This is a genomic window from Pseudomonas sp. F-14 TE3482 (assembly GCF_053629455.1).
Map to the genome: position 1 here is coordinate 4,720,062 of NZ_JBRJII010000001.1, position 115,343 is coordinate 4,835,404.

A 115,343-nucleotide genomic window follows, 5' to 3' on the forward strand; every position below is an offset into this window, starting at 1 on the left:
AAGGCCTGACCACCAAAGGTGCAATCATCGGCGGTTTCGCCGGCCTGATCTGCGCGCTGGTGCTGGTGATCCTTTCGCCAGCGGTCTGGGTCACCGTGCTCGGCCATGCTCACGCGATCTTCCCGTACGACCACCCGGCGCTGTTCTCCATGCCGCTGGCGTTCTTCGTGATCGTCGTGGTGTCGAAACTCGACCAAAGCGTGCGGGCCGACAAGGAGCGTGACGCTTACGCCGACCAGTTCGTTCGCGCCCAGACCGGCCTCGGTGCCGCCAGCGCTTCCGCTCATTGATTGAAAGGGCACGGCCTGCTCTAGCGGCGCCGTGCCCATCGCACACCCTTTTGAGGTTCACGTTATGCCCGAATTCAACGCCCCGCTGCGCGACATGCGCTTTGTCTTGCACGAAGTGTTCGACGCCCCGGCCCTGTGGGCACGCTTGCCGGCCCTGGCCGACAGTGTCGACGCCGCCACCGCTGACGCCATTCTTGAGGAGGCGGCCAAAGTCACCTCGCACCTGATTGCGCCATTGAATCGCAGCGGCGACGAGGAAGGCGCCCAGTGGGTCGATGGCCAGGTCAGCACGCCAATCGGTTTCAAACAGGCTTATGCCACCTACATCGAAGGCGGCTGGGTGGGTCTTTCCGGTAACGCCGATTTTGGCGGCATGGGCATGCCGAAGATGCTCGCCGTGCAGTTCGAAGAAATGCTCTACGGCGCCAACTCCAGCTTCGCGCTGTATTCGGCGTTGAGTTCCGGTGCCTGCTTGGCGCTGGATGCTCACGCCAGCGACACCCTGAAAAATCTTTACCTGCCGCCGATGTATGAAGGCCGCTGGGCCGGCTCCATGTGCCTGACCGAAGCCCACGCCGGCACTGATCTGGGGATTATCCGCACCCGCGCCGAACCTCAGGCCGACGGCAGCTTCAGCATCACCGGCAGCAAGATCTTCATCACCGGTGGCGATCAGGACCTGACCGAAAACATTGTCCATCTGGTGCTGGCCAAACTGCCGGACGCACCCGCGGGGCCGAAAGGCATCTCACTGTTCGTCGTGCCCAAAGTGCTGGTCAATGCCGACGGTTCCCTCGGTGCAGCCAACGCTGTGAGTTGCGGTTCGATCGAACACAAGATGGGCATCAAGGCCTCGGCCACCTGCGTGATGAACTTCGACGGCGCCAGCGGTTGGCTGGTCGGCGAAGCCAACAAAGGTTTGGCGGCGATGTTTACCATGATGAACTACGAGCGCCTGTCCATCGGCATTCAGGGCATTGGCTGCGCCGAAGCGTCCTATCAGAGCGCCGTCGCCTATGCCCGCGAACGGGTTCAGAGCCGCGCGCCGACCGGTGCCATAGCTCCGGACAAAGTGGCTGACCCGATCATCGTCCACCCCGACGTGCGCCGCATGTTGCTGAGCATGAAAGCCATGACCGAAGGCGGCCGCGCGTTCGCCAGTTATGTCGGCCAGCAACTCGATCTGGCGAAGTTTTCCGATGACGTCCAGGAACGGGACAACGCGCAAACCCTGGTTGCGCTGCTGACGCCGGTGGCCAAGGCGTTCTTCACCGACACCGGCCTGGAAAGCTGCATCAACGGCCAGCAAGTGTTCGGCGGCCATGGCTACATCCGCGAATGGGGCCAGGAACAATTGGTCCGTGACGTGCGCATCGCGCAGATCTACGAAGGCACCAACGGCATTCAGGCCCTGGACTTGCTTGGACGCAAAGTGCTCGCCGATAAGGGCTCCGCGCTGCGCCAGTTCACCGGCGAGATCCGTCATTTCGCCCATCAGCCCGACGCGCCCTACTCCGCTCAACTGTTCGATGCCGTGCAGCGTCTGGAAGACCTGAGCGACTGGCTACAGGACCAGGCGACCACCAATCGCAACGAAGTCGGCGCTGCTTCGGTGGAGTATTTGCACCTGTTCGGTTACGTCGCCTATGCCTGGCTTTGGGCGCGCATGGCACAGGTTGCCAAGAAAAAGCTGCACGAAGATGCAGGGTTTTATGGCGCGAAGATCGCCACCGCCGACTTCTACATTCACCGCCTGCTGCCGCGCATTTTGAGCCTGGAGCAATCCATCCGCGCGGGCAGTGCCTCGTTGTTTGGCCTGAGCGCCGAACAGTTCTAACGATTGAACCGCACGCGGCGCCACGCTCCTCTCTTTTTGGCGTTCGCGTTTTTTATTGATAAGCCCTCGCCCACCTGGCGAGGGCCGCGGGACCTGTCTTTCCATAATAAAAACAAAGGGGCTTCACCATGGACCGCAACACCCGCATCCTCGCTACCCGACTGTTGCTGGCCGGCGGCGTCATCAGCCTCTCGGCCCCCGCCGCCGCTGACTTTGTCAAAGACAGCAAGGCCAGCCTTGAGCTGCGCAACTTCTATTTCAACCGTGACTATCGCCAGGACAACGCCGCCCAATCCAAACAAGAGGAATGGGCCCAGGGGTTCCTGCTGCGCTACGAATCGGGATACACCGACGGGTTGATCGGTGTCGGCTTCGATGCCATCGGCCTGCTCGGCGTCAAGCTCGATTCCAGCCCTGATCGCGCAGGTTCCGGCCTGCTTAAACGCCACCGTGACACGAGCAAAGGGGCGCAGGACGAGTACGGCGAACTGGGCCTGACCGCCAAAGTGCGTGCCTCAAAAAGCACACTGAAACTGGGCACGCTGCTGCCGAAACTGCCGACGGTACTGGCCAATGATTCACGGCTGTTGCCACAAACCTTCAAGGGCGGTCAGCTGACGTCGCTGGAACTCGAAGGCCTGACCGTGGATGCCGGGCGCCTGACGCAAGTCAATCAGCGCGACTCCTCGGACTACGAGGACATGGGCATCACCCGCACCGGCGCCAAGGGCATCACCACGCGTCATCTCGACAGCGACAGCTTCGATTTCGCCAGCCTGAACTACAAATGGACCAGCAACCTCGCCACCGGCTACAGCTACGGCCACCTCGACAACTTCTACAGCCAGCACCTGGTCAACCTGACCTACGTCTTGCCAGTCACCACCGGCCAGTCGCTGAAGACCGATCTGCGCTTCGCCCGCTCCACGGATGATGGCGGCAGCAATGTCGATAACAACGCCATCGGCGCGATGTTCACCTACAACCTCGGCGGGCATGCGGTGGGCCTGGGTTATCAAGGCATGAGCGGCGACACCGGCTACGCCTACGTCAACGGCACCGATGCGTTCCTGGTGAACTTCGTGCAGATCGGCGACTTCGCCAGCAAGGACGAACAGTCCTGGCAGGCGCGCTACGACTACAACTTTGTGGCCATCGGCATTCCGGGCCTGACCTTCATGACCCGTTACCTCACCGGTGACAACATCGATCTGGGCGGCAATCGCCCCGAAGGCAAGGAATGGGAACGTGATACCGACATTGGTTATGTCGTGCAAAGCGGGCCGCTGAAAAATGTCGGCGTGAAGTGGCGTAACGCGACAGTTCGCTCGACCCACTTCGGCAGCGACCTGGATGAAAACCGCCTGATCGTCAGTTACACCTTGCCGATCTGGTAAGTCGATTCAATTTCTCTGAGGGGGGGGCACGCTACCGGCGGGCTCCCCTTTTTTACGACTCGGGAATCTTCGGTGTGCTGGAGGGCCTCATCGCGGGCAAGCCCGCTCCCACAGGGTTCTGCTGTAAATGCAGTACTTGTGAACAACAGAGATCACTGTGGGAGCGGGCTTGCCCGCGATGGCGGCCTGAAGAACACCAATGATGATTGTAGGTTAAGATGCCGGCAAACCAGGCCCGCCGCGAGACGCCCCGCATGACTGATACCACCCCACGCCTGATCAAGAAGTACCCCAATCGCCGACTGTATGACACCCACACCAGCAGTCATCTGACGCTGGCGGACATACGCCAGTTGGTGGTCGACAAAATTGCTTTTCAGGTGGTCGATGCCAAGAGCGGCGAGGATCTGACGCGCAGCATCTTGCTGCAAGTGATTCTGGAAGCCGAAAGCGGCGGTGAGCCGATCTTCACCAGCGAGATGCTGATGGGGATTATCCAGTTCTACGGCCCTTATCAGGGCGTACTCGGCAGTTACCTGGACAAGAGCATTCAGACCGTAATCGACATCCAGTCCCAGACCGGTGCGCAATCATCCGAGGCCTGGAGCACCTTCATGCATCAGCAAGCGCCGGTGATGCAGGATTTGATGCGTCAGTATGTCGATCAGTCGAAGGCGCTGTACCTGAACACCCAGAACCTGTTCGGCATGTTCGGCGGCAAGCCCGGTGCCGATGGCGGAACGAAAAAAAATGGCGATGGGGAATAAACCCATCGCCATTGGTACCGCTGGCCTGACGTGACTTACTTGTTACCGCTGTTAGGCTTGGCGCTAGCTTCCGGGGCAGCTTTAGTGCCCGCGGCAGTCGCTGCCTCGAAACCACTCTGAGCCACATCGGCAGCCTGTTTTACGGCTTTCTGTGCGCTTTCGAACACAGTACCGGCATTCGCCAGGCCCGACTTGAACGCGGCCACAACAGGCTCGGAGCCGGCCGGTGCATTCTTGCTGATCGTTTCAACGAACTCATGCATCTGCTGGGTGCCCGCTTCGACCTGACTCGAGGTCAATTTGGCGATGTCCGACTGAGTACCCACGATCAATGCTTGAACCTGACGATTGAACTCGGCCAGGCGTTCGGTTTGCGCACTCGGCTGGGTGAAAGACGCCTGCAGCTCGGCGAAGCCTTGTGGATCACGGACGGCCAGCAGTTTGCGAACACCTTCGAAGTGCTCTTCGGTGGAGTCGCGCAGTGCCTTGAACTGCAACTGGCTGAGCTGTTCAACGCTGGCGAACACTTTGCCGCTGATTTGCTGCAAAAGGTCGAGGTTGGCTTTCTGAGCGGTTTGCAGTTTTTCCGAATTGAAAAAAGACATGCTTGAATCTCCTGGTACTGGAAGGCCCTGATGAGCCTGAGGACGCGATAGCGATCCGGCCAGTCATCGCGTTAGCCTTGATATTGCAGCGCACAAAACTATTTGGCAACGCCTATTTTTGTGCGGTGCAAAATAAACGTTGCTAACGCCCTCCTTATTCGCTGTAGACTCCTGCTCATCGAACGGCCCGCCTTGCCCTCTTTAATTAAAGGGTTCAGATGCGCAGGTTCCCATGCATAGCAGCAGGAGATCACCATGGGTCAGGAAGTAAATATTGCGCTGCAAGATGAAGAGCGTAGCGACCCCGTCGGCTTGTTCGAACACCTTAATCATCTGCAACGCCTCAATACCCACAACGTCCTCGACGCCGTGCAGAAGCGCCAGGCAAAAACTTTCGCGCCTTTTAGCCTTGGGCAACTCAGACAACCGACACCGGCTGACTGGCAGGAATACTTCACTGACCTTGGCCAGCGCAGCGTGCTGTTCTGGGACACCTTGCGTCAGCGCGGCGACAACACCCTGGCCCACGAACGCGCCGGGTATCCGCTGCTGCTCAAGTTCAATCATGAAACGCTGGTCGCGGGTGAAGACCTGCCCCGTGCGGTCAACTATTCGTTGTTGCAAATCCTCGGCGGCCCGGGGCAACAGATCGACAGCAAAAAACAGCCCGTGATCATCATTGACCCCCGCGGCGGTCATGGCTCGGGGATCGGCGGTTTCAAACAGGATTCGGTCATCGGCGAAAGCCTGAGAGCCGGCCATCCCACCTATTTCATCGCCTTCAGTCACTCGCCACGCCCAGGGCAAACCCTTGCCGATATCACAGACGCCCAGGCACGGTTCATCGAGGTCGTCAGCACCCGGCATCCGGACAGCGCCAAACCTGTCGTCATTGGTAACTGCCAAGCGGGCTGGGCGTTAATGGGCCTGGCGGCCACTCGGCCAGAGTTGCCGGGGCTGATCATCGTCAACGGTGCGCCGTTGTCGTACTGGGCCGGCGTCAATGGCCACAATCCGATGCGCTACACCGGCGGTTTGCTGGGCGGTGGCTGGATGGCACGCCTGGGAAGCGACCTCGGTAATGACCGCTTCGACGGCACTTGGCTGGTGAGCAATTTCGAAAACCTGGACCCGGCCAACACCTGGTGGGGCAAGTACTACCACCTGTTCAGTGAAGTCGACAGCGAGGCCGCACGCTTTCTGGATTTCGAACGCTGGTGGGGCAGCCCGACCCTGCTCAATAGCGAAGAAATCGAGATGATTGTCGACGACCTGTTCATCGGTAATCAGCTGTCCGGTGGCCTGGGGCGCAAGAGCAGCGGGCTTGACCTCAAATTGATCGAAGTGCCGGTGGTGGTGTTCTGTTCCTATGGCGACAACATCACCTCCCCGCAGCAGGCGCTGGACTGGATCACCGACGTCTATCCCAGCGATCTCGCGTTGCAAAATGCCGGACGCACCATCGTTTACCTGCGACATGCGAGCATCGGTCACCTGGGCATCTTCGTGTCCGGTGACGTGGCGCGGCGTGAGCACCGTGAGTTGCTGGGTGCGGTCGATGCGATCAATGCGCTGCCGTCCGGGCTCTATGAAATGCTGATCGAAGACCTGCCGGAGCACTCGGCGACGCCGTATGCCGTGCGTTTCGAGCCCCGGCGTATCGCCGACATTCATGGCGAAGTGAAGCCGCCCCGTGATGACGATCGCGAATTCGCACTGGTGCAGCGCGCCTCCGCCATCAACAACAACGTGTACGACGAATTCATACGCCCGTGGTTGCGCCAGCTGATAAACGAACCGAGCGCCGAACTGCTGCGCCGCGCGCACCCTTTCCATCAGCAACAAGTGGCCTGGAGCAGTTTGAACCCGGCGCTGTGGTGGCTGGCTGGCAGTGCCGCCCAAGTGAGCAAGGATCGTTACCCCGCCAGCCAGAACAATCCGTTGCTGCTCTGGCAAGAACTGTTTTCCAACCAGGTGCAGGACGCCTTGAACGGCTATCGGGACCTGCGTGATGCGGCTCACGAAATGTGTTTCTACGGCGTGTATGGCGTGCTCAATAGCCTCGCCGGCAATGCCCCCGGGCGAAATCTGCAAGAACACGCCAAGCAGCACGACCAGGTTCTGACCGCGCACCTGCAGGATGCCCTGCCCCTTGGCGGTCTGATGGAAGCCTTGATACGGATCCTGTTCCTGCTGGGCCGCAACAGCGACGAGCCGGGCAAGGAAAGCGTCGAGAAATTGATACTGCAACTGCAGGTGCTGCTCCAGGACTACAGTGCCAAGCCGCTTGATTTGCGTGAAACCCTGCGCCTGCAAAAACTGCTGGTCGCCACCCTCCCGCAAGAAAGCCTGCACAGCCTGCCCTTGATGCTGATTGAGGCCCAAGAGCGCCAACAAGTGCTGGCGGCCGTCGCCAATTTACTGCCGGAACTGCTGACCAGCGGCGCAAACAACCCATGCTGGTGTGAGCTGCACACACTACTCGACGTTCCGCTGCCAGGTTTCAGCCTGACCCAACCACCTGGTGCGGCCGACGCCATCGAAGTGAAAGTCCCGGCGATAACGCCAGAGCCGATCAAGCAAGCCATCCCGGTGCTCATCCCTGAGCCGATCAAGCAGAAAATCCCCGCAGTGACCCCACACCCCATCGCCAAGGTGGCGAGTCCGGTGCGTAAACCTGCCAAGGGCAAGAAAGCCGTAAAAAAACCTCCGATGAAATAACGTTGAACGCTGATGGAAGGCCGTGTCAGACCGGCGCGGCTTCCTCGATTGCCAACGATTCATCGGCCCGATACTGACCGGGTGTCATGCCAAACCAGCGGCTACAGGCTTTGTTGAAGCTGCTGTGATCATGAAAACCAAGGAGATACGCGACATGCTTCATGTTGAAGTGAGAATGGCGCAGGTAGAAGTCGGCCAATTGCCGGCGCACAGCATTCTGCACGTCCTTGAATTGCGTCCCTTCCTTTTCCAGCGCGCGTTGCAGCGTGCGCTTGCTAACGTGCAATGCCGCCGCGATCGACTCCATATCGCATTGCCCCTGGCCCTGACTCAAGCGCTCGGTAATCAGCGCGCGAATCCTGCCGACGATGCAAAAACCAAACAGCAGATCCAGTTGCGCCTCCGCAAAACTGTCATGCAGCACCGCCAGCGCTTCGTTGGCCATGCTCAACGGACGCAGCAGCTCCTGCCCATCAAACAAAATGCTGTCATAAGCCGCGTCGAAACGCAGGTCACAGCCAAACAACCGTCGATGCTCGGAGGTGTCTTCAGGTTCGGGATAGGTGAACTCTACACTCAAGGGTTGCGGTGAGTGACCGCCCGCCAGCTTACGGCAGAAGCCCAGCAACGAAGCCAGCGCTGCATCGGTGTATTGGCGAGGTTTGGCCGAACCTTTTTGGTGATGATCAAGGCCGGAAAGTCGGTAACCCTGCGGTTCCGATGTAAAGAAAAGGCTGAATCCGGTGCCAATCAACGGACTGAAACGGACCAGGCGCTCAAGGGCTTTTTTCAGATTCAGGCTGGACATCATGGTGTAGCCGACGATCTGAAAGCTACCGGGGTGGAAACTTCCATAGGCCTCCAGGCCGATGTCCGGATCGCCCGAGGCCTGAGCCGCCAGATCCCATAATCGATAAATTGCCCTTCGCTCGCAAAACGCTCCTGGTTTGTTCGCAAGCTTCATGTCTAGTCCAGCCTCCCGACACAGACTGGCAACATCCAGTCCTTGAGCCGAGAGCGTATTTACCAGCACGCTGGCATAGCCTGAACTCATTCTATACATGGCGTCCTCAATGACCTGTGGAACCGAACATCCTGTCCGGAGCCATAACTGATCTGCGATGAATCAAAGACTAACGGGTTCTTCAGTGGCCAATATTGATCCCAGTATAGGTAACCAGCGTTTTTCGCCACCCGTCATTAACCGGGGCATGGCACCGTTGGACACCAGACAGTCACCTCTCAACACTTCCTCACGCCCGGCCAATACCGAACAATCCCCCCATCTTGCAACGCAAAACAAAGAAAGGAAGGGATTGTATGAAGTCGCTTGGTCGTATTGCGTTGGTCACGGGTGGTATGGGTGGGATTGGCACTGCGATAAGCCAACGCCTGTACAAGGAAGGATTCAAGGTCATCGTCGGCTGCAGCTCGGATTCCGCCCGCAAGAACGAATGGATCGCCACCCAATTGGCGGCGGGTTATCAGTTCGAATGCATCTTCGGCGACATCACCGATTGGGAATCGACCCGCAAGGCCTTCGAGATGGCACGAGAGCAATTCGGCCCGATCGATGTGCTGGTCAATAACGCCGGCATCACTCGGGATGCCTCCTTTCGCAAACTCACTCCAGAAGACTGGAACGCGGTGATCGGGACCAACCTCAGCGGCCTGTTCAATACCACCAAACAGGTGATTGAAGGCATGTTGGCCAAGGGTTGGGGTCGGGTCATCAACATTTCGTCGATCAACGGTCAGCGCGGCCAGTTCGGCCAGACCAATTACAGCGCGGCTAAAGCCGGCATCCATGGCTTCACCATGGCACTGGCCCGGGAAGTCTCGGGCAAGGGCGTGACCGTCAATACCGTATCGCCCGGCTACATCCAGACCAGCATGACCGCGGCCATCCGTCCGGACATTCTCGAGACCATGATCGCAGCCACACCCGTGGGGCGCCTTGGCCAACCCGAAGAAATCGCTTCGATCGTCGCCTGGCTGGCGTCCGATGAATCGGCCTACAGCACCGGTGCCGACTTCTCGGTCAACGGCGGCATGAACATGCAGTAAGCCTGTCAGGGCATGGATGCCCTGCTCCCGCTCGACAGAATCCTAATGAGGTCATGCATGAACGAAGTCGTAATCGTTGCCGCTACTCGCACCGCCATTGGCAGTTTTCAAGGTTCACTGTCCGCCATTCCAGCCACCGAGTTGGGTGCGGCGGTGATTCGTCGCCTGCTCGAACAGACCGGGATCGACGCTGCGCAGGTTGATGAAGTCATCCTCGGCCAGGTGCTGACTGCAGGCTCCGGGCAAAACCCTGCACGCCAGACCGCGATCAAGGCCGGCCTGCCCCATACCACCCCTGCCCTGACCCTGAACAAAGTCTGCGGTTCAGGCCTCAAGGCGGTCCAGCTTGCGGTTCAGGCGATCCGTTGCGGCGACGCCGAACTGGTGATTGCCGGCGGTCAGGAAAACATGAGCCTGGCGCCCTATGTTCTGCCCAAGGCGCGCACCGGTCTGCGCATGGGTCATGCGCAACTGCAAGACAGCGTGATTCAGGATGGTTTGTGGGATGCCTTCAACGACTACCACATGGGCATCACTGCCGAGAATCTGGCGAATCAATACAGCATCAGTCGCGAAGATCAGGACGCCTTCGCCGCGACCTCGCAACAGAAAGCCGCCGCGGCCATCGAGGCGGGTTACTTCAAGGGTGAAATCACCCCGATCCTGATTCCCCAGCGCAAGGGCGAGCCGCTGGTCTTCGACACCGATGAACAGCCGCGTCCGGACAGCACGCTCCAGGCACTGGGCAACCTCAAACCCGCGTTCCAGAAAAACGGCAGCGTCACCGCGGGCAACTCGTCGACCCTCAATGACGGCGCCGCCGTGCTGATGCTGGCCAGCGCCGCCAAGGCCCTGGCGCTGGGCTTGCCGGTACTTGCGCGCATCAAGGCGTATGCCAGCGCCGGGGTGGACCCGTCGATCATGGGCATCGGCCCGGTGCCCGCTACCCGTCTGGTCTTGACCAAAGCCGGCTGGAGCCTGGACGACCTGGACCTGATCGAAGCCAACGAAGCGTTCGCCGCGCAGTCACTGGCCGTCGGCAAGGAACTGGGCTGGGACATGAACAAGGTCAATGTCAACGGTGGCGCCATTGCCCTCGGTCATCCGATCGGCGCATCAGGCGCGCGGATTCTGGTGTCGCTGGTACATGAACTGATTCGTCGCGATGGCAAAAAAGGTCTGGCCACCTTGTGCATCGGTGGCGGCCAGGGCGTCAGCCTGGTCATCGAGCGTTAGAAACACAGGCTGAGTTGTCAGACGCGGCGCCGACGTCCGGCGCCGCGTTTTTTTCCGTCCGGTTTATTCAAGTGGGCAAGGAGTTCCATGGACAACGCGCATACCTTAAACACACTCTGGTCGGGCCAGGTTCCGTTCATTGCGTCCTTTGCAGTGCAACAATTACGGCTCTGGGTCAGCACCAATCCCTGGTTTACCGGGCAGGATTACAACGCCTGGTTCGAGCTGCCACGCGAAACTTTGGACAGCCTCCAATCGGACTATCAGCAACAATGGTGTGAACTCGGCCAGCGTCTGTTGACCGGTCAGCCCTTCAGTTTCGAAGATCGACGTTTCGCCAGCGGCAACTGGAGCCAACCGCTGTTCGGTTCCCTCGCGGCGTTTTATCTGCTCAATGCCGGTTTTCTGCTGAAGCTGCTCGATCAGTTGCCGATCGACGGCAAGAAACCGCGTCAACGCTTGCTCTATCTGGCGGAGCAAGCCATCGCCGCCGGCGCGCCGAGCAATTTTCTGGTCAGTAACCCCGATGCGCTGCAACGGGTCGTTGACACCCAAGGAAGCAGCCTGCTCACAGGCCTGATGCACCTGGCCAGCGACCTGCAGGAAGGCAAGATGCGCCAGTGCGACGCCGGCGCGTTCAAAGTGGGCGTCGACCTGGCAAACACCCCCGGCGAAGTGGTCTTCGAGAACGAACTCTTCCAGCTCATCCAGTACTATCCGCAAAGCGAAACCCAGTACCGGCGCCCGGTATTTATCGTTCCGCCGTCAATCAACAAGTACTACATCCTCGACCTGCGCCCCGACAATTCGATGGTTCGCCACCTGTTGCAGCAAGGCCACCCGGTATTTCTGATGTCGTGGCGCAACTTCGACCAGGAACATGCCGGCACCACCTGGGATGACCTGATTGAAACCGGGATTATCAAAGGGCTGCAGCTGACCCGTGAAATCAGCGGCGAGCAACGGCCCAATTGCGTGGGTTTCTGCATTGGGGGCACGTTATTGAGCTCGGCGCTGGCCGTGTTGGCGGCCCGTGGCGACAAAGAGATCGCCAGCGTGAGCCTGCTGACCACCTTCCTCGACTACCTCGATACCGGTCCCATCGACATCTTCGTCGACGAGCAATTGGTGGCTTATCGCGAGCGCACTATCGGCGGCCTCAATGGCCCCATCGGCCTGTTCAAGGGCGAGGACATGGGCAATACATTCTCGCTGCTGCGCCCCAACGACTTGTGGTGGAACTACAACGTCGACAAATACCTCAAGGGGCAAAAATCGATACCCCTTGACCTGCTGTTCTGGAACAACGACAGCACCAACCTGCCCGGGCCGATGTACTGCTGGTACCTGCGCCATACCTATCTGCAAAACGATCTGAAATCCGGCGAACTGGATTGCTGCGGGGTCAAGCTGGACCTGCGCGCCATCGATGCCCCGGCGTACATCCTCGCCACCCATGACGACCACATCGTGCCATGGAAAAGCGCCTACGCCAGCACCCAGCTACTGTCTGGAACCAAGCGTTTCGTGCTCGGCGCCTCAGGGCATATCGCAGGGGTGATCAACCCGCCGGCCAAGGAAAAACGCCACTACTGGACCAACAATCGCGTCACCAAGAACCCTGAAACCTGGTTCAAGAATGCCCAGCAGCATCCGGGCAGCTGGTGGAATGACTGGTTCGTCTGGCTGGCCGAACACGCCGGCGAACGCCAGCCTGCAGTGCTGAGCACCGGGAACGCGCAATACCCGGCACTTGAGTCGGCGCCGGGGCGTTATGTGATGCAATGACAGGAACCGTGCGGGTAAATGGGCGGCCATCTACACGTAAAAAAATCCCGTGACCGAATGAGGCACGGGACAAAAAATGGGTTGGTTGCGACCAACCAAAGGAGCACTTTTAAAAGCGGTTACCGGTTACAGGCATTCCTGCGCAGCACGTTCGAAACTCGAAGGCATGAAGTTCGATGCCAGCAAGTGGCGCTCATACAAAAACACCTTGCCGCCATTCGGGGCCTTGTAGGCTTCGAGAACGTTGTCTGCCGCGACTTTGCTCGGCACCACGATCCGGTAGCTGCGCGGGGTTTGCGAGACGGTCGGGTTCAGTGCGCTGCCCTGCAACTTCGGTATCACGCAGTCGGCGTACTCGGCAGGTGTTTTTTTCGTCTGGAAGGTCTGCGTCGGGTCGTTCGGCGCGGAGGCGCAACCGGCCAGCAGCAAGGAGGCGAAAGCCATGACAGGAACAAATAAAGGGCGCATCGGTGAAGTCCTGAAAATAAAAAGTCTGGTTTATTGAGCAGCGTCTTCGATGGGGCGATTTTCCGCCTTTACCCAACAAACCAGAACTTTCGTTTCTTGATTGTCACTATTACTTGAACCGATAGTTGCGCTGCGCTATCGCGGTTCAGTTCAGCTCCTGATGGTTTCAGGAAGCTTGGCAATCACCTTGATCTCGAACTCAAAGCCATACAGCCACGTGACACCGACAGCGGTTAACGTCGGGTGCGGTGCGTTACCCCAGAACTCCGGCACAACCTTCCAGATCGTTTCGAACTTCTCTTGCGGATCGACGATGAAGACCGTTATGTCAATCACGTCGTCGAAGGTGCAACCGGCAGCGACCAGGATCGCGTTCAGATTGTTGAACGCGAGCCGAACCTGCGTCTCCAGGTCGGGCTCGGGTGAGCCGTCTTCGGTGCTACCGACTTGCCCCGAAACGAATAAAAAGCCATTGGAACGGATAGCCGGCGAATAGCGATTGCGCTCGTAAAGCGATTGGCGTCCGGGCGGAAAAACAACATCACGGGTAGTCATACAGTGCCTCCTTCAACGGATCAAAGCCGACCCGCCATTAATGATGAAAGAGACTTTAAGGACTTGTGCCTGCCCGATAAACGAGCAACTGTAGGCATCACTGTTTGTAAAACCCAAACAATCCAATAGATAACCGAGGCAGAAATGGACCGTTTCGATGCGATGCAGGCGTTTGCTCGGGTGGTGGAAACGGGCAGCTTCACCAAGGCGGCCGAAACACTGCATATGAGCAAGACGAGCGTGACGCAACTGGTGCAGCAGTTGGAGGCCCGGTTACGCGTCAAATTACTCAACCGCACGACGCGCAAGGTCAGCGTAACAGCCGACGGTGCCGTCTATTACGAGCGCGTCGTGCGGTTGCTAGCCGATATGGACGATGCCGAGACTAGCCTGTCCAGCGCCTCTGCCCTGCCCCGGGGCCGGCTGCGAGTGGATGTGCCCAGCCCGTTGGCCAGCATGATTCTGGTACCGGCGTTGCCTGCGTTTCATGCTCGATACCCTGACATCCAGATCGACATGGGCGTCAGCGATCGCATCGTGGATATAATCGGTGAGAACGTAGATTGCGTTGTGCGCGGCGGCGAACTAACCGATCAGTCTCTGATGGCCCGGCGGGTAGGCGAACTCCAGTTGGGCGTTTATGCGGCGCCGAGTTACCTGGACCGCGTCGGTACGCCGTCGCATCCGCAAGAGCTGGAAGATTCGCATCATCGTGTCGTCGGTTTCCTGTGGGCACGCACAGGCAAAGCCGTGCCTTATGCCATGCGCAGCAACAGCGAGAGCGTCCATATCAAGGGGCGCTACGTGCTGGCGGTCGACGATGGCAATGCCTACATCGCGGCCGGTCTGGCCGGCCTCGGAGTTCTTTGGCTGCCAGACTACATGTCCAAGCCATACGAAGCGCGCGGCGAGTTGGTTCGTTTGTTCGAGGATTGGCGCCTCGATCCGATGCCGATCTACGTGGCCTTTGCGCCGAACCGGCATATCAGCTTCAAGTTGCGCGTATTCATTGATTGGGTCGCTGAGTTGATGGCACAGCATGCGCCTATCATGATTCGTGAGGCGTCGGGAATCTGACCTGGATAAAACCAAGCCCCGCCATAAGCGGGGCTTGATGTATTTCACACGGCATCAGGGTTTACGCCCGCCGCCGGGAGTTTGCCCTCCTCCTTTTTTGTCTGCGTCAGACATTTTCTCTCTGTCTTCGACCAAGTTGCCTTGGCGCCCCGCTCCCTGTCCACTGCCGGGACGATTGGTATCGCTGGATTGACGGCCCCCTGAGGCCTGTCCACCTTTTTTGCCAGCGTCGGAGGGACGTTGCGGATCATTCATCATCCCGCCGCCCGACTCCCCGCCTTTTTTGCCGGCTTCGGAGGCTTTTTGAGGGTCGTTGGCAAAATTGCCAGGGTTCTTGTTACCGGTGTTAGCCATTTTCGTTCTCCTCATTGTTTCTCGCGAACCTTTCTAGGCTCGTCTTATTCCGAGGTTTTCTGCGATTGAAAGTTTGAACTGATCTGTCATTCTTGCGACAAGCGGATTGGGACGATTAGTTCCAGAAAACTCCTGATGCAGCGACTAATGGGGGGTGAATAAAACGAGTATAAAAGTGGGGTCCGCTTATACAAATTGATGAAAGAAAAGCGCGTTGAGGTCTGGCATCATTCAAACTGTCAGCTCTCTCATTTATCCTGTGTGGAGGTACGTCGATGACAGAGCACATCGTCCACTTTCATTGCCAGATTGATCAGGGCACGATGGAACGCTTCAGGGACTGCTGCCTCGACGCCATCGACCAGGGCGCCTCCTCCTTACTGCTGAATCTCTCCACCAGCGGCGGCAGCACCAACTTCGGCTTCGCCCTCTACACCTTCCTCAAATCCCTGCCGGTACCGCTGTGCGCGATCAATGCCGGCAACATCGAGTCGATGGGCATCATCATGTACCTGGCCGCCGGCCGACGGATCACCGCGCCCCATTCGCGGTTTCTGATTCACCCAATGAATTGGTACTTCCCCCAAAGCTCGGTCGACCATCAACGCCTGCGCGAATACCTCTTGAGCCTGGATAACGACCTCGCGCGTTATGTGCAAATCTTTGCCCTGGAAACCGCCAACGCGGATACCAAACTGGACATTTTTCATTGCCTTTCAGCGGAAGAAAAGGTCATTGCGGCGCATGAATCCCTGGCCTACGGAATCGCCCACGAAATGCATCAGATGGTGTTTGCCGATAACGTCAAACACTGGAAAATCAGTGGCGGCTGACGCACGTTCGAGCCGGCCCCGATACCGATACGTCAGGTGCCCGGAATGGGGTGAATATCCAGGGGCATTCCGTCACTCAATGTGAGTTTCAAATCCTTGATAGTGCCGGCCACACGATCCTTGAAAACCGGCTCGCCCTCGGGATCAAGTACATCGTAGATAAAGCGATTGCCCTCAAGCCAGCCGATGGCCGTTTGCAGTTCGGGGGTGAGGTAATACTTGCCATCCAGAAAAAAACCGGCAAACGGTTCTACCCTTTCGCGGTTCTCGATTTCGTAGCGCACACCTGGGGTCATGCCTGTGGATTCATCAATCATGATGTGTACCTCGTCATGGTTGTTTCAAGGCGCCGATAAACCGGGCTCGACGGGACGTCTGTGCATCAGACCTCCCGCCTTGCCCTGATACCTGTCAAGAAGTCCCCAAGCCACGTGACAGATCGGCCGGGGTTTCGGACGCGGTCTTGCGCATCTCGCCCGTTTCTCCCGCGATTGCCTCGTGGGGCTCTGTGGTTTCCATCACCTTTTCGCGCACCGCCTCATAGCCCTCCCGTGCTTGCTGTTTGACCTTGCTGGTGAGGCTTGCGCTGGTCCTGCCCAGATAACGGCGCTCCGTTGCGGTAGTGGGTAATGCCGCGCCCAGCAACGCTCCCACCGCGATACCCATCGCCGCCATCAGCAGGGGTTGTTCCTTGAGCAGATGATTGAACTGGTCGCCCATTTCATGAGTCCTGCGCGCCAGGCGATCACTGGTGTCATGGACGGCGTGGCTGAGGTGATCGGTCTTCGCATGCAGGCTATCGCTCAGGTGCGCGGCCTTACCCTTGACCGCCTGATAGCTGTCCTTGAGCGAATCAGTGGTGTTGTGCAGACGCTGTCGGGCGCTGTCCATGCCATCGGCGAGCCCTTCGGCCAAGTCATCGGTCCAGTCGACATCCGGCTCAACGCGATATTCCCTGGGCGTTGGCGGGCGATTCTGGCTCATCATCAACCACATCAGGCCGACCGAGGTCAGCACCGCGGGCACGGGGTTGTTGCGCACACTGGTGCCCAGGTTGGTCAGGAAGGTCGAGCCGTTGCTTTGCATCATCAGCAGCGCCTGATCGAACATCTGGCCAGGGGTAAACTTGCTTTCCAGCGCGTCGACGATATGCCCGATGTTTTCCCGTTGCGCATCGATTTCACGCTCGATGGTTTCCGGGCTCTTGGCCGCTTCGGTTTCGAATTCTCGCTTCATGACACTTTCCTCCGCAGGGCTTCCTGGTCTTTATTCAGCGCGTCCAGGGTGCGATCAGGCTTGAAGTGGGAAGGCTCGAATTGTTTTTTGCCTGCCTGCAGCATCACGAACCCGATGACCATCACCACGACGCCAACAATCAGCGCAGCCAGCCAGGGCGCCATCACCAGGCTCAAGGCATAGACGACCGCCATCAGCACAATGATGAACCCGGCGAGCAGCACAATGGCGCCGCCGGCTACCCCGGCAATCCCTGCTTTCAACGTCGTCAGGCTGGCCTGCAATTCCACCTTGGCCAACGCCAGCTCCTTGGTGAATAACGCCGGTACTTCCCGAGTCAACTGCCGCAATAAACCGACCACGGAAGCGTCATGATCAGCCGTCGTGACAGACGGTGTGACGGGTGGTGTGGGTTGCAGCTCTGGATCGTTTCTGTTCATCACCGTTCTCCTGTGAAGGGGCTGGACCCCGGCATTGAGGAACTGTCGCCACGATGGTCGGGCGCGCTCGGCGAGGACGGCGTGATGCCAGTGGCCAAGCCGGGAGACAAATCGCCTGCGGATGGCATCGACGTTTCATAAAATTCTTGCGAGCCATCGCCAGTGAACGTGGGTGTGCTGCTTTGGGCCGCGTACTCACGATCGGTTGTTGTCGGCAGGGTCGCCGTGCCCGCTTTCAGGAACCGCGACAGACCGAACCCCACCGCGATGCTGCCGACAATGAACAACCCCGGATTGTCCCGCGCCAGATCAGCGCCATCGTGCAGAAGTTCTTCGGCACTTTTGCTGCGCAGTTTTCCCGCCAGGCTGCTCATGCTCTCGGCCATGTCCGCCAGGTAATCGGACATCCCAAACGTATCGTTCGTCCGGATCTCGGAAACGACTGACTGGGCGCCTCTGGCCAATGCTTCAATCTGGTCCGCTGCGGTATCGCGGTATTGGCCGAACTGCTCATCGGCCTGATGCCGCGCACCGCCTATCGCTTCGGTAACCTCCTCCTTTAAATGCTGAAAGTTTTGTTCGGAGCCTGCGGGATCCCGAGGGGCATCCGGTTGTCCGGTTCTGCTGTCTGGAATAGTCATGTCATCCCTCGCCTTCGTAATGAACACGTCAGGAAGTGCCCGCGGTATGTCCGCGGTGGTGCTTCATTGCAGATGACGAGGGTGTCTGGCGGGGAGTTCCAAGCAGATGATGAAGTGATAAAAAACGCGCTCGCGGGAGCGGAACCTGTGGGAGCGGGCTTGCCCGCGATGAAGGCGGCACATTTCAACATTGATGTCGGCTGACACATCGCTATCGCGGGCAAGCCCGCTCCCACAGGTTCCGGTGGATATTCGCGGAATGCATCCCGCAACAAAAACCTGCTACGTTGTACGATGACAGACGAGATACCTATCTCTCGTCTGTCATCTCCATAACAACAAGGAAAATACCCATGAAAAAAACGAAATTGCTTATCGGCTTCTTGTGCCTCTTCAGCGGCTATGTGATGGCAGCCCCCTCCTCGGGCGAAAAGGATGTCGCCGTAGCGGTAGACCATCTGACTCAAGCGATGCTGCACAAGGACATTCGCCAGCTGAATGCGCTCACCGCTGAAAACCTCACCTACGGCCATTCCAGCGGGAAAATCCAGGACAAGAAAGCGTTCATCGCCGACATCGAAACCGGAAAAAGCGCTTTCAAGACACTGGAGATGCAGGGCCAGACCATCACACTCTCAGGTGATGTGGCGTTGGTCCGGCATCATTTTTCGGCACAAGCCATCAAGGGTGAAGAGACCGTCCCGACGGAAATCGAGAACTTCCAGATCTGGCAGAAACAGAAAGGCAAATGGCTACTGGTCGGACGACAAGCGTTTCGTTTCTGAAATTGAGGGTGGCGATGATCGTTCCCACGCTCTGCGTGGGAATGCAGCCCGGGACGCTCCGCGTCCCTTCCGGAGCCGAACGCGGAGCGTCCGTTGAGGCATTCCCACGCGGAGCATGGGAACGATCTACGTGGGGATTCTTGAGCTGCTCCTAGGGCAAAGCATCATCAAACCGGCTCGCGAAGCCCTCAATCATCCTCATGCAATTTGATGCCGCGTTTGTGCAGCACGTACGGAACCAGCAACACCAACAGCGTCAGCACCAGGAGCGAGGCCGCGATGGGTTGCGTCACAAATATCATCCAGTCGCCCTGGCTGATTGATAATGCGTTGCGCAGTTGTTTTTCCGCCATCGGGCCCAGCAGCATGCCGACGATCACCGGTGCGACGGGGAAATCGAAACGGCGCATCAACACCCCCGCCCAGCCGATGCCCAGCATCAGAAACAGGTCGAACGTCGAGTGGCGCATGCCGTATACGCCGATGGTCGCGAACACCAGAATGCCGGCGTTCAGGTACGGTCGTGGAATCTGCAAGAGTTTGACCCACAGGCCCACCAACGGCAGGTTCAGCACCAGCAGGATGGCATTGCCGATGTACAGCGAGGCCACCAGCGTCCAGACCAGTTCACCCGAGGTCTGGAACAGCAGCGGCCCCGGTTGCAGGTTGTAGTTCTGGAACGCGGCCAACAAGATCGCCGCCGTGGCGGAGGTCGGGATGCCCAGGGTCAGCAATGGCACCAGAGAACCGGTCGCGCTCGCGTTGTTGGCCGCCTCCGGCCCGGCGACACCTTCGATAGCGCCCTCGCCTTTGCTGGCGGCAAACTCTTTCGGGTACTTGCTGAGTTTGCGTTCGGTTGAATACGACAGGAACGTCGGAATTTCCGCACCACCGGCCGGAATCGACCCGAAGGGAAAACCGATCAGAGTGCCCCGCAGCCACGCGGGAATCGAGCGTTTCCAGTCGGCGCGGGTCATCCACAATGAGGTCAGGCGATGTCGGCTGCCCGTTTCTTCCTTTTGGTAGAGCACGCTGTATAAGGCCTCACCGACGGCAAACAAGCCGACCGCCACCAGCACGACCTCGATGCCATCGACCAGTTCGGGCACCTCCATGGTGTAGCGGGCAATGCCCGAGGTCGAGTCCAGGCCGATCAAGCCGATGGTCAGCCCGATGCCCAACGAGACGAAGCCGCGCAGCATCGACGCACCGAGCACCGCCGACACGGTGGTGAAGGCCAGCACCAGAATCGCGAAATACTCCGCCGGCCCGAACTTCAGCGCCAGCGTCGCAACAAGAGGGGCGAACAAGGTCAGCAAGATCGTCGCAATGGTACCGGCCACGAATGAACCGATAGCGGCCGTCGCCAAGGCCGGGCCTGCCCGCCCGTTGCGCGCCATAAGGTTGCCTTCCAGGGCCGTGACCATGGAGGACGATTCCCCCGGGGTGTTGAGCAGAATCGAGGTGGTAGAGCCGCCAAACTGAGCACCGTAATAGATGCCGGCGAACATGATCAGCGCGCCGGTAGGATCGACCTTGGCGGTGATCGGCAGCAGCAAGGCGACGGTCAGCGCCGGCCCGATTCCCGGCAAAACACCGATCGCGGTGCCCAGCAGACAGCCAATAAAACCCCACATCAGGTTGATCGGCGCCAACGCGGCACCGAAGCCGGTTGCCAGACTCGAGAGAATGTCCACCTTGTCGACCTCCTTGGGCCCGGATCAGATCCAGGCGTTGACCAGGGGCGGCAGGGAAACCCCTAGCCCGGCGGTGAAAAGCCAGTAAATCGGTAGCGTCAGGGCGATGCCGATGGCCAGGTCCCGCACCGGGCTGCGACTGCCGAAACCCCGTGCCGAACAGGCAAATAGCAATGAGGCGGCCAATACGAAACCGATGTAGGTAATGAGCAAGGCAACGCCCACAAGCCCCGCCGTGACCCAGGTCGCTCCGGCCTTGCCGCCGGGCTGAGCCTGGGTGGTTTCGTGATCGTCGCCAAGGTTGCGAAAACCACCGGTGAGCGCCTGATAGCACATCAACAGACCGACGACGCCCAGAAACGCCGCGACGGCGTAGGGATAGACGTACGCCGCCATGATGACGAAGCCCATCTCGGGGGGAAACCGCGAGGCGCCGAACGCCAATGCCGCGCTGATGGCGACGACACCTAAGCCAATCGCCAGTTGGGCCGGCATGACTCTCCAGCGCCCGGCCATCTCAAAGCAGCCCGACCTTGACCAGCATCGCGCGCAGACGCCCGTGCTCTTCTTCGACAAATTTGCCGAAGTCATCCCCGGTCAGAATGCTCGGTGACCATGCATTGGTTTTTACGTTTTCTTGCCAGACAGTGCTTTTGGTGGCGGTCAGGACGGCTTCGGTCAGTTCTTTGCGCTGTTCAGGCGTCAGGCCCGCTGCGCCGTAAACGCCACGCCAATTGCCGATCGTCACGTCATAGCCACTTTCTTTGAGGGTCGGTGCATCGATGCCTTCTACACGTGTGGGCGCGCCGATGGCGAGTAAGCGGAATTGTTTGGACTGGACGTATTTGGCAAGCTCGGCGTAGCCGCCGGTGATCACCGTGATGTGGCCCCCCAGCGTCGCGGCGACGACCTCGCCGCCACCGGCGAAGGCCACGTAATTCACCTGGTTGACGGGGACGTCCATTTTGCTCGCCAGTTCGGCGATGCCAATGTGGTCGATCGACCCCTTGGAGCCGCCACCCCATTTGATACTGGCCGGTTTGGCTTTGAAGTCTTTGAGCAAGTCGTCCAGGGTTTTGTACGGGGAGTCGTCACGCACGGCAATCACGTTGTATTCGGTAAACAGCCGGGCGATCGGCGTCACGTCCTTCAAGGTGATTTGCGGTTTGTTCTGCTCGATGGCTGCGACCATGATCGCGCCGACCACAATCAGGGCATTGGCGTCACCCTTGGTGCCGTTGGCAAATTGCGCCAAGCCCAGGGTCCCACCGGCGCCGCCCTTGTTCTCGAAGGTAGCGGACTTTGCTGTTTTCGCCTCGACCATGGCTTTGCCCAGGACCCGTGCGGTCTGGTCATAACCGCCACCGACCGAACCCGGGGCCATGAACTTGACGGTATCCAGCGCAAAAACCGGTGAGGCGAGCGCGGCGGCGGTAACTAAAACGGCGAGGTTGCTGCTGAATCGACGGGCCAATGCAAACATGAGTCGTCTCCGGATAGCTGTTCTTGTTGTTTTCGATCAGGGAAGAGCCCCTGTTCGTTGAACATGCGTCTGGAATAAGCGTAGGTCATAGTTGTGTTTGTTGGCGTGTTTTCACCAGCCAGCTCAGCGCAGTCCCTGTGGGAGCGGGCTTGCCCGCGATGATGGCGGCACAGTCAACATTGATGTTGCCTGACACACCGCTATCGCGGGCAAGCCCGCTCCCACAGGGATTGTGCTGAGCTGACAGGTGTTAACTGCCTGCATCAGTGTTCTACCAAATGGCGGAAGGCAGCCGGAGTCGAACCTGCCCGGGAACGGATGCCGTCCCCAACCGGGTTTGAAGCCCGGCCGCGCCACCGGGCGCGATTGCCTTCCTTGAACTCAGTTTGTTGCTGGTTGAGCCAATGCATTGTCGAGCCGAATGTGGCGTCGGTCTCCAAAGCGTCGGGTCAGGCCGATTCGGTCGAAGTACTCCAGAATCTGAATACTGCGCTTGCGCCCCAGGCCCACAGCATCGCGAAACGCGGTGACCTGAATCACCGGCTCATCGCTGGCCAGTTGCACCAGCATAGCCGCCAATCGGCGCACCAGCGTCTCGGTATAAAACAAGTCACGAACCACTTGATGCACCAGACCCAGCCGCGCCATCTTGCGCAGCAGCAGGCGCACGGCAGCCTCTTCATGGCCCGTCGTTTTAGCCAGATCACGCACCCATGGCGGATCGAAACCCGCTTGCTCAAACAGCGGCTGTAGCTGTTGCCACAGGGTTTCGTCGTCCTCGCTCAAACGCACTTGATGATCGGGCAAATGTAGCCAGGGGCCGCTGGCGACGATCGCGCCGCTGGCCAGCAATTCATCGAGCAGGCTGATAAAGGTCGGCCGGTCCAGCGCGGTGCCGGCGAAGCGACGCAGGCGATCCCTGTCCGGTCCCATTTGATCCGGTTCCAGTTGATGAAAACGTGCGAGGTGTTCCAGCAGCGGCGCTTTCAGGGCTTCCCAGCGCACCGCGCTGAACAGCAACGGCCCCTGCCGCGTATCGATCAAGCGCACGTCTTCGGGCAGCTCCCAAGTTTCGCGCGGACGGTTGAACTGGCGCTCCAGGCGTTGCGGATCGAGCCCGGTGTCGCTGTTGGCCAGCAGCGTCGGCAGTGCGTCTTCCAGACTGGTCGTGGTGGCTAGCGTTTGTAGCTGCGCCAATCGTTCGGAACTGCGACGGTGTCGGGCCGGGGCGAACGGGTCGAGCACCCGGCCACCGCCGAGGGTGCGTTGAGCGCTTTGGTCGCGCAGGATCAAGCGGTCGCCCTTCACCGCCAGCATCGGCGCATTCACCAGCAGTTGCGCGAACATCTGCTCACCCGGTGCCAGGCTGGCGCCCTCCAGCAAGGCCACCCGCGCCGTTACGTCCTGAGTACCGAGATGCACGTGTACCGGTTGAAAGTGCTCGAAACTTCGCGCTTCGCTGGTCAGCAAGGTCATCTCGATATCCAGACGCTGGGTCGGCGCATGCAGCCACTCGGCCAACAGCCAGTGGCCCCGGTGAATCTGCTCCAGGGCCAAACGCTCGGCACTCAGGTTCAGCGCGACTCGCTGCCCGGCCGTCGCGCTGTCAGCCGCCTGATTCTGCGCATGCAGGCCTCGCACCCGCACGGGTTTGCCCAGCGGACTCAACATCAGCGTATCGCCCACGGTCACTTGGCCAGACAACGCGGTGCCGGTCACCACGATCCCGGCGCCGGCCACACTGAAAGCCCGATCAATCGCCAGGCGAAAACCGCCGCTGACACTGCGTTGAAGCACCTCATGTTGCGCACTCAGCAAGGCTCGACGCAGTGTCTCGACACCCTCGCCGGTCACACTCGACAAGGTGATATGCGGCGCGTTGGCATAAGGTCCGGGTGCGAGCAATGCTTCGATCTGTTCCCGGACGGCCTGCACACGAGCAGGATCGACGCGGTCGCATTTGGTGATTGCAATCAGCGCCCGAGGGATGCCCAGCAACTCGACGATCGCCAGATGTTCGCAGGTCTGCGGCATGACGCCGTCATCGGCTGCCACCACCAACAACACCAGATCAATGCCCTGCGCCCCGGCCAGCATATTGTGGGTGAAGCGCTCATGACCGGGCACGTCGATAAAACCGGTTAGCGCGGCGCCCGGTTCCAGCTCCGCGTAGATATAGCCGAGGTCGATGGTCATGCCACGTTCGCGTTCTTCCCGGCGACGGTCGCCGGCCTGGCCGGTCAGTGCCTGGAGCAAGGAGGTTTTACCGTGATCGATATGCCCCGCCGTGCCGACAATCACCCGTCCCGGCCCTCCTCCTGCAATTGATCGAGTTGAACCAGCCACGCGGCTTCGTCGTCGAGTTGGCGCAGGTCCAACCAAAGTGCATCGCCGTCGATGCGCCCCAGCACGGGAATCGGCAGCCGACGAAACGCTGCCTCCAGCCCCAGCAATCGCCGCCCACGTAGACGCTTGGAAACGTTGGGCCGCAGGCATAACGCGGCGCTCGGTAAACGAGCCACCGGTTGGCTGCCGCTGCCGATCATGCCCAGCGCTGGCACCGCGCTGACGCTCCAGCCGTCACCCAACACCTGCGCCAGCGACGGTTGCAAGCGTTGGGCCTGGGCGAGGATATCGGCCTGGGGGCGAGTCAGCAGGCGCAGACTCGGCAGGCGTTCGGCCAGCCGATCAGGATCGCGGTACAGCGCCAATACGGCTTCGAGGGCGGCCAGGGTCAGTTTGTCGACCCGCAGCGCGCGCTTGAGCGGGTTCTTCTTGATCTTGGCGATCAGGTCTTTGCGGCCGACTATCAACCCGGCCTGGGGACCGCCGAGTAATTTATCGCCGCTGAAAGTAACGATGTCCGCGCCATCGAGCAGCGCCTGACGCACCGTCGGTTCGGCGGGCAGTCCCCAGCGAGTCAGGTCCAGCAGGCTGCCGCTACCCAGGTCTTCGAGCAGCGGCAGCCCGTGACGGTGAGCCAGTTCCGCCAATTCAGCCGTCGGCACTCGGGCGGTGAAACCTTCGATGGAATAGTTGCTCGCATGTACGCGCATCACCAGCCCACTGCGCGGGCCAATCGCAGCCTCGTAATCACGGGCATGGGTGCGGTTGGTGGTGCCCACTTCGTGAAGCCGCACCCCGGCGCGGGCCATGATGTCGGGAATCCGGAAGGCGCCGCCGATTTCGATCAATTCACCACGGGAAATGATGCCTTCCTTGCGCGCGCCCAGACTGTTGAGTGTCAGCAACACGGCAGCGGCGTTGTTGTTGACCACGGTCACCGCTTCGGCGCCGGTCAGCTCACGGATCAGGCCTTCGATCAAATCATCCCGGTCGCCGCGCTTGCCGCTGTGCAGGTTGAATTCCAGATTGAGCGGATAGCGGGCGGCGAGTTGAACGGCTTCGATAGCCGACTCCGGCAATAACGCGCGCCCAAGGTTGGTGTGCAGCACCGTGCCGGTGAGGTTGAACACCCGCCGCACCTGACTGCGATGCTGGATCGCCAGACGCTCGCCTGCCCTGCCCGCCAATACGTCGGGGGCGATTTCAACCGCGTTGAGTTCACCCTTTTGAACCGGCTCGCGCAAGTCATCGAGCAGTTGCCGCAAACCGGCCAGCAGCGCATCACGCCCGTAACGCTCGGCCAGTGGTTGGCAGGCGGGATGGCGCAGCAAGCTGTCGATGGAGGGCAGCCGCAAGGTGTGGCTGGCGGAGGTTGCAGACATCAGAGGCTCCCGGAAGCGAATGACCGTCGCGTCTGAGTGTAGCCGCTGAGTTCACGGCTCAAAGGGACAGGCTCAGTCGCCTCCGGGGGCCAGCATCAGATTGGGCGACAAGCGCTGGTAGCCTTCCTGCTCCAGGCGCATGTCCAGCATCAGGCTGGACAGGTCTGCCGAGAGCGCTTCGGCTTCGGCATCGTTTTCCAGGTAGATCAGTTTCAGGTAGCTGTTGCAGCCGGGGCAGACTTCCGCCCGCAACGGTGCCTGATTGGCAGCGTGACGGTCATCCTCGAAGCTGACGTATTGAAGCCCCTTGCTCTGTTCGCAGTACACGCATTTGACCCGCACCGCATGCCATTCGCAGGCGCACAACGAGCACACCAGATAACGCAAACCGTTGTATTTGCCGCGATGACGAATCACCCCGGCCATCGCCGGCGAACCGCAGGCCGGGCATTGGCTGAGACTGTCGCCGCGCTTGAGTTCAAGGTTGGGTGTGCTCAGCAGCCAATGGCTCCAGGCCGCTTGCAGCGCTGCGCCGAGGAACGGCACCAGTTCTGCCGGCAGCATTGAATACTGGCCGCTGACCAAGGCAATCGCCCAGGCTTTGAGCAGCCCCGGGTTGGCACTGCGCAAAGTCGCCACGGCGTTTTCTACCGCAGCGTTTGGCGGTGGCTGATAGCGTTGCAACATGGCTTCGAGATACGGCAGCCAAACGTTTTCACGCACCAGACTGTCGGCGGCAAACGGTGGCAAGCCATGCTCTACGCACACCTGAAGACGTTCGGGATCGGGCATGGCGGCCACGGGCGGATCGTCCATCATGTTCTGCTGAACGTGACACAGTCCGGCAACCAAACGCAGGTAATCCGCCAATGGATGCCCATCGGCCAGGCGTTCCAGACGCAGCGCGCGCAAGGTGAACAGGTTGTTCGGTGGCAGGTATAGAAACGGCGGTGAACTCGCCGCCGCTTCTATCTGCCCAGGCTCGAGGATCGTGGCCAAGGGGTCATCCTTTTTTTGTGATCGGTCGCTCAGGCGTCTCGTCTCGGGTCACTTCCTGGTACCAGAGCTCATGGTGTCTTCTCGCCCAGGCGCGGCTGACCCGGCCACGCACCATGGCGTGGACCGAGCCGCGAATCCAGATACCGGCATAGACGTGGACGATGATGCTCAGCACCAGAATGAAGCCCGCCAGTGCATGCAGCAGCATCGCCCAGCGAATACCGGTGATGCCGAAGTACGCGCTGAACCAGGCACGCCAGATCACCAGCCCGCTGAACAACAGCACCAGCATGCAGATCAGCAACACCCAGAACAGCAGCTTCTGCGCCGGGTTGTACTTGCCGATCGGCGGCACGCCCTCCTCCTCGTTGCGCATGACAGTCCCAACGCGCCTGAGCCACAACCGATCGTTAGCGCTGAAATAATTCGCCCGCCAGAAGCTGAACACCAGGCCGAGGAACAGCACAAACATCGCCACGCCCATGTACGGATGCAGAATGCGCGTCCACGAACCGCCGCCAAACAGGTTGCTGAGCCAGAACAATCCCGGGTGGAACAAGGCCAGCCCCGACAGCGCGGCCGCGAGAAACAGAATCGCCACCAGCCAGTGATTGGTGCGCTGGTTGGCGGTGTAGCGCAGGATCGATTTGTCGTTCATGGCCTGTCCTCCCCGCCGGGTTTCGTCGGATCAAAGGTGTGCACCGATGGATCGAACTCATGCACCGCCGGGTCGACGGTAACTGGATGTTCGTCCTCCTCGACCAGTTGTGGGCCGACACGCACGTAATGGAAGAACCCGGCCAGCACCGCCGCGCCCATGGCGAGCAACGCCAGGGGTTTGCTCAGGCCTTTCCACAGGTCCACCAGCGGGCTGATCGCCGGGTGATCCGGTAGCCCGGCATACAACCTGGGCGTGTCGGCATGGTGCAGCACATACATGACGTGGGTGCCGCCGACCCCCTCGGGGTCATACAAACCGGCGTTTTCGAAACCGCGACTCTTGAGGTCGACGATACGTTCGGCCGCGTGTTCTTTCATGTCTTCCTTGCTGCCGAAAACGATGGCGCCGGTCGGGCAGGTTTTTACGCAGGCCGGTTCCAGCCCCACCGCCACGCGGTCCGAGCACAGCGTGCATTTATAAGCCTTGTGGTCCTTTTGCGAGATGCGCGGAATGTTGAACGGGCAACCGGTGATGCAATACCCGCAGCCGATGCAGTGGTCCTGATCGAAATCGACGATGCCGTTGGCGTGCTTGATGATCGCGCCGGGGCTGGGGCACGCCGCCAGGCAGCCGGGCTCGGCGCAGTGCATGCAGCCGTCTTTGCGAATCAGCCATTCGAGGTTGCCGGCGTCGGTTTCATGCTCGGTGAAGCGCATCAAGGTCCAGGTGTCTGCGCTGAGGTCCTGAGGGTTATCGTAGGTGCCGAGGTTGTGACCAACGTCGTCGCGCAACTCGTTCCATTCCGAGCAGGCGACCTGGCAGGCCTTGCAGCCAATGCACTTGGTGGTGTCGATCAGCTTGGCCACTTCCTCTTGCGTGCGCACCGAGGGCGGCATCGTGGTGGTGGCCGAACGGGCGATGATGTCTTGGCTGGCCATTTAGACTTTCTCCACGTTGACCAGGAATGACTTGGATTCCGGGGTCTGTGTGTTGCCATCGCCGAGGAACGGCACCAGGGTGTTGGTCAGGTAACCGTGACGGGTGGCGCCGGTGAAGCCCCAGTGCAACGGGATACCGATCTGGTGCACCACTTGGTTATTGACCTGCAGCGGACGAATCCGCTTGGTCACCACCGCCACCGCTTCGATATGCCCGCGCTTGGAGCTGACCCGCACCCGGTCACCGGCAGCAATGCCCTTCTCCTTGGCCAGCACCTCGCCGATTTCGACAAACTGCTCGGGTTGGGTCACGGCGTTGATCGGGCAATGCTTGGTCCAGAAGTGGAAGTGTTCGGTCAGCCGGTAGCTGGTCGCCGCATAAGGGAAGTCCTTGGCCTGCCCGAGGGTGTCCCAGACGGAATCGAAGACCCGTCCGGCCGGGTTGCTGGTGGCCTGCTTGTTGTTGGGGTGCATCGGGTTGATGCCAATGGGCGTCTCGAACGGTTCATAGTGTTCCGGGAACGGCCCTTCGTTCATCTTGTCGAGGGCGAAGAAACGCGCCACGCCTTCGGGGTTCATGATGAACGGGTTCATCCCGGCTTCCGGCGGCACATCGGCCTTGTAGTCGGGCACGTCGGTGCCGGTCCAGACCTTGCCGTTCCACCACACCAGCCGTTTGTTTGGGTCCCACGGTTTGCCTTGGGGGTCGCAAGAGGCGCGGTTGTAGAGAATCCGGCGATTCGCCGGCCAGGCCCAGGCCCAGCCCAGGTTCTGCTTCATGCCGAAAGGATCGCTGTTGTCACGCCGGGCCATGTTGTTGCCCTGCTCGGTCCAGCTGCCGCAGAAGATCCAGCACCCGGATGCCGTGCTGCCATCGTCCTTGAGTTGGCCGAAGCCGGACAGCTGCTGACCGGTCTTGATCACCGCGCCCGAAGCATCGGTGACATCGGATACGGCGTAGCCGTTGAATTCCCGGGCCAGCTCTTCCGGCGTCGGGTCATCGGGCACTTTGTACGGCCAGTCGAGCTTGAGGATTGGCTCGGCCCAGGCACCGCCGTTGGCCTGGTAACGCTGGCGCAGGCGCAAGAACAGCTCGGCCATGATCTTAACGTCCGTGCGCGCCTGCCCCGGGCCATCGGCCCCCTTCCAGTGCCATTGCAGCCAGCGACCGCTGTTGACCAGCGAACCGTTTTCTTCAGCGAAACAGGTGGTGGGCAGACGGATGACTTCGGTCTGGATGCTGGCCGTTTCCACGTCGTTGTAAGGACCGGCGTTGCGCCAGAATTCCGAGGTTTCGGTGGCCAGTGGGTCCATCACCACCAGCCACTTGAGTTTGGCCAGCGCCTTCATCACCCGGTTCTTGTCCGGCAACGCGGCGATCGGGTTGAAGCCCTGGCACATGTAGCCATTGACCTCGCCCTTGCCCATCATGTCGAACATTTTCAGGATGTCGTAGCCGGGGATATCCAGCTTGGGCAACCAGTCGTAACCCCAGTTGTTCTCGGCGGTGGCATTGGCGCCGTACCAGGCTTTCATCAGGCTGACGTGGAATTTGCCGTAGTTCTGCCAGTAGGACATCTGCCCGGGGCGTAATGGCTTGAGTGCACGTTTGGCGATGTAGGCGTTGTAGTCCTGTTCGGCCTCGGCCGGCAGGGTCAGGTAACCGGGCAGCAGGTTGGACAGCAAGCCCAGGTCGGTCAGGCCCTGGATGTTGGAGTGCCCGCGCAGGGCGTTGACACCCCCGCCCGGCATACCGACGTTGCCCAGCAGCAGTTGCACCATGGCCGCGCTGCGGATCATCTGCGAGCCGGTCGAATGCTGGGTCCAGCCCAACGCATAGAGAATCGTCATGGTTTTGCCCGGTTGCGAGCACGTGGCGATCTCTTCCCAGATTTTCTGCATCGCGTCCACGGGCATGCCGCAGACCTGACTGGCCAGCTCCAGGGTGTAGCGGCTGTAATGCTGCTTCATTAATTGGTAGACGCAGCGTGGGTCTTGCAAGGTCGGGTCGACTTTGGCGAAACCGTCTTCGCCGATTTCATAGCCCCAACCAGACTTGTCGGTGTAGATGCGCTTGCTCGCGTCGTAACCGCTGAACAAGCCGTCCTCGAAACCGTAGTTGGCCTTGACGATGAACGACACGTCCGTATAGGCACGCACGTATTCGTGCTGGATCTTGTCTTCGGTGAGCAGGTAATTGATCAGCCCGCCCATGAAGGCTATGTCGGTGCCGGTGCGGATCGGCGCGTAATAGTCGGCCACCGAGGCGGTACGGGTGAAACGCGGGTCGACCACAATCAGCCGCGCCTTGTTATGGGCTTTGGCTTCTGTCACCCATTTGAAACCGCAAGGGTGCGCTTCGGCGGCATTGCCACCCATCACCAGAACCAGATTCGCGTTGGCGATATCGGTCCAGTGGTTGGTCATGGCACCACGGCCATACGTCGGGGCAAGACTTGCCACCGTCGGGCCATGTCAGACACGTGCCTGGTTATCGAACCCCAGCATGCCGAGACTGCGAATCACCTTGTGGGTGATGTAACCCGCTTCGTTGGACGATGCCGACGCCGCGAGGAAACCGGTGCTCAGCCAGCGGTTCACCGTTTGCCCCTGGGCGTTCTTCTCGATGAAGTGGGCGTCGCGGTCGGCCTTCATCAGGTCGGCGATGCGATCCAGCGCTTCATCCCAGGAGATTCGCGTCCATTCCGTGGTGCCGGGCTTGCGCACCTGCGGGTACTGCAGACGGCTGGGGCTGTGAATGAAATCGAGCAGGCCTGCGCCTTTGGGGCAGAGGGTGCCGCGATTGACGGGGTGGTCGGCATCGCCTTCGATGTGGATGATGCTCTGGGCGACATTCTTCGCGTTGTCACCCTGGCTGTACATGATCAAGCCGCAACCGACCGAGCAGTACGGGCAGGTGTTGCGGGTTTCATGGGTATGGGCGAGCTTGAAATGACGCACTTGTTCGGCGAAAGCGGGCGTCGGGGCCATGCCCAGCGCGCCGAGGCTTGAGCCCGCAAGGCCGAGACCAGCGACCTTGAAGAACTGACGACGGTTGAGGTCCATCGTGCACTCCTGATCAGGTGGAAACCCGGTACATTGGCCGGGTTTTTCTGGACGATCACGGTGACGGCAACGGAACTACCGCCACTTTAAACTGTAGACAATGCTGTTTTGTGCTGTGTGAAAACCGACAGTCGGGTAATTCCGCAAGCCAGTCGGAAACACAATTAATGGGAGCGACCTGTGGGTTTGGCGCTTATCATGGCCACCGGATTAACCCCCTGCCTTTTATGAGACTGAGCATGACTTTCGATTTTGATCAGGTGTTCGACCGCCATGGCACCGGCAGTACCAAATGGAGCCGCTACCCGGCCGACGTGTTGCCGATGTGGGTCGCCGACATGGACTTTGCCGCGCCGCCAGCGATCATTCAGGCGCTGCAAAAACGCCTGGAACACCCGATGCTCGGTTACAGCGTGGCTCAGGATGACTTGCGTGACGCCATCGTCGCCGACCTGTGGAGCAAGTACGCCTGGCGCGTGCAACCTCAGGAGCTGATATTCCTGCCGGGTATCGAGTCGGGGTTCAACATGGCCCTGCATGCGCTGGTTCAGCCGCAGCAGAACGTGGTCGTGCAGACGCCAAACTACCCGCCGCTGCGCCATGCGCCGGGCCACTGGCAGCTGAACAAAGTCGAACTGGATTTCGACGCGTTGGCCGATGGCACGTATGCCACGCCACTCGATACCTTGCGCGAAGCGCTGCAAGGGGGCGGCGCGCTGCTGCTGAGCAACCCGCATAACCCGCTGGGCAAGGTCTTCCCGCGTGAGGAGCTGCAAGCGGTCGCCGACATTTGCCTGGAGCAGGATGCCTGGATCATCTCCGACGAGATCCACTCCGAGTTGTGCTTCGACGGGCGCGTACACATTCCGACCGCCTCGCTCAGCCCGCAGATCGCCAAGCGAACCATCACCCTGATGTCGGCGAGCAAGGCTTACAACATCGCCGGTTTGAAGACTGCGTTCATGATCATTCAGGACGCGGCACTGCGTCATCGGGTCAACAGCGCTCGCTGCGGCATGGTCGACAGCGTCAACCCGCTGGGCCTGGAAGCCACCCGCGTCGCCTACAGCGAAGGCGGCCCGTGGTTGACCGAGCTCATGGCCTACCTGCAAAGCAATCGGGATTATCTGGTGGAGGCGGTTCGTACGCGGTTGCCGGGTGTGACCATGAACATCCCTCAGGGCACTTACCTGGCATGGCTCGACTGCACGGCGCTGGGGCTGGATAACCCGCAGCAGTTTTTCCTTGAACAGGCCAAGGTCGGGCTGAGCGCAGGGCTGGATTTCGGCGATCACGCCCGGCAGTTCGTGCGTCTGAACTTCGGCTGCCCGCGGGCGCTGCTGGAAGAAGGGATCGCGCGGATGGAGCGTAGTTTGCGTAACCGCCAGGCCTGACGCCCCCAGGTTGACACCGAAAACCCGATGCCTGTGCATCGGGTTTTTTATGGGCGATAGGCGCAGCATCGAATCCTGTTCAAGGCGTTATGCGCTCCAAACAAGCCTTGATGAAGGCTTCCCGCTTCTGATCGTCCGGCAGCTTCATGAAGTTTTTCGGCTCGCAATTTTTCTCGTTCACATCGTATTTGTTTTCGCAGCCGGCGAGACATGCCAACGAGAGTGCCAGTGCAACGAGCGATTGAGTGTTCATGAGCAATTCCTCATCGAGTTTCTTGCATCGCATTGAGCCTAACTCATGAGTCGAGTGTATGCAGGAACAACGAGCTCTCCTCCTGCGCTAAACCCGTCGGAAGTCCAACCGAACTCAAGTCAAAAGACCGGGGTCAACCCTCAACGAGCGCTGGTACCGCTTGAATCTTTTGCCTTGAACAGAGGAGATTTCCCGATGACTGACTATCCAAAACCACCCTTTCCGAAACAAAGCCAGCCAGTCCCCGGAGTCCAGATGAAAATGGACCCTTACCCGGATTGTGGCGAGCAGAGCTACAAAGGTTCGGGTCGGCTGGAGGGTAAGATTGCCCTGATCACCGGTGCCGACAGCGGCATCGGCCGTGCGGTGGCGATTGCATTCGCCCGGGAAGGCGCGGATGTGGTGGTTGCCTACTTGAATGAAACTGAAGATGCGCAGGAAACCGCACGTTGGGTCGAGCAGGCCGGTCGTCAATGCCTGCTGCTGCCCGGCGATGTGGCGCAGAAAGCGCACTGCCAGGCGCTGGTGGATAAAACGGTGGAGCGCTTTGGCCGGATCGACATTCTGGTCAACAACGCCGCCTTCCAGATGACCCACGAAAACATCGAAGACATCCCGGACGAAGAATGGGTGATGACCTTCGATGTGAACATCACGGCCATGTTCAGGCTCTGTAAGGCCGCGTTGAAACACATGAAGCCCGGCAGTTCGATCATCAACACCAGTTCGGTCAACTCCGACATGCCCAAGCCGACATTGCTGGCCTACGCGACCACCAAGGGCGCGATTGCCAACTTTTCCGCCGGCCTGGCACAGATGCTGGGACCAAAGAATATCCGGGTAAACAGCGTGGCGCCGGGGCCGATCTGGACGCCGCTGATCGTCTCGACCATGCCCGAGGAAGACGTGCAAAACTTCGGCTCGCAAACCCCGCTCGGCCGCCCCGGCCAACCGGTGGAAGTCGCGCCGATCTATGTGCTGCTGGCCTCGGATGAAGCCAGCTACATCACCGGGCAACGGTATGGCGTCACGGGCGGCAAACCGATGCTTTGACGCAACCGGATGGCCTGCGTTCGGCCCTGTAGGAGCTGCCGAAGGCTGCGATCTTTTGATCTTGCTTTTGCTGACATCAAAGTCAAAAGATCGCAGCCTTCGACAGCTCCTACGGGGATCGCGGTGAATCAGGGCTCTTGAGCAATCACCGAAATCTTGCCATTGCGCTCGATGATGGCGAATTTGATCTGCTCAAGGGTTTCAATGCCCTGGCTCGATCGCGCAGCCTCCATGACATCCGCTTCCACCAGCCGCGCATGGCGCAGGCGCTTGTGCAGGATCTTGCCGTTTTCGACAATGATCGTCGGCCCACCATCGATCAGCCGTTGCACCCATTGCGAGCGCTGTTTGAGCAATGAAAGCCCGACATCGATGGCAATCAGCGTAACGATCACCAGCATCGAATTGGTCAGTGAAAAATCATTGCCCAGCAGCGCTTGTTGGGTCGCCTCGCCGATGATCATCAGCAGTACGAAATCAAACGTCGTCAGTTCGGCCAGCGAGCGCCGACCGGCAATTTTGAACAGCACCATTAACGCCAGGTACATCACGGCCGCGCGCAATACCGAATCCATAAGTCACCTAAGGGAAAATGAATTGATCCACCTTGACGGGGGCTGCACCGGGCGAGGCGATATGGCTGCGAAACAGGCCCAGCCCCTCGCCACGCAAAGTCAGGTAAAGACTCGCCTGCCCTTGCGCGTCCGTTTGTACCCACAGTTTCATGCCCTGCTCGCCACTGAGTGCACGCACAGGTTCCGGTTGCAGGGTTTCGATTTCGAAGCCCTCCAGCAGTTTCCCGGTCAGTTCCAGTTCAACCGTGGCATCCGGCCGGCCGATCACACTGACCTTCATCGGATTGGTCGAGCCATGACGGTGGAACATCTCGTACTCCACCCGTACCTTGCCATCGCTGCCGTGAACGTCTTGGGAGCTGAGCGGGCCACGGGAAAACAAGCCGAGCAACGCCAACACCACCAGCAACACCATCACGTACCAGCCCCAGCGCTCGAATCGCCAGACCTTTACCTGATAGGCCATGTCTTCGTGCACCGGAAAATCGCGGCTGTGGTATTCGGTGCGACCGGATTGCTCGTTCATTGATTTACCCGATCTTGTTCACCGGTCTTGTCACAGGCCAGGGCACGTTTATGAAAAAACGAGATCCGCTTCAAGGCATGTTCGGCGGCCAGTAACTGAACCTTGCTACGGGACCCGAAAAAGCGATGCTGTTGAGTGAAAACACGCTTTCCTTGCTCAGTCTGATAAGCCCAGGCAAAACAGATGGTGCCGGCGGGAATCCCGTCGATATCCTCCGGTCCCAAAATGCCGGTGGTGGCTACCGCGACATTGGCGGGGCTGTCACGCAATGCTCCCAAGGCCATTTCGCAAGCCACTTCGCAACTGGTCAGGTTGAAGGTTTTGATCGTATCGGGGCTGACGTTAAGCAATCGCTGCTTGGCTTCGCAGGAATAAACCACATAGCCGCTCTCGATCAGGTCCCCGCTGTTCGGCACCTCGGCCAGTAAAGTCACGATTTTTCCAGCCGTACAGGATTCGGCCGTCGTCAGTCGCAAGTCGTGTTGGCGCAAATATTCGACGACGGATTGGCTGACGTTCATGACCAGGCACCCAGACAAGAGGAACTGCTCGGTTGACCTTCGCCGTTTGTAAACATTCCCTCCAGCCGACCGCTCTTGAGGCACCCGATAAAAAATGAACCCCCGGCGACGGATGCACCTCAATACTTCTAGGGGCCCCTATGCCGGGCCGCTCGCTATCTGGAGGTCGACATGTCCGCACCCTTGGTCAGGCTGTTCACTCAGCCCAATTTCGTCTGGACAGATATTCGTAAAGAAGAGGAAGCGAATCCGCGCCATTACCTCGCTCATTTACTGCTGCTCGCCTTGATTCCCGCCGTGTGCCTGTTTATCGGGACCACCTACGTCGGCTGGAGCCTGGCCGAAAACGAAACGGTCAAACTCAGTGCCGCCAGCGCCCTGCAACTCAGTGGGCTGCTGTACCTGAGCATCATCGTCGGCGTGGTGCTGATGGGGCTGTTCATCCGCTGGATGTCGCGCACCTTCGACTCACGCCCCACCGTCAATCAGTGCATCGGTTTTGCCGCCTACACCGTCACTCCGTTCTTCCTTGCAGGTATTGCCGGGCTCTATCCGAGTCGCTGGCTGGCGATCACCGTGCTGGGGGCCGCCTCCCTCTATTCAACGTTTCTGCTGTTCGTCGGTTTGCCGATCTTCATGCACGAGCGCAAGGAGCAAGGTCTGCTGAATGCGGCGAGCGTATGGGGCGTCGGGCTATTGGTGCTGGTGACTATTTTGGTGGAGATGATTCTGCTCTGGTTCAACTACCTGGGACCTGAGTACGTGCGCGTGACTGGCGTTTGATTTTCCTGAGTCCGCCATCCGCCGGCGATCGGCGGTACACCTCCGAGAACCGGGCATGAGCTTTATTGTATGGGTGGCGGTGTTGGGTGCGGTGCTGCTGACCCTGGCACTGACCTCGTCCTATCTGCGCTGGATGCCGGTGACCACGTCGGCGGTGTGCCTGGCGCTGGGCGTGGCGATCGGTCCGGGTGGCCTGGGCTTGTTGAAGCTGGACATCAAGGACGCGGCGATCTGGATGGAGCACCTGACGGAAGTCGCGGTGCTCTTTTCGCTGTTTGTCTGCGGACTCAAATTGCGCCTGCCGCTGAAGGATCTTCGATGGCGGGTGGCGTTCGGCCTGGCGGGACCGGTGATGATCTTGACCATCATTGGCGTCTGCCTGCTACTGCATTACGGTTTTGCCCTGGCGTGGGGGCCGTCGTTGCTGATCGGGGCGATTCTGGCCCCCACCGATCCGGTACTGGCCTCGCTGGTGCAAGTCAACGACGCCAGGGATTACGACTCGGTGCGTTTCGGGCTCTCCGGTGAAGCGGGCCTCAACGACGGCATCGCCTTCCCTTTCGTGATCCTCGGCTTGCTATTTGTGCAACAGAGCGGCAACAGCGACGCCTGGCTCACTGAGTGGGCATTGAAAAGTGTGCTGTGGGCCGTGCCGGTCGGTTTGTTGACCGGTTACTGGATGGGCCACGGCATCGGTCGCTTGACCTTGTCGATGCGCATCCGCAATGCCGACAGCACTATTTCTCCCAACGATTACCTGACCCTGGCCCTGATCGCCCTCGCTTATGTCGCGGCCGAAGCGATCCATGGCTATGGCTTTCTGTCGGTATTCGCCGCCGGCCTGGGGTTGCGACAAGCCGAAGTCAAATCCACCGGCGACGCACGGATCCCCGCCGAGCATCTGGTGCAACCGGTGGTCGGCCACCAGAACGTCGAACCTGAGGCTGCCGTCCACGGCGACGTGGCGAATCTGCCAGAAACACAAGTCGCGGCGGGGATCATGATGGGCGACATGCTGGCATTCGGTAGCCTGGTGGAACGGGCCATGGAAGTGTTTCTGGTCACCCTGCTGGGCGTGGTGCTGGTGGGCCATTGGGATTGGCGAGCATTGGTGGTTGCACTGGTGTTGTTCTGTGCCATTCGCCCCTTGTGTGTATGGCTCATGCCGTGGGGGCGCTTGCTGGACGGTCGCCAGCGGCTGTTGATCGGCTGGTTCGGGATTCGCGGGATCGGGAGCTTTTATTACCTGTTCTACGCCTTGAATCACGACCTCGGTCCGGCGGCAGCGACGCTGTGCACTGACCTGACGTTGTCGGTAGTGGCGCTCAGCATTCTGGCGCATGGCATCAGTACTCAACCGATGCTGGCCCGTTATGAGCGGCGCAATAAACCGGACGCCTGACACCTTCTCAGGCGAGGCAATCGTTCGGTCAACCTGCATTGAACAGCAACGGATATTCATGCAGGTTGCACGACAAACGCCGTTTCAAGTCGATTTCAACCCACTGTTTTTACTGGCTTTTTATTGGATATTGAAACAGGCACGGGAAATGCTCCAACAGTGTGAGCGACAACGGCAGGAAGACCGTTTGCGCCTGACCTGTGACTAAACAAGAGGTTTGACCATGAACGCCATTGACCTGTTGAAAGCCGACCATGAACGCGTGAAAGGCATCCTGGCCCAGTTGAGCGAGTCCACCGAGCGTGGGGTTAAAAAGCGCACCGAGTTGCTGGCCAAACTGGAAATGGAAATCAAGATCCATACCCGTCTGGAAGAGGAAGTCTTGTACCCGGCGTATAAAAAAGCCGGGGGCAAGGAACAGGACGTGATGTATTACGAAGCCAAGGAAGAACATCGCACCGTCGATACGCTGGTGCTTCCGGACCTGAAAACCACTGACCCCTCCACTCTCGAATTTGCCGGTCGCGTGAAAGTGGTCAAGGAGCTGCTGGAACATCACATTGAAGAAGAGGAAAAGGAAATGTTTCCTCAGGCCAAAAAACTGCTGGGCAAAACGACACTCGACGAATTGGGTGCAGAAATGGAAAGCCTGAAAGCACGCTACAAAAAAGAACTGGGCGCGCCCAATCTCGCTGCTTGATGGGGGGTGATAGCAAAGAATGATCTACGGATGTCTGGAGTCAGTGAAAAACCTGTGGCGAGGGAGCTTGCTCCCGCTTGAGTGCGTAGCGCTCACAAAAGTCGGCAATGCTGTCAGATTTTTGGGGCCGCTACGCAGCCCAGCGCGAGCAAGCTCGCTCGCCACAAAGGAGCACCACCATGCCCCCGAACGGAAGGTGTCACTTCATCGCCAAGGCAATGACTTCCACCAGATTAAGTTGGGTAAAGGGCTTGGACAGGCGTGGAAGTCTGGCTGCGAAGCCTTCCAGGCGCTCCGCATAACCGGTGGCAAGGATGATCGGCAGGTGCGGCCTTATCACCCGAATAGCCTGTGCCAATTGCGCGCCACTCATCTTGGGCATGACCATGTCCGTAATGACCAGGTCAACGTCGTGCTCGCTGTCGAACAGCTCCAGTGCCTGTGCGCCGGACGCTGCACTGATCACCCGATGACCCAGGTCCTCAAGCAACAGGCTGGTACTGGTCAACACCAGACTGTCGTCGTCCACCACCAACACACACAGACGAGGCACCCGCGACATGGCGGCCTCTTCAATAGCGGGTTCGGTGGTCGAGTCGGCTAGCGCAACGGGTAACCAGAGTTCGGCAGTGGTGCCCACGTCCTTCTGGCTTTTGAGGATGAAGCGTCCCCCCAGTTGTTCAGTAAACCCGTGAACCATCGACAACCCCAGGCCTGTGCCTTTGCCGACACCTTTTGTGGTGAAGAAAGGGTCCATTGCCGACGCCAGGGTAGCGTCATCCATGCCCTCCCCTATATCCGTGACACTCAGGCAGACATAGCGGCCTGGCGTCAGGGCGAGTTTCGCCTGATCGCAGATCTCTTCTGTCTGTGCACTGATGACAAGTTTCCCACCGTCGGGCATGGCATCACGGGCGTTGGTCGCCAGATTAAGCACCGCCAGTTCGAGCTGATTGACGTCGGCCATCACCGGTTCAAGTCCAGGCGCAAAGCGGGTTTCTATGCTCACCGCAGGCCCCAGAGAGCTGCGCAACAGCCCGGTAATCCCCTCTATCAGTACTGGTATCTCAACGGATTCGGTCTTGAGTTCCTGACGCCTGGCAAACGCCAGCATGCGCTGGGTCAGGGAAACGCCGCGCAAGGCGCCTTGGGTGGCATTGTCGAGCAAACGGGTAATTCTCGGGTCGTCCGCCGCACGTTTGCGAACGACCTCCAGATTGCCAAGGATAACGGTCAGCAGATTATTGAAGTCGTGGGCAATCCCCCCGCTGAGTTGACCGATGGCCTGCATCTTTTGCGCCTGAAACAACGCTTCGCGGGTTTTCTCAAGCGCTTGCTGGGCTTGGGTCACCTCGGTGATGTCCCGAGTGATCTTGGCAAACCCCAGCAACGTGCCGGTTTCGCCCCAAATCGGGTCGACCACGACATGCGCGAAAAACCGCGTACCGTCCTTGCGCACGCGCCAGGCCTTGTTTTCGAATCGCCCCTCGCGTGTAGCGATCTCCAGCGCACGCTGGGGTTCACCGGCTTCGCGGTCTTCAGGGGTGTAAAACATCGAGAAATGCTGGCCGATAACTTCTTCGGGCCGGTAGCCCTTGATTCGCTGAGCCCCCAGATTCCAGTTGGTCAGGCGTCCATCCGGGGCGAGCATGTAGATGGCGTAGTCGGTGACGCTCTGCACCAGCAGCCGGAACTGCTGCTCACTTTGCTTGAGGGTTTCTTCGGCCATTTTGCGGTCGGTCAAATCCCGGGTGATCTTGGCAAAACCCAACAACTTGCCCGACGGATCGAGAATGGGATCGATGATGACGTGGGACCAGAAATGCGTGCCGTCCTTGCGAACCCGCCAGCCTTCGCCCTCGAAACGCCCTTCGTGAATGGCGGTATCAAGGGCGCGCTGAGGCAAACCGGCCTTGCGGTCCTCTTCGGTATAGAAACGCGAGAAATGCTGGCCGAGAATTTCCGCTTCCTCATACCCTTTGAAACGCTTGGCGCCAGCGTTCCAACTGGTGATGATGCCATCGGGGTCAATCATGTAGATCGCGTAGTCGACCACGGCATCAATCAGCAGACGAAAACGCATCTCCTCGATGGCATTGGTCTTGGTCCGGTCATCGCTCATGGATCCCTGTCCTTATTGTTGTTCTTCTGGAGTATGCGACAAACCGCTCGTTTGGAAATTCAAAAAAACCAATACGTGATGAGGACACTACTCAACAGGCTAAAAAGGCGCCGATTTCATCGACCACCAGCACGGCAGCAATTGCTTGACCTTGCTCTCGCCAAACCGGTCATCGATCAGCATCACCACCCCTTGATCCTGCTGAGTGCGGATCACCCGCCCCGCCGCTTGCACGACTTTCTGCACGCCAGGAAACAGGTAGGTGTAGTCATACCCGGCACCGAAAATCGCCGCCATGCGCTGTTTCATCTGTTCGTTGACCGGATTGAGTTGCGCCAGCCCCAGTGTGGCAATGAATGCACCAATCAATCGCGCGCCGGGGAGATCGATGCCTTCGCCGAATGCTCCACCCAGTACCGCAAAGCCGACGCCCTGACCATGGACGGTGAATTGATCGAGAAAGGCCTGACGCGACCCTTCCCCCATTCCCCGGGACTGCGACCACAGCGTGATGTGTGGATGCCGCTCGGCCAGCAACTGCGCCACTTGCTGCAAATAATCGAAGCTGCTGAAAAACGCCAGGTAATTACCGGGGCGCTGAGTGAACTGTTTGGCGATCAGTTCGACGATGGGTTCAAGGGACGCCTGTCGGTGGACAAAGCGGGTCGAAATCTGGCTGACGATGTGCACTTGAAGCTGTTCGGCGCTGAACGGCGACTCCACATCAATCCAGACTGTATTCGCCGGTGTACCCAGCAAGTCGGCGTAGTAATGCCGAGGGCTCAGGGTGGCGGAAAACAGTACAGCGCTACGCGCAGCAGTCAGGCGCGGGCGAATGAAAGCGGCGGGCACCACATTGCGCAGGCACAGTTGCGACAGGTTGCGCTTGCGCTCGAGGTCACGTTTGCTGATGTCGAACAGGAAATGTTCATCGAACAGTTCAGCCACACGGCCGAATTGCAGCATGTCGAAGTAAAAATTCTGCAACCCGCTGTCCAGGCCCTGAGGGTGATCATTCAGGTAGTCGCCGATGCTCGCGCAGCATAAGGACAGCGCCTGAAGCAGCTTTTCCGGGGCTTTGTCGTAGGCTTGATAGGGGCTCAGCTGCTGATCATGCAGGGCATTCCATTCACGATTGACCCGTTGCAAGGATCTCTTCAGTGGCTCAGGCGCGGCTTTTCGCACGCTGTTCAACGTCGCCTGGTCGAGGCTGGCGCTGTACATCTGCCGGCCGCGCTCCACCAGATTGTGGGCTTCGTCCACCAGCACCGCGACTTTCCAGTTATTGGCCTGGGCCAGCCCGAACAGCAGCGCACTGAAGTCGAAATAGTAGTTGTAGTCGGCCACTACCACGTCCGCCCAGCGGGCCATTTCCTGGCTCAGGTAGTAGGGACAAACGTCATGCTGCAGGGCAACCTCGCGCAAGGCACTCTGGTTCAATAAGCTCAGTTGGCTGGCCGCCTGACGTGCGGCCGGCAAACGATCATAAAAACCCTGGGCCAACGGGCAGGACTCGCCATGGCAGGCCTTGTCCGGGTGCTCGCAAGCCTTGTCCCGGGCGATCATCTCGAGGACTCGCAATGGCGGAGCGTCGGCGCTGTCGAGGATGACCTGCGCGGCGTCCAGCGCCAATTTGCGCCCCGGAGTTTTCGCCGTGAGAAAGAACACCTTGTCCAATTGCTGTGGCGCCAAGGCCTTGAGCATCGGGAACAGCGTGCCAACGGTCTTGCCGATGCCGGTCGGTGCCTGGGCCATCAGGCACTGACCGGTGCTGACCGCCTTGAACACCGACTCGGCCAGATGCCGTTGCCCGGGACGAAAGTCGGCATGGGGAAATGCCAGCTGTTGCGCCGCCAGATTGCGTCCTTCGCGATGGGCCATTTCCTGTTCGGCCCAATGCAGGAACAATCCGCAGTGGTGTTCGAAGAACAGCTGTAGTTCGGCGGCGCTGAAGGCCTCAACCAGACAGGTTTCCTTTTCGCTGACGATATCGAAGTACACCAGCGCCAGATTGATGCGTTCCAACTGCAGTTTCTGGCACATCAACGCGCCGTAGATCTTCGCCTGCGCCCAGTGCAACTGCCGGTGATTGGCCGGTTGCTTGCTCAGGTCGCCACGGTAGGTTTTAACTTCTTCGAGGCAGTTTTGCACCGGATCGTAGCCGTCCGCCCGGCCCTTTACCGTCAAGGTTCGATACTGGCCCTCCAGCGCGACTTCATTCTGGTAACCCTCGCTGCGCCGTGACGCCACGGTGCGATGCCCAACGATGCCTTCCAGCGCAGTTGGCGACGGGGTAAAGCGCAGATCGAGGTCGCCGACCTTGGCGGTGAATTCACACAGCGCCCGCACCGCAATGCTGTAGCTCACGCGCCCTGCTCCGCCCATTGCACGTAGCACACGGCGATCGGCATCTGGTGCTCGTGACAGAATTCCAGCCAACGCAATTGATTGTCTTGTAGCCGATCGCCGGGGCCTTTGACTTCGATCATCCGGTAGGTTTTGTCTTGCGGCCAAAACTGGATCAAGTCCGGCATGCCGGCGCGGTTGGCCTTGATGTCGAGCAGCAGGCGATTGAACCAGTGCTTGAGGTGTTCGGCGGGCAGACAGTCGAGCGCCTGCTCCAGCAGTTCCTCGCTCAGCGCCCCCCAGAATACGAACGGTGATTGCACGCCCCACTTGGCGCTGTAACGCTCGCGCACGGTTTGCACATAACGCCCGTCATCGAGTTCCGCGAGGCAGGCCTGGAACAGATCCACGCGCCGCGCATGAAAATCTTCGTTCAGCAGGTCCACCGGACCGCGCTGGAACGGGTGAAAAAACGCCCCCGGCAACGGCGCGAAGATCGCCGGCCAGCACAGCAACCCGAACAGTGAGTTGATCAGGCTGTTCTCGACGTAATGCACCGGCGCCGAATCGTCCGCCAGGTGCGCCTGAACGTAAGACTCCACCGACAACGCCGGATCGTGCCGGGGCAGTTGCAGGTCTAGACGCTGCATGGCCCGAGGGGGTGGCCGCTTGATCGGTGGCCCGCCCAGTTTGCGCCGCAGTCTGGGCAGCACACGCGATAGATGCTGATGCTCGGCAGCGCTTTCAGGGGCTTGCTCGGCGTGGATGGCCAGGTCCATCGCCAGTTGGTATTCAGCACAGCGCTCCAGCACGCGAATCAACCGCAGACGCGCGCCGGGGTAGGCGCATTGGCGGTAGAGGTTCAGGGCAGTGGAAAAATCCGCGACGCGCTCGCAGTGCTGACCGATCTGGAACAGCAACTTGCCCCGACGTTTTTGCAGCCAGGGATTGTCGAACTGCAGCCCGTTGATCAGCTCGACAATCGCCGCCACGTCTTCACCAGCCTCGAAACGCTGCTGGCAGCTGTGCAGAAACAGGCAGGCATCGACGTCCTCGCGACTGCGCAAGCCGCGGGACTCGGCGCAGAACTCGACTTTTTCGTAGGTAAAGATGCCCAGGTCGGCCAGCACGAATTCCGACCAGTCCTGGTAAAGATTGCCGAAGAACATCAGCCGCAATCGGTCGCACAGGCCCATGACCGTCAGGCTGAACAATCGATCATTCAGTGCCGGACACCATTGGGCAAAACTGTGTGCTTCGGGAAACTGCTCGCTCAGGGCCGGCAGCCAATCAGTCTTTTTGCCTTTGGGCTGATCGATGGCGCCGCCAAGGCACTGGAGAATCTCGGCCTTGAGCAACACCTCGAACAAGTCCTCGATGTGTAATGGCGACTGCTCATCGATCCAGCCCGATGCCAGCAACGGCGCCGCAGCGTTGTCGATGTCGCCGATCTCGACGTAACTCAGTTTGCCGGCCCTGAAATGCACACCCTTGCGCATCACCAGTCTGACCAGCAAGGCTTGGGACTCGCGGGGCAATCGATTGAAGTCGCGGATGAAATCCTGTTCCTCGAGGCTCAATACATCGGCATAACGATGTTCAAGCCAATCAAGCACTTGCATGAAGTTGTTCAAGTAATAGAACGGATCATCGAGAGGATTTACAATCACGGGCAATAGGGCCATGGCAAACGAGTACTGGTTATGCGTACAGATACCAGCTATGCCCCACCCGGTGCAAACGGAAAAGGATCAGTGGCGACGCTATCCGACAATTTTCGGGTGACCATCGAACTTTCTGCCATTCCATCGCACCAACCGCGTTAGAGGCACAGTGACGATGGACCTCAAGCGAGGCGTTCGCGCTGTTTTTATTGAGTAAGGAGAGGTGTGTATGAAGATCAAGACTCTGGGTTTGCCCTTGGCGGTAGCGGCCTTTCTGGCCCTGGCCGGTTGCTCGACGCCAACGGTTGTTACCCTGCAGAACGGCACTCAGTATTTGACCAAGGACATGCCGAATACCAAGACCGAGGACGGTTTCTTTGAGTTTGAAGATATTTCCGGGGCGAAGGTGAAAGTCCGGGCCGATGACGTGGCCACGGTTCGCAAGGAAGACTGATCTTCTGAACGGGCTAAACGACGAATATCCTGTGGGAGCGTGGCTTGCCCGCGAAAAATTCATCGCGGTTTGTCAGGTATTACGCGTCATCGTTCTTCGCGGGCAAGCCACGCTCCCACAGGTTCTTCGTCGCTCAAACTTCCCGGCGGACGCAGTCTTTGATCAGAGATATTTGAGAATCGCGATGTCGCGACGGCGCTGTTTGAGGTTGGCGAACCAGCGCGTCGGGAAGAACAGCAACACCCCGAGGATCACGCTCCATAGCCAAACCATAGGCAGGTTGTCGAAGCCGTAATAAGTGCCCTGATTGGTGCCCCAGATCGCGACGGCCATCAAGTACATCGCCTTGAGCACGTACAGGTGCAGTAAATAGAAGAACATCGGCGCACCGCCGTAGATCGCCAAGGTCGCGGTGGACCAGCGATCCTGAGCTTTCTCGAACAACGCCAAAAGAATCAATCCCAGACCAAGCGTCGGCATCAGGAACATCAGCGATGGCGGGTACTTCTTCGCGCTCAGGAAACTCATGAACGCGCGCAGCGACTCACCGGTTTGCACCCAAGGCTTCTCGCCATAAACATTCAAGTAGCGGATGAACACGAAGGCCACCAGCAGGCCGCAGCCGACTTTCAGCAACCGCGAAATCCGCTCCGCCGGTTCCATGTCCTTGCCGAACCATGGCCCGATGGCCCAGCCCAGCAGAATCACCCCGATCCACGGCAACACCGGATACGTGGTGCGAGCCCGGGTGAACTCGGTGATGTCGATGAACACTCGCTGATGCAGGATCGACCACGGCACGTAGAACGGCGACTCCGGCCCCACGGTCACGCCATCGAGCAAGTTGTGCCCGGCGACAATCGCCACCCCGAGCACGATCAGCCAACCGCGCTTGAAGTGCAGCAACCCGGCGAGCACGATCATGCAGATGCCGATGCACCAGATCACTTGCAACCACAACGTCTTGGGCGGGAACTCGGCGTTCCACGCAAAGCAGACGAATGTGAGCTCCAGGAAGACCAGGAACAGCCCGCGCTTGAGCAGGAACACCGACGTCTCGTTGGCCGTATGTTTCTGGCTGTAGAGCCAGGCCGACAAACCGGTGAGGAAGATGAACACCGGGGCGCAGAGGGTGCTCAGCAGTCGGGTGAAGAACAGGTCCGGGGTCACGCTCAAGGCGTCGATCGGGTCGGTCACCTGGCGGTGCAGCAAAAAGGTTTCCCGCACATGGTCGACCAGCATGCAGAGCATGACAAAGCCGCGCAGGGCATCGATGGCGAGCATCCGGGTGTTGGTTTTTGCAGCGCTGCAAGCAAGCGCAGAAGAAACACTTCCCGCCTGCCCCGCCACGCTTGTGGATAGGGTCATATCAGTCACTCATGTCGTGGTCAGTGGGCTCAGCCCTGTTGCTTCAGCCTGGTAACGCCCGTTGCGGTTATTGCTCAGTGAATCCCTGGAATGCTGTTATCGCAGGAAAAGGACTGCCCTCCTTTCAGCATCAGTCGTTCCTGCATCCGCTGGCAACGCTCCCGTTCCTGCTGCATCGAACGATCGATACTGATATTGCCGGTTTTCTCCGGTTGTTTACCGTCGCCCAGGCGCACTGTCACCCAGGGCTGTTCCGGCTGGATTTGAAAGCGGGTTTTTTCTTCGATGGGTTTGGCGGTTTCGATCGCGGCCGGTTCTGGCAGTTGATCGGAGGTGACCCCGTAACGGGTCAGAATCGAGCTTTGAGGCAGTTCTGCGGCGGCGGTTGCCGATATAAAGGCCAGCGCCAGCCCGAAGGTGTACCTCTTGCTGTTACTCACGTTGCAAAATCTCCTGTACTCAAGGGCGGCATGCAGCTCATGCGTTATAGTATAACGTGCATGTGGGCTGATTGTTTAGTGCCAGATTTCTGTTGGTGCAGGTATTGAAGTTCGAGAGTGACCGGTGGGTCACTTAGACAGGCAGGTTTACCGCGTTATCGTTCATCGCGGGCAAGCCCGCTCCCACAGGGATTTGATGCGGACACAGATTTTGTGAACATCACCAACCACTGTGGGAGCGGGCTTGCCCGCGATAGGGCCCTGACAGGCGCCCTGCTACCCTCAGGCGATCACAATCGCGCTACCGGCCAAACTGTCCAGCCCGACACCCACCAGAGTCACCGAATCACTGCCAAACGTCAGCAACGTATCCTGCCCCACCGCCGTGGCATGGGCCCGGTAGTCATCGTTCGGCGCAACGCCCTGAATGCCGAGGAACACCAGTTTGTCGTTGGCTTGATAACCCACCACCCGATCCTGGCCAAACGCGCCGCTGAACAGGAACGTATCGACCCCGCCACCCGACTCCATCAGGTCATTACCCGCCCCGCCGACAAACACGTCGTTGCCGGTGCTGCCGAGCAAATGGTCGTTGCCATCGAAGCCAAACATCCAGTCGCCGGTTGCGTGCGCATTGAGGGTGTCGGCGCCGGTCGTGCCCTTCACGCTTGAGGCGTACTGGGTCAGGTTGCTGCCGGTCACAAGGCCATTGCCGGTGACGCTGTGGGTCACGTCATCCTTGAACACCCCCCAGAGAAAACCCGGTTCCTTGGTGACGATGCTGCCGATGTCGCGAGTGATGCTGATGCCGCCATTGGCGTCGCGCACGTACAGGTTGCCGGCACCGTCATTGGCGAAGACAAAGTTCTTCACTGACTCCTGCAGGTCCAGCACGTTGCTGCCCTTGCCGCCCAACAGGATGTTGTAGCCACCGCCATCGCGGAAGGTGTCGTTGCCGTCGCGGCCTTCCAGGTAGTCGTTACCCTTGCCGCCCTGGATCAGGTCATTGCCGTCGCTGCCGATGATGAAGGTGCTGCCTTTGTGGGTTTCGGCGTTGCGGTTCAAGTCCTGGACCCAGGTGTTGCTGCGAGCCGGGTCCGAGAGGTTGGCGACGATGATGGTCGAGTCTTTGCTGGTCAGGTCGTAGAACTGCGACTCCAGCACGCGGGTCATGCCGTCGCCGTAACCGGTTGGCAAGTGCGAGATCCAGGTGGGGATGTTGAGGATGGAATACGGCAGCACGTTCCACGCCGTCGAGGCGTAGTGGTCGTTGAAGCTGACGATGTTATCGGTCGTCGAATCCTTGGCGGCATCGTGCACGCCTACCGAGGACAGGTTGAACGACGAGCCATCGAGGGCGCGGAACACCGGGTCGTTTTCATAACCGATGTTCAGCACTTTGTCGCTGCTGCTTTGGGTCGGCGAGGCGTAGGCGATGTAGTTGGAATCCTGGTAAAAACCGGACCACTTATCGCTGCTCAAGTCCGCCAGGCTATTGACCGCCAACCCTCCGAGGCTGTGGCCGCTGACCAGCACGTCCTTGCCCGAAAGCCCATTGGCCTGGGCAAACGCTGCAACGTCACTGAGCAGATTGCCGAAAGCTTCGCCTGCGTAGTTTTTCGCGTAATCCTTGGGACCCAGCGCCGCCAGCAGATCGTTGATCACGTCACCGATGGAGTCGCCGATCTGGATTTCCCGCGGGCCACTGGTACCGCGAAAAGCGATACCGATTTCGGTGAGATGACCCTGGGCGTCGTACTTGCCGAGGATCTCCACTTGGGCGCTGGTGTAACCGTCCTTCTCGCCGAAGAAGGTTCCGCGAGCGTCGGTCTTGCCGTCATAGCCCAATTGCGCGGCGGTGATCGGCGTCCAGCCGGCTTTTTGCACGGCTTCGAGAGCAGCCTTTTCCGAATCGGGGTTCCAGGGAATGCCGGGAATGACGCCCTGGGAATCGGTCCCGCCGATCAGTGCGGTGACCAGGGTTGCCGGCAAACCCAGGCCGAAGCCGTTTTGCTGGTAACCGGTGGCGAAACCGTTGTCGAGGTTGTGATAGGAATACAGCGTGATCGCCATGGCGTCGCTGAACAACGCCTTGGAGTCTGCTGTACCGAAGTTTTTGTAGTCGTACACACCCATTGGTATTGCCTCTCTCTTTGTTGGAATTGTCAGAGATAGCTCACAACCAGGACGCCTCACTGACGAGGCGCCCCGGAGCCATTAGTGCATGCAGCCTTTACGCGAAGGTAATTCCCGAAGCCGAGAGATTATCCAGACCCACGCCCACCAGCGTTACGGCGTAATCGCCAATCTTGAGCACAGTGTCGTTGCCAGCCTGGGTCGCGTGCTGGGCGTAGTCATAACCCTGCCCCGCGCCCTGGACGCCCATGAACACCAGTTTGTCGCTGCCCTGGTAACCATTGATCGCGTCGAAGCCGAAGGCACCGCTGAACAGGAAGGTGTTGTTGCCGCCCCCCGAGGCCTGCATCACGTCATTGCCCGCGCCACCGACGAAGGTCACGTGGCTCTTGTCGCTACGCAGCAGATCGTCGCCGGCGTTGCCGAACAGCCAATCGCCATCCAGCGTCGCCGCCAGCGTGTTGCTGTAGCCATCGCCGTTGAGCGAGTGGTTGTGGTGGGTCAGTTCCGTGCCATTAAGCAAGCCATTGGCGGTGACGTTGTAGGTCACCTCCTTGCTGCCCCACCACGAACCCGACTCCTTGCTCACCAGCGCGCCAATGTCGCGGGTCATGCTGATGCCACCGTAGGCGTCGCGCACATACAGCGTGCCGTCGCCGTCATTGGCAAAGCTGAAGTTCTGCAACGGTTTCTGCAGCTCGAAGGTGTTGCTGCCCTTGCCACCCAGCAGCAGGTTGTAGCCACCGTCATCGCGGAACCGGTCGTTACCGTCTCGGCCTTCGATGAAGTCATTGCCGGCGCCGCCCTTGAGCCAGTCATTGCTGTCGGTGCCGATGATGAAGGTGCTGCCGGTGTGCGGCTCGCCGCTGCGGCCCAGGTCTTCGACCCAGGTGCTGCCTCGGGACGATTCCGGCAGGTTGGACACGATCAGCGTCGAGTCCTTGTCGGTGAGGTCGTAGAAGCGCGAGTCGATCACCCGGTTCAAGCCGTCGGCATAGCCCAACGAACCGTGGGCCGACCAGTTCAGCGGATTGAGAATGCTGAACGGCACCAGGTTCTGCGCGGTGGAAGCGTACTGGTCATTGAAGTTGACGATGTTGTTGGTCGCCGACTCCTGATGACCGTCGTGCTTGCCCAGCGAGCCACTGCTAAACGTCGTGCCGTCGAGCACTCGAAACACCGGGTCATTCTCATAGCCGATGTTCAGCACGTTGTTGCCGGTGGCGCTTTGGGTCGGCGAGGCGAAGGCGATGTAGTTGGCGTCCTTGAAGAAACCGCCCCAGTTATTGCCGCTCAGCTCCGCGAGGCTGTTGACCCCCAACCCACCGAGGCTATGCCCGCTGACCAGCACGTCCTTGGCACTCAAGCCGTGGGCGATGGCGAACGCGGCAACACTTTTCAGCAATGTATCGAAGGCGTTTTTCGCGTAGTTCGTCGCGTAATCCACCGGGCCGACCGCGGCCAGCAGATTGTTTTTCATGTCGCCGAAGGTGTCGCTGTACCCCAGGCCGCCGGTGCCACGGAAGGCGATACCGATGCCGATCAGCTTGCCTGCCTCGTCGTATTTACCGAGCACTTCGGCTTCGGCGCTGGTGAAGCCGTCCTTCTCGCCATAGAAGGTGCCTTGAGCGCCGACGTTGCCCTGGTAGCCCAACGCTGCCGCGCCAATCGGCGCCCAAGCAGTCGCCGGCAGTGGCTGGCCGGTCGGCGTGTAGGCGTAGAGCGTCAGCGTGATCGCGTCGGAGTACAGCGCTTTGCCGGCCTCACTGCCGGCAGTTTTATAATCAAACAGTCCCATGTGCTTGCTTCCTTTGCGTCAAATCAGAACTGCCAGTCCAGGGTCAGGCCCACGCCGTGGTCTTTTTCCCGGGAGCCGAGCAGCCCGTTGTAATCCAGGCTCAAACGGGTATCGCTGCCCAGCGCCAATCCGGCACGGGCACCGACTACCGCGGCATCGCGGTCCATGGACACGCTTTGCACGCTGAACGCGGTGTTGCCATTGACGAAGGCCAAGTGGTCTTCGGAACGGGTGTTGCTCAGGTTGTGCTGCCAGCCGAGCGTGCCGGACAGTTCCAGCTGTTGCTGGTCGGACATCGCAATGGCTTTGCTCGCCCGCAAGCCAAGGGTCGAAAGCACCACGTCGCGGGTGTTTTCACCGCCCTTGAGTGCGGCGGCGTCACCTTTTTCGCTGAAGCTTTCAGTGTTCAAGTGCACGTAGGCCAGATTGACGAACGGCTCCAGAGCGATCGGTTGCAGATCCAGGCGATACGCCGCTTCGGTGAACAGTTGCGCGGAGGTCGCATCGCGTTTGGATTTCTGCTTGCCGCTGACACCGTTAAATTGCAGGTCACGTTTGACGTCGATGCGATGCCAGCTGTAAGCGCCACCGACGCTCAGGCGCAACGCGTCGATTTCATGGCCCAGGTACGCACCCAAGTGGTAGCTGTCGACCGAGGCCGACGAGTGCGTGCCATCGCCCATGCTCAACGAGCTGTCGCTATAACCGGTGACGAAACCCAGTCGGGTATCTTCAGTGATCAAGCCATCGACACCGGCCAGCAGCCCGCCAATGGAGCTGTTGGAACTGGCGTTGTCATGCCCGCCATCGCTCTTGCCCCAGGCACCGAGCACTTTGAGCCAGGCGTTGCTGCGGTCATCGGTGGGTGCGCCGGCGTCGAACAGATCACGCTCGCGCAGACGCTCGCCGACTGCATCGCGCAGGTAACGGCTGTCGTTGATCAGCAGCGTGCCGATTGCCGGATGAATCTCCCCCGAGAGTTGCTGGAACGCTTGTTGCGCGACAGCGGCAGTCGGCGACAGCAGCAGGGTTTCGTAGAGCGGATTGCCTGCGCCCAACTGCTCGGCGGCAGCGGCCACGGCGCGTTGGTTCGGGGTTTGGCCCACGCTGGTGAAGGAGGTCGCATTGCGCACCACCGCCAGTTGAATGCCGCCAGCCGAGTAGTCGAGGGTGCCGCCGAGGAACAGGTAATCCGGCACCACCGCACCGAAGCGCCCTTCGATCCCGCCGGCCGCTTGCAGAATGTTGTACTGATTGCCGAGCAGGGATTTCGCTTCGCTGGTGGTCAGCAATGTCGGGCTGTTTTCCAGAGACAGGCTGACGGTTGCGCCCTCGATGATCGCCTTGCCGCCGGCAATGATCTGGTCACTGCTGGTGGGCGACAGCTCTACGGCATAGGTCGAGCCAGGCTCGAAAGTCACGTCGCCCGCCACCTGCAAGGTACCGATGGAGTTGCCGGGCGCCACGGTACCGCCGCTTTTCGCGGTCAGCGCCGCGATGCTGCCGTTACCGCCGAGGATCCCGCTGTCATTGACGGTGACGGCTGACAGCAGCGAACCATTGATCGCCAATCGGCCCTGATTGACCAGGGTCGGGCCGGCGTAGGTGTTGGCACCGGTCAGCACCAGCGTGCCGATGCCCTGCTTGGTCAGGCCACCATGACCGGAAATGTCATTGCGCCAGACGTCGAGCCCGCAATGCACGTCATTGCACACACGCTCGGTGGGTTTGCCGGCGTCGATGATCGCGCCGATACCCGGCAAGTCCGCGACAAACTGGCTGGAGCCGTAGGCGCCGTCGATGCGAAATTCCTCGGGAATGTCCTGCTCGGTCACGAACATCGCCGGGCCATCGATGCCTTTGCGCAGGTTGATCATGCCCCAGCCGTACAGCGAGTCGACGCCGGGTGCGCCGAGGTCGGTGGCAGTGGTGCGCAGCACGCTGGCGACTTGCGCGCCGGTCATGTACGGGAAGCGTTCCATCAATACCGCCACCGCGCCTGCAACGTGCGGCGCCGCCATGGAGGTGCCGTTGTAATTGGCGTAGCCGGTGCTCAGGTCATCGGCATTGGTGCCGCTGATAATCGAGCTGTAGATGCGGCTGCCCGGTGCCGACACGCAGAAACTCGCGGTGTAGCCGCAGCGTGACGAAAACGTACTGATGTTGTAAGGGTCGGGACTGCTGGTGTCCGGATTCCTCTGCAACGCGGCGACGGTCATCCAGTTCGGCGCGATCTCCGGGACGAAGTAGCCGAGGCCGGCGATGGCGTCCGGGTTGTTGAGGTTGTAGTCGTTGCCGGCGGCGAAGATCGTCACGATGCCACTGCGGGCCGCCGCGATGGCGCCGTCGTAGGCACCACCGGGTTTAGTCCCGAGCAAGGTCTGGATCTCGTTGAACTGCAGTTGCGCGTCCTGCACGGTGAAGTGCGGGTATGCCGGGTCCCGACCACCGAGGTCGAAGCGATCCGTGATGCCGATGCCCCAGCTGTTGTTGATGATTCGCGCGCCGCTGGCGATCAGGGCATCCCAACCGGCCTTGTACACCGCGCCGTCGTTGCCGCGAATGATGCCGTCTTCCGGGCCCGGGTCACCGTTGTCGGCGCTGATGATTTGCGCACCAAAGGCGACGCCGTGCATTGGGCCGCCATCGCGACTGCCCGCGGCGATCCCGCCAACGTGAGTGCCGTGGGCACCGAGTTTGCCGTTGGAGCCCACCGAGGGCGAACCGTCATACAGAAAGGCATCCCCGGCTTTGACCGGAATGTACGGGTCGGTGTATTCGCGGATGCCGCTGGTGACCAGCGTGATCACCTTGTTGGCCCCGGAAAACTCCGGGTGCAAGGCGTAGACCGGTTGATCGAAAATCCCCAGCTTCACGCCTTTGCCGGTGTAACCGGCGGCATAGGCCTCCTGAGCATTGATCGCCCCCAGGCCCCAGTCGGCATTGAACTCCGTGCTGCGCCAGCTATCGGGATCGCCTGTCCTGCCGTTTTCCACGTAGGGCGCCGCGTGTGCGGTGCCCAGGGTGGCCAATGCGCAGAGCAAGGCAAGGTTGATGGTTTTTAAAGTAGCAAACGTGCTGCCCGACCGAGCGGGCGAATTGTTGTTTTCAGCTCTCATCCAGCGACCATCCTTAGTTATGTTGCCAAAATCCTTGTGCCTCAAGGCCAGCCCAATCCTGCCAATCAAGACGCGGAACCTGTGGGAGCGGGCTTGCCCGCGAAGGCGGTGTGCCAGACAACCTTAATGTCGACTGATACGCCCTCTTCGCGGGCAAGCCCGCTCCCACAGGGAATGCGGTTAACTCACGAAGATCAGGCCCTCTCTCCACAACCAGTGTTTACTGCGTTAGAACTGCCAATTGAGACTCAGCCCGACGCCGTGGCTCTTCTCGCGGCTGGCCAGTTGGCCGGTGTAATCGAGGTTCAACCGAACATCCCGGCTCAAGGCCAGGCTGGCATGGGCGCCCACCAGCGCTGCATCGCGAACCAGTGGCGAGCTTTGCACCACGAACGGAGTGCCACCGCTGGCGAACGCCAGGTGTTCCTCGGAATCGGTGTGGCTCAGGTTGTGCTGCCAACCGAGGCTGCCGCTCAGGTCCAGTTGTTGCTGGCCGGACAGCGTTACTGTTTTCAGTGCGCGTACACCCAGGGTGCTGAGTACCGCGTCACGCCGGTCGCCACTGCTTTTGAGCGCGGCGGCGTCTCCTTTCTCGGTGAAGCCCTCGGTGTCGAGGTGTACGTAAGCCAGATTGGCGAACGGCTCCAAGGCCAGTGCGCGAAGGTTCAGGCGATACGCTGCCTCACTGAACACCTGAGTAGTCGCGGCATCGACCTTGGTTTTCTGTTTGGCACTGACGTCGCCGTATTGCAGGTCACGTTTGATGTCGGCCCGATGCCAGCTGTAGGCACCACCGGCACTCAGACGCCAGGCGCCCATTTCGTGGCCGGCATAGGCGCCCAGGTGATAGCTATCGACTTGTGCTGATGAATGAGTTCCGGAGCCCATGCTGACCGAGCTGTCGCTGTAACCGGCGACCAGGCCGACACGGGTTTCGTCGTCCACTGCGCCATCGACACCCGCCAGCAAACCGCCAATCGAGGTGGTGTAGTCGGCGGTATCGTGACTGTCATCGGTCTTGCCCCAGGCGCCCAATGCCTTGATCCAGCCGTTGTTTCGGGAACTGTTGGCGTTGTTGAGACGCTCACCCACTGCGTCGCGCAGATAACGGCTGTCATTGATAAACACCGCGCCCAGCGCCGGGTAGATTTCCCCCGACAACTGCTGGAAGGCCTGTTGCGCCGAACTCGCGGTCGGCGACAGCAGCAGGCTTTCGTAGACGGCGTTACCCGCGCCAAGCCCTTCCACAACCGTCGCGACGGAACGCTGATTCGGCGTTTGGCCGACGCTGGCGAAGGTCGTGGCGTTGCGCTCAATACTCAGCTGAATACCAGTCGCGGCGTAATCGAGGCTGCCGCCGATGAACAGATAATTGGGCAGCACCGCGCCGAACTGGCCTTCAATGCCGCCGGCCGCTTGCAGGATGTTGTACTGATGGCCCAGCAGGCTTTGCACTTGTTGGGTGCTGAGCAAGGTCGGGCTGTTTTCCAGGGATAGGCTCACGGTGGCGCCGCTGATCGTGGCCGTACCGCCGGCAATAATCTGGTCGCTGCGGGTGGGTGACAGTTCGACGGCATAAGTCGAACCCGCTGCAAACGTCACATCGCCGCTGACGTGCAACGTACCGATGGAATTACCGGGCGCCACGGTGCCGCCGGCATTGGCGGTCAACGCAGCGATTCGTCCGTTACCGCCGAGGGTGCCGCTGTCATTGACGGTCACCGCCGACGTCAGCGAGCCGTTCACGGCCAGAAGCCCGCCGTTGACCGTGGTCGGGCCGCGGTAAGTGTTGTCGCCCGTGAGCATCAACCGTCCGGCACCGGACTTGATCAGGCTGCCTTCGTAGATTCGATTGGCGGCGGCGGAATCGCGAGCTGTGCCCACCGCGTAATCGGTTTGATCCTGCTGACTGGCGCCGGCCGCGATGCCGTTCTCCCAGCCCTTGTCCTTCAACGTTTGTTGCCAGGCGCTGCGTTCGGCGGTGTCTTCGGCTTGACGCTGAATCAACGCCTTGTCGGTAATGCCGTTGCTCCAGACATCGCTTTGCCCTGCCCCCAGATTGGCGTCGAACGACCCGAGCAATTGCCCCGGCCCGCGCATCGCCCGTTCGAGGTTGGCCACACCCCAACCGATGCGCGTACTCGGTGCCTCGGTGATCGAGCCGTCGAGCTGGGTTGCGGTGGTCAGCAACACTTCCAGCGCCTGCTGATTGTTCATGTACGGATAGCGTTCCATCACCAGCGCCAATGCCCCGGTGGCATGCGGCGCGGCCATGGAGGTGCCGGACTTGATCGCGTAACCGCCGCCGGGAATGGTGCTGTCGACCTTCGCGCCCGGCGTGGTGATACACCAATACTTGGCGATCCCGCACTGGTTGTATTTCTGCTGGTTGCTTTGATCCAGCCCCGACACGGCCAGCCAGTGGCCCTCCAGGTCTGGCTGAAAATACGGCAAGGCCGAACGCACGCTGGCATTCGGGTAGCCGCTGTTGCCGGCGCTGAACACGTTGATCACGCCGCGCCGCGAAACGTCGGCGGCGGCATCGAGCCAGGTGCCTTTGTTCCAGTGTTGGGCGTAGGCGGCATGCAGGTCGTCGAGGGTTCGGTAGCTGACGTCTGGCGGCTGGCTGCCCCAGCTGTTGTTGATCGCGCGGACACCGGCATCCGCCAGGGCGTTATAGACCGCGTTGAAGTAGCGCGGATCGGGATTGGGGCCGAACAGGAAACTGTCGTTCTTGTTGGTGTTGCCGACGTAGATTTGCGCGTTGTACGCCACGCCGTGCATGCCGGTGCCATCCCGGGAAGCGCCCATGGTGCCGGTGACGTGGGTGCCGTGGGAGTCGTTGTTGGTGTTGAGCGTGCCGTCGACGTTGAATGCTGAGCCGTCGACATAGCTGCCGCTGGCCGTCACCGCGTGATAACGGTCTGCGGCAAATTCGGGATGGCTGGAATCGAAACCGGAATCCAGCGCGCCGATTTTCACGCCCTTGCCGGTGATGCCGGCGGCATAGGCTTGATCGGCCTGCATGCGCGCCAGGCCCCAATCGCGCTGGAACTCTGTCGAGCGCCAACTGGCTGCGTCGCCGGGTTTGCCGGTTTCCAGATAAAGCGCCTGGGCTGGGCCTGGTACTGATGAAATCAGGAGCAATAGCGTGCCGACCGACATCGGCTTGATCTGTACGTCCATGTGCATGACATCTCGCTTTCTTGGCGTTTTTAGAGTTGTAGTCCCCAGTCCAGGGGCGGCGTTGCTCTGTTTCTGTGGCGAGGGAGCTTGCTCCCGTTCGGTTGCGCAGCAACCGCCATTGGGCCTGCTTCGCAGTCCAACGGGAGCAAGCTCCCTCGCCACAATGTTTTCTATGCGCTACTGAGCTTTCGGTCCCTGGCCGAAGGCCTCATCCACCTTGGCCAGGTCCTGGTCGCTCAAGGTTCCGGCGTAGTAATGCAACTTGGTCCAGGCCATCAAATAGTCGTAGCGCGCCTGGGCCAGATCCCGGCGGGTGGTAAACAGTTGTTGTTCGGCGTTCAGCGCATCGAGGTTGACCCGTTCGCCGCCCAAAATGCTTTGCTTGGTCGACACCACCAGCGCTTCGGCCGACACCAATGCCTTCTGATAAGCCCGCAATTTATTGACCCCCGACAGGCAGGCGCTGAACTGGCGGCGCAACTGGATCAAGGTTTCCCGGGTCTTGCCGTCCAGCTCGTACTCGGCCTGTTCCATGGTGCGGCTGGCCTGCCGGGTCGAGGCCGAGACCCCACCACCGGCATACAGCGGCACGTTGACTTCAATGCCAATGGTGTTGGTGTCGTAGCGCTGGTTGTAGGTGTTGCCGCTTTCCGATTCGTTCTGGCGCACCGAGGCGTAGGCGCTGACTTTTGGCAGGTGGCCGGCGCGGTTGCGTTCGACTTCGTAGCGCGCCACTTCCACCGCCTGACGCTGGGAGGCCAGGTTAGGGTTATTGGCCACCGCCATCTCGTGCCAGGTGTCGTAATTGGCCGGTTGCAGGGTGAAGGTCTGGAAGTTCTGATCCAGTGGCGTCAGGTCGGCAATGTCGATGGCCGGCACGCCAATCAGTGCGCCCAGTTCGCGCAGGGCCGCATCCTGTTCGTCACGCGCCTCGATTTCCTCGGCGGTCGCCAGTTCATAACGTGACTCGGCTTCGAGGATATCGGTGCGCGTGCCTTCGCCTTGGCGGAACATCTGCTCGTTCTGCTGAAACTGCTCTTCGAAAGCTTTTTTCTTGGCCCGTGCAATGTCGATCTGATCCTGAGCGAACAGCGCCTTGGTGTAATTCTCCAGAACGCGAACCAGCAGTTCCTGGCTCTTGCCGCGAAAGTTTTCGTCAGCGAACAGCGATTGCGCTACGCCTTTGCGGTACGCCGCATAAGCCTCGTAATCGAGCAGCGGCTGTTGCAGGGTCAAGGTCGAGCCGTAACTGCTGTAGTTGCGGTCCTCGGTGAAGTCTGGTCTCCCCTCATTAATTTGAGTGACCTTGGAGGTGTTACGCCCCTTGTTGTAGTTGTAACCGATCCTGGGTAGCAGCCCGGCGCGGCCGATGGCGCGGTTTTCAAGGCCCGCGTCACGCTCCTTGATGGCGCCGAGAAACACCGGATCATTGCGTAACGCTTGCTCATAAATGTCGAACGGCCCCATGGCCATCGCACTGTTGCACGTCAGCAACGCCAGGGTCGCTGCGAGCAGGGAAAGCTTATTCATACAGCCGAACATCCTTATTCCTCGGTCAACGCGGAGCCTGCCCGGTCGAGCAGCGGTTTGAACAAATAGTTGAGGAGTGAACGTTCACCGGTACGCACGAACATTTCCGCCGGCATGCCGGGTTTGATCACCAGACCGTTGAGTTTTTCCATGGCCTGATCACTGACGCTGCTGCGCAGCACGTAGTACGGCACACCGGTTTTCTCATCGACCATCTGGTCGGCGGAGATCAGGCTGACTTCGCCGGGGACTCGCGGGGTACGGCTCTGGTTGAACGCGGTAAACAGAATGTCCACCGGCAAGTGCGTGCCGACCTTGTCGATCAGGTTGATCGGCAAGTGCCCTTCCACTTCCAGGCGGGCGCCTTGCGGGACGATCTCCAGCAGCGTGTCGCCCTGACGCACCACCGCGCCTTCGGTGTGAACCCCAAGGTTGACGGCGATGCCGTCGGCGGTGGCGATGATTTCGCTGTGTTGCAAGTCGAAGCCGGCGGAAGTCAGTTGCTCTTCCAGGGTCACGCTTTTGAGTTGCGCGTCGGCCAGTTGGCTGCGGACTTCCTTCTGGTATTCCTCGCTGTGCTGTTGCAGTTTCAGCCGGGACTCAAGGATGCCCTGCTCCACCCGGCCGCTTTCGCCGGTGTTTTCTGCCAGCTGTTGCTGCACTTGCGACAACTGACGCTGGTAATCCATCAAGCGGTTGCGCGGGATGTAGCCGTTGTCCGCCAAGGGCTGAAGATTGCTCAGCTGTTGTTGCAGGGAACTGGCCTGGGCCGTCAGGTCGGTGCGCGCACGGCGCATGCCGGCCAGTTGCGCGCTGGCGCCTTCGATGTTCGCGCGCAGGGCCGCTTGCTCACGGGAAAAGGCTTCGCGACGGCTGCTGAACAATTGCCGTTGGCCTTCAAGCACCAGGGCCAGACGCGGGTCAGGATCGTTGCTCAGCACGGCAGGGAAATTCACCTGCTTGAGGTTGTCCCGTTCACTCTGCCAGCGTGCCAGGCTGGCCCACGCCATGCGGTATTGCGCTTGCAGCGATTGCACGTCGGCCGCGACCTGGGTCTGGTCGAGGCGGAACAGCGGCTGGCCCTGCTTCACCACTTGGCCTTCGCGCACCAGAATCTGGCTGACCACACCGCTGCTCATCGATTGCACGGCTTTGCGCTTGCCCGAGACCACCACGGTCCCCTGCACCGGAATGCCTTGATCGAGCGGCGCGAGGCTCGCCCACGTGAAGAAACTGCCTGCGCCGACAATCGCCAGAATCCAGCCCATGCGGGCGAAGAAACGCGCGTCGCGCTCAGGGCGTTCAGCGATGTAGTCGTGTTCCATTGTCGCTTCGCTGTCGTCGTTCATGCGTGTGCTGCTCATACACCCGAATTCCTTGTCGTGGGCTGATACTGTCGGCTCATGCTGAGCCCGCCCGGTGCCTGCGCAGGTTTTTCACGTTGCTGTTCCTGGGCGCCTGACGGGTTACCGGCAAGCGCCTTGAGCACCTCCTGGCTTGGGCCGAAGGCCTGCAAGCGACCTTCGTTGAGCACCAGCAATTTGTCGGCCTGGGCCAGGGCCGAAGAGCGATGGGTAACCAGAATCACGCTGGTGCCCTGGGCTTTCATTTGCGCGATAGCGCCGGCCAATGCCGCTTCGCCGACGGTGTCGAGGTTGGAGTTCGGTTCATCCAGCACCACCAGGCTCGGATGGCCATACAGCGCTCGAGCCAGGGCCACACGTTGTTTCTGGCCGCCGGACAAACCGCTGCCGTCCTCGCCCAGCACGGTGTCGTAGCCTTGCGGCATGCGCAGAATCAGTTCATGAACGCCGGCCTGTTGCGCGGCTTCGACGACTTTTTGCGGATCCGCCTCACGGAATCGGGCGATGTTTTCAGCGATGCTGCCGCTGAACAATTCGATGTCCTGGGGCAGATAACCGATGTAAGGGCCGAGGTCGTCGCGGTTCCAGCGATGAATGTCCGCGCCATCGAGCCGCACCGTGCCGCCCAGCGTCGGCCAGACGCCGACCAGCACCCGGGCCAGGGTCGATTTACCGGAGCCGGAAGCCCCGAGCACACCCAGCACTTCCCCGGCGCCCAGGTTGAAATTGACCATGTGCAAGGTCGCGGCCCGTTGCCCGGGCGGGCCGGCGCTGACTTGTTCAAAGGTGATCTGGCCTTTCGGCGCCGGCAGCGCCATGGCCTCGTCAGACGGCGGGTAGGCTTGCAGCAAGGCGTCGAGACGGCGGTAAGCGAGTTTTGCGCCGCTCCACTGTTTCCATACAGCGATCAACTGATCGATGGGGCTCAGTACCCGGCCCATCAAGATGGAACCGGCGATCATCATCCCGGCGGTCATGTCACCCTGAATCACCAGCAAGGCGCCCAGCCCCAGCACCAGGGATTGCAGGCACAGGCGCAGGGTTTTACTCAGGGAGCTAATTACGGCGCCGGTGTCACTGGCCTGATTCTGCAAGCCGAGAAAACGCGAGTGCACCTGAAACCAGCGCTTGCGCAAGACACCGAGCATGCCCATGGCCTGAATGGTTTCGGCGTTATGCAGGTGACTGGTGGCCAGTTGGCTGGATCTTTGGGAAAACCCCGCGGCTTCGCCCAAGGGCTTTTTGGTCATGGCCTCGTTGAGGCAGGCCAGCCCGATCAGCAGTACCGCGCCCGCGGTGGCCAATACGCCGAGCCAGACGTTGAACAGAAAGATCACAAACAGATACACCGGAAACCACGGTGCGTCGAAGAAGGCAAACAGCGCCGGGCCGGTGACGAATTGGCGAATATGGGTCAAGTCGCCCAGGGATTGCCCCGCGTTGCCCTCGCCCTTGAACAGGTTGCGCTCGAAAGCGGCTTGATACACCCGCAGGTTGAAGCGGCGCTCCAGTTGGCTGCCGATACGGATGACAATGAAGCTGCGCACGATCTCCAGCAAACCGATAAAAGCGAAGAACCCGACCACCATCAACGACAACATTGCCAAGGTAGTTTCGTTTTGCGAAGACAGTACCCGGTCATAGACCTGCAGCATATAAATCGACGGGACCAACATCAGCACATTAATCAGTGCGGTAAAACACCCGACGCTGATCAGGATGCTCTTATAGTCGCCCAGTGCCTTGAATAACGGTGCGGTGGCCGGGCTCTTCGCCATCTTCATTGGTTTTTCCTGAGGTATTAATCCTCGCCTTACTTGACGAGGTTCCAATTAACTGTCCGCACATGGGTCGAGACATTCTTTTGCCGGTGATCGCTTACACACTAATAGCAACTCTTTGGGTTCTTCAAAGAATTCCTGTTATTGATCGGCTGCTTATAACGGCAATAACAAGCTTTATATTCAGCGCTTGGTGCCTGTCCGACATTTTTCACTTAATGCGCAGTGCGCTCGAGCGTAATGATCAGACCTGACTTCAAGGTGCTTTTATAAAGCCCCTCATGCTGTCGGCTGAAAAACACAATTCTTGAGCCTTCTTTACCGGTCACGGCAATGCCATCCGGTTCCGGGAACCAGCCAATCGCCGACTCGTTCAGCCAGGCGCCGAGGCAGTCGGCTCCCTCACCCAGGGTCTGGTTCAAATTGAGCTCGATCATGCAAACATTCGACGGTTTGTCCTGCAGCGCCTGGGACTCGGGCGAGTCTTGCGCGGTGTTCAAGGTAGCCCGCCATTTCCCGGCGAGTTCCGACGGGTCGGCTAATTTCAGACTGCTTGCCATGGCTACCTCTCCAAGAAACATCATCAGCGTCGCCAACAGCCACGCGGTTGCTTTGTAGGTAAAAGCGTTCTGGATCATAGGGCGTTTTACTCTGGGTTGTAGCCTTACTCATAACACTTGCCGTTCAAGGGACAGAGAGCGGCGCGTCAAGCGCTGCCCTCCTTTTTGCCTTGAATCAGGCCACGATGTCCGAGAACGCCGCCTGGCCAACGGTGCTGACCAGGAAGTCAGCCACGCCGTGCCCGGAGAAGTCCACCGACAACAGGCTGTTACCGCCCGAAGTGGTCAACACTGCATCGCCTGCCGCACCGGTGAACGAGTTCACGAAATGCAGGCCCGCGCCGTTAGTGATGCCGGTCAGGTCGATCTTGTCCAGGCCACTGACAAAATCGAGGATCTGGTCGACCGCACCTGGCTTGGAGTCGCTGCTGGCCGCGAACACAAAGGTGTCCGAACCCGAACCGCCCCACAGTTTGTCCGAACCGCCCGAGCCGAAGAGGATGTCGTTGCCGGCACCGCCCTTCAGTTCGTTGGCCACGCTGTTGCCGATCAGCAGGTCGCTACCCGAACCGCCAATCGCGTTTTCGACGGTGACGCCCTTGGCAATGGACACGTTGCCCACCATGCCGCCAACATCGGAGAACGAGGCTTCATTGAGGTTGATCTTCTGGTTTTGGGTAAAACCGGAGAAATCCAGGGTGTCCTTGCCGCCCGCATCCCAGACCGAGAACACGACTTTGTCCGACGACGAAGACGCGCTCAGGAAGTCGCGACCGGCGTTGGAGTTGAAGCCGTAGGTGGTATCACCGGTACGGGTGGTGGTATTGGCACCGTAGAGTTTCTGGATGGCGGCGATATCGTCCATCAGCGGGCCGGACGCATAGGCTTCCACACCACTTTTGCTGAAGTTCTGGTCGGTATTGCTCTCGCTCCAGTAACTCATGACGCTGTAACCGCGGGTGTCTTCGCCGTAGGTCGCGTCATTGTAAGTAGGTGCGCCTTCACCAGCGTTGTAGTCGCCAGGGTGAGCAAGGCCCAGGGTGTGACCAATTTCGTGGGTCAGGGTCTGACGGCCGTAGTTGTTGAGGTCCGGCGTCTTGTTGACGTTATAACCACCACCCGTCAGATACCACGAAGTACCGTCATAACCCGCACCGGTGCCAGGCAGGTAGGCGAATGCTGCGGCGCCATCCTGACCACCACTGTAGTTACCGAAGGTCATGTGACCGTCACCGCCGAAGGACTTCTCGGTGAAGGTGACATTGGCCACGTCGGCCCAGGATTGCATGGCGAGTGCGGCCTGTGCTTTCTGTTGCGCGCTGAACTGACTGAACCCGGTGATACCGTGCTTGTTCATGGTGCTCGACGAGGCCGAGGTCAGGAACGTGTAGGTGAGTTCGATTTTGCCGCTGCCGTCCTTGTCCTGGTAGGCAGCGCCGTCGCGCAGCAGCTGGGTAGCAGCCTCGTCGACGGAGAAGGAGGGTTTGCCATTGACCGTGAGATTGCCACCCCGATCATACTGATGGCTGAAACTATCGATCTGGTTGTAGGCGGAACTGGGTGCAGCCAGCGCTTGCAATGGCGCAAAGGCCTGTTCGGCAAGATCAATAGCGTTGTCTTTTACTTTCGACATAAACACACTTCCTTGTTTAGCAATGGAACAGTTTTTGTCCGATACGACAATCTCTGGCGAGATCGTCCTATCACTCGCCCAATGAAGGCGTATAAAAACTGACACAATTCGAAATCAAACGTCTACATTTTTTTTGACGTCAAATTGAGTGGTTCCGGCGAACTCCAGTAAACAGTGCGCGTGCTGTCGAAATATAGTTTGTAGTTGAAGATTTTGGCCAGATTGTCCGACAATCTGCTATCTAAATATTAAATATGAGTAAGTTGTTTTTCTGTAGATGAGTTCTCACTTTTTCGGATTTATTAGTATAAGTGCCAGTGGATTGCCATCAACTAAATTAAACGATCGGTTAGTTGTAGTTGTGGCCTGCCGTTGCCCCGCTCAGTGCATGAACCCTTCCATGAACCCCGCGACCCGGCTGGCCAGTTTGCGACGCCAGGGCGCGGTAGCCGGGTTAGCCAGGGTCCGGTCTTCGTGGACGAAGCTGCGGATGATCGCGTTGTAGCCCAACCAGCGGCAGGGCTCGGGCTCCCAGGCTTTGAGCGCGTCGAGACCACCCTGAGCAATGACCCACGGCTGGCGGACCAACTCGGTGTCGCGCTGAAGAATCAGGTCGGCCAGCGTTCGCCCGCCGAGGTTGCTGGCACCGACGCCCTCCCCGCCATAACCGCCGGACAAGGCGATGCCGCTGGCCTGATCGCAGAGCATGTGCGGCTTGAAGCGCCGGGACATACCCAGGTTGCCGCCCCAGGCATGGGTAATTCGGACGTTCTTGAGCTGCGGAAAAAGTTCGCTGAACAGGTAGCGACGCAACTCTATTTCGCTGGCGGTCAAGTCGAAGTCATGGCGCAACTTGCCTGCAAATTGATAGCCACCTCGGGCGCCAAATACCAAGCGGTTATCCGCCGTACGCTGGCCATAGGTGACTTGGCGACTGCTTTCGCTGAAAGCCTGACCGCGGCTGAGGCCGATTTCGTCCCAGGTCGCGGCGGACAACGGTTCGGTCGCCACCAGCAAACTCTGGACCGGCAACTGATAACGGTCCAACGGTGGCAATGTGGCCGCATACCCTTCTACCGCCGGCACGATCCAGCGGCTGCGAACCTGAGCCTTGGCCGTGCGCAAACTGCCTGACTGCCATTGAATGACCGGGCTGTTCTCATAGATGTTGACCCCCATGCGCCCCACCGTCCGTGCCAGACCTCGGACCAACTTTGCCGGGTGAATGGTTGCGACGTGCGGTGCATAGATACCGCCATAAGGTTTGGCAATTCTGATTTGTTGCGCCAATTGCTCGGGACTGAGCCAGCGGTAGTCGCTTTCGGTCAGCCCCTGGCGGTAGAGCGTGTCCAGATAATGGCGCAGGCTGGCTTCCTGCTCTGGATAGCGCGCAGCACAGTAAAGCACCCCGCCTTTGCGATAATCGCAGTCGATGCCTTCTCGTTCGATGACGATCTCTACTTCATCGGGGATGCCGTGCAGCAGTTCGAAAGAGGCGCGGCGCTGTTCGGCCGGTAAGTCGGCGAGCAAGCGATCTTCACCCAGCAGATTACCCATCAGCCAACCGCCGTTACGGCCCGAAGCACCAAAACCGGCGGTTTGGGCTTCGATGATGGCAATGTCCAGCTCCGGTGCCAGGCGCTTGAGGTAGTAGGCGGTCCAGAGCCCGGTGTACCCGGCGCCAATGATGGCCACGTCGACGTCCAGCTCCTGCTCCTGCTCCAGTGCCGGGCGTGCCAGCAATGGCTCCTCAAGTTGGTCCATCCACAAACTGATCGTGCGCCACGCCGACATGCAAGACTCCCCTGCTCAAAACTTCGATGGTGTCGATCCTGGGGCACGGGTCTATCCAGATCCCGGTGTTTCCAGCGCAGGTGGTAACGCATCAGTGGCCTGGTTTGCAACGGGCCATCATCGGCGTGCGTAAAAGACTCGACGAGAAAAAACCGAGCTTGCCGAAGTTCTCGCCAGGCTTCAATGGCCCCCGTGGAATGCCCCCGCCAACATTGGCCTTTCGCCACAAAATCGGTGTCTCGTGATCTGCGTCAAAAGAAAATGAACCAATCGCTAAACGGACTGAAAAAATCCACATGACTTTCACATCTGGATGCTACTTTTAAAGACAGTCACCGGTTGAGCCATTGAAGGTTCTTCCCTCCTAACATGAGCTAAAGGAAGCGCTCGATGATTAAGGTGGGCAACACATGAATAAAGGTTCCTTCAGCAAAGTCACTTTTCCAAATGCCTGCCAGCTGATGCGCTGGCATTTTCATCCCATGGGTTTCGAAGCGACCATGGATGCGCCGGGCAGTATGGTTGCGCGGCTGTTCGACCGCGCCAGTGGTGAAACCATGATCGCCATTGCCGGCATTCCTTGCGCAACGGTCATGAATGCGGCGGACGTAGAACGAATCATTGAAGCTGTGGAAGATGAGCTGGAGGCGTTCATTCCGCCGCAGGCTCTCAGGAGTTATGCCTGAACGACCAGCGCTTCACAAAACCTGTGGGAGCGGGCTTGCTCGCTCCCACATTGATTGCGTTTAACTAATCTGCATCAGGGCCTGAGCCAGATCGGCACGCAGGTCTTCGACATCCTCAACCCCCACTGACAAACGCACCAGCGCATCGCCGATGCCGAGTTGTGCCCGGGTTTCGACGGGGATGCTGGCATGGGTCATGATCGCCGGGTGCTCGATCAGGCTTTCCACCCCGCCCAGGCTCTCGGCCAGGGCGAAGATCTGCACACTCTCAAGGAAACGCCTGGCACCCGCCAGGTCGCAGTTCAAATCGAGGGAAATCATTCCGCCGAATCCTCGCATCTGCCGCCGCGCCAGTTCGTGCTGTGGGTGCGATGGCAGGCCCGGATAGTAAACGCGCGCCACCTGCGGCTGACGCTCCAGCCATTGCGCCAGCTCCAGCGCGTTGCTGCAGTGGCGTTCCATGCGCAATGCCAGGGTCTTCACCCCGCGTAATGTGAGAAAAGCGTCGAACGGCCCGGCGATAGCCCCCACCGCGTTCTGCAGAAAACCCAGCCGCTCGGCCAGTTCTGCGTTTTGCCCGACTACCGCGATGCCGCCGATCACGTCGGAGTGACCGTTCAGGTACTTGGTCGTCGAGTGCAGCACGATATCGAAACCCAACTCCAACGGCCGCTGTATCCACGGACTGGCGAAGGTATTGTCGGCCACACAGATGATGCCCCGCTGACGACAGATACGCGCGACGGCGGCGAGATCCGTGAGGCTCAGTAAAGGATTGCTCGGCGTCTCGACCCAGACCATCCGCGTGTCGTCCTGCAGCGCCGCTTCGAAGGCCGCCAGATCGGTCAGATCGACAAAACTGAAACGATGCCCGGCACTGCGCCGTCGCACCTTGTCGAACAGCCGGAATGTACCGCCGTAAAGGTCATTGCCGGAGACGACATGGGCGCCGACGTCGAGCAGCTCGAGGACGTTGGCGATCGCCGCCAGCCCGGAAGCGAAGGCGAAGGCCCGAGTGCCGCCCTCGAGATCCGCCACGCAACGCTCCAAGGCGAAGCGCGTCGGATTGTGCGAACGCCCGTAGTCGAACCCCTTGTGCACACCGGGGCTCTGTTGCAGATAGGTGGAGTTGGCGTAGATCGGCGGCATCAGCGCCCCGGTGGAAGGGTCCGGTGTCTGTCCGGCATGGATCACACGGGTGGCAAAGGCACGTGGTTTGGCGGTTTCATCGTGCTGACTCATGCCAGGGATCTCCGCAAGTGATTGAGCATGTCGACGCGAGTAATCAGGCCGTGGAAGCCCGAAGTGTCGGCGATGATCGCCACCAACCCACGATCGAGCACCGCCTCCAGCTCAGCAAGACTGGCGCCGGGAGGCAGGGTTTCGAGCTTGTCGGTCATCGCGCTGGTCACGGTCATGCGAAAGTGCGTAGCGTCTTCGTGCACGCCAAACAGAATATCGGACTCGTCGATGACCCCGACCAGCCGCTGCCCGTCCACTAGCACCGGCAGTTGCGAAACATCCGCCAGGCGCATGCGCTGGAACGCGGTGAGCAGCGTATCGTCCGGCCCCACGCTGACCACCCTGCCATCCTCGAAGCGCCGCGCAATCAGATCACGCAAATCGCCGTAGCGCTTGCGCGCCAGCAGCCCTTGGTCGTTCATCCACTGGTCGTTATAGACCTTCGACAGGTAACGGGTGCCGGTGTCGCAGACGAAACTGACCACCCGCTTCGGCTCGGTTTGTTCGCGGCAGTAACGCAGCGCCGCCGCCAGTAACGTGCCGGTCGAAGACCCGCCAAGAATCCCTTCGGCGCGCAGCAGTTGGCGGGCATGATCGAAGCTTTCCTCGTCGCTGATCGAATAAGCCTTACGCACGCTGGACAGGTCGGCAATCGACGGAATGAAATCTTCGCCAATGCCCTCCACCGCCCAGGAGCCAGGCGTACCGAGGGTGCCGCTGCGACTGTATTCGGCCATCACCGAGCCGACCGGATCGGCCAGCACCATTTCCAGGTTCGGTTGTACACGCTGAAAGAAACGGGTCAGCCCGGTCAACGTGCCGGCCGAACCGACGCCGACAACGATGGCATCCACATCATGCTGAGTCTGCGCCCAGATCTCCGGAGCGGTACTGCACTCGTGGGCCAGCGGGTTGGCCGGGTTGTTGAACTGATCGGCGAAGAAGGCGTCGGGAATGTCCCGCGCCAACCGCGCAGCGACGTCCTGGTAATAATCGGGATGACCTTTGCCGACATCGGAACGGGTGATATGCACCTCGGCGCCCATGGCCTTGAGGTGCAGAACCTTCTCGGTGGACATCTTGTCCGGCACCACCAACACCACCCGATAACCCTTGGCCCGGCCGACCAGGGCCAGGCCCAAACCGGTGTTGCCGGCAGTGGCCTCGACGATGGTGCCACCGGGTCTCAGGCGGCCATCGCGCTCGGCGGTGTCAATCATCGCCAGGCCGATGCGGTCCTTGATCGAGCCGCCGGGGTTCTGTGATTCGAGTTTGAGAAACAGTGTGCATGGGCCGGTATCGAAGCGGCTGATACGCACCAGCGGCGTATTGCCGATCAGTTCGAGCACGGCGGGACGGGAGTCATTCGGCATGTCGTCACCTCGCTGCATGTATCCGCACTGGATGGACAGCGACCTGCGGCGAATCATTGCGCGCCAGTCGCAAGCAAAGCCTCGCTTTGGACCATAGGCCGGGATTGCGCCCCCCGCAACTTTTCGCAGCCAGTCGGTACCTCTTCAGCCATGCCTGCCTTTGTGGCGAGCGAGCTTGCTCGCGCTGGGTCGCGTAGCGGCCCCAAAAATTCGGCAAGCGCCCATTTTTTTGTGAGTGCTACGCACTCAAGCGGGAGCAAGCTCCCTCGCCACAGGTTTTCTGCTCAAGACTCTCTGAATGGTCAGGCAGACACTTTTCCCTGACGGTGATCAGCGAAGAACGCCTTGCCCTTGCCGATCCGGTCGGAGGCCTTGGGCATATTCGCAGCCGAGGTATCCTGGCCATCGACATACCAGTAGCAATGGCTCACGGCCCGAGTGATGCCCACGTAGGCCAGCCGCAAGATCTCGTCTTTCTGTGCACTGTCGTAAGCTTCGCTGTCGCCGGCCTTGCCGAGTCCGGCCATGCGATAGACCTGGTTCTTGTAGGGTGAACTGGTCAGGTGCTGGCAATCGCCCAGCAGAAATACCGCATCAGCCTGCAGGCCCTTGGCGCTGTGATAGGTCAGTTGTTTGAGCCGTCGAGCGTCGTACGGCAAGCTCGAATCCACATTAACTACAGACTGAATATTCTCTTCAATCAATGACTTATCGCTGCTTTTTCGATAAAGCATCAAGATTGAATCACCCTTTCTATAGTGCTCGATCAGGCGCTGGGCCATGCCTTGGTCATCCCGGTCGAGAATATTCACTGGCAGCAGCGCCTTGGGTTCACCGCTGGCCTTGGCTTTCTTGCCAGCGATCGCCGGAGCCGCGCGGACAATATGCTCCGCCGCGTCGATGATGTGCTGATGGCTACGGTAGTTGTCACTGAGCATCACTTTGGTCGTGCTCGGCGACGGGAATTCCTTGTTGAACTCCATGAAGTAAGTCGGCGAACTGCCACGCCAGCCATAGATGGACTGCCAGTCATCACCGACACAAAGCAATGACGAACGTTGCGCGCCGCGCCCCACATGCATGGCCGGTCCGCGACTGCGGATTTCCCCCAGGCTGGCGCGAATCCACGAAACGATCTGCGGTGATACGTCCTGAAACTCGTCAATCATCAAGTGCGACATGGGCCTGAGCAGCTCATCGCTCAGCAGCTTGAGATTCTCCGGTGAATGTTCACTGAACAAGGCGAACATCCGGTTGTAGGTCATCACCGGCGGCGATTGATCCAGCAGATGATCTTCCAGCGCCCGCCAGAACAGGCTCAACGCCTCGAAGAAGAACCGGTCTGGGTCATCCTTGGCGAAACTCATCTGGCCCACGGCATTCGGCACATCCAGGCCGAGGTTTTCAATAAACCCGGCCGCCGCAACAAAACAGTCCAGCAACGGCGCGGAACCGAGCTCGCCCTTGACCTTGTAATCGAAGCCCGGCCCGGCGCTGGCGTCCCCGGCAAGGGATGCCAAAACACGCTTTGAAGACTCATAACTATCCAGCCATATCAAAGGCTTACGACAGAAAGCTTGAAACAGGGTGCGCTTTACAGCCCACTCTGCGCGCACCGAAAGTTTGGCATTCGGCCGGCTGACCTGAGGGTTTTCCCGAGGATCGAACCCCAGCACCACCCAGGCATCCAGCGTCGGAATGTAGCCGTGGCAATGAAAGGTCGAGCCGTTGATGTCGAAGGTCTGACGATTCGGTTCGATGCCCTTGATCGGCCAGGCGCCGGCGCGAAACCACAAGTCCTCGATTGTGTCGCACAGTTCTTCATCGCGCTTGGCGGCGAGTTCAGTCACCGCCATGCGCTTCTGCACGTCCGGGTGATCACGCTCCAGCTCCTTGAGCTGCAAGGCATGACGAGACAAAGGCTTGATCAACTCGCGGAAACGCTCATCGCGGGCGTGCAGGCTGTGATAGCAGGCGTTGAGTTGCTGGCGCTGGGCATCGTTGATGCGCAGGTCGAAGGGGTTGCTGTCGACCTCCTCATCGCCGCCTTGCACGCGGTGACTGAGGTTTTCGAAGGCTTGCAGCCGCTCGAAACCCGGCAGGCTGCGAACCATCGGCAGGATGCGCGAATGGAACGTGCGCACCAGATCGCGCGCTTCTTTAAAGCTGATTCCCCGGCCCCAGACTGCAAACAGTTCGATCAGCTTATTGATGAAGTCCTTGCGCGATTCGCGGGTGAAGGTCACCACGGTCATCGAGCTCAATTCAAACCCCAGGTAATGGCTGAGCAGCAGAATTCGCAACACCAGGGTAGTCGATTTGCCCGCCCCCGCCCCGGCGATCACCGAGGTCGACGGTGTGTCGCTGAAAATCATCTTCCATTGGGCAGCGCTCGGCTGAGCATGCGCGGGCAACAGCCGCGCCACGTCGGCCTTCATGCGCTTCTTCAGCTCTGCACTCAATGGCAGGCGCCAATCGTCGAACAGATTGTCATCGACGTTGGGCGGTCGATGTTCAGTTGAGCGTGAGTCGCGAATCAACAGAACCTGCCGACCTTCCTCCAGCCCCTCGAGTTTGCCTTCCTTATAGCCGTAATCCACCCCGGCGCTGTGACCGCTGCGAAAACCGTCGGCTTGCCCGTGCAGCCAGGATGCACGGTGTTGCGCGCGCAGACGGGTAAGGCCGTGGCCAAAGAACCGGGCGGCCAGGCGCTTGAACAAAGGCATCTCAGCCAAAGGGCGAAGTTCGGGAGGAAGATCGGGGGTGTGTTGCGGCACGCGGACGGACTCCAGGGTGTGAGGCTGTTGAGGGCTATGGTGTCTGCATTTGCCGCTGAGTTCTAGTGAAATGCTTACAGGTCATTGGCTTATGCGATGAAGTGAAGGCTGGATGAGAATGTTTCGAAGTTATTTGATATCAACTAATTCGATTGTATTGAGGCATTTTTTACGCTTTTTATCGATTGGTGCCTGATAGATCATGCTCGCCATCAACCACCGGTTCTCGTCTGTGGCTCAGGCGCTCTGCCCCATGACGAACCTTTTCAGGAGACGATCATGCTTGAACTCAGACCCTTCAATTCGCTGGGCGGCGCGCACCATGGCTGGTTGGATGCCCATCACCACTTTTCGTTCGCCGAGTACCACGACCCCAAACGCATGAACTGGGGCAACCTGCGGGTATGGAACGACGATGTGATTGCCCCCGGCACCGGGTTCCCGAAACACCCACACCGGGATATGGAAATCATCACCTACGTTCGTGAAGGCGCAATTACTCACCAGGACAACCTCGGTAACAAGGGCCGCACCGAAGCGGGCGACGTTCAGGTCATGAGTGCTGGCACCGGGATCGCTCACAGTGAGTACAACCTGGAAGCGACCGAAACCCGGATCTTTCAGATCTGGATCATCCCCAACGAAGCCGGTTCGGCCCCGTCGTGGGGCGCCAAGCCATTCCCCAAAGGCGAACGCGAAGGTTTTGTGACCCTGGCCAGCGGCAAGGCCGGCGACGATCAAAGCCTGCACATTCGCGCCGATGCGCGCTTGGTAGCGGCGAATCTGAAGGCCGGGGAGTCTGCGGAGTATCACCTGGACAGCGGCCGTCGGGCTTATCTGGTTCCAGCCACTGGGGCCATTGAAGTCAATGGCTTGCGTGCACAAGCTCGAGACGGGGTTGCGATTGTCGATGAGCAGGTGTTGCGCGTGACGGCGATTGAGGACAGTGAGATTGTGTTGGTGGATGTGGCTTGATGCGGTAAATGCGAAAAAAAAGGGGCGACCGTTGATGGTTGCCCCTTTTTTCTTAAATGTTAGTGACTGCACTGACGCCATCGCGGGCAAGCCCGCGATGGGGCCCTCAATCACTTCGCAGAAATCGCGCCATCCACCAGTGTCTGAGCTTCCGCCACCAACTGCTTGAGGTGGTCGTCACTGACAAAGCTTTCCGCGTAGATCTTGTAGATGTCCTCAGTGCCCGACGGCCGCGCCGCGAACCAACCGTTCTCGGTCATGACTTTCAGACCGCCGATGGCCTGGTCGTTGCCCGGTGCATGGCTGAGGATGCTCTGGATCGCTTCGCCCGCCAGTTGAGTGGAGGTGACCTGGTCTGGCGACAATTTGCTCAGCAGCGCTTTCTGCTCAGGATTGGCCTTGGCATCGACCCGTACCGAGAACGGTTCGCCCAGTTCATCAGTCAACGCGCGATAAGCCTGACTTGGGTCATGCCCCGTGCGGGCAGTCATTTCAGCCGCCAGCAGCGCCGGAATCAAGCCATCCTTGTCGGTGCACCAGACACTGCCGTCCTTACGCAGGAACGACGCGCCGGCGCTTTCTTCGCCACCAAATCCGAGGGAGCCGTCGAACAGGCCGTCGGCAAACCATTTGAAGCCAACCGGCACTTCGTACAGACGGCGGCCCAGGCGTTTGGCGACGCGATCGATCAAGCCACTGCTGACCACGGTTTTACCCACGGCCGCATCGGCGCGCCACAGCGGACGGTTCTGGAACAGGTAATCGATCGACACCGCAAGGTAGCTGTTGGGTGCCAGCAAACCACCGGACGGGGTCACGATGCCATGGCGGTCGTGGTCCGGGTCACAGGCAAAGGCCACGTCGAAACGCTCTTTCAGACCGATCAAACCTTGCATGGCGTGGCTGGATGATGGATCCATACGAATCTGCCCGTCCCAATCGACGGTCATGAAACGGAATGTCGCATCAACCTGTTTATTCACCACCTCCAGGTCCAGGCGGTAATGCTCGGCAATCGCCGACCAGTAGCGCACCCCTGCTCCGCCCAGCGGATCGACACCCAGACGCAGCTTCGCATCGCGGATGGCGTCGAAGTCGATCACGTTGATCAGGTCAGCGACATAGGTGTTGAGGTAATCGTGACGATGGGTGGTGCTGGCCTTCAGGGCCTGCTCGTAGCTGATGCGTTTGACGCCGGCGAGTTTGGCCGCCAGCAGCTCGTTGGCCTTGGCTTCGATCCACTTGGTGATGTGGGTATCGGCCGGGCCGCCGTTGGTAGGGTTGTACTTGTAGCCACCGCTTTGTGGCGGGTTGTGAGACGGGGTGATGACGATGCCGTCTGCCAGGCCCGAAGTTCGACCACGGTTGTAGCAAAGAATCGCGTGGGAAATGGCCGGCGTCGGCGTGTACTCGTCGCCTTCGGCGATCATCACCGTCACGCCGTTTGCCGCCAGGACTTCCAGGGCGCTGGCACCGGCTGGCGTGGACAGCGCGTGGGTGTCGATCCCGACGAACAATGGACCGTCAATGCCCTGGGCTTCGCGGTACAGGCAGATCGCCTGGCTGATGGCCAGAACGTGCCATTCGTTGAAACTCAGATCGAACGAGCTACCTCGGTGTCCGGACGTGCCAAAGGCGACGCGCTGGGTAGAAATGGCTGCATCGGGCTGGCCGGTGTAATAGGCCGTTACCAGTCGCGGGATGTCGACCAACAGTTCTGCCGGTGCCGGTTTGCCCGCAAAAGGACTGAGTGTCATGCAAAACCTCTGAGAAAGAGTGGTTCGGGAATAGAGCGCAGTTTACTGACAGTTTGCTCCGGGCGCGACGTTATCAATTGTCAGGTACCGAGGAGGGTTTGCGCCTCGGCTCAGTCGATCGATTCCAGGCGCAAGGCATCCGCCAACAGACCCAATGCATCGGCGAGGTCGTGGTGACCACCGAAGGTGTGACTCAGGCGCAAGTGCTGCCCGTGCAGGCCCTGCAGGCTGAACAGCTCCCCCGGCGCAATCACCACATGCTGCTTGAGCAAACGCTCGAACACTCGACGCACATCGACCTGGCGCAACGAACGAATCCAGATTGTCGCCCCGCCCCGGGGCTCAACGAAGTGCAACGCATCGGGCAGACGCTCTTCCAGCAACCGAGTCATCTGCACCATGCGTTCCTTGAGCAGTCGACGCAACACCAGCAGGTGTTGATCAATGCGTCCGTTGCTGTACAGCCGTGCAATGGCTTTCTGACGAATCAGCGACAAGCGAAACGCGCGCAGCAGAAAGTGCCGTTGCAATTCGGCGCGCAGCTGTCGCGACAGCAGATAGCCGAAGGGCGCCTCCGACCCGATGATTTTCTCGAATGTGGAGAACACGATCAGCCGATCCGGGTCCAGCAGATCACGAAACCGCAGGCCGCTCGGCTCGAATTCGAGCTCGCCGTAACAATCGTTTTCCAGCACCCAACTGCCGTGTCGCTCCAGCAACTGTGCGGTGATTTGCCTGTTGCTGTCAGGCGCCACACTGCCCCGGGGCATATTCAGCCTCGATGAAAGCATCACCAGTCGCACCTGCTCAGTCTCAAGCAGCTGCTTCAACTGCTCAGGATCCAGGCCGCCATGGGCTTGCAGCGGCAGCTCGACCACCTGCACGTCCGCGTCTTGAAACAGGCGCAAAATAGCCCAGTCGCACGGTGATTCGACCACCACCACAGCATCCTTAAGGCCAAGGACAGCGATCAATATTTCCAGTACGCCACGCAGATCGGCGCCGATATAGACATCATCAGCATGCCAGCAACGGGTCGGCGAAGTGGTGTAGCGCGCCGCCAGGGCTGTGCGCAGCTCCAGCTCGCCGCAGGGTTGCGAAGACGGTTGCGGCTGGCGCGGATACTGGCGCAGCAGTTCTCTCTCCAGTAACAGCAACGGGCTATCCAGGGGTTGTAATAACGCCGGTTCATCGGCGCTCAGCACCAGCATGCCGGGACGCCTGGCGTTGACGTAAACCGTTTCGAGCAGGTCCTTGCCGCTACCGGGCATGCCGATTGAGGACACGGGGAGTGCGTAGTAGCCTGATTTGGCCACTGAATAGACGCGCCCTTCCTTTTCCAACAGCGAATAAGCGTACTGAATGGTCGAGATCGACACACTCAGGCGGTGCGCCAACTGCCGCAATGAAGGCAGGCGCACTTGCATGTCACTGCCCGGCTCATTGATCAGGTTAGTCAGGTAACGGTACACCGCCTGGTACGCAAAATCGGTATCTCGTGGTCCTTTCATGGGTAATGGCCGAACAGACTACGAACGTCGTGACGCATCCTTGCCGGATCCGTCGAACCAGTCACTTTCACCGGCCCGTCGACCATTCGCCAGACACAGTCGTTTCACTGCCAGGCTCCACGACTTCAGCTTGCCCACCCACCTCGACGCTTTCCAGGCCGAGAGCCCTGCCCTCATCCCGAACCACCGGCCCCATGCGGTAAAGCGTACTGATAAGACTCACGGGCAACCCGCTGACATCGACCATCCATTGCAGAACCTGCTCGGGAGCCGGGCCTCCCTGCATCGCCCGGTGCAAGTCCGGCAACGCCACGAGCATGCCGGGATGGCACTGACGCAGAAAATGCTCAAGCGCCGCGCCGTTATCGACAAACGGGGCAAACAGTAGACACACCAGTTGAGCCTCGCTCAAACCGAGGCTCTTTTGTGTTTCAGCCGATGCCAATGCGCGCTGATCGGTCATCGTCATCGGGTTGCCGAAGGTTTCCATGGCCTGTTCGCAAAAGCGCTCTGGAACATGTTTGCGGCGCATCATCACCAGCGCCCGCTGCAGGTACTCGCCAATGCCATCCTCGTAGCTTCGACCCTGTACAAAGCACGCTTGCAAGCCACGAAGATGCGCGGATATCGACAAGCTGACGTAGCCGTTATCACTGAGCTGAGCCGACAACTCGTCAGGTTGAAACCCGAGAAAATCGGTGAGCAGTGGCCAGCGCTCTTCCAGGTTGCTGACCAGCATGTCGTGAATATCGATGAAGGTCGTGCGGCGACACGCTTCAAAACGTTCGGCGGGACGCCACGCCGCCTGGGCAGACTCAGGATAAAACTCGCGGTAGCAATCACTGCCCAATTCATCGAGTCGCGCGAACAGCCCCTCGTAGCCCGTTTCGTGACGGTCCGGCGCCTTGAGCCCGGCCTTGGCCGCCGCACGATTCAACCCCTCGAGAAACTGCTTCTGTCGACGGGGTGTATCGCTACTGATCAATGCGTCGACACCCTGGTCCCAACGGGCGATTTGTCCGTAAAACTCGCCGGTCGCCAGATACCCGTCATCCCACAGATCAAGCGGCCCGTCCCAGACACGGCGGTGCCCGACCATCAGCAGATTGAGCCGATTCGACTCACGACCGGCTTCGGAGATCGGCGCCAGATGATTGAACGGCAGGACTTCGCGATTATCGACCATCAACACTTCGACCCGGGGATCGTCGTAGAGAAACAATGCACTGCAGCTGCGATGGATGTTTTCCAAGGCTGTCGAGGCCGCACCGTTCAAGCGCAAGGTCGCCACTCGCAGCTGAAACGTCGCCGGTGCCCGGCCGGCAATACTCAGCTGCGCGGCACGCAGTAGCGCCAGGGTGTAGCAGCTGTCGCGGGACCCGGACTGGATCGACAGCACCTTGTAATCGCCGATACGCTCCAAACCTCCTGCGGACATCACCAGGCGCTGAATCAGCAATTGCAATGCCGTGCGCTCGGCGCGAGAGAAAAAACCCAGCAAGCGCTGCAGCATTTGCTGATAAACATAGTTCATTGCCTGATCATGGGTAGCGGTCATCATTATTTACCTGTGACTCAAAAGTGCGATGCCACGCAAGTAACGAGGTGTATTGCGCAACAGGTTGTTTGTCATGAATGGAGTGCCGGTGCTGTTATTCAAATGCTAGCACTTAAGCATTGTGTAATTATTTGAAATGATTGAACGCCACGGGTAACCCAGGGAGACCTATATCGGCGCGAGACCCCGCAGAGCGGGCACCTTGGGCTCCCGCGGGTTTTCCTAGGAAATTTCCGACAGCGTCCCACAGACACTTAGCACAAGAAATAAAGAAAGAAGTTGCCCACGAATGTAAGACAACTGAGCGACGCCGCATTATTTGTTGAGCATATATTGCCGGCGCGCATTGAGGAGCTTCAGCCTGATACTCGGCCATGACTCTTTCCTTGAGATGAAAGTAATCATTCAATTATCAGGGCTTACATAATGATTAGAAGATACAGATCGAGAGCAAAAACCAGTTCAGTTGCTGAACCGGCCCACCGACAGATCGATGGCACGTCTCATTTGGGAGTGACTGCCAGCAGAAGAGTCCGTATTCGCACGGACTCTTGGCAGAGGAAGGGCTCAGGCAGGCTCGACCTGAAGGGCGACCCGTTCGCGGCATGGGCATTCGTCCATGTAGCGGTGTGCTTCGACAAACTCTGAAAACGGGAAGACCCGGGTTTTGAGCGGCAGCAGCACGCGGTCTGCGGTCAACTGGTTGATGTCGCGCAGGGCACGCTGCAATGCGACCTGGTCCTGAATGATGCCCAGTTCCGGCTTGCCGGTGAAGTTACCGATGCAGTGCACGAAAAACTGAATGTTCTTCTGGAACGCCGCGCAGGCCGGGAACGGCGTCTGGTTACCTCCTTGCAGGCCATAGAGCACCAGGCTGCCCCGAGGGGCGAGCACATCGCCGAGCAGCGACATCTGCGGCCCGCCAAGGCCATCGAACACCACATCGACGCCGCGGTTATCGGTAATTTTGTTGATCCGCATCAGCAGATCTTCTTCTTCGGTAACGATGACTTTCTCGGCGCCCAGAGACAGCAGGTATTCACGCTCATCCGCGGTTTTGGTCGCAGCAATCACCCGCACACCAAGGGCTTTGCCCAGTTGCACGAACGATGGCCCGGCACAGTGGCTGGCGTCGGTCACCAGAGCGAATTGCCCGGGTTTGACTCGCGCCAGGTCGGCGTAGGCAAAATAAGCGATCAATAGCGGCGTGTAGTGCACGCTGGCTTCGATCGGGCTGAGCACGTCCGGGTAGCGGGTCAGCGCCGTGCGTGGCAGAACGATCTGTTCGCCGTAAACCGGGTAGTCGTTGGGGCTCTCGGCCGGGAAGCTGGCGACCTTGTCACCAACGGCCAAATCATCGACGCCTTCGCCGACCATAGTGACCACACCAGCCATTTCATGACCCAGGCCAGAAGGCAGACGAGCATGGGACGAAGCCAGGTTCTGGCGCCAGAGAATGTCATACCAGCTGATGCCTATCGCTTCGACGCGCACCTGCACTTCGCCCGGCGCAGGCAGAGCGGCCGCATGCTCTTCGCATTTGAGCACCTCGGCTGGACCAAACTTGTGAAAACGGATCGTGCGGGACATCGCAAACCTCGTCAAAGTAACCTCTAATGCCCTGAACTCTATCTGGGCTTTCTACCCAAGACCATCAGTGGCTATTAATAGTCGACATGCCTGTCATTGATTCCGCAGCGACGGCGACATCATCCAATGCCGTGAAAAACCGAAGCAGCCTTTCAGAAAAAACTGAATTACCCTGTGCAGAGTACCAGTCTTTCCCCGTAAGATTCATGCCGGCCATTGTTCTCATATGGCCGCTCACGTCAAGTTTGCTGAATCTGCCAGGACTCCAGATGAATCGTAATGACCTGCGTCGTGTCGACCTGAACCTGTTGATCGTTTTCGAAACACTGATGCACGAACGCAGCGTGACCCGCGCTGCGGAAAAATTGTTCCTCGGCCAGCCGGCCATCAGTGCGGCGCTCTCGCGCCTGCGCGGGCTGTTCGATGACCCGTTGTTCGTGCGTACCGGCCGCAGCATGGAGCCTTCCGCCCGAGCAGTGGAAATCTTCGCCCTGCTCTCTCCAGCCCTGGATTCGATTTCCACCGCGGTCAGTCGTGCGGCGGAATTCGACCCGGCGACCAGCACCGCGGTGTTCCGCATCGGCTTGTCGGATGATGTTGAATTCGCGCTGCTGCCAATGCTGCTCAAACGGCTGCGCGCGGAATCGCCGGGAATCGTGCTGGTGGTGCGTCGGGCCAACTACATCCTGATGCCAAGCCTGCTCGCCTCGGGCGAGATCTCCATTGGTGTCAGCTACACCGCCGACCTGCCGGCCAACGCCAAGCGCAAAGTGCTGCGCCGCAGCATGCCGAAGCTGTTACGCGCCGACACGGTACCGGGACCGTTGAGCCTGGATGACTTCTGCGCCCGCCCCCACGCGCTGGTTTCGTTCGCTGGCGACCTGAGCGGCTTTATCGATGAAGAGCTGGAGAAGCTGGGGCGCAAACGGCATGTGGTGCTGGCGGTGCCGCAGTTCAATGGGCTGAGCACACTGATCAGCGGGACTGATATCGTGGCCACTGTCCCGGATTACACCGCTGAAGCGTTGACTGCAGCCGGTGGCGTGCGGGCGGAAGATCCACCGTTGCCGGTGCGCAGTTTTGAGCTGCACATGGCTTGGCGTGGGTCGCAGGATAATGATCCGGGGGAGCGGTGGTTACGGTCGCGGATTCAGATGTTCTTTGGGGACCCGGATAGCCTGTAACAGAATTCCCCGGGCTAGACTCAAATCCCCGAAGTATCCGATCAAAAATAAAAATGCCAGTCAGCTTAACTGACTGGCATTAGACCGTAGTCTCTTTTTTTTGTTTTAAGCGGCCGGCTACCACACGGCGATATGGGAATCGGCCCGCGGCTCGGTACCACCGCACAGCACACCGGTGTCCGGGTCACGGATGATAATCTGCCCTCGGCCATAGTTGATCAGGTCGCAATCAATCTGAATCTGGTGTCCGCGCCGTGCCAGGGAAGCGGCCAAGTCCCGAGACGCCCCGTGTTCGATGCCGACCTTCATATCCCCTAGCCATTGCCACCGCGGAGCGTCCAGCGCGGCTTGGGGGTTGAGACCGAAATCCACCAGATTCATGACCATCTGCACATGGCCTTGGGGCTGCATGTAGCCGCCCATGACGCCGAACGGCCCCACCGGTGCGTCACCTTTACTGATGAAACCGGGAATGATGGTGTGAAAGGTTTTTTTGCCCGGTGCCAGGCAGTTGGCATGGTCGGGGTCGAGACTGAATTCCTGTCCGCGGTTCTGCAAGGCGAGGCCGCTGTCTGGCAGCACTACACCGGAACCAAAGCCGTGGTAGTTGCTCTGGATGAAGGACACCATATTGCCCTCCGCATCCGCCGTGGCCAGGTACACCGTGCCGCTAGCGTGGGGATCGCCGGGATTGGGTTCGCACGCCTGATCAGTGATTTGTTCGCGACGTTGGCGGCTATAGGCATCGCTGAGAAGGTCAGCCACGGCCACACGCATGTGCAGTGGGTCAGTGATGTAATGAAGGCCGTCACTGTAGGCCAGCTTCATAGCTTCCAACTGACGATGCCAGGTCTGCTGGCTGTCTCGGTGATCGAAGTCAAAGCCCTGAAGGATTTTCAGGGTCATCAGGGCCACCAATCCTTGCCCGCTAGGGGGGATTTCCCAGACGTCGTAGCCGCGGTAGTTGATGCTGATCGGATCTACCCATTGAGCGCGATAGTCCCGCAGGTCGCTGGCTCGCAGATAGCCGCCGGTGGCGCGGGAATGGGCATCCAGACGCTGAGCCAGATCGCCGCGATAGAGGCTTTCGCAAGCGCTGTTTGCCAACTCTTCCAACGTTCGGGCTTGCGACGGGTTACGGAATAACTCACCGGCCTTGGGTGCACGGCCATCGATGAGGAACGTGTCGAACCAGATGTCGAGCACCGGGTCTCGATGGGGGCTGAATTCATCCAGAGCAGTCTGCCATTGACGGGCGACCACCGGTGACAATGGGAAGCCCTCCCGGGCCAGGCTGATGGCGGGCTGCAACAACTCGGCAAAGGGCAGCTTGCCGAACCGTTTGGACAACTCCGCCCAGGCCGACGGGCAACCGGGCACCGTGACCGGCGTCCAGCCGTAGAGTGGCATCTGCTCGTGACCGCCAGCCTTGACTGCATCGATCGTCAGCGCTGTTGGCGCCTGGCCGTTGCCGTTCAACCCGTGCAATTGGCCCTTGCTCCAGACCAGGGCAAAGGCGTCGCCGCCCAAGCCGCAGCCAGTGGGTTCAACCACAGTAAGCGCTGCTGCCGTGGCAATCGCGGCATCAATCGCATTGCCGCCATTGCGCATGATCTCGATGCCGGCCTCAGCAGCCAGTGGCTGGGAAGCCGCGACCATGCCATGGCGGGCAAACACACTCTGACGTTGCGACGCATAGGGATATTCGTGGGCAGAAAATTTCAACATAGCAAAAGTTCTTCCAAACAAAGATTCACTAGCCGGAGGTGATCCGGTTTCATTACCCGGAGATAAAAGACCTGACTGAAAAGATCACAGCACGCGACTGAGAAAGGCCTGGGTCCGCGGGTGAGTCGGTCGACTGAAGATCTGCTCCGGCGGCCCCTGTTCGATCAGTTCACCCTGATCGAGGACCACCACCCGGTCAGCGACTTCTCGGGCAAAACCCATTTCATGAGTGACCACCACCATGGTCATGCCGTCATCGGCCAACTGCTTCATCACCTGCAGGACCTCGCCCACGGTTTCGGGATCCAGAGCGCTGGTAGGCTCATCAAACAGCATGGCCTGTGGCTTCATCGCCAGCGCCCGAGCAATCGCCACGCGCTGCTGCTGTCCACCGGACAGCATCGAGGGGTAATGCATTGCCTTGTCCGCCAGACCGACACGGGCGAGCAAGGCCCGGGCCTGTTCCAACGCTTCGGCGCGTGGCACGCCTAGCACCTGGATCGGTGCCTCAATGATGTTTTCCAGCGCGGTCATGTGGGGGAACAGATTGAAACGCTGGAAGACCATGCCTATGTCCCGACGCTGGCGAGCGATGTTGCGCTCGGAGTCGCGCACCAGGCTGCCATCAGCGCGCTCGCGGTAACCCATGGAGCGACCGTTGACGCGAATGCGCCCACCCTGAATGTCTTCCAGCAGATTGATACAGCGAATAAAGGTGGTCTTGCCCGAGCCCGAAGCGCCGATCAACACCACCACTTCACCCCGCCGCACCTGCAAGGAAATCCCCTTGAGAATCTCCAGGTCGCCGAAGGACTTGTGAATGTCCAGGGCCTCGATGATCAGTTCTTCACTTTTGTGCGCCATGCTTAACGCCCTCTCAGCAATTTCAGCGTGCTGCGACCGAACATGCGACTACTAGCCGCTGGCGGTGCGGGTCGATCGGACTGTCCGAAACGCGCTTCCAACCAACGCTGGAAGAAGCCCCAGAGGGTGGTCAGCAGCAGGAAATAAATCGCCACCACCAGGTACAGTTCAAATACCCGGAATGTCGCCGACGTGACCATTTGCGTGCTCAGCAGCAACTCCTGCACGCCAATCACACTGACCAGCGTCGTATTCTTGAGCATCACGTTGAACTCGTTGCCCAATGGCGGAACGATGACCCGGAACGCCTGAGGCAGAACAATGCGCCGCATCAGTTTGTCGAAGGTCATGCCCAGCGAACGCCCAGCCTCGTACTGTCCTTTGTCCACGGCGCCAATCCCGGCACGAATGATCTCGGCCATGTAAGCGCCTTCGTTCAGACCTAGGGCGATAATCGCTGCCTGGATATTGCCCGGCACTACTAAACCGTACAGTTGCACGTCCTCAAATCGGAAGATCCCGCCGGCCGCCAATGCGGTGTACAGAAAGACGATCTGCACCAACAGCGGTGTGCCGCGCATCAGCCACACGTAAAACCGTACCGGGAGGTTGAGCAACGGGTTGCGCGACAGACGCATCAGCGCCGCCGCCAGTCCCAGTACACAGCCCAAGGCCATCGCCAACACACTGATCAGGCACGTCAGCCAGAGTCCGGTGAGGTACACCCCGCTGGGCTGCAACAGGTATTGCCAGAACACATCCCAATTGAAATTCATCGAGCGTTCGCCTCAGTCGAGTGTGTCGCTGGAAACATGCCATTTGCTCAGCAACTGCACGTAACTGCCGTCGCTGCGCATGTCACTGATGACCTGTTGTACCGCTGCAGTGAGCTGCGGATCATCCTTGCGAATGCCCAAGCCAGTGAGAATCCGGCTGAAGGCCGGCACCCCTTCCTCGAACAGATCGGGCGCCATGGCGGCGTAGTAACCGGCGGTTTCCACGGTCGTGCCGTAAGCGTCTACCTGACTGATGCGCAGCGCCTGAAAGGCGTCGGTGTCAGTGTTGTAAACCAGCAGTTTCATTGGGGTCTTGCCAGCCTTGGTCAGCTTTTCGTTTTCGGCGTCCAGCAAGGTTTTGATCGTCGAGCCATTGAGCACTGCCACCTTGTGCCCGGACAGTCCATCCAGGGTTTTGATGCCCTTGGGATTGCCTTTGGGAACGACCACTGCCTGACTGGAATACATGTAGTTGACGATGTCGATCACCTCCCGGCGTTCGGGCTTGTCGAACAGCTGATCAACGATCATGTCGCACTGCTGGGCGAGCAATGCCGGCAGCAACCCGGAGAAAGGAATGACCCGCCATTGCACCGGTTTGTTTCCCAACCGCTTGGCGATTTCCAGCCCCAGATCGACCGTCAGGCCCCTGGGTTTTTGCGCCTCATCGAAAGACACCAAAGGCGGTGAGTCCATGCCCGAGCAATACGTGAGTTTGTCGGCCTTTTGCAGTCGCTCCGGCACTTGGGGCGCGGAAACCGCCCACTGTGCACAGAGCCCGAGGGATACAGCGGCAAGTAACATATGGCGTTTATGCACGACGAGACACTCCAGTTGTTTAGTAACGGGGCAGTACTCAAAGTCAAAACACTGTCGGGTTTGAGCCCGATTCTATTTTTCCGATTGCAGAAACTGGATCAGCGCCGGCACCGTGCCCTCGATGTGCTCGCGCACTATCGCCTCGGCTCGGTCGACATCGCCTGAACGAATGGCATCGAGGATCACCGCGTGTTCCTGGCGAGCGCTCAAGGGTTTTTCGCTGTGTTGCAGCCAAAGGCGCATTGGCGCCTCAATTAGCGAATACAGCGCCGAGATCTGCTTCATCAGCCGAGGACGGCCGCTGAGGCTGCACAGGTACTCATGGAAGGAACGATGAAGTCTGACCCACTCGGCGCTTTCGTCGCGGTAGTCATCCATCTCGTCCAGCATGCGTTCCAAAGCCGCCAGCTGACGCTCGCCGATTTTCGCCACGGCCACGCGGATGGCCAGGCCCTCGAGGGCACTGCGCATTTCGAAGACTTCGTGCAACTCGTCGAAATCCAGACCACTGACAATGGCGCCGCGGTTGGGCCTCAGGGTCACCAGGCCTTGAGCATCAAGACGGCGAAAGGCTTCGCGCACTGGCATCCGGCTCATGCCGATTTCACTGGCGATATCCTCGGCGATCAGGCGGTCGCCTTTGCGGAAACGACCGCCGCAGATCGCTTCCAGCAAAAAGTTGTAAGCCTCCTCCTCGGCGGTCAGGGGCTGACGTTCAACGTAGGTGGGAGCGAATTGCATAAAGTCACCTTTTGCTTTTTTGTATCCAATTATCCATAGATTCAAAAAGGCAGAAACCGTGCCAGCCTGTTTAGAATTGCCTCAAGTTCTTAATTAGAAAGGAGTTCTGGCTCAAAACCCGATGTTCTTTAGATCGGCGCGATACTCACCGTGTGCTACGAAATGGCCCAGCGCGCCCCAAATAGGTGAACAACGGTATCCAGGTAACAAATCATTTCTCCGAATGCCCTTCGAGGTCTTTTGCTCCCGCGAGAGAGTGCATTGCAGAAATTAGTGCTTTAAAAGTTTTACTCGATTAAGTATTTTGAATGGATGATTGGGCGACATCCGCCCCCCTATTCATAGCGACAAGGATCACCTGTGAGCGGACTACGTGAACGTCAGAAAGTCGAACGACGCCAAGCCATCAGCAAGGCAGCCATCGAGCTGTTTGAGCGCCAGGGTTTCCAGAACACCACCATCGAACAAATTGCCAACCAGGCTGGGGTGTCAGCGCCCACGGTGTTCAAGTACTTCGGTAACAAACAGGAAATCATTCTGGAAATCCTGCACGACGCCGACCAGCGTGCCATCAAGGACGCCCGCAGCCAGATGCCTGACATTGAGGATCCGGTCGATGCCATGTGTTACCTGGAGCGGCGGTTGACCGGTTACGCACTGGAGGTCATGCACCCCAGCCTCTGGCGTGAACTGCTGCCACTGATATTGTTTGGCGGCGACAACGGGCTGCCCAAAGGCTATCGCGCCATGAACGATGCACTCAGAACTGAAATCAGTGGGTTGCTCAGAGAGTTGCAGCAGGCCGGCAAACTTCGCGCCGACCTCGACGTCGACCTGGCCTCTTTCCTGTTGAACGACTATTCACACTTGCAGTTGTTCAGATTGGTCAACCAGGAGCAGCCGGATGTCGAGTCCCACTCCGCTCAGGTAAGGCACATCACCGAGTTGCTCTTTTACGGCATGCGGGCCTGAGAAAACACACAGATGCAATCACCTCGCGGGGTGTTTGGCTGAACGCCAGAACCAGGGGACTGACTATTAACTCAAACGGCGGACCGCTATGAAAAAAGACTATCTGGGCAGTTCAACGATGGAGAGTTCACGCCTGGTGCTGGGCGGCAATGTCTTTGGCTGGACCGTCAACGAACAAGATTCGCTGAAGCTACTAGACGCAGCGTTTGAACTCGGCATCAACACCTTTGATACCGCAGACGCCTACTCCGTCTGGGCCAGTGGCAATAGCGGCGGCGAGTCGGAAGCCATCATTGGCAAATGGCTGAGTCAGAACAGCCACCGACGCAGTGAAGTGCAAATTATCACCAAGGTCGGGGCCGAACTCTCGCCCCATCAGCAAGGGCTCTCGAAAGGCAGAATCCTGCAAGCCGTGGATGATTCGCTGCGTCGACTGCGAACCGATTACATCGATTTGTACTTCTCCCACTACCCGGATGCCTCGACAGCTCACGAGGAAACCCTGGAGACTTACAGCACGTTGATCGCCTGCGGCAAGGTTCGCTCGATCGGCGCATCCAACTACACCCTGGAAGATCTACAAGCCGCTAAATCCTCTGCCGATCGCCGCGCCCTGCCCCATTACACCTGCCTTCAGGTGGAGTACAACCTCTATGATCGCCATGACTTCGAACAGCAGTTGCGTGCATTTGCCGTGGCCGAAGACTGTGAGGTCCTGACTTACTTCAGCCTGGCCTCGGGTTTCCTCAGTGGCAAATACAAAGGTCTGAACGACCTGACGCATAGTGCTCGCCGCGACGACCTGGAAAAGTACTTCGATGAGCGTGGGATGCGCATTTTGCACGTTCTGCATCAGGTGGCGCAGGAACAGCAGGCCTCACCTGCGGAAATCGCCCTGGCCTGGATCATGCACCAACCCGGTATTACCTCTGCCATTGCGAGTGCCACCAACCTGGAGCAACTCAATAGCCTGGCGCGTTCGACGCAGTTGGAGCTGGATGCTCAAACCCTTGAACGACTGGACCTCGCCAGTCTCCTTTGAGACTTGCTGTACGCGATAGCCCAGGCAGGTGGCTGGCATGACCGGCCACAGTGTCCCTCACCTCAGGTCTTGAAACGCTCCAGCAAACGTCCTTGCTCTGTGGCCTGTCCACTGACATCGGCGATCTCCTGCGCCGATTCACGTGCACTGACCGTCAGGTCCTCGCTGAGCCGGCGGATGCGACCGACCGAACTATTGATCTGCTCCGACACCGCGCTCTGTTCTTCGGCAGCGCTGGCAATCTGGACGTTCATCTGAGCCACCCGACCTATGCCTTCACCAACGCCGTACAACGACTCGACTAACGCACCAAACAGCGCCGCCAGTTCTTGGCCGAGATTCTGATTCAGAGTCATCGAATGCACGACGACGACGGTATCTTGCTGCAGGTCTTCGATGATCGAGCGCGTTTCCTGGATCGAATCCTGAATACGACTGGACAGGTTGCGCACCTCATCGGCCACCACGGCAAACCCTCTTCCATATTCGCCAGCCCGTGCAGCCTCGATGGCTGCGTTTAGCGCCAGCAGGTTGGTCTGTTCGGCGATGTCGCGGATGATGTCGAGGACGCTGCCGATCTTTTCACTCTTGATGGATAGCTGGTTGACCTGGCGGTTGGCGTTGGCCAGGTCCTCGCCCTGACGAGCAACTATCCGGGTGGTTCTTTCGATCAGCCCGGTGCCGTCGTCGATGGTCTGCAAAATAGTCCCCGTCGCTTGCGATGCCGATGCGGTATTACGAGCTATCTCCTGCGCCGAAAGGTTCATCTGGTACATAGCCGTTGCGACTTGATCGATGTCCTGGCGTTGATGCTCCATAGTTTGCAAGTTGTCGGTGCTGTCTTGGGCAGATCTGGCCGCCGCCGCCCGCAACTCGGTCATAGAGTCTTTGAGCCGGATGACGATAGGCTGCAACACATCAAGAAAAGCGTTTAGCCCGCTGGCCACTCCGCCCAGTTCGTCGGCACGGGAGTAATCCAGGCGCTTGACCAGATCGCCCTCGCCACGGGCCAGATCGTCGGCCATCCGCGACATTGCCTGCAATGGTCGTACGATGCTCTGGGACGCTAGCCAGATCACCACCAGTCCAAAAACCATCAGCGCCAAGCCTATCAGTGCCTCCTTTTGCACGGCAGCGAGCAGGTGCTCTTTCATCGCTTCGTGCAACTTAAGCAGCGGTGCGAACATCTGCTCCGAGGGTACCTTGACCACAATGCGCCAAGGCTCGGCCCCGGGAATGGGTGAGAACGCCTGACTGACGAGCAAATCCTGCAGCGGTCGTGATTGTCCTGGCAATAATGCGGAAGACTCCACGCCAGGTTCCTTGAATTGACCGCCCAGTGCCCCGTTGTCCAGCGTACTGCCAGCAACCAGTCCAGAGGCGCTGACAATCCACACATCCCCAGCCTGCCCCGGCAAGCCTGCCTTGGCGGCCAGGGCTACGACCTGAATCTGGCTTAACTGAATGTCGATACCCAGCACCGCCACCACGCGACCGTGATCGATCACCGGCAGGGTCAGCGAGGTCATGAGTATCGGACTGCCAGAGGCATCATCGAGATAGGGATTCAGCAAACAAGGCTGCGTCGTTCGTAGCGGGCAGTCATACCAGATGCGGGATGCCTTGCCGTCGGCCATAGGCGTGTCGTCGACAATGCTCTTTTCTTGCACCGTGACTTGCTCCATCTTCCCGCCGCTCTGGCGAAACCAGACCGGTGCAAAACGCCCCAGCTCGTTGCTACCCAGTTCGCTCTGGCCGGCAAAGCGCGCGTCCTGCCCGTCGAAAGCATTGGGCTCGAAAGCGATATAAGTGCTGATAAACGTCGGATTGGCTTGCAAGCTGGCCTGTAACTGGCCGGTGATGTAGTTCCTGGCATGCTCTGGTGTCAGCGCCCCACCACGGCTCAGCGACATGATTCGCATGACCTCCGCTGATGAGGCTTCTGCGACGCGCAGGGCATCGCGGAAAAACACCTGGACGCCAGAGGACTGGAAACGAACGGACTCGGCCACGCGCGCCTCGATATTCTGTGTCAGGCTGGCAGAGGTCAGCCCCTCGGCACGCTGACTCAAGCCACTCATTTCATTGAGTGCGGTGCCGATCAGGGCTAAGGCCAACAGTGTCAGGCATAGCCCGACCAGTACAATAATTCGGGCTCGTAAAGTGACAAACATGGTGAGTCTCCTGTGCCGAGCGGCCACACAAAAAAATGGCGACATGCCTGTCGCCGATCAGAAGAAGAGCCCGTCACACCTCCCTGCACTGCCTGTCATCCACACGCGTCCGACCGGCGATCGCGCCAGCGACGAGGGTTAACAGAGGCCGTACTCAACAGCAGAGGTGAATCTCGGGCATCAATAGAAGCGGTAGCAGCGAATCACTACCTGACTTGCGTTGGGGTAATGCAGCTGGCCGATAAGGCTTGCATCTACGCTCTCCCCCAATATCAGCCCAGGGCCGATATCGACGCACAGGGTCAGCGCCCGTTGAAGATTGCGAGCAGCGCCCATCAAATCCAATGGCTCAGCCATGGCAAACACGTCTGTGTGGCCCGGTGCAAAAGCACCGGGCCACGATGATCAGAAATTGGTCTTGATGCTGGTCCAGATGCGAGTGCGGATCCGCTCCATGGCTGGCGGCATGGGCTGTAAAGTGAACAGGGTTTTGCGCGCTTCGTCCGGCACATACATGTTGGGGTTGTTACGGATGTCGGGGTTCACCAGCACGGTGGCATCCTTGTTCGGGTTGGGGTATCCGATCTTGTTGCTGATCCGGGCGATAACATCCGGGCGCAGGATGTAATTGATGAACTCGTAGGCCTCCTTGGTGTGGGGGGCGTTAACCGGCACCATCATCACGTCTGACCACATCGGCGCACCTTCCTTGGGTAACGCCATTTCAACCCTCACACCCTTGCCCGCAGCATCGGCCAGCTGTTTGGCCAGCGCCACGCCGCCCGACCAGCCCACAGCGACGCAGATGTCACCGTTGGCGAGGTCCATGCCATAGCGCGACGAGTTGAAGTAGGTGACGTAAGGACGAATCTTCATCATTGCCGCCTGAGCCTGCGGGTAGTCCTCCCGTTTCTGGCTGTTGGGATCGAGACCCTTGTAGTGCAACGCGATGGGCAATATCTCGTTGGCTGCATCGAGAAAACCGACGCCACAACTGGCCAGCTTGCTGAGGTTCTCTTCCTTGAAAATCATGTCCCAGGTGTTCATCTGAACATTGGCGCCCAGAATCTGCTGGACCTTGTCGACGTTGTAGCCGATCAGCGTGGTGCCCCACAGGTAGGGCGCAGCGTAGCGGTTGCCGGTGTCACCCACCGACTCCAGGGATTTCATGAACTCCGGGTCCAGATGCTGCCAGTTCGGCAGTTGGCTGCGGTCCAGAGGCTGGACAGCACCCGCCGCGATCAAGTGACTCAGGTTGGTGCTGCCGGGGTAGACCACATCATAGCCAGAGTTGCCGGTTAGCAGTTTGGACACAAGGGTCTCGACGCTGTCGAACACGTCATAGATCGGACGGATCCCGGTTTCCTCCTGAAAGCTCTTGAGGATCTCCGGTGGCAAGTATTCGATCCAGTTATAGATGCGCACCGTGCGCTCTTCAGCCAGGGAAACGCCCGCCGTCAGCAACGACAGCGCAACGGACAACAGGGTGTTGCGTACATGCTTGTTCATGGTGAAACACTCCTACGCGGCCGCGGGGCTCGCGACACTTAATAGCGGTAGGTGAAGTACAGTTCCAGCGCGCTGAATTTCTGATCATCGCCGAATACTTGCTTGGCAGCGGCCAGCGGCTTGACCCAGTTATACGACAGTGACGTATAGAACGACGGAGTCGGCGTCCAGTCGAGGAAAACCACGCTCTCATCGGCAAAGCGCCGATCGCTGACGGGGGCGCCCATGTAGTTTTTCTCGTCCAGCCAGAACTGATAGTGAATCGCACCGAGGGTCAGCGTTGGGTTCAGGTGAGTTTTGAGTGAGAACTGCTGAACGTTTTCGTTGCTGTTGAACAACAGATAGTTACCAACAACATCCCCCACCAGCCAGGTGCCCCAGTCGACGAAGCCTTTGCTCAGAGGGTCCCAGGCTTTCTGTCGATTGTCAGTGAGGTTGTCATCGCCGGAAAAACTGGCATAGCGATAGCCGATGACCGGCGTCAGAGGCAAGCTATTGAACGCGTAGTCTGCCTGGCCATACCAAGCGTTGGCATCGTAATCGACGCCCTCGCCACTGCCTTTCTCCAGCGCATATTCGGCGTTGAGCGTCAGGGCGGACACGCCCGGCAACTTGGCGTTGAGCGCCCTTACGTTGTACACCAGCATTCCGTCCCGGAATCGAGGGGCGGTGCTGCCCTTGGGGCCCAGCGCATGAACTTTCATCGCCATGGCACCCAGCGTCACCTGGTCGTCGAGGTTGTAATCCAGGTTCGCGCCCGTCATGCGGAAATCACCCAGATCGTCGTCGGTTCGCAAGGTGAAGGCCTGGCTCTTCAATGCCCCATGATCCCAGGCCAGGATGGCCGAATCCTTGAAGGCGGTTCTGGGGCCAAGCCAGTAGGCGCCGTCCTTGAGCTGATCGAGGTTGCCGTCCATGACGATGAAGCCAGTACCAATCATGTAGTTCTGGCGCCCGGCAGTCAGTGTCCATTCCCCGGCGCGGAAACCACCGTAGAGTTCTTCGGCGGCCACATCACCGTCAGAGCTGCGCGTAAAGCCGCCGGCATCGCCATCGCCCAAGGTCGTCGCCGCCACGAGCGAGCCGCCGGCCAGCAGGCTGAAGTCAGGCTGCAGCGAGTAGTCAAGCTTGATACCTGGCTTCACGTAGAACTCCTGCCAGTCAATTTCCGTGCCGCCATTTTTACCGCTGCGCACATCGACGCGGCCACTGCCAAAGTTGACGTTGCTTGTGGAAATAGTCGCCCCCCCGGCGCTGAGATTGACCTCACCCTTGAGGTTGCCGTCCTCGAAGGTATAGCCAGCCAACGCAACGTGGGTGATCAGGGGTAAGCCGAACGCTAAGAGCGCTCGAGAGAAACGCGTCATCGAAACCATATGAAGCTCCTGTGTGATTATTGTTGTTACAGGGCAGTGAAATGGCGGCGCAATGCGCCGCCAACACCTGGCCGAGCCAGGCGAATAGGACGCAAATTTCTTGTATTTATGGGGCGTTTCAGTCGCTAAGGTGCGCAGCAATGGCACGCAGCATACGCACGCTGTCAGCATCGAATTGGCTGACGGCGTCGGTCAGCGATGACTGCTTGACGATCACCACACCGGACGGCTTGTCGACAAACAGGTATTGGCCGTGAATACCACCCGCCATAATCGCCTGGCTGTGATCGTTGAAGACGTACCACTGGCTGCGATAGGAAGCGCCGGGGGTCCAGTTGGAGAAGTCGGAGTCTTGGGCGTAGATCGCTGGATCGGCACCGGCGAAGAGACGTGCGACCGTCTCGGTCGACAGCAGTTGCAGTCCATCCTGGTGACCATCGTTGGCCAGCAGGCGGCCGAAACGCGCCATGTCACGCAAAGTGGCGCTGAAACCGGCACCGGCGACGCTGCGCCCCCAAGGGTCGGCCATAAAGTAGCCGTCACGCTCACACCCCAATTGGCTCCAGATTTCTTGCAGTAATTGATCGCAGGCCTTGCCCGAGGCGCGCTCCATGACCCAGGCCAAGGCTTCGGTAGTGGCGGTCACGTAATGAAAAAAGCCACCGTGGGTGCCGCGTTTTTTTAGAGACGGCAGGTACTGGTACAACGACTCGAACTGGGCGTATTGCGCAGGTGCAGGCTGAAAACCGCAGGCATAGCCGTATTGCGAACTCTCCGAGTTGGGGTCGTCATAGACTTCGCTGTAATCAATGCCCACGGCCATGTCAAACAGCTGGCGTACGGTGGCATCACCAAACGCGCTGCCCACCAACTCAGGCACGTAATACGCTGCGGGCAACGCTGGGTTGAGTAAACCGTCACAGATCAGTTGCTCACCGAGAGTGCCAATCAGTGACTTGGTCACCGAGAACATGATGTGCCGGTCTCGAGGCTGCTGACCGTTGAAGTAGCGCTCGAACAGCACGGTGTCGCCCTGCACCACCAAAAATGCATCGGTCTGACTGGCCACCAGGTGATCGATGACGCTAATTCCCAGACCGCACTCACTGTCGAAGTGCAGCTCATCCAACGCTTGCGGAAATTCTTGCAAAGTACTGACTGGCCCGGAACCGGCCTGCACATCAATGGAGGGACGCAGACGCGCCAGATTACGGAAACCCCACTGACTGAACGGCGGGCGCATCCAATTGTTCCAGGTGACGCGGCGTTGCGGCTCTGCCGGGAAGCCCTGCATAAGCAAAGGCGCCTGGCGCGCGTCGAATGACGATCCATTAGTCTCGATGTAAAGACTGGCCAGTGAAGGCACGGTGTTCTGATTCATCGGGTTGACCCTGAAAATGACTCTGCATTCGAGCAGATGCAGAGAAATAATTACCCGATATTATAATTTAGTCAATAAAACATTTTTCTCGATTAAACTTAGCTAATCACTCAGCGCGGACCTACCCTCCTCTGATGCCGCGTGTCACCGCCCTGTAAGTGCGCAACTCCTGAAAGCGGCCTCAAATCCCGCCCTCGCCAGCACCATTGAGTAGCACCCTTCCAATCGCCCAGGGTTTCGTAGACATCTCCAGGCCTTAAACTGAGCCCAATCTGGAGGTGCCATGGGCAACCCGCGATATACCGAAGAATTCAAAACCCAGCGGTCAATCAAGTGACCGAAAAGAAACAGCGAGTAGCTGATGTAGCGGCGCGTCTTAGCGTCATAGCCTCTAGCCGAGAGCTTTTTCCAGCTTCTAAAACAGGAGCGTATAAGGTGGAAAATCTAAACCACGCGGCAAGATGCGCATGCGATCTGTGCCAGAGGCTGGCATGCCACAGCAGTTGCTGCGAACACTGGCTCGCCATGAGCCATAAGGCATCCAGTGCGCTCGCAATCGCCATCCTCTAACGATAACCCAGCGAAAATCGGGGGTTATACACCGGGCGGCCTCACTGTTAAACCGCCTGAGTCGTTGCCGTCAGCGATCCACCTTGTAGTCCCGCTGACGGACCAACACTCATGCATGAGTGAGGTACCAGCGCCAGTCCTGCTCCCCTACTTCAGCGTTGAATTTACGGTACTCACGCCACTTGATCGCCAGAAACACCTTTAGGAATTCGGCTCCCAGCGCCTCACTTGCCCAAGTTGAACGTTGCAACGCCTGCAACGCTGTAAGCCAGTCGGTGGGTAGAAATTCGGTCGCCTGCTCATAGCCATTGCCTTCAATCGCCGCGCCGGGATCGCTTTGATGTGTGATGCCGTAATGAATGCCCGCAAGTACTGCGGCGGCGGCGAGATAGGGGTTGGCATCAGCACCGCAAATGCGGTGTTCGATGTGCCGACTTATCGCGGGGCCGCCGGGCACGCGGAACGATACAGTACGATTGTTTACTCCCCAACTTTTGGCCTGCGGCGCATAACTGCCGGTCTGGAACCGGCGATATGAATTGGCATGGGGGCAAAATATAGCCAGCGAGTCAAACAAGGTCGCCATCATCCCGCCAATTGAGTGACGCAATAGCGGCGTACCCTGTGGGTCATCGCTCGCATACAGATTGTGACCATGCTCGTTGGCCAGACTGACGTGCAAATGCATACCGCTACCGGCCTGATCGCTGAATGGCTTGGCCATGAAGCACGCTTGCAGTCCATGCTGATTGGCCACACCTTTGACCAAGCGTTTGTAACGTACGCCTTCATCAATTGCTTGGAGTGCGTCGAAACGATGCTCTAGAGTCAACTCGACTTGGCCTGGAGCATACTCGGAGATCGCAGTACGCACTGGCAGCCCTTGTAGCGCGCAACAGGTTGCCCCGAGGAACGCCATTTGCGTCGATAAGAAACAACTCGATGCTCAGAACTTCAGGATGGGCGGCGAAATAATCTTCGGCCTGTTTTTTATCAGCAAATTGCATATCAATCCTCTTAGCCTGTCATAAAGCACGCCGAGCGTTTTACCGTACGCAGCGTCATTAACGCCCGGGTATTGGACTGCTTGGGCGTTTTACAACGCGTTTTCGCCTGAGCGAGTCAGGGCTCGCAATGCGGCTCGGTTGAGGCAACCGGGGCTTACGCAGTAACAGACTTATTTCCTCTGCGCTGACCGCGCAGCTGAAAAAGTGGCCCTGAATTTCATCGCAGCCGTTTTCACGCAGGAAGGTTTGCTGCTCTTCGGTTTCGACACCTTCGGCAATGACCTTCAGGTTCAGTTTGTGCCCCAACGAAATCACTGCGGTGGCGATGGCTTTGTCGTTCTCGTTGTCGGGCAGATCGCGTACGAAAGACTGGTCGATCTTGAGTCTCGCGATCGGGAAACTTTTCAATGCTGCGAGGCTGGAGTAGCCGGTGCCGAAGTCGTCGATCGAGAGACTGATCCCCATTGATTGCAGTTCCTTCATTTTGCTGATGGCTTGCTGAAGGTCTTGCATGATCAGACTTTCGGTCAGCTCCAGCTCAAGGTACCTCGGGTCCAGTCCGGTTTCTTGCAAGGCATGCATCACCCGGTCGATCAGGTCCCTTTCGATGAACTGGCGTGCTGAAATATTCACCGACATGGTGATCGGCGGCCAGCCCGCATCCTGCCAGGCCTTGTTCTGTCTGCACGCGGTATGAATCACCCAGTCGCCGATGGGCACAATCAAGCCGGTCTCTTCGGCCTGCGGAATGAATTTGATTGGAGACACCATGCCTAGCTCAGGGTGCTGCCAGCGGATCAGTGCCTCCACGCCGATAATCTGACCTGACTGCAAATCCACCTGTGGCTGGTACAGCAGCAGGAACTCGTCATGGTTGAGTGCGTTTCGAAGCCCGTCTTGCATGGCGAGCTTGCCCTGATCCTTGTTATTCATCTCGCTCGTATAGAACTGGTAACTGTTGCGCCCCAGCTCCTTGGCCCGGTACATGGCGGCGTCCGCGTTGCTGAGCAACGTCTCGGTATCGCTGCCGTCGGCGGGATAGGTGGCCAACCCCATGCTGCAGGTGACGTGGAGTGTATGTCCGCTGAGCTGAATCGGTTGCAGGATGGCTTCCTGGATTTTGTGCAGGGCGGGAGTAACGCCGTCGAGGTCTGAGGGCTGGTCGAACAGGATGATCACAAACTCGTCGCCCCCCAGTCGCACGACGGTGTCGGTGCGGCGTACACATTCCAGCATGCGTTGGGCGACGGTTTTCAGCAGCTCGTCTCCAGCACTGTGCCCAAGGCTGTCATTCACCAGTTTGAATTTGTCCAGATCGAGAAACACCACCGTCACCAGCCGGCTGTAGCGCTGAGCATAAAGTATTGCCTGCTTGAGACGGTCTTCGAGCAGTGTGCGATTCGGCAGCCCGGTCAGTGCGTCATGGTCACCCATATAGCGAATACGCTTTTCGGTAAGTTGGCGTTCTATCGCAATACCGGCAAGCGGTGTCGCCATGTTGATCAGTCGCGTCTCGGTCGAGCTGGGGCTACGTACGGTGCTGGAATACAACGCAAACGTACCCAATACCTTTCGCTCATGGGACAGAATCGGCGTCGACCAGCACGCGCGAAATCCATAGGGCGCGGCGACTGAACGGTACTCCTCCCACAGCGGATCCAGCTCGATATCCGTGACGATGACCGGTTCTCGTCGATACACCGCGGTGCCACATGAACCGACGTTCGGACCGATCGCAATCCCGTCAATGAGTTGGTTATAGGCTTTCGGCAAACTGGGCGCAGCCCCGTGCAGCAGGTGCTTGCCATCCTCATCCAGCACCAGGATGGACACCATCATCCCCTCCAGTTGGGACTCGACCAAGTGAGCCAGGCTGTCGAGGACTTCTGCAAGCTCGGTGCTCCTGGCAATCAGCTCCAGGACATGACCTTGTCCGGCACGGATGACGGCTTCTTGCTCTAATCGGCTGTTTTGCAAGGCGAGCCGTTCTGTGGCGATACTCAATTGGACCGTTCTTTTTTCCAGCTGAAGTCGGTCTTTGAGGAATTGATTCACCGCGCGAGCCATGTTGCCGATCTCGTCCTTCCCATGTTCCGCCATCATCAAATGCGTCTTATCAGTGCGCTCCTGACGCAATTGCCGGCTTATTTCATTCAGACGCACGAGCACATGACGACCCATGAAGACCCGGGTCACGAACCAGGCAAACACCAGACTGGCGCCCAACATGATCAGCACCCATTGCTGGCTACGATTTGAGTCCTCGACCAGGCGCTGCAGGGCTTGGCGATAGTCTTCGGTGTAAGCACTGGATTGCGCACGGGCCACCGCGACCAGAACCCCGGCCTCGTTCTTCAGTTCCTCATTGAAGTGCTGTATGACGTTGTACTGATTGATGAGCCTCAGGCGCAGGGAGAAGAGATCGGGCATCTCGACATTAGCGTCGGGTAGCTTGCCTGTGGTGCGTGACAGGCGCTCATATCGGATCCGCAGCCGTTGCACGGCATCACTGTCGACAGCCTGCGGCAGATCGAAAAGTAACACCGCCAGTTCCAGGCTGGCCCGGGTCTGGGTCGCGGTTAACCGGGCGGTGTGATCCTCCATGGTTTGCTTGAAGGTGACCTCGGTTTGCAGCAGGCTTTCTCGCAGCTGCGCAACGATGTTGGCGGTATTGCGGAACATCTGACTCGACTGATGCATGTCGAGTATCGCCACGCCACTGTTCGCGGCAGTCAGCTGCTGCACCAGTTGATCAAGGGCTTCAAGCTGTTCGACGGTCGCCGCATAGCTTGAACGCAAGGTGTCGGGGGAGCGGGTTGTCAGAAGCTGATCGGTCTGGCGTTCGATCAGCAAGGTACGCTGCAGCATGTCTTGCCCATTTTGCATGCGGACCAGTCGTTCTTCCGTCAACTGGCGGGTGCCGTTGTTTGACGTGCGCAAGGCGTAGACCGCCGTTGCACCACTCGCCAGGATCAGCAGCGCCAGCGTCAGAAACGCCAGTGTGAACTGTGCGCGTAGCGATTGCGGCAATAGCCGGCGTCCGAGCCGGGAAGTAACGTCCAATGTCAGGGATTCCATTGGTGGCGATAGATGTCTCGATAGCCATTGTCAGGGTCGTACTGGAATTTCTTCCCGCCGTCGAAGGCGATATTGTCGGCATTGACCAGGTGAATCGGCGCTACGAAGCCGCTCACCGGCTGACCTGCAAACAGCCGGTTCAATTCATCCATCACTTGCCAGCCATGCAGATTGAGCGGCTCGGCCACGGTAACGGTCTGGTAGGTTTTTGCCTGTATGCGCAAGAAAGCCGAAGCGCTGCCATCACCGGCAGACAACAGACTGATGCCGTCACTGGGTATTGCGGCGCTGGTCAATGAGGCAATCGAGTAGTCGAAATAGATATCGTTGATGGCCAGCGTGTGGGTCCAGCGCTTGCCATAGCGCTGAAGCAGCTCTTTGGTGATCGCCGGCATGTTCTCGCCACTTTCGGAGATCGCGACATCGCGCACTTCCAGCAACGTACATTCCCGACAGGCCCGAATGACGTTTTCCATGGCCTTGGCTTTCGCCATGGCGATGCTGTACTTGGAGTCGGTCAGGATGACCACGCCGGCGCGTCCGTTTGACTGTGCCACGGCCGCCATGGCCGTGAGGCGAGCCACTTCGAGCGGGTCGGTCGTGACGTTCATGGCCACCGGCGTGCCGTCAATCGGCCCGGGGCGTGCCCCGGCGTGCCAGCCAACCACCGGCACATCCCTGTTGGCGAAGAGGATCAGCGCCGCATTGTTCTCAAGGGCATCGGAGCCGCACAGAATGAGGCCGTCGGGTTTCGCTGCCAGGGCATCGGAAAAGGCCTTTGCGCGCCCGGCCGATGATCCGGCGCCATCGAATATCTTCAGTGTCCAGCCCATCGCCTTGGCTGCCTCGCGAGCGCCCTGCGCGACACCGACAATTCCTCCGTTACGCAAATCTTCTGCGACAAGGGCGATGTTCTTGCCCCGCAGGGCGCGCGGGCCGGATTCAGGGCCGCTCCAGCGAACGGCTTCAAGGGTGGCCCTGGAAACGATTTCCTGCGCTTGAATCACCGTAACCGTGGCGTTTTCGACAGCGTATCCGGGAGTTGCCGTGAAAAGACAGCAAACCGTAATTGAAGCGAGTAGCCAGGGCCTGAGTAACCAGAGCCTGATCAGACAGGTTCGATCACCGCATGTGATGCCGGGTCTGGAGCTGATGGCGCGTTCATAGTCTGGCATGGCGTCCCTTTTTGCCAAGAGTGCAGCGTTCACTATCCGAAAGGATAGTCGGTTCTGCTGTCATCAGGTCTTTTGTGGGGAAAGTGCGCGAACTTCAGTCCTGAACATTCAGGAAATGGGACAGGGTCCATGGCCTACTTGCGCAACTTACGGCTCCTTGTATGGGGATTTGTGTACGCCGCCGGTCCATGTGTGGAAGCCTGCTCGCGATGGCCACGACACGTTTGATGCCAATCCTTACACTCCGTGCAACACTGAATTGTCATCATTTCATTTGAAAGGCCCCTAATGGGAGGTGCATGCTAGAGGGCTCGCAATGAACTTATATCATTCCGAATGATAGTTACCTTCGCTTCATTCGATTCGTGCCATACAACCCCGCCAAGCATCATCCGTCCATCTCAATACATTGGCGGATGCATCCATGGAACAGTCACTCAAACATTTGCGCTTCCCCTTGGCCTTGTTGGCCGTGCTGGTGATGAGCGCCTGCGGCAAGACCCCGGACGCTGCCGCCACGATGCCCGCGGCCAAAGTCAGCGTGGCCAAGGTGCTGGAGCAACCGGTCAACGAGTGGGACGAATTCACCGGGCGCCTTGAAGCGCCGGAAACGGTAGAGATTCGTCCACGGGTTTCCGGCCAGATCGATGACGTTGCATTCACCGAAGGCGCGTTGGTCAAGAAAGGCGACCTGCTGTTCCAGATCGATCCGCGCCCCTTCCAGGCTGAGGTCCGCCGCCTCGAAGCCCTGGTTGCCCAAGCTCGCGCCACCGCCACCCGCAGTGAAAACGAATCCCAGCGCGGCGAACGTCTGCGCACCAGCAACGCGATTTCCGCCGAACTTGCCGACTCGCGCACCAGCGCGGCTCAAGAAGCCCGCGCCGCCGTCGGCGCGCTCCAGGCGCAACTGGACCTGGCCAAACTGAACCTGAGCTTCACCCGCGTCACGGCGCCTATCAGCGGCCGTGTCAGCCGTGCGGAAATCACCGCCGGCAACCTGGTGACCGCCGATACCACCGCGCTGACCAGCGTGGTGTCCACCGACAAGGTCTACGCCTACTTCGACGCCGACGAGCGTGTCTTCCTTAAGTACACCCAGCTCGCCCGCCAGGGCCAACGCGGCGCAACCACGCCGGTTTACCTCGGCCTGTCCAATGAAGACGGCAACCCGCACCAGGGCCAGATGAACTTCGTCGACAACCAGGTCAACCCGAAGACCGGCACCATCCGCGGTCGCGCGGTGTTCGACAACAGCGACGGCACCTACACCCCGGGGCTTTATGCACGCCTGAAACTGGTGGGCAGCGGCACTTACTCCGCGGTGTTGATCAACGACGAAGCGGTCGGTACCGACCTGGGTAAAAAGTTCGTGCTGGTGATGGATGCCGACAACAAAACGGCTTATCGCCCCGTCGAACTGGGTCCGAAGATCGAAGGTCTGCGCATCGTGCGCAGCGGCCTGAACAAAGACGACACCATCATCGTCAAGGGCTTGCAACGGGTTCGCCCTGGTTCACCGGTCACCCCTGAAGTGATCCCGATGGCCAGCCAGGAAACCCTCGCGGCGCTGGCTCAACAACGACAAGCGCTGGAAGCCAGCAACCTGCCCCAAGTCGCACCTGCCAAGGTCGCGCCGGGTACGGTTGTGAAAGTGGCTGCTGCCACTCCACGCGGTTAAGGGACAACTACTCCGATGAATTTTTCCCAATTCTTCATTTCACGACCGATCTTCGCCGCGGTACTGTCGCTGCTGATCCTGATCGCCGGCGCCATCTCGCTGTTCCAGTTGCCGATCAGCGAATACCCGGAAGTCGTGCCGCCGACCGTTGTGGTCCGTGCCAACTTCCCGGGCGCCAACCCTAAAGTCATCGGTGAAACCGTGGCCGCTCCGTTGGAGCAAGCCATCACCGGCGTCGAGAACATGCTGTACATGTCCTCGCAGTCCACCGCCGACGGCAAGATCACGCTGACCATCACCTTTGCGCTGGGCACCGACCTGGACAACGCGCAGGTACAGGTCCAGAACCGCGTGACCCGGACCGAGCCCAAGCTTCCCGAGGAAGTGACGCGTATCGGTATCACCGTCGACAAGGCTTCGCCCGACCTGACCATGGTTGTGCACTTGACCTCGCCGGACAAACGCTACGACATGCTCTACCTGTCCAACTACGCCTTGCTCAACATCAAGGATGAGCTGGCGCGTCTGGGCGGTGTCGGTGATGTGCAGCTGTTCGGTATGGGCGATTACTCGCTGCGGGTGTGGCTCGATCCGAACAAGACCGCTTCGCGCAACCTGACCGCGACCGATGTGGTCACCGCGATTCGTGAACAGAACCGTCAAGTGGCGGCCGGTGCCCTGGGCGCTCCGCCTGCGCCGAATGCCACCGCGTTCCAGTTGTCGGTCAACACCCAAGGTCGTCTGGTTTCCGAGGAAGAGTTCGAGAACATCATTATTCGCTCCGGTGAGAATGGTGAAATCACTCGCCTGAAAGACATCGCTCGCGTCGAACTCGGCTCCAGCCAATACGCCCTGCGTTCCTTGCTGAACAACCAGCCGGCGGTGGCGATCCCGATCTTCCAGCGCCCAGGCTCCAACGCGATCCAGATCTCCAACGACGTCCGGGAGAAAATGGCCGAGCTGAAGAAGAACTTCCCGGAAGGCATGGATTTCAGCATCGTCTATGACCCGACGATCTTCGTGCGCGGCTCCATCGAGGCGGTGGTTCACACCCTCTTCGAAGCGCTGATCCTCGTGGTACTCGTAGTGATCCTGTTCCTGCAAACCTGGCGCGCCTCGATCATTCCGTTGGTGGCGGTGCCGGTTTCGCTGATCGGTACGTTTGCCGTGATGCACCTGTTCGGTTTCTCGTTGAACGCCCTGTCGTTGTTCGGGCTGGTACTGGCCATCGGTATCGTGGTCGACGATGCGATTGTGGTGGTGGAAAACGTCGAGCGAAACATCGGGCTCGGATTAACCCCTGTAGAAGCCACCAAGCGTGCGATGCGCGAAGTGACCGGTCCGATCATCGCGACGGCGCTGGTGCTGTGCGCGGTGTTTATCCCGGCCGCGTTCATCTCCGGCTTGACCGGGCAGTTCTATAAACAGTTCGCCCTGACGATTGCGATTTCGACCGTGATTTCGGCCTTCAACTCGCTGACTTTGTCGCCGGCGCTGGCCGCCGTATTGCTCAAGAGCCATGACGCGCCGAAAGACCGTTTCTCCAAGGTTCTGGACAAGCTCTTCGGTGGCTGGTTGTTCCGTCCGTTCAACCGTTTCTTTGACAAGGCCAGCCATGGTTATGTCGGCACTGTAGGCCGGGTTATCCGCAGCAGCGGTATCGCCCTGCTGGTGTACGCCGGCCTGATGGTGCTGACGTTCTTCGGTTTCTCCAACACCCCGACCGGTTTCGTACCCGGCCAGGACAAGCAATACCTGGTGGCCTTCGCGCAACTGCCGGATGCCGCGAGCCTGGACCGTACCGAAGACGTGATCAAGCGCATGTCCGACCTGGCCCTGAAACAGCCTGGCGTGGAAAGCGCCGTAGCCTTCCCGGGCCTGTCAATCAACGGTTTCACCAACAGCCCTAACGCCGGCATCGTGTTCGTCACCCTGAAACCGTTCGACGAGCGCAAGGATCCGAGCATGTCCGCCGGTGCGATTGCCGGTGCATTGAACGGCCAGTATGCAGGGATTCAGGAGGCCTACATGGCGATCTTCCCGCCGCCGCCGGTACAAGGCCTGGGGACCATTGGCGGTTTCCGCCTGCAGATCGAAGACCGGGGCAACCTGGGCTATGACGAGCTGTACAAAGAAACCATGAACATCATCGCTAAAAGCCACAGCGTTCCGGAGCTGGCAGGCCTGTTCACCAGCTACACGGTGAATGTGCCGCAGGTCGATGCTGCCATTGACCGGGAAAAGGCCAAGACCCACGGCGTGGCCGTCAGCGACATCTTCGACACCCTGCAGATCTATCTGGGCTCGCTGTATGCCAACGACTTCAACCGTTTCGGTCGTACCTATCAGGTCAACGTTCAGGCCGAGCAACAGTTCCGCCTCGAATCGGACCAGATCGGTCAGCTGAAAGTGCGTAACAACCGTGGCGAGATGATCCCGTTGGCGACCTTCATCAAGGTCAGCGACACCTCGGGCCCGGACCGCGTGATGCACTACAACGGCTTCATCACCGCTGAAATCAACGGTGCGGCAGCCCCCGGCTACAGCTCCGGCCAGGCCGAGAAAGCCATCGAGAAACTGCTCAAGGACGAATTGCCCAACGGCATGACCTACGAGTGGACCGACCTGACCTACCAGCAGATTCTGTCCGGCAACACAGCGCTGTTCGTGTTCCCGCTCTGCGTACTGTTGGCGTTCCTGGTGCTCGCGGCTCAATACGAAAGCTGGAGCCTGCCACTGGCAGTGATCCTGATCGTACCGATGACCCTTCTGTCGGCCATCACCGGTGTGATTGCCTCGGGCGGCGACAACAACATCTTCACCCAGATCGGTTTGATCGTACTGGTGGGACTGGCCTGTAAGAACGCGATTCTGATCGTTGAGTTTGCCAAAGATAAACAGGAAGAAGGCCTCGGCCCGCTGGCAGCGGTATTGGAAGCTTGCCGCCTGCGTCTGCGGCCGATCCTGATGACCTCCTTCGCGTTCATCATGGGTGTGGTGCCTCTGGTCTTCTCCAGCGGTGCCGGTGCCGAAATGCGTCATGCCATGGGTGTGGCGGTGTTCTCCGGGATGCTCGGGGTGACCTTCTTCGGTCTGTTGCTGACGCCAGTGTTCTACGTACTGATTCGTAACTTTGTGGAGCGCGGTGAAGCGCGCAAAGCAGCCAAGGCACTGAAATTGGAAAAGCAACTGGAGGCGCAACAATGAGCCTGAAAGCCTTCCTGCCGAGCCTTCTGGTGCTGGCCCTGAGTGCCTGCGCCGTCGGCCCGGACTACAAAACCCCAACCACGGAGGCGGCCAACATCACGGCCGCCACCGATGGCAGCGCCGGTCAGAAGAACTTCGACCGCGCCCGTTTCGAAGGCATCTGGTGGCAGCAGTTCGACGATCCGACCCTCAACCAGTTGGTGACGCAATCCTTGCAAGGCAACCGTGATTTGCGCGTGGCCTTCGCTCGCTGGAAAGCGGCCCGGGCGATTCGCGATGACGCCAGCAATGACGCCATGCCGACCATCACCAGCCGCGCGAGCAGTGATCTGGCCAAGGGACAGATTCCCGGCCAGACCACCGACCGGGTCAGCAGTGAACGCTATGACCTGGGGCTGGACATGGCCTGGGAACTGGACTTGTTCGGTCGTATCCAGCGCAACCTGGAATCCAGCGACGCTGAACAGCAGGCCGCCGAAGCCGATCTTTACCAACTGCAAGTCACCATGATTGCCGAACTGGTGGACGCCTATGGCCAACTGCGCGGCGCACAGCTGCGGGAAAAGATCGCCCTGGCCAACCTGAACAACCAGCAGGAGTCGCGCAAGATCACCGAAAGCCTGCGTGATGCCGGTGTCGGCGATCAGCTGGACGTGGTTCGCGCCGATGCGCGCCTGGCCTCTGTCGAAGCCAGCGTGCCGCAACTGCAGGCCGAACAGGTGCGTCAGCGCAACCGCATCGCCACCCTGCTGGGTGAGCGTCCGGACAAGCTGACCGTCGATCTGAGTCCAAAAGACTTGCCGGCCATCGCCAAGGCCCTGCCCATCGGTGATCCGGGCGAGCTGCTGCAACGGCGTCCGGACATCCGTAGCGCCGAACGCCAACTGGCGGCCGCCACCGCTCGCATCGGCGTGGCCAAGGCTGATTTGTTCCCACGGGTCAGCCTCAGCGGCTTCCTCGGTTTCACCGCCGGGCGCGGATCGCAGATCGGTTCCTCGGCAGCTAATGCCTGGGCACTGGGCCCAAGCATTACCTGGGCGGCATTCGACCTGGGCAGCGTGCGCGCCCGTTTGCGCGGTGCCGATGCTGAAGCCGAAGGCGCCCTGGCGACCTACGAGCAGCAAGTGCTGCTGGCGCTTGAAGAGTCGGAAAACGCCTTCAGCGATTACGGCAAACGTCAGCAGCGCCTGATCTCGCTGATTCGTCAAAGCGAATCCAGCCGCGCCGCTGCGGACCTGGCCGACATTCGCTACCGCGAAGGCACCGTGGACTTCCTCGTGTTGCTTGATGCCCAGCGTGAGCGCCTGGCAGCCGAAGACACCCAGGCCCAGGCCGAAGTCGATTTGTATCGCGGCATTGTCGCGATCTACAAAGCCCTTGGCGGCGGCTGGCAACCAGAGACGGTCGCCAGCAAGTAACGTTTCAAAGAGCTCCTTTGGTTGGCCGCAACCAACCAATTCTTTTGCCCCGCGCCTCATTCGGTCGCGGGGCTTTTTTTGTCTGTGCACCGTGCCGAAGTCACCAAAACCCCTGTGGGAGCGGGCTTGCCCGCGATAGCGGTCTGTCTGGCACATGGATGTTGGATGTACCGACGCAATCGCGGGCAAGCCCGCTCCCACAGGGATTGCGGGGGATCATGATTGGACAGTTCCCCTAACCAGACTCGAATCGCGAAAACCTCACTCCTGGTTTGACTCACAGCCCGGCCTGACCGAAGCTGGTGACTTTGCAAAACCTGCCACCCCGGATTCCTGCATGCCTCAGTCCCGCCGCTACTTGCTCATCAGCGTTTGCGTATTGTTTGCCCTCGCCCTCGCCTGGTTTTTCCTGCGCAGCACGACGCCTGTGGTGCCGGCGGCGATCAAGCATGGCTACAGCGAAGCGCTGGCCCAGGCTCGTGCAGGTCAACCGGGGGCGGCGCGGGTGCTTTATCAGCAATTGGGGCGCCCTGACCTGTCGACCAAGCGTCGTGTCTGGCTGCATGCCGAACTGCCCAACTACCCAAGCCCGCAAGCTTTGAAACTGGCCGATGCAGACCTGCAACACCCCTCGGCGGATGTGCGCATCGCGGCGATCAAAAGCATCAGCGGGCTGGTGCCCGGTGGACAGCGCAGTCTGTTGCTGGGGCCTTTGCTCGATGACAGCGACCCCAACGTCCGGTTTGCGGCGGTCAACGCGTTATTGGGTCTGACGCCGGATGAACTGGGATTGTATTTCGGCCCCTTGGAGCAAGCCATCGACGCCTGGGAACAGGTCCTCAAGCATCGGCCGGAAAGTGCTGAAACCCAATATCAACTGGCGCGCCTGCATTTGCACAATGCCGAGCTGAAAAATGCGCAGCAGGCCTTGGAACGCACGTTGCAACTGGAGCCCGGCAACCTGCCGGCACTGGTGATGCAGATCGAAGTGCTGGATAAACAGGGCCAAAGCGATGCGGCCAGGCAATTGTTGGCCAAGCAATTAAAGGCGCAGCCCGATTCGGCCTACCTGCAACATGCCCTGGGGCTTTGGTTGCTGCATCACGGGCAAAGTGAGTTCGCTCTGCTCGGGTTGTCCAAAGCCGTGGAGCTTGAGCCCGACAACAAGGATTACCGCTACGACCTGGCCACCACGCTGCATGGCGAGCAAGAGCTGGAAGCGGCGCAGAACCAGCTGCAGGAAATCGTCCAGCGCCACCCGGCCGATCGCAAGGCGCGTGTGCTCTTGATCAACTATTGGAAGGAAAGCGGTCAGTTGCAGAACGTACAGATTCTGTTGGCACAGCTGGAGCAGCTAAACCCCGACGATCCGGCGTTGCAGCAGGGGCTTTAGGCAGTCGTCAAATTTCGCTGCGCCTGAGCGCAATGGCTGGTAGACCGCTCAAAAAGCGCAATTGCGCGTCGATCAATCGACCACGCTATACGCCAGCGTAAAGGTTGTCACCTGTCAACTCTGACAGCTATTCACAGCAATTCCTTGAGGTTTAAATCCCTTCTGAAGTACGCAGCGTACCCGTTGGAGGGCCGCTCTGCGCTCGCCTGCCTTGAGCGGGTCAACCTTCAAGGGGTGGACAAGCAATGAAAAAAATAATTGCGCTTATGTTGATGGTTGTTTTGGCGGGCTGTCAGGTTCGCGATCAACAACTACAATCGGCTACGACATCAAGCATCGCACAAAGCGGTCCTGAGATCGCAGCAGATCTGACGGCACGTTACAACGATGTTCGCATCAATTGCGGTTCGCCATCGACGCCGGCATTTTTGTGTTCCGGTATCATCTTGCGTTCGACGGTGCATGGGCCTGGTTACTTCTTCTGGAATCCAAGTCCCCATTCACAGCAGAGCGGAGGCGTGTCCTTTTCCTATTTACGTAAAGATGCAAAGTTCCAGAAGCTGGTATTTGGCCAAAATAACGGATTTGTTTTCTATCCGGTATTTAACACTCCTCCAGGCAAAGAGCACATCGAGATCTTGTGCAGCTACCCCATCGACGGCTGGACTCAGTTGCGTGAAACCCCAGGATGCGGAGCTCACCCCTATTACCCGACACAAAGCAAACGCTGCCAGACGATGGGCATCTCTACCGCCGAGCAGTGGATGGCACATTGGAACGCTGCCCCCTCAAGCGCATACAGGCCGGCTTACCAGTGCAGTTTTGATGTAAGGGACTCTATGAACCAATTGGCCGCCGACTCGTTTTACCAATCCCTACGCACAAGAAACCTGCTGGGCGCGACCTGGTTCCCTCAACAGAATGAGTTGATTCTGAGAACGTGGGCGCAGACAGACAACCCGAATGGACTTCCGATCCAGGCGCTCTTCTACACGGGCGATGGCCTGTCGAACGCCCGGAAGGATCAAGTGCATTTTCGCAATCAATCCGGCGATGTATTACCCATTATCAAGCTAACCTTGCCTACCAATTCCTCGGAGAATGCAGTGTTCACCTATGACCCCAACGATCTGGATCCGTCAATTCCCTAGTCCGGGATGTGCACAGGCGTCGGCATTGCGCGACTCGATGAATCATCTTGGGGCCGACTCCAGCGCCAAGAAAGGTGTTCTTCATATTTATTGACGGCGAAGGTGCGGGAGATGATCAGAATCTGAGGGATTCTTGTGCAGGAACGGCCGCAGCCTGCGGCAGCTCCGGGGCCAGCCGTCTTCAGGACAGCATGTCCTGCATGATCTGTTGCAACACATCCAGATCGAACGGCTTGCCCAGGATCGGCGCTTTGCGGGTGATCGGGCTGTCGGTCTCGCGAATTTCCTGCGGGTAACCGCTGATGAAGATGACCTTGAGCTCCGGTCGCAGCTTCACGGCGGGTTCGGCGATCTGCACGCCAGTGATTCCCCCCGGTAAGCGGAAGTCGGTGATCATCATGTCCAGATGCGGTTTGCTCGCCAGAATTTCAAAGGCCTGCTCGCCGTTTTCGGCTTGCAGCACCCGGTACCCCTCACCCGACAAATAAGCAGACAGCACCATCAAGATCGAAGGGTCATCCTCGACGATCAGTACCACATCTTGTGCATCTTCACTCATGGAAAGCCTTTGTTCGGTCAATAGCTGCTGATACGACCGTGCGGTCACTCAGAGGTTGCGTTTATTGGGCTGTTTTCCTGCAGCGGCAGACAAACGCGAAACAAGGCGCCTTCGCCAATCCGGCTCTCGACAGTGATGGAGCCACCGTGGGCGGCGACAATCTGCTCCGAAATAAATAACCCAAGGCCCAGTCCCGCTACAACGGCCTTGGCGGACACCCGTTCGAACTGCTGAAAAATGCGCTGCTGATTCTCTTCACTGATCCCGATACCGCGATCCTGAACCTCAACCCACGCTTGCCCGTCCTGATTGTACACGCGTACGTCGATCAGGCTCTTGGCTCCATAACGCAGCGCATTGGTCAACAAGTTGGAAATCACTTGTTCGATACGGAACTCGTCCCAGTGGCCCACCACCGGCTGCTCGGCCGTCAAGGTCACCGACGACTCGGCGGCCTCGACCTGCGGGGTAAAGTTTTGTAGAAGATTGTTCACCAGTTGTACAAGGTCAAACCGACTGGGGCGGATCGACAGCTTGCCGGTGCGGATCCGCGACACATCGAGCATGTCTTCGATCAGGCGGATCAGGCTTTTGATCTGCCGCTCGTCGCGGTCGACCATGGCGTGCATCTTGTCCAGCGTGAATGCTGCAGCGTTATTCCGGGCCAGGTGCATTTTACGCAACTGGGTCTCCAGAATCAGGCCATTGAGCGGCGTACGGACTTCATGCGCCACGATAGACATGAAGTCATCACGCATGCGAACCGCCTGCTCCAGCTCATTCTGGGTGTTCTGCAACTGTTTGAGCAGCGCCTCCTGTTCCCGGCGACTTTGCTCCAGCGCTTCGACCTGATGCTTCATCGCTTTGCTCTGGCGATACAGGTCGACAAAGACATTGACCTTGCTCTTGACCGCATGAACGTCCAGCGGCTTGTGCAAGAAATCTACCGCACCGCTTTCATAGCCCTTGAACGCGTAATTAAGCTCGCGGCCGGCGGCACTGACGAACACAATCGGGATGTTTTTGGTTTTTTCCGTGCCGCGCATCAACTCGGCCAGCTCGAAGCCGTTCATGCCGGGCATCTGCACATCGAGAATGGCCATGGCGAATTCATGCTGCAGCAACAGCGACAAGGCTTCGTCGGCGGACAGGGCTTTGTAGACGATACGGTCTTCACGCCTGATCAATGCATCGAGCGCCAGAAGGTTTTCCGGCAGGTCGTCGACGATCAGTAATTTGGCCAGGACATTACTTAACATGCGATTCGTTCCAGCTCGACAAACAGACGGCCAATGCCGCGAAGATCCAGCCGATGAGTATCCAGCACTGCCCTATTCATGATTTGCGATAGATCCGTTCTGGTTTGACCAATGCTTCAAATTGATTGCCATAGGCCGAGAAATCCACGGTTTCCTTACTGCCCAGTGCCAGAAAACCCCGATGACACAGCGATTCGTGAAACAAGCCCAACGCACGACCCTGAAGTTTTTTATTGAAATAAATCAATACATTACGACATGAAATTAATTGAGTTTCCGAGAACACACTGTCGGTGGCCAGGCTGTGATCGGCGAAGGTCACGTTGTCGCACAGGCTCTTGTCGAAAATCGCATAACCATAGGCCGCCGTGTAGTAATCGGCGAACGACCGCTGACCACCCGCCTGTTGGTAGTTGTGAGTGTAGGCCCGTACGTTCTCCAGGGAGAAAATCCCTTGCCGCGCTTTATCCAGCGAGTGCGGGTTGATGTCGGTGGCATAGAGGATGGTGCGATCCAGCAGGCCTTCTTCGCGCAGCAGAATCGCCATCGAATAGACCTCTTCGCCAGTGCTGCAACCGGCGATCCAGACCTTGATCGACGGATAAGTCTTGAGCAGTGGCACCACTTCCTGACGTAGCGCCAGGAAATGCGAAGGGTCGCGGAACATTTCACTGACCGGAATCGTCAGCAATTGCAGCAATTGCATGAACGCGGCCGGATCATGCAGAACCTTCTCTCGCAGCGCCGAGATGGTTTTGCACTCGAACTGACTCAAGGCGTGATTGACCCGGCGTTTGATCGACGCGCTGGAGTAATCGCGAAAATCGTAGCTGTACTTGAGGTAGATCGCCTCGATCAATAAGCGCAATTCGGTTTCGGTGTCGCGCTCCACTAGTGTCCTGCCTCGCAAGTATGTCCCTTTTTGGGGAGTGGCTGATGTTGCCAGACAAGGCGCCGCGACGAGTCATAGCTGGCTATGGCGAGGAGCGGCAACGCAGTATGGCGACAACAGACGCCGCCAAAAAGGAACATACTTGCGAGGCAGGACACTTATATTCGTTCCATCTTCGGTAACCACACACGAATCAAAGAGAACAGACGATCCAGGTCGATAGGCTTGGCCAGGTAGTCGTTGGAACCGGCCTGCAAGCAGCGCTCCTGATCGTCCTTCATCGCCTTGGCCGTCACCGCAATGATCGGCAGCTTGCGCCAGCGCGGGTCCTTGCGGATTTCGAGGGTGGCTTCGAAACCATCCATTTCCGGCATCATCACGTCCATCAGCACCAGGTCAATGTCCTCGACTTCATTCAATTTCTCGATCGCCTCACGGCCGGTGCGGCCAATGACCACGACGGCCCCCTTTTGCTCCAATGCACTGGTCAACGCGAAGATGTTGCGTACATCGTCGTCCACCAACAGCACTTTACGGCCCTCGAAAACCTTGTCGCGGCTGCGGGCGATCTTGAGCATCGTCTGACGTTCCTGGGACAAGCGGGATTCGACCTTGTGCAGAAAAAGTGTCACTTCGTCCAGCAACCGCTCGGGCGAGCGCGCGCCCTTGATGATGATCGAACGCGAATACTTGCGCAGCTCGGCCTCTTCGTCCCGGGTCAGGTTACGTCCGGTATAGACGATCACCGGCGGGAACGAACAGATATCCTCGGTGGACATGCGTTTGAGCAAGTCGTTGCCGAGCATGTCTGGCAGCTTCAGGTCGATGATCATGCAGTCGAAAATCGTGGTGCGCAGCAAGTCCAGTGCATCCTGCGCCAGGCCGACAGCGGTGATTTCAATGTCCTCGTCACCGATCAGCCGGGCGATGCTGTCGCGTTGCACGTCGTCGTCTTCAACCAGCAAGACCCGTTTGACCTTCTGCGTCAGTTTGGCTTCGAGGCGGGCAAATACCTCCTTGAGCTCCTCGCGGGTGGTGGGCTTGACCGCATAACCGATGGCGCCCATGTGCATGGCCGCCTCGACCCGGTCTTCGACCGAAATCACGTGTACCGGGATGTGCCGGGTTTCAGCATGTTCTTTCAGGCGCTGCAATACCGTCAGCCCGGAATGATCCGGCAGGCGCATGTCCAGCAGAATCGCATCAGGGAGGAACTGCATGGCCAGGTCATAGCCTTCGTCGGCGCCATGGGCCACCAGGCACTGATAACCCAGTTCATGGGCCAGATCGTAAAGAATGTGCGCAAAGTTGGGCTCATCCTCGACGACCAGGATGCAGCGGGTAGCGAATGGCGCCTTGTTGCGATCATCATTGAAACGCGGGATGTCGACGTCGGCAATCAGCGGCCCAGGAGTAGCGACCACGGCGTTTTTCGACACGGCAACTGGCGTTGCGCTCACCGCCTCGTCCGGTTCGACGTAGTGCTGCGGCAGCACCAGAGTGAACACACTGCCCTGCCCAGGCGTGCTGGTCACGCTGATAGAGCCGCCCAATAACGTGGCCAGATCACGGGAAATCGACAACCCCAGGCCGGTGCCGCCGTAACGACGGTTGATGGTGCCATCGGCCTGACGGAAGGCTTCGAAAATGCTTTCCTGCTGATCCGGCGCGATACCGATGCCCGAATCGCGGATGATAAAGGCAATGCCCTCGCCCGGTTGAGCAGCGACGCTCAGGCTGACAGTGCCTTTCTCGGTGAACTTCACGGCGTTGGACAGCAGGTTCTTGATCACCTGCTCCAGGCGCTGGCGGTCGGTGAACAGCATCAGGGGCGCATCGGCCAGCAATTGCACCTGGAAATCCAGGTTCTTTTGCGCAGCCAACGGCTGGAACATGCCACGCAGGCCTTCCACCAGACGCGCGACACTGGTGTTTTCCGCTCGCACCTCAAGCTTGCCGGCCTCGACCTTGGAAATGTCGAGAATGTCGTTGATCAGGTTGAGCAAATCATTGCCGGCGGAATAGATCGACTCGGCGAACTTGACCTGCTCGGCACTGAGATTTTCCTGCGGGTTTTCCGCCAACAGCCTGGCCAGAATCAACGAACTGTTCAGCGGCGTGCGAAGTTCGTGGGACATGTTGGCGAGGAATTCGGATTTGTACTTGCTGGAGCGCTGCAACTCTTCGGCGCGCGCTTCGAGCTCAACCTGGGCCAGATTCAGCTCGGAGTTTTTCTGGTCCATGGCATCGCGTTGCGCGGCCAGGATCTGCCCCTGCTCGGCGAGTTGTTCGTTGGTCTGCTCCAGCGCTACCTGCTGGGTTTCCAGGTGGCCCTGGGATTCCTTGAGAATCCGCGACTGCTCTTCCAGCTCCTCGTTGGCGCTCTTGAGTTCTTCTTGCTGAACCTGCAGCTCTTCGTTGAGTTGCTGGGCTTCGGCCAGCACCTCCTGCAAACGTTGACGATAGCGAGCGGCCTCGATCGAGGTGCCGATGTTGCCGGCAATCAATTCGAGCAGTTCAACATCACGATCCGTCAGCGTGCGCAGGAACCCCAGTTCGATCACACCGTTGACCCGATCGTCATCGCTGGTCGGCACCACCAATACGCTATGCGGTAAACCTTCGCCCAAGCCGGAACTGACTTTGAAGTAGTCGCCTGGTACATCATCCAGACGAATCAAACGCGCCTGTTGCGCCACCTGACCGACAATCCCTTCGCCACTGTAGATCTGCTGTTCAAGCGCTTCCTGTTCCCGGGAGAAACCGTAAGACGCGATACGCTTCAGGCCACCATGATCCTCACGGACATAGATCGCCGCGACAGCCGTGCCTAAATATTGCGCACAGAACTGCAAAATGTTGCGCCCCAACACATTGAGCGATAGCTGCCCCAGGACTTGCTCGGCCAGTTCGGTCTGGCCGTTACGTAACCAGGCTTGCTGTTCCAGGCGCCGGGCACTGGCCTGTTGTCCGGCGAGATTGGTGCTGTAACTTTGCGACAGTTTAAGCAAGTCCCGACGGCCAATGTAGGCCAGCAACCCGCTGATACCGGCCACGAACAGCAGATAAAGGGCGATGCTCCAGATCGTGGTTTGGCGCACTTCCTCGTTGCGTGTAGCACGCAACTGCTGCTCCAGGTCGATAACGTCTTCGAATTGCTTGCGGATCTCATCGGTCAGCCGCTTGCCACGCCCGGCCTTGACGGCGCCACGGTAGTCGCCGCTGGCGCGCTGCAAATCGATCATCGCTTGCGCGTAATTGGCCCATTCCGTCTGCAAGGCCTGGAGCCGGCGCAGACGATCAGTCTGGACCGGATTGTCAGCGGTCAATTCGAGCAAGGTATTGAGCGCGACGGCGATTCTCGGCTTGGCCGTCTCGTAGGGATCGAGGAAATGTTCGTCGCCACTGAGCAGGAACCCACGCATGCCGGTTTCCAGATCGACGGTCAGCTTTATCGCCTCATTGGCATTATTGATCACCCGGTCGGTGTGCTGGACCCACTGAATCACCGACAGCAGGTAGGTGATCAGCGAAACGAAGAAAACCGCACTGATGACGCCCACACCCAATGGCAGGCTGACGTTGCGGCTCAGGAGTTTACGGAATCGTTGCTCATCAACCGAAGACGCGGAGGTCATGGGGAAGCCTTGTCGTGCTGTTGAAAAGCATCGAGTCTGCCCCAAAACGGCCGGGCTCATCCATTTTTCTGACATGTTTTGCGGCAAAAACTTGCATTTAGCTGCTCTGGGA

At 59.2% G+C, this 115,343-nt stretch carries 87 protein-coding genes, 1 tRNA gene and 4 pseudogenes (1 of these 92 only partly in view); 27 read left to right on the top strand and 65 right to left on the bottom strand.

The genetic code is table 11. The features are described from left to right. The 4 genes from AB7M26_RS21245 to phaR all read left to right on the top strand — a co-directional run. Window positions 1-290: the 3' portion of a cation acetate symporter gene (locus AB7M26_RS21245; RefSeq protein WP_123494711.1), read on the top strand. It extends 1,381 nt beyond the left edge of the window; 290 of the gene's 1,671 nt are visible here — the last part of the coding sequence; the start codon falls outside the window, past its left edge; its stop codon occupies window positions 288-290. Between the two features lie 64 nt (window positions 291-354). Then, window positions 355-2,127 carry an acyl-CoA dehydrogenase C-terminal domain-containing protein gene (locus AB7M26_RS21250; protein WP_123494710.1) on the top strand — a complete coding sequence of 591 codons (1,773 nt, stop codon included), beginning with the start codon at window positions 355-357 and terminating at the stop codon, window positions 2,125-2,127. 128 nt (window positions 2,128-2,255) lie between these two features. Further along, window positions 2,256-3,524 (top strand): OprD family porin, encoded by a 1,269-nt coding sequence (locus AB7M26_RS21255; protein WP_123494709.1) that lies wholly within the window; start codon window positions 2,256-2,258, stop codon window positions 3,522-3,524. A 218-nt stretch (window positions 3,525-3,742) separates the two neighbouring features. Beyond that, window positions 3,743-4,291 carry a polyhydroxyalkanoate synthesis repressor PhaR gene (gene phaR / locus AB7M26_RS21260; RefSeq protein ID WP_123359415.1) on the top strand — a complete coding sequence of 183 codons (549 nt, stop codon included), beginning with the start codon at window positions 3,743-3,745 and terminating at the stop codon, window positions 4,289-4,291. Window positions 4,292-4,326: 35 nt separating this feature from the next. On the opposite strand, the gene phaP is transcribed toward phaR, so the two are convergent. Continuing rightward, window positions 4,327-4,896, bottom strand: a complete 570-nt coding sequence (gene phaP / locus AB7M26_RS21265; RefSeq protein WP_048393405.1) for a TIGR01841 family phasin — start codon at window positions 4,894-4,896, stop codon at window positions 4,327-4,329. A 255-nt stretch (window positions 4,897-5,151) separates the two neighbouring features. Here phaP and AB7M26_RS21270 point away from each other — a divergent pair, with 255 nt between their 5' ends. Further along, the gene (locus tag AB7M26_RS21270; protein ID WP_123494708.1) at window positions 5,152-7,617 is read left to right on the top strand and encodes a DUF3141 domain-containing protein; all 2,466 of its coding nucleotides are present in this window, start codon (window positions 5,152-5,154) and stop codon (window positions 7,615-7,617) included. A gap of 25 nt (window positions 7,618-7,642) precedes the next feature. Here the strand turns inward: AB7M26_RS21270 and AB7M26_RS21275 are convergent, their stop codons facing one another. After that, window positions 7,643-8,680 (bottom strand): AraC family transcriptional regulator, encoded by a 1,038-nt coding sequence (locus AB7M26_RS21275; RefSeq protein WP_123494707.1) that lies wholly within the window; start codon window positions 8,678-8,680, stop codon window positions 7,643-7,645. 257 nt (window positions 8,681-8,937) lie between these two features. Between AB7M26_RS21275 and phbB the strand changes: the two genes are divergently transcribed. From phbB to phaC, 3 genes are all read left to right on the top strand, one after another. Beyond that, the gene (gene phbB / locus AB7M26_RS21280) at window positions 8,938-9,684 is read left to right on the top strand and encodes an acetoacetyl-CoA reductase (protein ID WP_123359419.1); all 747 of its coding nucleotides are present in this window, start codon (window positions 8,938-8,940) and stop codon (window positions 9,682-9,684) included. A 57-nt stretch (window positions 9,685-9,741) separates the two neighbouring features. Beyond that, a complete protein-coding gene (locus AB7M26_RS21285; RefSeq protein WP_123494706.1) occupies window positions 9,742-10,920 on the top strand; it encodes an acetyl-CoA C-acetyltransferase in 1,179 nt (392 codons plus the stop codon). A gap of 87 nt (window positions 10,921-11,007) precedes the next feature. Then, a complete protein-coding gene (phaC, locus tag AB7M26_RS21290) occupies window positions 11,008-12,708 on the top strand; it encodes a class I poly(R)-hydroxyalkanoic acid synthase (protein WP_123494704.1) in 1,701 nt (566 codons plus the stop codon). Window positions 12,709-12,834: 126 nt separating this feature from the next. Here the strand turns inward: phaC and AB7M26_RS21295 are convergent, their stop codons facing one another. Continuing rightward, window positions 12,835-13,176, bottom strand: a complete 342-nt coding sequence (locus AB7M26_RS21295; RefSeq protein ID WP_123494703.1) for a hypothetical protein — start codon at window positions 13,174-13,176, stop codon at window positions 12,835-12,837. A gap of 150 nt (window positions 13,177-13,326) precedes the next feature. Then, window positions 13,327-13,731, bottom strand: coding sequence for a RidA family protein (locus AB7M26_RS21300; protein WP_123494702.1), 405 nt, complete (start codon window positions 13,729-13,731; stop codon window positions 13,327-13,329). A gap of 144 nt (window positions 13,732-13,875) precedes the next feature. On the opposite strand from AB7M26_RS21300, the gene AB7M26_RS21305 reads away from it, so the two are divergent. After that, window positions 13,876-14,808, top strand: coding sequence for a LysR family transcriptional regulator (locus tag AB7M26_RS21305; RefSeq protein ID WP_123494701.1), 933 nt, complete (start codon window positions 13,876-13,878; stop codon window positions 14,806-14,808). A 54-nt stretch (window positions 14,809-14,862) separates the two neighbouring features. On the opposite strand, the gene AB7M26_RS21310 is transcribed toward AB7M26_RS21305, so the two are convergent. Further along, window positions 14,863-15,162: a con-10 family general stress protein gene (locus tag AB7M26_RS21310; RefSeq protein ID WP_123494700.1), complete on the bottom strand. Its 300-nt coding sequence runs from the start codon at window positions 15,160-15,162 to the stop codon at window positions 14,863-14,865. Between the two features lie 275 nt (window positions 15,163-15,437). On the opposite strand from AB7M26_RS21310, the gene AB7M26_RS21315 reads away from it, so the two are divergent. Then, entirely contained in the window at window positions 15,438-15,995 is a 558-nt protein-coding gene (locus tag AB7M26_RS21315; protein ID WP_123494699.1) for an ATP-dependent Clp protease proteolytic subunit, read from the top strand. 32 nt (window positions 15,996-16,027) lie between these two features. Here AB7M26_RS21315 and AB7M26_RS21320 read toward each other — a convergent pair whose 3' ends face one another. From AB7M26_RS21320 to AB7M26_RS21335, 4 genes are all read right to left on the bottom strand, one after another. Then, entirely contained in the window at window positions 16,028-16,312 is a 285-nt protein-coding gene (locus AB7M26_RS21320) for a hypothetical protein (RefSeq protein WP_123494698.1), read from the bottom strand. Between the two features lie 94 nt (window positions 16,313-16,406). Beyond that, complete coding sequence (locus AB7M26_RS21325; protein WP_123494696.1) at window positions 16,407-17,231, bottom strand: DUF3618 domain-containing protein; 825 nt, start codon at window positions 17,229-17,231, stop codon at window positions 16,407-16,409. Then, complete coding sequence (locus AB7M26_RS21330; RefSeq protein ID WP_123494695.1) at window positions 17,228-17,671, bottom strand: phage holin family protein; 444 nt, start codon at window positions 17,669-17,671, stop codon at window positions 17,228-17,230. Before AB7M26_RS21330 ends, AB7M26_RS21325 begins: the two co-directional genes overlap by 4 nt. Then, entirely contained in the window at window positions 17,671-18,312 is a 642-nt protein-coding gene (locus AB7M26_RS21335) for a hypothetical protein (RefSeq protein ID WP_123494694.1), read from the bottom strand. Before AB7M26_RS21335 ends, AB7M26_RS21330 begins: the two co-directional genes overlap by 1 nt. A 353-nt stretch (window positions 18,313-18,665) precedes the next feature. Between AB7M26_RS21335 and AB7M26_RS21340 the strand changes: the two genes are divergently transcribed. Continuing rightward, the gene (locus AB7M26_RS21340; protein ID WP_429386091.1) at window positions 18,666-19,097 is read left to right on the top strand and encodes a nuclear transport factor 2 family protein; all 432 of its coding nucleotides are present in this window, start codon (window positions 18,666-18,668) and stop codon (window positions 19,095-19,097) included. Window positions 19,098-19,285: 188 nt separating this feature from the next. Here AB7M26_RS21340 and AB7M26_RS21345 read toward each other — a convergent pair whose 3' ends face one another. The 10 genes from AB7M26_RS21345 to fdnG all read right to left on the bottom strand — a co-directional run bounded on the left by AB7M26_RS21345 (window position 19,286) and on the right by fdnG (window position 31,669). Then, the gene (locus AB7M26_RS21345; RefSeq protein WP_123494692.1) at window positions 19,286-20,794 is read right to left on the bottom strand and encodes a tripartite tricarboxylate transporter permease; all 1,509 of its coding nucleotides are present in this window, start codon (window positions 20,792-20,794) and stop codon (window positions 19,286-19,288) included. Window positions 20,795-20,818: 24 nt separating this feature from the next. Next, the gene (locus AB7M26_RS21350) at window positions 20,819-21,310 is read right to left on the bottom strand and encodes a tripartite tricarboxylate transporter TctB family protein (RefSeq protein WP_123494691.1); all 492 of its coding nucleotides are present in this window, start codon (window positions 21,308-21,310) and stop codon (window positions 20,819-20,821) included. A gap of 1 nt (window position 21,311) precedes the next feature. Continuing rightward, window positions 21,312-22,277, bottom strand: a complete 966-nt coding sequence (locus AB7M26_RS21355) for a tripartite tricarboxylate transporter substrate binding protein (protein WP_123494689.1) — start codon at window positions 22,275-22,277, stop codon at window positions 21,312-21,314. Window positions 22,278-22,556: 279 nt separating this feature from the next. Further along, window positions 22,557-22,652 (bottom strand) — tRNA-Sec (locus AB7M26_RS21360). A 6-nt stretch (window positions 22,653-22,658) separates the two neighbouring features. Then, complete coding sequence (gene selB / locus AB7M26_RS21365) at window positions 22,659-24,578, bottom strand: selenocysteine-specific translation elongation factor (protein WP_123494688.1); 1,920 nt, start codon at window positions 24,576-24,578, stop codon at window positions 22,659-22,661. Beyond that, window positions 24,575-26,005, bottom strand: a complete 1,431-nt coding sequence (selA, locus tag AB7M26_RS21370; RefSeq protein ID WP_123494687.1) for an L-seryl-tRNA(Sec) selenium transferase — start codon at window positions 26,003-26,005, stop codon at window positions 24,575-24,577. The genes selB and selA overlap by 4 nt, the downstream gene beginning before the upstream one ends. A gap of 72 nt (window positions 26,006-26,077) precedes the next feature. Then, on the bottom strand, window positions 26,078-27,004 hold the full coding sequence (fdhE, locus tag AB7M26_RS21375; RefSeq protein WP_123494686.1) for a formate dehydrogenase accessory protein FdhE: 927 nt from the start codon (window positions 27,002-27,004) through the stop codon (window positions 26,078-26,080). Between the two features lie 4 nt (window positions 27,005-27,008). Continuing rightward, complete coding sequence (locus AB7M26_RS21380) at window positions 27,009-27,662, bottom strand: formate dehydrogenase subunit gamma (RefSeq protein ID WP_123494685.1); 654 nt, start codon at window positions 27,660-27,662, stop codon at window positions 27,009-27,011. After that, window positions 27,659-28,603: a formate dehydrogenase subunit beta gene (gene fdxH, locus AB7M26_RS21385; RefSeq protein ID WP_123494684.1), complete on the bottom strand. Its 945-nt coding sequence runs from the start codon at window positions 28,601-28,603 to the stop codon at window positions 27,659-27,661. Before fdxH ends, AB7M26_RS21380 begins: the two co-directional genes overlap by 4 nt. Continuing rightward, on the bottom strand, window positions 28,604-31,669 hold the full coding sequence (fdnG, locus tag AB7M26_RS21390; protein WP_148050125.1) for a formate dehydrogenase-N subunit alpha: 3,066 nt from the start codon (window positions 31,667-31,669) through the stop codon (window positions 28,604-28,606). A 239-nt stretch (window positions 31,670-31,908) separates the two neighbouring features. On the opposite strand from fdnG, the gene AB7M26_RS21395 reads away from it, so the two are divergent. Then, window positions 31,909-33,063, top strand: coding sequence for a MalY/PatB family protein (locus AB7M26_RS21395; protein ID WP_123494680.1), 1,155 nt, complete (start codon window positions 31,909-31,911; stop codon window positions 33,061-33,063). A 79-nt stretch (window positions 33,064-33,142) separates the two neighbouring features. Here AB7M26_RS21395 and trbK read toward each other — a convergent pair whose 3' ends face one another. After that, window positions 33,143-33,316 carry an entry exclusion lipoprotein TrbK gene (gene trbK / locus AB7M26_RS21400; RefSeq protein ID WP_123495383.1) on the bottom strand — a complete coding sequence of 58 codons (174 nt, stop codon included), beginning with the start codon at window positions 33,314-33,316 and terminating at the stop codon, window positions 33,143-33,145. Between the two features lie 195 nt (window positions 33,317-33,511). Here trbK and AB7M26_RS21405 point away from each other — a divergent pair, with 195 nt between their 5' ends. After that, the gene (locus AB7M26_RS21405) at window positions 33,512-34,369 is read left to right on the top strand and encodes an SDR family oxidoreductase (RefSeq protein ID WP_123494679.1); all 858 of its coding nucleotides are present in this window, start codon (window positions 33,512-33,514) and stop codon (window positions 34,367-34,369) included. Between the two features lie 128 nt (window positions 34,370-34,497). On the opposite strand, the gene AB7M26_RS21410 is transcribed toward AB7M26_RS21405, so the two are convergent. The 3 genes from AB7M26_RS21410 to AB7M26_RS21420 are packed head-to-tail and all read right to left on the bottom strand — an operon-like array spanning window position 34,498 to window position 35,991. Then, the gene (locus tag AB7M26_RS21410) at window positions 34,498-34,944 is read right to left on the bottom strand and encodes a DUF421 domain-containing protein (RefSeq protein WP_123359447.1); all 447 of its coding nucleotides are present in this window, start codon (window positions 34,942-34,944) and stop codon (window positions 34,498-34,500) included. 7 nt (window positions 34,945-34,951) lie between these two features. Next, window positions 34,952-35,470: a hypothetical protein gene (locus tag AB7M26_RS21415; protein ID WP_123494678.1), complete on the bottom strand. Its 519-nt coding sequence runs from the start codon at window positions 35,468-35,470 to the stop codon at window positions 34,952-34,954. After that, the gene (locus AB7M26_RS21420; RefSeq protein WP_123494677.1) at window positions 35,467-35,991 is read right to left on the bottom strand and encodes a CinA family protein; all 525 of its coding nucleotides are present in this window, start codon (window positions 35,989-35,991) and stop codon (window positions 35,467-35,469) included. Before AB7M26_RS21420 ends, AB7M26_RS21415 begins: the two co-directional genes overlap by 4 nt. Window positions 35,992-36,162: 171 nt before the next feature. On the opposite strand from AB7M26_RS21420, the gene AB7M26_RS21425 reads away from it, so the two are divergent. The 3 genes from AB7M26_RS21425 (at window position 36,163) to AB7M26_RS21435 (ending at window position 38,876) form a co-directional block, all read left to right on the top strand. Continuing rightward, window positions 36,163-36,774, top strand: coding sequence for a Yip1 family protein (locus AB7M26_RS21425; RefSeq protein ID WP_123494676.1), 612 nt, complete (start codon window positions 36,163-36,165; stop codon window positions 36,772-36,774). Between the two features lie 55 nt (window positions 36,775-36,829). Next, window positions 36,830-38,176 (top strand): cation:proton antiporter, encoded by a 1,347-nt coding sequence (locus AB7M26_RS21430; RefSeq protein WP_123494675.1) that lies wholly within the window; start codon window positions 36,830-36,832, stop codon window positions 38,174-38,176. A 223-nt stretch (window positions 38,177-38,399) separates the two neighbouring features. Further along, window positions 38,400-38,876 (top strand): hemerythrin domain-containing protein, encoded by a 477-nt coding sequence (locus AB7M26_RS21435; RefSeq protein ID WP_038983335.1) that lies wholly within the window; start codon window positions 38,400-38,402, stop codon window positions 38,874-38,876. Between the two features lie 199 nt (window positions 38,877-39,075). Here AB7M26_RS21435 and AB7M26_RS21440 read toward each other — a convergent pair whose 3' ends face one another. The 3 genes from AB7M26_RS21440 to AB7M26_RS21450 all read right to left on the bottom strand — a co-directional run bounded on the left by AB7M26_RS21440 (window position 39,076) and on the right by AB7M26_RS21450 (window position 45,029). Further along, entirely contained in the window at window positions 39,076-40,998 is a 1,923-nt protein-coding gene (locus AB7M26_RS21440; RefSeq protein WP_123494673.1) for a hybrid sensor histidine kinase/response regulator, read from the bottom strand. 99 nt (window positions 40,999-41,097) lie between these two features. Beyond that, on the bottom strand, window positions 41,098-43,365 hold the full coding sequence (locus AB7M26_RS21445) for an ATP-dependent DNA helicase (protein WP_123494672.1): 2,268 nt from the start codon (window positions 43,363-43,365) through the stop codon (window positions 41,098-41,100). Beyond that, entirely contained in the window at window positions 43,362-45,029 is a 1,668-nt protein-coding gene (locus AB7M26_RS21450; RefSeq protein WP_123494671.1) for a VRR-NUC domain-containing protein, read from the bottom strand. Before AB7M26_RS21450 ends, AB7M26_RS21445 begins: the two co-directional genes overlap by 4 nt. Window positions 45,030-45,237: 208 nt before the next feature. Between AB7M26_RS21450 and AB7M26_RS21455 the strand changes: the two genes are divergently transcribed. Beyond that, window positions 45,238-45,462, top strand: a complete 225-nt coding sequence (locus AB7M26_RS21455; protein WP_123494670.1) for a YgdI/YgdR family lipoprotein — start codon at window positions 45,238-45,240, stop codon at window positions 45,460-45,462. Window positions 45,463-45,624: 162 nt separating this feature from the next. Here AB7M26_RS21455 and AB7M26_RS21460 read toward each other — a convergent pair whose 3' ends face one another. The 13 genes and pseudogenes from AB7M26_RS21460 to AB7M26_RS21520 all read right to left on the bottom strand — a co-directional run. Further along, the gene (locus AB7M26_RS21460) at window positions 45,625-46,830 is read right to left on the bottom strand and encodes a DUF1624 domain-containing protein (protein WP_429386103.1); all 1,206 of its coding nucleotides are present in this window, start codon (window positions 46,828-46,830) and stop codon (window positions 45,625-45,627) included. Window positions 46,831-46,904: 74 nt separating this feature from the next. Further along, window positions 46,905-47,270 carry a hypothetical protein gene (locus AB7M26_RS21465; protein ID WP_123494668.1) on the bottom strand — a complete coding sequence of 122 codons (366 nt, stop codon included), beginning with the start codon at window positions 47,268-47,270 and terminating at the stop codon, window positions 46,905-46,907. A gap of 282 nt (window positions 47,271-47,552) precedes the next feature. Next, a complete protein-coding gene (locus AB7M26_RS21470) occupies window positions 47,553-49,406 on the bottom strand; it encodes a polyurethane esterase (protein ID WP_429386106.1) in 1,854 nt (617 codons plus the stop codon). 97 nt (window positions 49,407-49,503) lie between these two features. Then, window positions 49,504-51,204, bottom strand: coding sequence for a polyurethane esterase (locus AB7M26_RS21475; protein WP_429386109.1), 1,701 nt, complete (start codon window positions 51,202-51,204; stop codon window positions 49,504-49,506). Between the two features lie 23 nt (window positions 51,205-51,227). Further along, window positions 51,228-54,323 carry an autotransporter domain-containing protein gene (locus AB7M26_RS21480; RefSeq protein ID WP_429386112.1) on the bottom strand — a complete coding sequence of 1,032 codons (3,096 nt, stop codon included), beginning with the start codon at window positions 54,321-54,323 and terminating at the stop codon, window positions 51,228-51,230. A 228-nt stretch (window positions 54,324-54,551) separates the two neighbouring features. Continuing rightward, window positions 54,552-57,509, bottom strand: a complete 2,958-nt coding sequence (gene eprS / locus AB7M26_RS21485) for an autotransporter serine peptidase EprS (protein WP_429388930.1) — start codon at window positions 57,507-57,509, stop codon at window positions 54,552-54,554. A 177-nt stretch (window positions 57,510-57,686) separates the two neighbouring features. Then, window positions 57,687-59,051 (bottom strand): TolC family outer membrane protein, encoded by a 1,365-nt coding sequence (locus AB7M26_RS21490; RefSeq protein ID WP_429386115.1) that lies wholly within the window; start codon window positions 59,049-59,051, stop codon window positions 57,687-57,689. A 2-nt stretch (window positions 59,052-59,053) separates the two neighbouring features. Continuing rightward, the gene (locus AB7M26_RS21495; RefSeq protein ID WP_123494662.1) at window positions 59,054-60,403 is read right to left on the bottom strand and encodes an HlyD family type I secretion periplasmic adaptor subunit; all 1,350 of its coding nucleotides are present in this window, start codon (window positions 60,401-60,403) and stop codon (window positions 59,054-59,056) included. Then, window positions 60,400-62,187: a type I secretion system permease/ATPase gene (locus AB7M26_RS21500; protein WP_429386118.1), complete on the bottom strand. Its 1,788-nt coding sequence runs from the start codon at window positions 62,185-62,187 to the stop codon at window positions 60,400-60,402. Before AB7M26_RS21500 ends, AB7M26_RS21495 begins: the two co-directional genes overlap by 4 nt. A gap of 212 nt (window positions 62,188-62,399) precedes the next feature. Continuing rightward, window positions 62,400-62,822 carry an AprI/Inh family metalloprotease inhibitor gene (locus AB7M26_RS21505; RefSeq protein ID WP_429386120.1) on the bottom strand — a complete coding sequence of 141 codons (423 nt, stop codon included), beginning with the start codon at window positions 62,820-62,822 and terminating at the stop codon, window positions 62,400-62,402. Between the two features lie 97 nt (window positions 62,823-62,919). Further along, window positions 62,920-64,377, bottom strand: coding sequence for a serralysin family metalloprotease (locus tag AB7M26_RS21510; RefSeq protein ID WP_123494659.1), 1,458 nt, complete (start codon window positions 64,375-64,377; stop codon window positions 62,920-62,922). A gap of 381 nt (window positions 64,378-64,758) precedes the next feature. Next, window positions 64,759-66,171: an NAD(P)/FAD-dependent oxidoreductase gene (locus tag AB7M26_RS21515; RefSeq protein ID WP_429386124.1), complete on the bottom strand. Its 1,413-nt coding sequence runs from the start codon at window positions 66,169-66,171 to the stop codon at window positions 64,759-64,761. 53 nt (window positions 66,172-66,224) lie between these two features. Continuing rightward, a pseudogene (locus tag AB7M26_RS21520) lies at window positions 66,225-66,356 on the bottom strand (DUF4440 domain-containing protein); the annotation flags it as partial. A 225-nt stretch (window positions 66,357-66,581) separates the two neighbouring features. On the opposite strand from AB7M26_RS21520, the gene AB7M26_RS21525 reads away from it, so the two are divergent. After that, window positions 66,582-66,857 (top strand): DUF1652 domain-containing protein, encoded by a 276-nt coding sequence (locus AB7M26_RS21525; RefSeq protein WP_123494656.1) that lies wholly within the window; start codon window positions 66,582-66,584, stop codon window positions 66,855-66,857. 60 nt (window positions 66,858-66,917) lie between these two features. On the opposite strand, the gene AB7M26_RS21530 is transcribed toward AB7M26_RS21525, so the two are convergent. From AB7M26_RS21530 to AB7M26_RS21540, 3 genes are all read right to left on the bottom strand, one after another. Beyond that, window positions 66,918-68,099: a cystathionine gamma-synthase gene (locus AB7M26_RS21530; protein ID WP_123494655.1), complete on the bottom strand. Its 1,182-nt coding sequence runs from the start codon at window positions 68,097-68,099 to the stop codon at window positions 66,918-66,920. Further along, on the bottom strand, window positions 68,096-69,472 hold the full coding sequence (locus tag AB7M26_RS21535) for a pyridoxal-phosphate dependent enzyme (RefSeq protein WP_008069858.1): 1,377 nt from the start codon (window positions 69,470-69,472) through the stop codon (window positions 68,096-68,098). The genes AB7M26_RS21530 and AB7M26_RS21535 overlap by 4 nt, the downstream gene beginning before the upstream one ends. A 302-nt stretch (window positions 69,473-69,774) precedes the next feature. Next, complete coding sequence (locus AB7M26_RS21540; RefSeq protein WP_429386128.1) at window positions 69,775-72,249, bottom strand: UvrD-helicase domain-containing protein; 2,475 nt, start codon at window positions 72,247-72,249, stop codon at window positions 69,775-69,777. A gap of 279 nt (window positions 72,250-72,528) precedes the next feature. Between AB7M26_RS21540 and AB7M26_RS21545 the strand changes: the two genes are divergently transcribed. Next, window positions 72,529-73,224, top strand: coding sequence for a pirin family protein (locus AB7M26_RS21545; protein ID WP_429386131.1), 696 nt, complete (start codon window positions 72,529-72,531; stop codon window positions 73,222-73,224). Window positions 73,225-73,334: 110 nt separating this feature from the next. On the opposite strand, the gene pgm is transcribed toward AB7M26_RS21545, so the two are convergent. From pgm to AB7M26_RS21565, 4 genes are all read right to left on the bottom strand, one after another. Beyond that, on the bottom strand, window positions 73,335-74,981 hold the full coding sequence (pgm, locus tag AB7M26_RS21550) for a phosphoglucomutase (alpha-D-glucose-1,6-bisphosphate-dependent) (protein WP_429386133.1): 1,647 nt from the start codon (window positions 74,979-74,981) through the stop codon (window positions 73,335-73,337). A gap of 110 nt (window positions 74,982-75,091) precedes the next feature. Further along, window positions 75,092-76,492: an aminotransferase-like domain-containing protein gene (locus AB7M26_RS21555; protein WP_218394909.1), complete on the bottom strand. Its 1,401-nt coding sequence runs from the start codon at window positions 76,490-76,492 to the stop codon at window positions 75,092-75,094. Window positions 76,493-76,559: 67 nt separating this feature from the next. Continuing rightward, the gene (locus tag AB7M26_RS21560; protein WP_429386136.1) at window positions 76,560-78,050 is read right to left on the bottom strand and encodes a hypothetical protein; all 1,491 of its coding nucleotides are present in this window, start codon (window positions 78,048-78,050) and stop codon (window positions 76,560-76,562) included. A gap of 567 nt (window positions 78,051-78,617) precedes the next feature. After that, window positions 78,618-79,640 (bottom strand): zinc-dependent alcohol dehydrogenase family protein, encoded by a 1,023-nt coding sequence (locus AB7M26_RS21565; protein WP_192344712.1) that lies wholly within the window; start codon window positions 79,638-79,640, stop codon window positions 78,618-78,620. A gap of 269 nt (window positions 79,641-79,909) precedes the next feature. Between AB7M26_RS21565 and AB7M26_RS21570 the strand changes: the two genes are divergently transcribed. Continuing rightward, window positions 79,910-80,824, top strand: a complete 915-nt coding sequence (locus AB7M26_RS21570; RefSeq protein WP_095631404.1) for a LysR family transcriptional regulator — start codon at window positions 79,910-79,912, stop codon at window positions 80,822-80,824. Window positions 80,825-80,941: 117 nt separating this feature from the next. On the opposite strand, the gene AB7M26_RS21575 is transcribed toward AB7M26_RS21570, so the two are convergent. From AB7M26_RS21575 to AB7M26_RS21595, 5 genes are all read right to left on the bottom strand, one after another. Further along, a complete protein-coding gene (locus AB7M26_RS21575; protein WP_123496897.1) occupies window positions 80,942-82,552 on the bottom strand; it encodes a gamma-glutamyltransferase family protein in 1,611 nt (536 codons plus the stop codon). Window positions 82,553-82,636: 84 nt separating this feature from the next. Then, complete coding sequence (locus tag AB7M26_RS21580) at window positions 82,637-83,416, bottom strand: amino acid ABC transporter ATP-binding protein (protein WP_084320064.1); 780 nt, start codon at window positions 83,414-83,416, stop codon at window positions 82,637-82,639. A gap of 2 nt (window positions 83,417-83,418) precedes the next feature. Next, the gene (locus AB7M26_RS21585; RefSeq protein ID WP_123496899.1) at window positions 83,419-84,192 is read right to left on the bottom strand and encodes an amino acid ABC transporter permease; all 774 of its coding nucleotides are present in this window, start codon (window positions 84,190-84,192) and stop codon (window positions 83,419-83,421) included. A 12-nt stretch (window positions 84,193-84,204) separates the two neighbouring features. Next, complete coding sequence (locus AB7M26_RS21590) at window positions 84,205-85,011, bottom strand: ABC transporter substrate-binding protein (protein ID WP_429386141.1); 807 nt, start codon at window positions 85,009-85,011, stop codon at window positions 84,205-84,207. Between the two features lie 72 nt (window positions 85,012-85,083). Continuing rightward, window positions 85,084-85,752, bottom strand: a complete 669-nt coding sequence (locus AB7M26_RS21595) for a GntR family transcriptional regulator (RefSeq protein WP_123496903.1) — start codon at window positions 85,750-85,752, stop codon at window positions 85,084-85,086. A 360-nt stretch (window positions 85,753-86,112) separates the two neighbouring features. Between AB7M26_RS21595 and AB7M26_RS21600 the strand changes: the two genes are divergently transcribed. Then, entirely contained in the window at window positions 86,113-86,724 is a 612-nt protein-coding gene (locus AB7M26_RS21600; protein ID WP_123496905.1) for a TetR/AcrR family transcriptional regulator, read from the top strand. Between the two features lie 88 nt (window positions 86,725-86,812). Beyond that, window positions 86,813-87,766 carry an aldo/keto reductase gene (locus tag AB7M26_RS21605; protein WP_429376524.1) on the top strand — a complete coding sequence of 318 codons (954 nt, stop codon included), beginning with the start codon at window positions 86,813-86,815 and terminating at the stop codon, window positions 87,764-87,766. Between the two features lie 62 nt (window positions 87,767-87,828). On the opposite strand, the gene AB7M26_RS21610 is transcribed toward AB7M26_RS21605, so the two are convergent. The 9 genes and pseudogenes from AB7M26_RS21610 to AB7M26_RS21650 all read right to left on the bottom strand — a co-directional run bounded on the left by AB7M26_RS21610 (window position 87,829) and on the right by AB7M26_RS21650 (window position 99,868). Beyond that, a complete protein-coding gene (locus AB7M26_RS21610; protein ID WP_429388933.1) occupies window positions 87,829-88,647 on the bottom strand; it encodes a methyl-accepting chemotaxis protein in 819 nt (272 codons plus the stop codon). Between the two features lie 39 nt (window positions 88,648-88,686). Then, window positions 88,687-89,985 (bottom strand): annotated as a pseudogene (locus AB7M26_RS21615) (PDC sensor domain-containing protein); the annotation flags it as partial. 135 nt (window positions 89,986-90,120) lie between these two features. Continuing rightward, complete coding sequence (locus AB7M26_RS21620; protein WP_185022133.1) at window positions 90,121-90,297, bottom strand: hypothetical protein; 177 nt, start codon at window positions 90,295-90,297, stop codon at window positions 90,121-90,123. A 48-nt stretch (window positions 90,298-90,345) separates the two neighbouring features. Then, window positions 90,346-91,449: a polyamine ABC transporter substrate-binding protein gene (locus AB7M26_RS21625; protein WP_123496911.1), complete on the bottom strand. Its 1,104-nt coding sequence runs from the start codon at window positions 91,447-91,449 to the stop codon at window positions 90,346-90,348. 38 nt (window positions 91,450-91,487) lie between these two features. Next, window positions 91,488-92,825, bottom strand: a complete 1,338-nt coding sequence (locus AB7M26_RS21630) for an alginate export family protein (protein ID WP_429386146.1) — start codon at window positions 92,823-92,825, stop codon at window positions 91,488-91,490. Window positions 92,826-92,943: 118 nt separating this feature from the next. After that, entirely contained in the window at window positions 92,944-94,206 is a 1,263-nt protein-coding gene (locus tag AB7M26_RS21635) for a serine hydrolase domain-containing protein (protein WP_123496915.1), read from the bottom strand. 679 nt (window positions 94,207-94,885) lie between these two features. Beyond that, a pseudogene (locus AB7M26_RS21640) lies at window positions 94,886-95,671 on the bottom strand (glutamine synthetase family protein); the annotation flags it as partial. A 169-nt stretch (window positions 95,672-95,840) separates the two neighbouring features. Beyond that, window positions 95,841-98,861, bottom strand: coding sequence for an EAL domain-containing protein (locus tag AB7M26_RS21645; RefSeq protein ID WP_123496917.1), 3,021 nt, complete (start codon window positions 98,859-98,861; stop codon window positions 95,841-95,843). Next, window positions 98,849-99,868: a substrate-binding domain-containing protein gene (locus AB7M26_RS21650; RefSeq protein ID WP_123496919.1), complete on the bottom strand. Its 1,020-nt coding sequence runs from the start codon at window positions 99,866-99,868 to the stop codon at window positions 98,849-98,851. Before AB7M26_RS21650 ends, AB7M26_RS21645 begins: the two co-directional genes overlap by 13 nt. Before the next feature lie 592 nt (window positions 99,869-100,460). On the opposite strand from AB7M26_RS21650, the gene mexE reads away from it, so the two are divergent. From mexE to AB7M26_RS21675, 5 genes are all read left to right on the top strand, one after another. Beyond that, window positions 100,461-101,714 carry a multidrug efflux RND transporter periplasmic adaptor subunit MexE gene (gene mexE / locus AB7M26_RS21655; protein WP_007905572.1) on the top strand — a complete coding sequence of 418 codons (1,254 nt, stop codon included), beginning with the start codon at window positions 100,461-100,463 and terminating at the stop codon, window positions 101,712-101,714. Window positions 101,715-101,729: 15 nt separating this feature from the next. Next, on the top strand, window positions 101,730-104,921 hold the full coding sequence (locus AB7M26_RS21660) for an efflux RND transporter permease subunit (RefSeq protein WP_123496921.1): 3,192 nt from the start codon (window positions 101,730-101,732) through the stop codon (window positions 104,919-104,921). After that, window positions 104,918-106,339 carry an efflux transporter outer membrane subunit gene (locus tag AB7M26_RS21665; protein ID WP_123496923.1) on the top strand — a complete coding sequence of 474 codons (1,422 nt, stop codon included), beginning with the start codon at window positions 104,918-104,920 and terminating at the stop codon, window positions 106,337-106,339. The genes AB7M26_RS21660 and AB7M26_RS21665 overlap by 4 nt, the downstream gene beginning before the upstream one ends. A 337-nt stretch (window positions 106,340-106,676) precedes the next feature. Then, window positions 106,677-107,732 carry a tetratricopeptide repeat protein gene (locus AB7M26_RS21670; protein ID WP_123496925.1) on the top strand — a complete coding sequence of 352 codons (1,056 nt, stop codon included), beginning with the start codon at window positions 106,677-106,679 and terminating at the stop codon, window positions 107,730-107,732. A gap of 245 nt (window positions 107,733-107,977) precedes the next feature. Beyond that, entirely contained in the window at window positions 107,978-108,883 is a 906-nt protein-coding gene (locus AB7M26_RS21675) for a halovibrin HvnA (RefSeq protein WP_123496927.1), read from the top strand. Between the two features lie 181 nt (window positions 108,884-109,064). Here the strand turns inward: AB7M26_RS21675 and AB7M26_RS21680 are convergent, their stop codons facing one another. The 5 genes and pseudogenes from AB7M26_RS21680 to AB7M26_RS21700 all read right to left on the bottom strand — a co-directional run bounded on the left by AB7M26_RS21680 (window position 109,065) and on the right by AB7M26_RS21700 (window position 115,231). Further along, window positions 109,065-109,442 (bottom strand): response regulator, encoded by a 378-nt coding sequence (locus tag AB7M26_RS21680; RefSeq protein WP_008069938.1) that lies wholly within the window; start codon window positions 109,440-109,442, stop codon window positions 109,065-109,067. A 44-nt stretch (window positions 109,443-109,486) separates the two neighbouring features. Next, window positions 109,487-110,701, bottom strand: a complete 1,215-nt coding sequence (locus AB7M26_RS21685; protein ID WP_123496929.1) for a hybrid sensor histidine kinase/response regulator — start codon at window positions 110,699-110,701, stop codon at window positions 109,487-109,489. Next, a pseudogene (locus tag AB7M26_RS21690) lies at window positions 110,695-110,781 on the bottom strand (chemotaxis protein CheB); the annotation flags it as partial. The pseudogene AB7M26_RS21690 and the gene AB7M26_RS21685, both read right to left, overlap by 7 nt. Beyond that, complete coding sequence (locus AB7M26_RS21695) at window positions 110,778-111,593, bottom strand: CheR family methyltransferase (RefSeq protein WP_123496931.1); 816 nt, start codon at window positions 111,591-111,593, stop codon at window positions 110,778-110,780. The gene AB7M26_RS21695 and the pseudogene AB7M26_RS21690, both read right to left, overlap by 4 nt. A 158-nt stretch (window positions 111,594-111,751) precedes the next feature. Then, window positions 111,752-115,231, bottom strand: a complete 3,480-nt coding sequence (locus AB7M26_RS21700) for a response regulator (RefSeq protein WP_123496933.1) — start codon at window positions 115,229-115,231, stop codon at window positions 111,752-111,754. Between the last annotated feature and the right edge of the window lie 112 nt (window positions 115,232-115,343).

Bases quoted from the DNA above. Each gene is read 5' to 3' on its own strand.
- AB7M26_RS21470 (WP_429386106.1), bottom strand. From the start codon at position 49,406: ATGGGTGTGTACGACTACAAAAACTTCGGTACAGCAGACTCCAAGGCG.
- AB7M26_RS21455 (WP_123494670.1), top strand. From the start codon at position 45,238: ATGAAGATCAAGACTCTGGGTTTGCCCTTGGCGGTAGCGGCCTTTCTG.
- AB7M26_RS21665 (WP_123496923.1), top strand. From the start codon at position 104,918: ATGAGCCTGAAAGCCTTCCTGCCGAGCCTTCTGGTGCTGGCCCTGAGT.
- AB7M26_RS21255 (WP_123494709.1), top strand. From the start codon at position 2,256: ATGGACCGCAACACCCGCATCCTCGCTACCCGACTGTTGCTGGCCGGC.
- AB7M26_RS21300 (WP_123494702.1), bottom strand. From the start codon at position 13,731: ATGACTACCCGTGATGTTGTTTTTCCGCCCGGACGCCAATCGCTTTAC.
- AB7M26_RS21420 (WP_123494677.1), bottom strand. From the start codon at position 35,991: ATGAACGTCAGCCAATCCGTCGTCGAATATTTGCGCCAACACGACTTG.
- AB7M26_RS21625 (WP_123496911.1), bottom strand. From the start codon at position 91,449: ATGAACAAGCATGTACGCAACACCCTGTTGTCCGTTGCGCTGTCGTTG.
- AB7M26_RS21605 (WP_429376524.1), top strand. From the start codon at position 86,813: ATGAAAAAAGACTATCTGGGCAGTTCAACGATGGAGAGTTCACGCCTG.
- AB7M26_RS21545 (WP_429386131.1), top strand. From the start codon at position 72,529: ATGCTTGAACTCAGACCCTTCAATTCGCTGGGCGGCGCGCACCATGGC.
- AB7M26_RS21250 (WP_123494710.1), top strand. From the start codon at position 355: ATGCCCGAATTCAACGCCCCGCTGCGCGACATGCGCTTTGTCTTGCAC.
- AB7M26_RS21330 (WP_123494695.1), bottom strand. From the start codon at position 17,671: ATGAACAGAAACGATCCAGAGCTGCAACCCACACCACCCGTCACACCG.
- AB7M26_RS21575 (WP_123496897.1), bottom strand. From the start codon at position 82,552: ATGTTGAAATTTTCTGCCCACGAATATCCCTATGCGTCGCAACGTCAG.
- AB7M26_RS21320 (WP_123494698.1), bottom strand. From the start codon at position 16,312: ATGATTGATGAATCCACAGGCATGACCCCAGGTGTGCGCTACGAAATC.
- AB7M26_RS21555 (WP_218394909.1), bottom strand. From the start codon at position 76,492: ATGAAAGGACCACGAGATACCGATTTTGCGTACCAGGCGGTGTACCGT.
- AB7M26_RS21570 (WP_095631404.1), top strand. From the start codon at position 79,910: ATGAATCGTAATGACCTGCGTCGTGTCGACCTGAACCTGTTGATCGTT.
- AB7M26_RS21500 (WP_429386118.1), bottom strand. From the start codon at position 62,187: ATGAAGATGGCGAAGAGCCCGGCCACCGCACCGTTATTCAAGGCACTG.
- AB7M26_RS21525 (WP_123494656.1), top strand. From the start codon at position 66,582: ATGAATAAAGGTTCCTTCAGCAAAGTCACTTTTCCAAATGCCTGCCAG.
- AB7M26_RS21350 (WP_123494691.1), bottom strand. From the start codon at position 21,310: ATGGCCGGGCGCTGGAGAGTCATGCCGGCCCAACTGGCGATTGGCTTA.
- AB7M26_RS21535 (WP_008069858.1), bottom strand. From the start codon at position 69,472: ATGCCGAATGACTCCCGTCCCGCCGTGCTCGAACTGATCGGCAATACG.
- AB7M26_RS21660 (WP_123496921.1), top strand. From the start codon at position 101,730: ATGAATTTTTCCCAATTCTTCATTTCACGACCGATCTTCGCCGCGGTA.
- AB7M26_RS21285 (WP_123494706.1), top strand. From the start codon at position 9,742: ATGAACGAAGTCGTAATCGTTGCCGCTACTCGCACCGCCATTGGCAGT.
- AB7M26_RS21595 (WP_123496903.1), bottom strand. From the start codon at position 85,752: ATGCAATTCGCTCCCACCTACGTTGAACGTCAGCCCCTGACCGCCGAG.
- phaP (WP_048393405.1), bottom strand. From the start codon at position 4,896: ATGTCTTTTTTCAATTCGGAAAAACTGCAAACCGCTCAGAAAGCCAAC.
- AB7M26_RS21405 (WP_123494679.1), top strand. From the start codon at position 33,512: ATGACTGACTATCCAAAACCACCCTTTCCGAAACAAAGCCAGCCAGTC.
- AB7M26_RS21355 (WP_123494689.1), bottom strand. From the start codon at position 22,277: ATGTTTGCATTGGCCCGTCGATTCAGCAGCAACCTCGCCGTTTTAGTT.
- fdxH (WP_123494684.1), bottom strand. From the start codon at position 28,603: ATGGCCAGCCAAGACATCATCGCCCGTTCGGCCACCACCACGATGCCG.
- eprS (WP_429388930.1), bottom strand. From the start codon at position 57,509: ATGGACGTACAGATCAAGCCGATGTCGGTCGGCACGCTATTGCTCCTG.
- trbK (WP_123495383.1), bottom strand. From the start codon at position 33,316: ATGAACACTCAATCGCTCGTTGCACTGGCACTCTCGTTGGCATGTCTC.
- phbB (WP_123359419.1), top strand. From the start codon at position 8,938: ATGAAGTCGCTTGGTCGTATTGCGTTGGTCACGGGTGGTATGGGTGGG.
- AB7M26_RS21425 (WP_123494676.1), top strand. From the start codon at position 36,163: ATGTCCGCACCCTTGGTCAGGCTGTTCACTCAGCCCAATTTCGTCTGG.
- AB7M26_RS21310 (WP_123494700.1), bottom strand. From the start codon at position 15,162: ATGGCTAACACCGGTAACAAGAACCCTGGCAATTTTGCCAACGACCCT.
- AB7M26_RS21685 (WP_123496929.1), bottom strand. From the start codon at position 110,701: ATGTTAAGTAATGTCCTGGCCAAATTACTGATCGTCGACGACCTGCCG.
- AB7M26_RS21645 (WP_123496917.1), bottom strand. From the start codon at position 98,861: ATGGAATCCCTGACATTGGACGTTACTTCCCGGCTCGGACGCCGGCTA.
- AB7M26_RS21610 (WP_429388933.1), bottom strand. From the start codon at position 88,647: ATGACCGAGTTGCGGGCGGCGGCGGCCAGATCTGCCCAAGACAGCACC.
- AB7M26_RS21475 (WP_429386109.1), bottom strand. From the start codon at position 51,204: ATGGGACTGTTTGATTATAAAACTGCCGGCAGTGAGGCCGGCAAAGCG.
- AB7M26_RS21275 (WP_123494707.1), bottom strand. From the start codon at position 8,680: ATGTATAGAATGAGTTCAGGCTATGCCAGCGTGCTGGTAAATACGCTC.
- AB7M26_RS21295 (WP_123494703.1), bottom strand. From the start codon at position 13,176: ATGCGCCCTTTATTTGTTCCTGTCATGGCTTTCGCCTCCTTGCTGCTG.
- AB7M26_RS21635 (WP_123496915.1), bottom strand. From the start codon at position 94,206: ATGAATCAGAACACCGTGCCTTCACTGGCCAGTCTTTACATCGAGACT.
- AB7M26_RS21670 (WP_123496925.1), top strand. From the start codon at position 106,677: ATGCCTCAGTCCCGCCGCTACTTGCTCATCAGCGTTTGCGTATTGTTT.
- AB7M26_RS21435 (WP_038983335.1), top strand. From the start codon at position 38,400: ATGAACGCCATTGACCTGTTGAAAGCCGACCATGAACGCGTGAAAGGC.
- AB7M26_RS21675 (WP_123496927.1), top strand. From the start codon at position 107,978: ATGAAAAAAATAATTGCGCTTATGTTGATGGTTGTTTTGGCGGGCTGT.
- AB7M26_RS21490 (WP_429386115.1), bottom strand. From the start codon at position 59,051: ATGTTCGGCTGTATGAATAAGCTTTCCCTGCTCGCAGCGACCCTGGCG.
- AB7M26_RS21335 (WP_123494694.1), bottom strand. From the start codon at position 18,312: ATGACTATTCCAGACAGCAGAACCGGACAACCGGATGCCCCTCGGGAT.
- AB7M26_RS21315 (WP_123494699.1), top strand. From the start codon at position 15,438: ATGACAGAGCACATCGTCCACTTTCATTGCCAGATTGATCAGGGCACG.
- AB7M26_RS21495 (WP_123494662.1), bottom strand. From the start codon at position 60,403: ATGAGCAGCACACGCATGAACGACGACAGCGAAGCGACAATGGAACAC.
- AB7M26_RS21700 (WP_123496933.1), bottom strand. From the start codon at position 115,231: ATGACCTCCGCGTCTTCGGTTGATGAGCAACGATTCCGTAAACTCCTG.
- pgm (WP_429386133.1), bottom strand. From the start codon at position 74,981: ATGACACTCAGTCCTTTTGCGGGCAAACCGGCACCGGCAGAACTGTTG.
- phaR (WP_123359415.1), top strand. From the start codon at position 3,743: ATGCCGGCAAACCAGGCCCGCCGCGAGACGCCCCGCATGACTGATACC.
- AB7M26_RS21585 (WP_123496899.1), bottom strand. From the start codon at position 84,192: ATGAATTTCAATTGGGATGTGTTCTGGCAATACCTGTTGCAGCCCAGC.
- AB7M26_RS21270 (WP_123494708.1), top strand. From the start codon at position 5,152: ATGGGTCAGGAAGTAAATATTGCGCTGCAAGATGAAGAGCGTAGCGAC.
- selA (WP_123494687.1), bottom strand. From the start codon at position 26,005: ATGTCTGCAACCTCCGCCAGCCACACCTTGCGGCTGCCCTCCATCGAC.
- AB7M26_RS21530 (WP_123494655.1), bottom strand. From the start codon at position 68,099: ATGAGTCAGCACGATGAAACCGCCAAACCACGTGCCTTTGCCACCCGT.
- AB7M26_RS21620 (WP_185022133.1), bottom strand. From the start codon at position 90,297: ATGGCTGAGCCATTGGATTTGATGGGCGCTGCTCGCAATCTTCAACGG.
- AB7M26_RS21430 (WP_123494675.1), top strand. From the start codon at position 36,830: ATGAGCTTTATTGTATGGGTGGCGGTGTTGGGTGCGGTGCTGCTGACC.
- AB7M26_RS21395 (WP_123494680.1), top strand. From the start codon at position 31,909: ATGACTTTCGATTTTGATCAGGTGTTCGACCGCCATGGCACCGGCAGT.
- AB7M26_RS21415 (WP_123494678.1), bottom strand. From the start codon at position 35,470: ATGAACGAGCAATCCGGTCGCACCGAATACCACAGCCGCGATTTTCCG.
- AB7M26_RS21480 (WP_429386112.1), bottom strand. From the start codon at position 54,323: ATGAGAGCTGAAAACAACAATTCGCCCGCTCGGTCGGGCAGCACGTTT.
- AB7M26_RS21510 (WP_123494659.1), bottom strand. From the start codon at position 64,377: ATGTCGAAAGTAAAAGACAACGCTATTGATCTTGCCGAACAGGCCTTT.
- AB7M26_RS21305 (WP_123494701.1), top strand. From the start codon at position 13,876: ATGGACCGTTTCGATGCGATGCAGGCGTTTGCTCGGGTGGTGGAAACG.
- phaC (WP_123494704.1), top strand. From the start codon at position 11,008: ATGGACAACGCGCATACCTTAAACACACTCTGGTCGGGCCAGGTTCCG.
- AB7M26_RS21580 (WP_084320064.1), bottom strand. From the start codon at position 83,416: ATGGCGCACAAAAGTGAAGAACTGATCATCGAGGCCCTGGACATTCAC.
- AB7M26_RS21560 (WP_429386136.1), bottom strand. From the start codon at position 78,050: ATGACCGCTACCCATGATCAGGCAATGAACTATGTTTATCAGCAAATG.
- AB7M26_RS21325 (WP_123494696.1), bottom strand. From the start codon at position 17,231: ATGAAGCGAGAATTCGAAACCGAAGCGGCCAAGAGCCCGGAAACCATC.
- AB7M26_RS21340 (WP_429386091.1), top strand. From the start codon at position 18,666: ATGAAAAAAACGAAATTGCTTATCGGCTTCTTGTGCCTCTTCAGCGGC.
- AB7M26_RS21505 (WP_429386120.1), bottom strand. From the start codon at position 62,822: ATGATCCAGAACGCTTTTACCTACAAAGCAACCGCGTGGCTGTTGGCG.
- AB7M26_RS21380 (WP_123494685.1), bottom strand. From the start codon at position 27,662: ATGAACGACAAATCGATCCTGCGCTACACCGCCAACCAGCGCACCAAT.
- AB7M26_RS21515 (WP_429386124.1), bottom strand. From the start codon at position 66,171: ATGTCGGCGTGGCGCACGATCAGTTTGTGGATGGACCAACTTGAGGAG.
- mexE (WP_007905572.1), top strand. From the start codon at position 100,461: ATGGAACAGTCACTCAAACATTTGCGCTTCCCCTTGGCCTTGTTGGCC.
- AB7M26_RS21565 (WP_192344712.1), bottom strand. From the start codon at position 79,640: ATGTCCCGCACGATCCGTTTTCACAAGTTTGGTCCAGCCGAGGTGCTC.
- AB7M26_RS21630 (WP_429386146.1), bottom strand. From the start codon at position 92,825: ATGGTTTCGATGACGCGTTTCTCTCGAGCGCTCTTAGCGTTCGGCTTA.
- AB7M26_RS21440 (WP_123494673.1), bottom strand. From the start codon at position 40,998: ATGAGCGATGACCGGACCAAGACCAATGCCATCGAGGAGATGCGTTTT.
- AB7M26_RS21450 (WP_123494671.1), bottom strand. From the start codon at position 45,029: ATGGCCCTATTGCCCGTGATTGTAAATCCTCTCGATGATCCGTTCTAT.
- AB7M26_RS21410 (WP_123359447.1), bottom strand. From the start codon at position 34,944: ATGGATTCGGTATTGCGCGCGGCCGTGATGTACCTGGCGTTAATGGTG.
- AB7M26_RS21460 (WP_429386103.1), bottom strand. From the start codon at position 46,830: ATGACCCTATCCACAAGCGTGGCGGGGCAGGCGGGAAGTGTTTCTTCT.
- AB7M26_RS21680 (WP_008069938.1), bottom strand. From the start codon at position 109,442: ATGAGTGAAGATGCACAAGATGTGGTACTGATCGTCGAGGATGACCCT.